Here is a 115,343-nt window from a genome sequence, read left to right on the forward strand (position 1 = left end):
CAAAATCATGAGCACAGCCAATACCGCCGACACTGCCGGCACAATCGCCCACGACCGCACCCATGCCACCGTCACCTGGCGACTGATGCCATTGCTGTTGGTCTGCTACCTTTTCGCCCACCTGGACCGCATCAACATTGGCTTTGCCAAGATGCAGATGAGCGCCGACCTGCAGTTCAGCGACACGGTCTATGGCTTCGGCGCGGGCCTGTTCTTCATCGCCTACGCGCTGTTCGGCGTGCCGAGCAACATCGCCCTGGACCGGGTCGGCCCGCGCCGCTGGATCGCCACGCTGATGGTGGTCTGGGGGGCTTTGTCCACCGGCATGTTCCTGATCGAAAGCGCCGCTGGGTTCTACGTGTTGCGCTTTCTGCTGGGGGTGGCCGAAGCCGGGTTCTTCCCGGGCATTCTGGTCTTTCTCAACCGTTGGTACCCGGCACGACGCCGCGCCCAGGTGACCGCGCTGTTTGCCATTGCCGTGCCGATGGCCGGCGTGATTGGCGGGCCCTTGTCGGGCGGCATCCTTGAACACTTTCATGACTTCGGTGGCCTGCGCGGCTGGCAGTGGATGTTCGTCATCGAAGGGCTGCCGGTGATTCTGCTCGGCCTGGTGGTGCTCAAGTGCCTGCCGGACAGTTTCGAGACGGTCAACTGGCTGACACCGCAAGCCAAACAGCAATTGCGCGCGCAACTGAGCGTTGAAGAACAACGCAAATCCATCACCTCGTTCTCGGCGATTCTCAACAACCCGCAGGTCTGGTTGCTGGTGGCGGTGTATTTCGCCGTGATGCTGGCGGTGAACACCCTGGCTTTCTGGATGCCCACGTTGATTCACGGCGCCGGAATCGGCAGTGACGGTCAGGTTGGATTGCTCAGCGCCGTGCCGTATCTGGCCGGCTGCTTTTTCATGATCGGCTGCGGCCGTTCGTCAGACCGCCATCGCGAACGGCGCTGGCACCTCTGCGTACCGCTGCTGATGGCGGCGGCAGGCATTGCCATCGCCGGTCTCTCACCCACCAGCCCAACCCTGGTACTGGGTGGCCTGATCATCGCGGGTATGGGTGCCAGTGCAGCGTTGCCGATGTTCTGGCAACTGCCGCCGGCCTTCCTGTCCAACAGCACCCAGGCCGCCGGCATCGCACTGATCAGCTCCTTCGGCAGCATTGCCTCATTCCTGGCGCCCTATCTGATCGGCTGGATGCGCGACACCACCCAGAGCGCCAGCCTGGCCCTTTATGTGCTGGCGCTGCTCATCGCCGTGGGGGGCCTGCTGGTGCTTCGCACCCAGGCCGCCATCGTCAACCCTCAATAAGAGATGCTCTTCATGCTCGATCAAAACCTCATCCAGCAGGCCGCCGCCCGCCTCGACCACGCAGAACGTTCGCGCGAACAGGTGCGGCAGTTTTCCCTCGACCATCCGCATATCACCCTGGACGACGCTTACGCCATCCAGCGCGCCTGGGTTGCGCAAAAGATCAAGGACGGCCGCAAGCTGGTCGGCCACAAGATCGGCCTGACCTCCCGGGCCATGCAGGTCTCGTCGAACATCACTGAGCCGGACTATGGTGCCCTGCTCGATGACATGTTCTTCGACGAGGGCACCGACATCCCGTTCGAGCGCTTCATCGTGCCCCGGGTGGAAGTGGAACTGGCGTTCATCCTCGGCAAGCCGTTGAAAGGCCCGAACGTGACGGTATTCGACGTGCTGGACGCCACCGAATGGGTGATCCCGGCACTGGAAATCATTGATGCCCGCATCCAGCAGATCGATCCACAAAGCAAGGCCACCCGCAAAGTCTTCGACACCATCTCCGACAATGCCGCCAACGCCGGCGTGGTCATGGGCGGACGCGCGGTGCGCCCCACTGAAATCGACCTGCGCAAGGTGCCTGCGGTGCTCTACCGCAACGGCGTGATCGAAGAATCCGGCGTCTCGGCGGCGGTGCTCAATCATCCGGCCAAAGGCGTGGCCTGGCTGGCGAACAAACTGGCGGCCTACGACGTCACCCTGCAGCCGGGGCAAATCATTCTAGGTGGCTCCTTCACCCGTCCCGTGGCGGCCAACCCGGGGGATACCTTCCATGTCGACTACGACATGCTCGGTTCCATCGCTTGCCGTTTCGTCTGATCGGAGACTGACTCATGGACATGCCCATCAATACCTTCAAGCAACGGCTGCGCAGCGGTGAGGCGCAGATTGGCCTGTGGCTGGGCCTGGCCGACGCCTACTGTGCGGAACTGGCGGCCAACGCCGGCTTCGACTGGTTGTTGATCGACGGCGAACACGCGCCCAATGATGTGCGCGGGATGCTCGGCCAGCTCCAGGCCGTGGCCCCCTACCCCAGCCAACCGGTGATCCGCCCAGTGGTCGGCGACACCGCATTGATCAAACAGGTGCTCGACATCGGTGTGCAAACCTTGCTGGTGCCGATGGTCGAAAGCGCCGGCCAGGCTCGCGAACTGGTGCGCGCCATTCACTACCCGCCTCAAGGCGTCCGAGGCGTCGGCAGTGCGCTGGCCCGTGCATCACGCTGGAACAGTATTGCCGGTTACCTCGATAAGGCCGACGAACAGATGTGCCTGCTGGTGCAGATCGAAAGCCGCGAGGGCCTGGCCAACCTGGATGCCATCGCCGCAGTGGAAGGTGTTGACGGGGTCTTCATAGGTCCGGCGGATCTGAGCGCGTCCATGGGTTTTCGTGGCAATCCCGGGCATCCGACCGTGCAAGCCGCCATCGAGGACGCCATCGCCCGCATCCGCCAGGCCGGCAAAGCGGCCGGGATTCTCAGCGCCGATGAACAGCTCGCCCGGCGTTATATCGAGCTGGGCGCTGGGTTTGTCGCGGTGGGGGTGGATACAACCGTGTTGATGCGCGGTTTGCAAAGCCTTGCGGCGACGTTCAAAGACACACCAAAACCTGCGGCTAGCGGTGTGTACTGATAGCAACACAAACCTCTGTGGAGAGGGGGCCTGTGGGAGCAAAGCTTGCTCGCGAAACCGGCACCTCGGTTTCTGAGAGACCGCAGTGCCTTCATCGCGGGCAAGCCTTGCTCCCACAGAAGTTAACCAACCCGGGATCTCAACGCCTGATCGCTTTCAGGTCATTGAGCAACTCCAGTAACGTCTGCAACTTCTGCTCCCCCAACTTGCCCTGCAAACGCTGGTAATTCTCTTCCATGCTCTGGCTCATCGAATCGAAGCTCGCCTGCCCCTGCGGCGCCAGGCGCACCAGCACCCGCCGCTGATCCTGTTCGGCCTTGCGCCGTTCCACCATGCCCGCCGCTTCCATGCGCGTCAGCACGCCGGTCATGCTCGGTTTGAGAATGCAGGCCAGTTCAGCGAGGCGATTGATCTCCAGCTCGTCGTGCTGGCTGAGGATACGGATGACTCGCCATTGCTGTTCGGTCAAACCGTGCTGGTTGAGGGAGGGACGGAAAAAACCCATGGCCGCTTCACGGGCCTGTAGAAGGGTGAGGGTCAAGGATTGGCGCGGTTTGGGCATAGGTGTGTTCGCGAGGAAATTTAGTTAATGAGTTAACTAAATCTTAACAGCTTCGGCGCCAAGTTACCTTGGGGCGAAGGGATTTCTCTCCTCGCCACAAGGCTGAGTGTCGCGCTTGAACCCCTGTAACAACTCAAGCGCCTTTGATGACGCCTTTGAGCACGGCCTTGAAATGCTCCACCTGTTGCTCGCTGAACTGGCCGAATACCTTGTCCTGCTGCTCCTTGGCAATTGCCCAGAGTCCTTCGGTTTCGTCCACGCCCTTGACGGTCAGACGCACTCGCTCGCCCTCATCGGTGACCAGGCCCTTGCGCTTGAGGTTAGCCACGGCCTCTTCGATCTCACGCGCCGGCATCGCCACTTCCCGTTGCAGGTCGCACAGGTTCAGCCCTGCATCGTTTTCCAGCACCATCAACATCCGTGCTTCGCTGGTGCGCAGCCCGGTGGACAGCTGGCGCGGCTGGTAACTGGCCTGATAGGCCCGCAGCGCCTGGGTCATCAGGTAATACAGGTTGTGGCTCAAACGGCCCTGGAAGTGACTGCTGGGGGACTGTCCCTCCTCCCGTTTGGTCATGCGGGTGTGGGGCAAGATCATCGAGTAGGCGCCCTGGTGATAGAGCAACGGTGAGCGGCCGTAATCATCAAACGCCACGACTTTACCGATCATGATCCAGTGATCACCGCCATCGACCTGTTGGAATTTTTCACAGTGAAAACGCGCCGAGCAATCGACAAACACCGGAGCACCTCCCTCCCCGGCCTCGAACTGGATCTCGGCGAACCGATCCTCCTTGGGCCGAGCGAAGTTGTTCGACAGGTCGATCTGATCGGCGGCCAGCACGTTCACCGCAAAATGGCTGGCGGCCTCGAACACACCGTGACTGCTGGAGCGCTTGTCGATGCTCCAGAGAATCAGCGGCGGATCCAGGGACACCGAGTTGAAACTGTTGGCCGTCACACCGACCTTGCGACCATCTTCGGCGGCCGCGGTGACCACGGTCACGCCAGTGGCAAAGTTACCCAGGGCCCGGCGAAACGCACGGGTGTCGAAAGCGCTATCGCACACATCAGACATACAAGACTCCCGGCCGCCTCAGTCGACGGCCTCAATTGTTTTTATATGAGCCAGGCTCAGCGAGCAGGCGGTCAAACCATGGTGGGGTCGGGCTCCAGGCCCATCAGTTCACGGCCCAGAATCTGCGCGCAGACGTCGTAGTCGGTGTAGGCGTGAGCACCGGTCAAATGGGCATCGCGGAACAGTCGTTGCAGTTCATTGGTCTCGAACCAGGCGCCACCCCCGGCTGCTTCCATCAGGCGATCCACTGCCTGAATGCACATTTTGGTGGCGTACCCCTGGTTGGTCCGCCAGAACGCCAGGGTTTCGCGGCTGGGGTATTGGTGGCGCTCACTGTGCTCGGCATGCTCTTGCCAGGTTTTCTCAAGAAACGCCCGGGCTGCTGCCACCTGATGAGTGGACTCGGCCAGGCGCATCAGCGCTGGAGTGGCGGCGCCCACTGCCGCGCCGGTGTAGGCGCGCACGCGGGTCCGGGTTTTCTCGCGAAAAACCTCCAGCATGCGTTCCGCCACACCCAGGCTCACGGTGGAGAAACCGCTGGCGAAATACGGGCGATACGGCGAGTAGAAAATCTTGCTGTCGGGGTACAGGCCAAACCCGGCGGATTTGCCTTCCATCATGTCCTTGGCTTTCTGAATCCGGTGTTCCGGCACAAACGCGTTGTCGATGATCAAGGTCTTGCTGCCACTGCCGCGCATGCCTACCGCGTACCAGTCATCGCGGATTTCATAATCGCTGCGAGGCAGCACCGCGAAGCAATAGTCCTGGGTTCCTTCGGCATTTTTGCGGCGAAATCCCACGATCGCCCACTCGGCATGGTCACAGCCGCTGCTCCAGCCCATTTCGCCGCTGAACATCACACCGCCCTCGACCTCCTCGGTGCGACCGAAAGGTGCAATGCTGCTACTGGCAGTCGCATCGGGATCGTCACCCCAGACTTCTTCCTGGGTTTTGGCCGGGAACATTGCCAATTGATGGCTGTGGGTGCACAACAGGCTCATGGCCCAGGCGGTGCTGGCGCAGGAGCCGGCCAGCAACGCGATGCAGTCGGCGAACTGCGGTAGCGATATTTCCATGCCGCCGTACTTTTTCGGCTGGAAAGCCCGGTGCATGCCGATACCTTTGAGCAAGGCTATATTTTCGACAGGAACGCTACGGTCCTTCTCTGCCTGGAAGGCATTGGCGGCAATGACCGGCAGGATAGGCTTGAGATCTTCGAGCAACGGATTTGGCTTTTTCATGGACGGGCTCTTTTATTATTGGCATCTGCCGATCCCGCCTTTGCCCGGCAACCCGGTGGTGCAGAAATGGCGGAATCAGTGATTAAGGCCCGTTCAGTATGGGTAATCCGGGGCAACTGAAAAATGCACCTTCCAGACCCAAGATTGTACTTTCCACGGTGCGACCTTCACTGCCTTGGCGCGCTCGATCAAATCCGCCGGCACGGATGATCAAGACAGGCGCCAGCACCAGGGCTCTTAATAGGGCCATCGCGTGCAGTGTCTTGCGAAGGCGCTTGTCACGGCGTTTCTTTTCACTTTGTCAGGTTGCGTCATGATCAATATCGAAACGCCCACCTATTACACCGCTACCAAGAAATACAACCTCAGTTTCCCAACCCTGGAACAGGACGTGGAAGCCGACGTCGTGGTGATTGGCGGCGGTTTCTCCGGCATCAATACCGCGCTGGAACTCGCTGAAAAAGGCATTACCAATATCGTGGTGCTGGAGGCGCGTTACCTGGGGTTCGGCGGCACCGGGCGCAATGGCGGGCAGATCATGGCCGGCATCGGCCATGACCTGGAAAAAATCAAGAAGGATGTGGGAGAAGACGGGCTGCGGCAGGTCTTCGAGATCAGCGATCTGGGCGCGGACATCATCAAGGACCGCATCGCCAAGTACGACATCGATGCCGACTTCTGCCATGGCTACGGCTACATGGGCTTCAACGCTCGCCAGGAAAAAACCCTGCGGGCCTGGGAAAAAGACTTCAAGTCGATCAACAGCAAGCATGAGATCCGCTTTCTCGGCGGTTCCGACGTGCAGCAAATCATCGGGTCCAAGGCCTACAGCAGTGCATTGCTGCACATGGGCGGCGGGCACGTGCATTCGCTGAACCTGTTGCTGGGCGAAGCCAAGGCACTGGTCAGCCACGGCGTGCGGATTTTCGAGAACAGTCCGGCCCTGGAAGTCAGCTACGGCGAGCGCATCACCGTGCGCACCGGGCGTGGCTCGGTCAAGGCCAGCAAGCTGTTGTGGGCCTGCGACAGCTTCCTCAACAAACTGGAGCCGGAGCTGCATCGCTCGACCATCAATACCTATGCCTTCCAGATGATGACCGAGCCATTGTCGGAGGAGCTGATCCAGCGCATCAGCCCGATTCGCGGCGCCTACAGCGATATTCGCCCGGTGATCGACTACTACCGCGTCACCAATGAAAACCGCCTGCTGTTCGGTGCGGCGACGCCGTTGATAGAACACATCCCCCAGGACCTCAAGGCCTGGAATCGGCGCCTGATGCTGAAGATTTTCCCGTACCTCAAGGACGTGAAGATCGACCTGGCCTGGGGCGGCCCGATGGCGTGCAGCCCGAACCTGTTTCCGCAGATCGGCACCCTGCCCGGCCGCAACAATGCGTTTTTCGTCCAGGGCTATTCAGGCTTTGGCGTCACCCCCAGCCACATCATCTGCAAGGTGCTGGCCGAAGGCATGAGCGAAGGCTCGGCGCGCTACGACCTGGTCAGCTCCGTCAGGCGCCCGACCATCATCGGCAAGGACGCCATCCGTCCACTGCTGCTGACCGCCGGCAAGTCCTGGCACCAGCTCTCGGGTTACTGGAATGGCCGTCGCTGATGGCCTTGATGTCCGTCAGTTAAGCGAAACCCCTGTGGGAGCAAGCCCGCTCCCACAGATTCAGCGCCTTCACTGACCGGTACTAGACATACATACCCGCTGTTTTTTTCACTCATCAGGAGTCACTGCCATGCCCCTTATCAACCTCAAGAAAGACATCCAGCTGTCCGACCTGGACGCCTGGGGCACCGTCACCGATCTCGGTTCGCAGATTCTCGAAGGCGAAGTCAAAGCCTTCGGCAAAATGACCTTCGGCGCCCCCACCGATGCGGTCAGCAGCGCCTACTTCGGCACGACCAAGGGCAAGTTCCGAATGGTTTATCCGTTCGCCGAACAGGCCACCGTGGTCACTGGCGAAGTGGTGCTGACCGATGAAGCCAGCGGCCAGAGCACCCGCTACAAGGCCGGCGACAGCTGGTTCGTGACCAAAGGTACGCCGGTATTGTGGGAAGTGGTCAGCGAAAGTTTTGTCAAACACTACTTCGCGGTAGTCTGACCGGACCCGGCTGCCGGATTCACCGGCAGCCCTCTTGGCGAAGGTTGCGAGCATGTACGTCATCCCCTCCCAGGACATCGCCGGCCATTGCCTGCACGCGTTCACCCAGCTCGTTCCCGCCAGTCGAGCGGCCTTCTATTGCGTCGACCGACAGTTGCAAGCCCATGACTTCAGCCTGCATGGCATGAGCGGCGAGATGCATCGCGACTATCTGGACAACTATCGCCAGTTCGACCCGTTGCAGCCGCGCAACTACGTTTCCAGCGACCTGGCCGTGGTGCCTCTTGGCCTGGCCATGGCCCGCCAGCCAATCCGTGAAAGCCATCGCTACCGCCATTTTTTACAGCGCTACGACGTGGTGGATGTGGTGGAAGTCTTCGCCCATCGGGGCAGTCGGCCTCAAGCGGCCATTTCCTTGTTGCGCACCGCCGAGCAAGGCGTCTTCACCAGCGAGCAACTGACGCAGCTCGCAGCGCTGCAAGCGTTACTGCAACTGGCCGTCGCCAACCTGCCGCCGCAGGACGACTCGCTCAGTAGCCTGACCCCCAAGGAACGCCAGATAGCGTTGCTGCTGCGCCAGGGCGTCAGTAACAAAGAGTTGGCCCGAGAGCTGGACGTCGGCCTGCCCACGGTCAAGACGCATCTGATCAACCTGTTTCGCAAGACCGGCGTGAGCAATCGAACCGAGCTGGTCAGCAGCCTGTTCCTCTAAGCCATTGCCTGTGCCGGTTCAACCATTCGGTTGATGGGCCAGCCCCGCGCAAGGCGCCATGATCCGGGTGGCTATCTCATCCAACCGGAGTCTTGCAATGACCACACCTACAGACTGGATCACCGTCGGCGCCCTGGCTGACGGCTTTGCCTCTGAAGCGTTCATCCTGCCGAACCTGGCCGACCTGAACGGTAAGACCTTCACGCTGAATTTCGCCAATGGCTGGCAGATCGAACACCGCTTCGAACAGCAAACCCTGTCATGGAACGCAGCCGACGGCCATTCCAGCGGCACTGCGCCTTATCGAGCCACGTCGGTGCGGCCAGGCCTCTACCTGGTGGATTTCGTCAAGCACGAAGGCGCACAAGCCTGGTCGGTCAGCCTGGTACTTGATACCGCTCACGCGGCGTTCACCGCAGTGATCGGCAGCATGCCCGGGCAAGAACAAACTCGCGAAGGTCTGTACAGCCGCGCGCTGGCCGGCCAGCCACTGACGGGCGTGAAAGTGGAGTTCCTTCACGGCAGTCTCGACCGCCCCTGGCAGCAGGGCCTGTGCCCACATGCACCGACCACCGAACTGGTGGGCCTGCGCAACCTGTATCGCTACAGCCCCAGCGAAGTCTACGAACACATCTATCTCAACGACCGGTTCTATTCCTGGCAGTGCCTCAAGGGTGTCGAACAGGGCCTGTGCGATACCGACCGGTGTGACACCTACAAGATCGCCGATCAGTTGTACCTGTTCGTCTGGCGGGAAAAGATCATCCCGACCCTGGGCCTGGTGCTGATCGACATGCAGCAGCACCGCAGCGACGGCAAGATTTTCGGTTATGCCGGCGCGTCTTTCGATGAGTTTTCCAATTTCCCCGTCAGTTCCTACTGCCAGGTTCTCAACCGGACGGAATATCCCGATGCCTGAATTGCGCACCATCGTGATCACGGGCGCGGGCACTGGCATCGGTGCCGCCTGCGCCCGGTTGTATGCCGCTGAGGGCGCCAACCTGGTGCTGATCGGCCGACGCCGCGAACCTCTGGCGCAACTGGCCGAGGAAATAGGCGGCCTGGTGCTGGTGGGCGATGCCGCGTGCCCGACGACCTGGGACGGCTTCGTCGCACAGATCCGCGAGCGTTATGGCCGGCTCGATGTGCTGCTGGCCTGCGCTGGCGGCATGGGCCTGGGCAGCGCCACCCAGACCAGCCCGCAGACCTGGGAAGCGGCCATGCGCAGCAATCTCGACAGCGCCTTCTACAGCGCCCGGGCGTGCCTGCCGCTGCTGCAGGAAAGCGCTGGCAACATTGTCCTGATCGCATCCATCGCGTCGTTGGCGGCAGGCCCGCAAGTCTGCGGCTATACCACCGCCAAGCACGCGCTGCTGGGGCTGAACCGCTCCCTGGCGCGCGATTACGGCCCGCGCGGGGTGCGGGTCAACGCCGTCTGCCCGGGCTGGGTGCGCACGCCGATGGCTGATGAGGAAGTGCAGGTCTTGATGCAGTTTCACGGCGAAACGCTGCAGCAGGCCTACGACAGGGTCTGCGCGGACGTGCCATTGCGCAGGCCCGCCAGCGCGCTGGAGATTGCCCATGTGTGTCGTTTCCTGGCCTCGAATCAAGCCTCGATCATCACTGGCGCGGCACTGGTGGCCGACGGTGGCTCCAGCATCGTAGACGTACCAACCCTGGCCTTCAGCCGGATGGAGGTCACGGATGCCTGATGATCTGGATTTCAGCGCAAAAACGGTGCTGGTCACAGGCGGTGCCCAGGGTATAGGCCGGGCCATCGTCAAAGCCTTCGCCTGGCGTGGGGGCCGTGTGGTGATCGCTGACCTGGACCTGGCACAGGCCGAGGCGGTGGCGAGCGAATTGACCGCTACAGGTTGTCAGGTACAGGCCGTGGGCGTGGACCTGGCCGATGCAACGGCGATCAGTACGCTGATGGCTGATCTGGAGCAGCGTCTGGGGAGGCTGGATGTTCTGGTGCACAACGCCGGGTACTTTCCCCTGACACCCTTTGCCGGGATCACACCAGCGATGCTTGAGCGCACGCTGGCAGTCAACCTTTCGGCGCTGTTCTGGCTGACTCAGGGAGCATTGCCGATGTTCCGTCGGCAGGGCCAGGGCTGCGTGCTGGTGACCTCCTCGGTCACCGGCCCGCGGGTGGCTTATCCAGGGCTCAGTCACTATGCGGCGTCCAAGGCCGGAGTCAACGGGTTCATCCGCAATGCGGCACTGGAACTGGCGAGTGAGCATATCCGGGTCAACGGCGTCGAACCCGGGATGATCGCGACACCGGCCATGGCGAACCTGGGAGATGATGCGGTCAATCAAGACATCGCCCGTCGGGTACCGCTGGGACGCCTGGGCACCCCGTCCGACATCGCCGGCGCCATGCTCTTTCTGGCATCGGACCTGGCCGCGTATGTGACCGGACAAACCCTGGTGGTGGACGGCGGCTCGACCTTGCCCGAGGTTTGAGCGTGTGGGAGCGGTGCGTCGGCTGGCGATGATGTCGACGCAGCCGTCATCACCGGCAGCCCTGCTCCCACAGCCCCCATCCACTGTGGGAGCGAGCCTGCTCGCGATAGCCGTGGGTCAGCTTGAGCCGACCCTGAATGCGCCCACCACTCAAACCACCCCCTGTACCTGTTGCAGATGGCTGGCACGAAATTCCTTGGGCGATAGCTCGAACTGTTTCTTGAACGAACGGCTGAAATGGGCCGAATCGGTGAAGCCCCATTTGTAGGCGATCGAAGTGATGGATTCGTCCCGCAGGAACGGATTGGTCAGGTCATCGGCGCTGCGCTTGAGCCGGGCCCGCTGGATGTAGCGGCAGACGCTGTCATCCTGTTCTTCGAATAAACGGTACAGGTGGCGCACCGAAATGTTCAGACGGTTGGCCAGGCCCACCGGGCTCAAGCCGGGCTGGGTCAGGGACTCGTCGATGACTTTCTGCACATAACTGCGCAAGTGACTGCCCTGCAACGCAACGCCGTCATCCTCCGATCCGGTGCCCTGCTCCAGGGCCGAACCGAGCAGCGAAACAAACGCATTCTGCAAAGCTTCGCCTTCTCCTGTGGCGCCCTCACCGTCGGGAGTGTCCTTGCACAGCTGATCCATCAAGACGTGCAACATGCGCCCACAAGCCTTGCGCGAGGAGATCTTGCCGAAGGTCCGGGTTTCCCCGCCCAGTTTCCTGGACACATCCTGGCGGGACAGAGACAACACCGCGTGTTCAATCAGGCCGAACGGGCTGATCTCGAGCGAGCCCACCGAATCCATCAATAGCAGTTCGCCGGGCGCCAGCTGGATGCTCAGGCCGTTCTGAGTAATGCGTGAATATCCACTGCGCTGACTGACCAGGAAGCAATCCTGGTCGTCATCGTGGTCGGGATTTGGCGAGTGACGCTTGATACAGCCAGCGTTGGTACGCAAGTTGGCGAGGGAAAGACCGCCACGGAAGAAATTCGACACCTCACCAATAAACAGCGCGCGATTAAAGGCCAGTTCCGTCTCGAAATGGCCGCAAGTCGCGCGCAGATCCCGGTTCCAGGTCTCCAGCCCGTCTTGCCCAACCTGATGCATGCTCATGGCGCTCTCCGCAGTGGCTTATTGTTTTTGTACGGCAATAGTTAACATGTTATCTATATGCACGCAACAAGTACCTGATCGCCAGAGCAGTAGCACAATTGATGCCAGGGCAAAGCCCACAAATCAGAGTGTTCCCAGCACCCTTTGCAAGCCGCTCAAGACCGCCCACAAGGCAATCCGTTGCTCGCGGCTCAAAGCAATGTAGCGCCGAAAGGCCGGCATCCGATTCACCACCTCACTGCCGCCCATGTGCTCCAGCCGCACGCACCACTGGTGGTCTTGCAGATCGATGCGCAGGCGTTTGAAGTCCAGCGGCATGAGGGCTTGGTACAGCGCCGGATCGCCCTCTATCGCCGTCTTCAAACGAGCCGACAGCTGATTGTCCCCTTCCTTGAGCCGACAACGAATACCCTGGCGACGCACGGCCCCGCCATGGTGCAGTTCCACGCGTGCCGTGCCCTCTCTCGACGCAGGCACGCGCAGCACGAACTCGGTCATCACCAGGTGCATCAACAACTGCGACTCGGTGCGCTCGACGATCTCCACCTGCAAGCAACCATCATCGGTGACGGCCATCGCCATCACCGGGCCGGACATCTCGAATCGCGCCAGCCCGAGGTTGCGCCGCAAGTGTTCCAGCGTCACCCCGGGACGATAACCGACCGGGGCGCGGTGGGCACTGAACAGCTCAGACAGTCTTCGCAGCACGTTCGTCAAACTCGCTGACAGGTTGCCCTGGCTCATGGGAAAACTCCTTGGCCAGCACGTCTTCCACCGACGCGGGCTTGAATGGATTGACCTTCTGCACCACCAGGGTCCAGAACAAGGCGTAGGCCGCAGTGCCACCGAGCATCACCGCGAATGGAACGTAAATGTCTGCCGGATTCATGCCTGGTGGAGTGATGAACCACATGCCGATGACGATGCCGACACTGGACAGGATCTGAGGCAGCGGGAAAAACGGTGAGCGATAGGCCCGTGGCAGATCCGGACGACGGATCCGCAGGCTGATCACCGACACGGTCACCAACAGGTAGGCAAAACTCCAGGCACACACTGCAGCCAGCACCAGATGCATGATGTTGTCGGTATTGCCGCCGAGCCACAACGCGTGCAGACAGGGAATCAGCATCGCCACAAGGATGCACAGCACGGGGGTCTTGAAACGCGGGTGCAGATAGGTGAAAAACCGCGGCAGCGCACCATCCACCGCCATGCCATACAGAATCCGCGGCACACCGGCCATCAGGGTGTTGATGGTCGCCGCTCCGGCAAACAGGAAGCCGATCCCCAGCCACATCGGACCGATATCGCCCATGACCTGCTCGGCGAATCGCGGAATCGCCATGGGCGTGTCCAGCAAGTGCACGCCGCTGGTGGCATCGAGCAGCACGTTTTCGACCTGGCGCTTCATCGCCGCGCCATAAATGAACATGCACGTGGCAACGCCGAACAACCCCAGCATCATGGCCCGCGGCATGGTCGTGGCCGAGCGCCGCAGGTCCGGCGCCAGTGGCGTGACGAACTCGCAACCGACAAACATGAACATGGCCATGCCCACCAGCGACAGCACCGTCACCAGGTCGGTGCCCACCACGGATGCGCCAAACCACCCCTCCAGCTCCACCGCCGGAGCGGCGATCAAGCCCAATACGCCGAACACCATCAGGGTCGTCCACATGCCGAACGTGAGGATGATCTCGGCCCGGCCGAAGGCGCTGACACCAAACGCGTTCAGCACGCCGAAGACCACGACGAACCCTACACCCAACAGCCAGGAGCCACCCGCCGATTCGGCCAGGGTGTTGAGGTGCTCGAAATTCACCAGGGCCATGACCCCGGCCAGGATCGTTTCCGCAGTCCCGGCGAACACATGGACAATCAGGTAGGCCGACAGCGTACCGGTGATTGCAAAAAAGCGTCCCATGCCACAGTTGATGTAGTCGTAGACCGAGCCGGTGGTGGGCAGGATCGAGGCGGCTTCGGCGAAGGTGGTCGCCTGGGCCAGCATCATGACCACGGCGATCAACATCGCCACGGCAAAGGCGCTGCCGCCAATACCGAAGCCCATGGTGGCGGTGAGAATCACCGGGCTTGCCATGATCAGGCCAATGGTGCTGGCCAACGCGGTGGGAAAGCCCACCGTACCCCGGTTCAAGTGCTCGGTGAGCCTGTCATTGATCGACATCGTGAAGATCCTCGAAAGCGGATTTTTAGTATGGATGCCACTGCCGTCCAGGAGCCGGCGCTCAAGCCTTCCCCAGCCAGTCCCTGATCGAAACGGCGTCGCGTGCAGGATCACTGTGCGCCGCCCTCGGCCCGAGCGTCTTGCCCGTGTCTGCCGCCGGTTTTGTTGCTGCCTGCCAGCGCTCGCGCCTTGGCGGGCTGGATCAATTATCTGGCAGGCAGGTAAAAGACTTCCCTGCCCCGGTCTCCCCTTAATGGGCGCTCTGATGTCCTATCACACTGGGGAAAACACCATGGAGCACACCCGCAATACACCTTTGCTGCGCAACGCCATCGGCCTTGGAATCGCCCTGCTGGTGGCTGATTCGTCGGCCCAGGCCTATGAGCTTTACGCCGACGACGACACCACGGTTACCGGCAACTTCCTGGCGGTCTACGGGATGTTCAATAGTCGCAAGAACTATGACGGCACCCGCGGCGGCTCAAGTTGGCGTGAGGGTTTTATCAAGTATGGCCTGAGTATCGACCAGACACTCGGCGCCATGGGCAGCGTCTACGGGACGGCCAATCTGGTCAGCTCCGGTACCTGGGGCGACGGCGATGCCGCGGGCCTGAGCGACGGATCCGAACGCACCACCAAGTTCGATGAAGCGTTTGCCGGCTGGCGTTCAGGGGATCTGTTCCCGGCGCTGGGCAAGGACGGCGTCGACCTGTCCTACGGTCGCCAGGTCATTACCCTCGGCGATGGTTTCATCATCAATGACGACGGTCTGAACCTGGGCAAAGGCGTGGCCGACGGTGAGTTCAACCGCGGCGGCGCCTATTACCTGGCGGCCCGTCATGCCTTCGACAAGACCGCCGTGCTGCGCCTGGGCGGCCAGGAAGGCGTACACGGCAGCCTGATGTGGATCAAGTCCGACAACCGCGCCCAGGCCAATACCGAAATGGCCGCCGGTACCCTGCAATACAGCGCAGCACCAGGCACACTGGGGCTGACCTACATCCATGGCATCGACGTCGATGATCGCTACGCCAGCGAGTTCCAGAAGCAGCGCGAAGGCATGGACATCTACAGCCTGCGGGGCGCGGGGAATGCCGGCATCGACAATGCCCACTTTGCCTTCGAATATGCCTGGCAGGACAAGGACGCGGGCCCGGAGAAAGCCTGGTACACCGAAGCCGGCTACACCTTCGCTGAGCTGCCCTGGACCCCGGACCTGACCTATCGCTACAGCCGCTACTCCAAGGACTGGGACTCGATGTTCAACGGCACGAGTCGCGGCTATGGCACCTGGTTCCAGGGCGAAGTCACCGGCAACTATTCCGGGCCGTTCAACAGCAACACCGCTGTCCAGCACCTGGGGCTCAAGCTCAAGCCAACAGAGGCAGTGACTATCGGCGCGCTATTCTTCGACTACAAGACCCTGCACACCCGCGACACGCTGAATCTCGATGGACGGGAGCTGGACCTGTATGTGGAATGGGCCGTGAACGAACACCTGATCGTCACGCCACTGGTGGGTCTGTACAAGCCGGAAAAGGACGCGAGCAACGGCGGCAATCAAGTGAGTGGCAACGGCACCAATGTCTACAGCCAACTGGTGGTAGCGGTTCCATTCTGAAGCAACCGGGAGCTGCCCCGAAGGCAGCTCCCGGGCGGATTATTGTTTGTGCTGATGCAACATGGTCTGGATCTGATGAGTCGCCTGGCGAGTGCTTTCTGCCAGTTTGCGCACCTCATCGGCCACCACGGAAAAACCGCGTCCGACCTCGCCCGCCCTGGCCGCTTCAATGGCGGCGTTCAAGGCCAGCAGATTGGTCTGCTCGGCGATGCCCTTGATCACCCCCACCACGGTGGCAATCTGGGCGTAGGTCACCTGGTTCTGCTCCAGCATGCGCTGGTGGGTGGATTGGGCCGAGCGTTCATCGCTGATATCGCGCACCGCACCGATGACCCGAACCAGGCGTGCGTGCGAATCCCGTAACGCGCGACCACGCTCGCGACACCAGATGTAATCCCCGCTTTTATGGCGCATCCGGTATTCGAATACGTACTCGCCGCTGCCCTGGGAGCCAAGGATTTCCCGCTCGAAAATCGCCATGATCTTTGGCAGGTCGTCAGGGTGGGTGATGCTGACCTGGGCATCCCAGCCATCGGGTAACTCATCGGCGGTGTAGCCCAGCAGCGAGCGGAACTGACCGGAAAAACGCATGGCGCTGGCGGGGTGCTGCAGATCGCCATTGACCACCGTGATGTCCCAGCAGCCTTCGGTCAGGGTCGATTGCAGCAGCTCCCAGATGTGCGCTTGCTGCTGGAGTTGCTGCAACTGCTGGCGGTGTTCATCCAGGCGTGCTTCAAGCCGATGCTCGCGCTCCAGGGCCTGTTCCAACTGCTGGCGAGTCACCTCAAGTTCATGCTCACGTTGCCGGCCTCGCGCGCTCTGCTCGCTCACCTGTGCCTGGGCATTGTGCAGGTCTTCGCTTGCCTGCGTCATCTGCCGTGCGTGTTGCTCAAGACAGTCCCGCAGTGACGGATACACCTCCAGCATCGGGGCGTCGCCGCCCTCTCCGGCCAATGCGCGTTGTATTTGCGCGATCAACGCCAGCTTCTGTTTGTTGGTCTGGAGAAACATCGCCCGCCCCTTTGCCCGTCAGTCGAAACACTGATCTGAACGCAAACCGGTCGCGCTGGCTTGTACATGGCTGCAATGGCTTTTGCTCCTGGCTGCCAGCCCCTCCCGGAAACTGGCAGCCACAGACATACCCCGCGGCAGGCACAGTCAAGCCGCATCGGCCCCCAGGGATTAACCTCCAGACTTTCCCTTGCCCGCGATCAGGAAACCCTCATGAGCGATATTGCCCTGCTGCCTCAGGTCGAAGCTTTTCTCGCCCGACACCACGCGCTGTTCATCGACGGTCGTTATGTCCAAAGCCAAAGCGCGCAGACGCTGGACGTCGTCAACCCCGCCACCGGCCAGGTCATCGCACAGGTCAGCGAAGCCTCGCCAGGCGATATCGATGCGGCGGTGGAGTCGGCGCGGCGCGGGTTCAAGCAGTGGTCTGCGGTGGCACCGGCCGTGCGCGGTCACGTGCTGCTCAAGCTGGCGGACCTACTGGAGCGCCATCGCGAAGAACTGGCGCAGATCGAAACCTGCCAGTCGGGCAAGATCATCCAGATATCCCGCGCTTTCGAGGTCGACCAGGCCGCGCATTTTTTGCGTTATTACGCCGGCTGGGCCACCAAGATCAGCGGCCAGACCATCACCCCGTCGCTGCCCTCCTTCGCCGGTGAACGCTACACCGCGTTCACGCTGCGCGAACCGGTGGGCGTGGTGGTCGGCATCGTGCCGTGGAACTTCTCCACCATGATTGCCATCTGGAAACTCGCCTCGGCACTGGTGACCGGCTGCAGCATCATCATCAAACCCAGCGAGTTCACGCCGCTGACCATCCTGCGCATCGCCGAACTGGCCATGGACGCGGGCCTGCCACCGGGTGCCCTCAACGTGGTGATCGGCGGTGGTCAAGTAGGCAAATCGTTGATCGAGCACCCTGGCACAAACAAGGTTTCGTTCACCGGTTCCGTGCCAACCGGCCTCGCCGTCGGCCAGAGCGCCATGGGCGCCGGGCTGACCCGTGCCACACTGGAACTGGGCGGCAAGAATGCGGCGGGTTTTCTGCCGGACGTGGCGGCGGACGTGGCGGTCAACGGCATCATCGAAGCGGGTTTTCTGCACTCAGGGCAAATCTGCGCGGCGGCCGAGCGGTTCTTTGTCCATCGTTCGCAGCTTGAACCGATCATGGACAAACTGGCCCAGCGCCTGAGCAAACTCAATATCGGCTCGCCCCTGGACGAAGCCACCGAGTTCGGCCCGGTCACCAACCGCCAGCATCAGCGCAAACTCGGCGAGTTCTTTGCCAAAGCCCGGGCACAAGACAACACCATCATTCACGGCGGCAAGTTGATCGACGGACCGGGCTGTTATGTCGAGCCGACCATCATCCTTGCCAACAGTCGCAGCGATACCTTGCTTCACGAAGAGACCTTCGGCCCGATCGCCACGTTCTTGCCTTACGACAGTGAAGAAGAGCTGCTGGAGCTGATGAACGACACGCCGTTCGGCCTGAGTGCCAGCCTCTGGACCAATGACCTGGGCAAGGCCCTGCGCATGGTGCCCGCCATCGAAGCCGGCACCGTATGGGTGAACATGCACACCCTGCTCGACCCGGCCGTGCCCTTTGGCGGCAGCAAGTCTTCGGGGATGGGCCGGGAGTTCGGCAGCGCCTTCATCGACGACTACACGGAACTCAAGTCCGTGATGATTCGCTACTGAGCCGCGACGTGGCGCTCATCCCAGGTAACGCTTGAACCACTCAAGGGTGCGCCCCCACGCCAGTTCGGCAGCCGCTTCGTCATAGCGCGGGGTCGAGTCGTTGTGGAAGCCATGGTTGACGCCCGGATAGATATAGGCCTGATAGGTCTTCTTCCCGGCCTTGAGCGCTGCTTCATAGGCCGGCCAGCCTTCGTTGATGCGGGTGTCGAGTTCGGCGTAGTGGATCAGCAACGGTGCTTTGATTCGCGGCACGTCCTCAGGTTTGGGCCCGCGCCCGTAGAATGGCACCGCCGCGCCGAGCTCGGGATACGCCACGGCGGCGGCATTGGCCACCCCGCCGCCGTAGCAGAAACCGGTGATGCCGACTTTCTTGCCGCCAATGGCGTCGTGTTTCATCAGAAATTCAACAGCAGCGAAAAAATCGTTCATCAGCTTCTCGGGATCAACCTGCTGCTGAAGCTCGCGCCCCTTGTCATCGTTACCCGGATACCCGCCCACCGAGGTCAGGCCGTCCGGCGCCAGCGCCACGAAACCGGCCTTGGCCACACGCCGGGCGACGTCCTCGATATAGGGGTTCAAGCCACGGTTCTCATGGGCGACCACCACACCGGGCACCGGGCCGCTAGCCTTGGCTGGCCGGACCAGATAGCCGCGCACCTGACCGTGACCGTTGGGAGAGGGATAAGTGATGTACTGCGCCACGATATCCGGGTCGGTGAAGTTCACCTGCATCGCTTGGGCATAGTTGGGGCTCAACGACGCCAGCAGTGCGCCGGCCGTCAGCCCGCCCACCGCAAACTGACTGGCCCGCTCCAGGAAGATCTTTCGGGATATCTGGCCGTGGGCGTAAAAATCGTAAAGCTCGAGCAGTTCGGGGGCAAAGTCCTTGGCGGTCAGGCGAGTCATGGTTTGATCCTCTTCGGGGATCGAAAAATCATAGACGAAAAAAAACGCCGCTCGATGAGCGGCGTTTTTTATTCACCAGACAACGTCCGGTTTACAGCGCCATGTCGGCCGCCGGGTTGCTTTGCGGGGCAGCGACCGGCGCAGTCGGTGCAGGCGCGGTGCGCTGCTGGCCGATCGTCGGTGGCGTGTCCAGCTGCAGGACTTCGCTGGTGTAAGCCCACTCCTGAGCCACACGCTCAGGGCTTTCGTTGAGCTTGGTGCCGTAGCTTGGCACGATCTGATGCAGTTTTTCCTGCCAGGCCGGGGTGGCGACCTTGTCCTTGAAGACCTTCTCAAGCACCGTCAGCATGATCGGCGCAGCAGTCGAGGCACCTGGCGAAGCACCCAGCAGAGCGGCGATGCTGCCGTCCTGGGAGGCGACCACTTCAGTACCCAGTTTCAGGACGCCGCCCTTCTCTTCATCACGCTTGATGATCTGCACGCGCTGGCCGGCCTGCCACAGGCGCCAGTCTTGTTGCTTGGCGTCCGGGAAGTATTCCTTCAGGGCGTTGAAGCGATCTTCGTCCGACTGCATCAACTGGCCGGCCAGGTATTCAACCAGCGGGTACTGTTCGATACCCACCTTGGTCATCGGCCACACGTTGTGGGTGGTGGTGCTGGTCAGCAGGTCAAAGTACGAACCGTTCTTCAGGAACTTGGTGGAGAAAGTGGCGAACGGGCCAAACAGAATCACACGCTTGCCGTCGAGCACGCGGGTGTCCAGGTGCGGAACCGACATCGGCGGTGCGCCAACCGAAGCCTTGCCGTAGGCCTTGGCCAGGTGCATCTGGGCGACGGTCGGGTTCTCGGTCACCAGGAACGAGCCGCCTACCGGGAAGCCGGCGTATTCACGGGCTTCGGGGATGTCGGCTTCCTGCAGCAGGTGCAAGGCACCGCCGCCAGCGCCGATGAACACGAACTTGGCGTCGGTCTCGGTTTCGCTACCGTCCTTCAGGTTCTTGTACGCAACGCGCCAGGTGCCGTCTTCGTTGCGGGTGATGTCCTGCACTTCGCTGGACAGCTTGAGGGAGAAGTTCGGTTTGGTTTGCAGGTGAGCAGCAAACTGACGGGTGATTTCGCCGAAATTCACGTCGGTGCCCAAGGGACTCCAGGTGGCCGCGACTTTCTGGCTCGGATCACGCCCTTGCATCATCAGCGGTACCCACTTGTTGATCTGCTCGCGATCTTCGGAGTACTGCATGCCGGCGAACAACGGGCTGGCCTGAAGGGCTTCGTAGCGCTTCTTCAGGAACGCGATGTTGTCCTCACCCCAGACAAAGCTCATGTGCGGGGTGGAGTTGATGAACGAGCGCGGGTTCTTCAGCACGCCGTTCTTGACCTGCCAGGCCCAGAACTGACGGGAAACCTGGAACGCTTCGTTGATCTCGATGGCCTTGGCGATTTCGACCTTGCCATTCTTGTCTTCGGGCGTGTAGTTCAGCTCGGCCAGCGCGGAGTGGCCGGTACCGGCGTTGTTCCAGCCGTTGGAACTCTCTTGGGCAACACCGTCCAGGCGCTCGACCATTTCCATGGTCCAGTCCGGTTCCAGCTCATTGAGCCAAACGCCGAGTGTCGAGCTCATGATGCCGCCACCAATGAGCAGGACATCCACTTTTTTTGCCTCGGCGGCGTGCGTGGTCGCAAGACCCATCGCCATCGCCAGGCCCAGCAGCGCCGTGTGTGTTCTCTTCAACATGTGTGTATCCCTAGGGTAGAACGCCATTCCGCCCACCAGTCCTGCAAGGATAGACCACGCCATGGCCGGCATACGGCATGACTGGGGTCGAGACGGGACTGGAGGACGGACCTACAGGGGCCGAGAATCATCGGCCTCGCTTTTATGTCTCTCCGGCGCTGACTTCTTGTAGGTCTTGGCTTCAGCTGGGTGAGGGACACTGCAAAACGCTTGTAATCGGGCCAGACATGGCCGCGCCCGATTGTCGCAGCGGGGGGAGTTTACAGAATGAACTAAACAGACCGAAGCCTCTTTTTTCATTCAAGGCATAAACACCGACCAAATGACGGCGTTTTGATGGCGCACTGGCTGAAAAATGTGGGAGCGAGCCTGCTCGCGATGGCGGTGGCGCATTAGACAGTGATGCAAGCTGACCCAGTGCTATCGCGAGCAGGCTCGCTCCCACAAGGGATTGTTGGTGAAATCTGGCGTCACCTCGCCAATCGCTATCCGAGCAACTGACTCAACACCGCCCGCAATTTGCCGGGCTTGACCGGTTTGTTGAGCAGTGGCGCATTGAGTTTGCGCAAGGCGCGGCGGCACTGGTCGCTGCGATCGGCGGTGATGATCACCGCCGGGATCGTCTGTTGGAAATGCTCGCGCAAGTGCTTGACCACTTCGCACCCGACGACGCCATGATCCAGGTGGAAATCCGCCAGGATCAGTTCCGGCGCGCGGCCTTGCAGCACGTCAAAGGCACCCGCCTCGTCCGTGGCGGTCAACACGTCACACCCCCACTGCCCCAGCAGCGCAGCCATGCTTTGCAAAATGCTCAGCTCATTGTCGATGACCAGCAGACGGCGGCCAGGCAGCGGGTTACCGGCGACGGCCTGGGCGGGCATCTGGGCCATGGGCAGCAGTCGTTCAGCAGACAACGGCACCTCGATGCTGAATACCGAACCGCGCCCCGGGCGGGAACGTACCTGGACCCGATAACCGAGAATGTGGGCGATACGCTCGACAATCGCCAAACCCAGGCCGACACCCTTGCGATCGGCAGCGCGACCTACGTCCAGCTGGTTGAACTCCAGGAAGATCGACTCCAGGCAGTCGGCAGCAATACCGCGCCCCGTGTCCCAGACCTCCAGGCTCAACCGCTCGCCCCGACGCCGCGCGGCCAACAGGATGCCGCCCTGAGCGGTGTAGCGACAGGCATTGCTGAGCAGGTTGCGCAAGATCCGGGTCATCAGCCGCAGGTCGGTCATCACTGTTTCGTCGCCGAAACGTACCCGTAGCTCCAACCCGGCAGCGCCAGCCACTGATTGAAACTCCGAAGCCAGCGGCGCGAGCAACTCATCCAGCCGATACGGCGCCAGGTCCGGCCTGACTGCAGCCTGGTCCAGCCGGGAGATGTCCAGCAGGTCGGTGAGCAGGTCCTCCGCCCCTTCGAGCGCCTGGTGGGTACGCTCCACCAGCACGTGTTCGGAGGTGGGCAGCGAGCGTTCGCGTAATGTGGCGATCAGTAAGCGTGCGGCGTTGAGTGGTTGCAGCAGGTCATGGCTGGCGGCGGCCAGGTATTTGTCCTTGCTGCGGTTGGCCGCCTGCGCAGCGTCCCGAGCATCGCGCAGTTGTTGTTCGATCAGCTCGCGCTGGGTGATCTGTTGTTGCAGGTTGCGGTTGGCCTCCAGCAGCGCGTCGGTACGTTCGGCCACCCGCTGTTCCAACTGATCGTTGAGCTGTTGCAGGTGTTGCCGAGCCTGTTCCAGCTCATCGAGGCGCGCGGCCAGTTCCGGATAGTGGCTCTTGCGCGTGGAGTGATTGCCCAGACCGAGCAGCCCGGCCAGGGCTTTTTGCTGTTCGTCAGAGGGCTTCGCCATAGACGACCTCGACATCCCGCTGACTCGACTCCCGAGGGTTGGTGAGAATGCACGGGTCATGCATCGCATGTTGCGACAGGAACGGAATATCCGAAATGCTCACCCCGTGCAGCCCCAGGGTTTCGTGAAAGCCGATGGTGCGCTTGAGGGCAATCAGGTGTTCCACCAGCCGGGTACGGATCTGCCGGTGATTGAGGCCCCGGCAATCGATACCCAGCGTCTGGGCAATCACCTTGAAACGCTCGGGCGCCGAGTTGTAGTTGAACGCCACCACATGCTCCACCAGCACCGCGTTGCACAAGCCATGGGGCAAATCCAGGAACCCGCCCAGGCTGTGGGACATCGCGTGCACCGCACCGAGAATCGCGTTGGAGAACGCCAGGCCGGCCTGCATGCTGCCCAGCATGATCTTTTCCCGCAGGGCGACATCCGCCGGGTTGGCGATCATCTGCACCAGGTTGCTGTTGATCAGGCGCATGGCCTCCAGCGCATGGGGGTCGGTGAGCGGGCCGTGGCCGGTGGATACAAACGCCTCGATGGCATGCACCAGCGCATCGATGCCGGTGCAGGCGGACAGGAACGGGTCCATGCTCAGGGTCGTTTCCGGGTCGATCAGCGACACGTCCGGCACCGCGGCCTTGCTGACGATGGAAAACTTCATGCGCTCTTGCTGGTTGGAAATGATCACGAACTGCGACACGTCCGCCGAGGTGCCGGCGGTGGTGGGAATCAGGATCAACGGTGGGCTGGGCACGTGCAAGGTGTCCACGCCTTCGAATTCCAGGATATTGCGACCATGGGCAACGACGATGCCGATGCCTTTACCGCAATCCATGGGGCTGCCGCCACCGACCGCGACGATGACATCGCAGTGGTTTTCCCGGTACAGCTCGGCCCCGAGCATGACTTCTTCGACCCGGGGATTGGGCGAGACGGCACTGTAGATGCAGTAATCGATGGCCTGGGCCTGGAGGCTGGCCTCGACGTCGGCGACCCATCCTGCGGCGATCACGCCGGGATCGGTGACGATCAGCACCTTGCGTGCGCCGAACGTCTTGGCGTAATTGCCGACATTGTGCCGGCAACCGGCGCCAAACATGATTTCAGGTGAAACGAACTTGCGCAGCGGGCTGAGACTCTGGCTCATCGGTAAGCCTGTTCTTATTGTTCCGGGAATACCCTGAGCCTAAAGCATCCCACCGTGATTGCAATCAGACCAAATGGGTAGCCCGGCCTGAACATCTCAGGCCGGGCCAACGCTCATCGGTTGGCGAAGTACATCGTCACTTCAAAGCCTATACGCAGGTCGGTGTACGCGGGTTTAGTCCACATGGGTCTTTCCTCTTCTTGTACCGGGCCATTCCGGCAAGGTCATTAATGCACGCTGTACCCGACGTTCGAATGCTACTTTCGAAGCGGTGAGTGGGGTGCGTTGGTAGCAATGCTGCAATCACACAAATCCAGATGTGGGAGCGAGCCTGCTCGCGATGACGCCTGAACATTCAACATAGAGGTTGAATGATCTACCGCTATCGCGAGCAGGCTCGCTCCCACAGGGGGGTGTTTCTGGGTTAGAAGAAGCCCAACGGATTAACGTCGTAGCTCACCAGCAGGTTCTTGGTCTGCTGGTAATGGTCGAGCATCATCTTGTGGGTTTCACGACCCACGCCAGACTTCTTGTAGCCACCGAACGCGGCGTGGGCCGGGTACAGGTGGTAGCAGTTGGTCCAGACACGCCCGGCCTTGATTGCCCGACCCATGCGATAGGCGCGGTTGATGTCACGGGTCCAGAGACCGGCGCCGAGGCCGAACTCGGTGTCGTTGGCGATCGCCAGGGCTTCGGCTTCATCCTTGAACGTGGTCACGCCCACCACCGGGCCGAAGATCTCTTCCTGGAACACGCGCATCTTGTTGTGGCCCTTGAGCAGGGTCGGCTGGATGTAATAGCCGCTCGACAAATCCCCTTCAAGATGTTCCGCCGCGCCGCCCGTGAGCAGCTCGGCGCCCTCCTCCCGGGCGATGTCCAGGTACGAAAGAATTTTGTCGTACTGCTGCTGGGACGCCTGGGCGCCGACCATGGTTTCGGTATCCAGCGGATTGCCGCGCTTGATCTTGGCGATCTTCTTCATGACCTCGGCCATGAACGGCGCGTAGATCGACTCCTGCACCAGCGCCCGTGATGGGCAGGTGCAGACTTCGCCCTGGTTGAAGAACGCCAGCACCAGGCCTTCGGCGGCCTTTTCGATGAACGCCGGCTCAGCCTGCATGATGTCTTCGAAGAAGATGTTCGGCGACTTGCCGCCCAGCTCCACGGTGGACGGGATGATGTTCTCGGCGGCGCATTTCATGATGTGCGAGCCCACCGGGGTCGAGCCGGTGAAGGCGATCTTGGCGATGCGCTTGCTGGTGGCCAGGGCTTCACCGGCTTCGCGGCCAAAGCCATGGACGATGTTCAACACACCGGGCGGCAGCAGGTCGGCGATCAGCTCGACGAACACGGTGATCGACAACGGCGTCTGCTCCGCTGGCTTGAGCACGATGCAGTTACCCGCGGCCAGGGCCGGGGCGAGTTTCCAGGCGGCCATCAGCAGCGGGAAGTTCCACGGGATGATCTGTCCGACCACGCCCAGCGGTTCGTGGAAATGATAGGCGGTGGTCAGTTCATTGATCTCGGCGGCCCCACCCTCTTGGGCGCGGATGCAGCCGGCAAAATAACGGAAATGGTCGGCCGACAGCGGTACGTCGGCGTTGAGGGTTTCGCGCACGGCTTTGCCGTTGTCCCAGGTCTCGCTGACAGCCAGGCGTTCCAGGTTCTGTTCGATGCGGTCGGCGATTTTCAACAGCACCAGGGAGCGATCCTGCACCGAAGTCTTGCCCCAGGCATCGGCAGCGGCGTGGGCTGCGTCCAGGGCCTTGTCAATGTCAGCGGCGTTGGAGCGTGGGAACTCGGCGATGACCTCGCCGTTGACCGGGGACGTGTTGGTGAAATACTCGCCGTTAACCGGCGCGACGAATTCGCCGCCGATGAAATTGCCATAGCGCGGCTTGAAGGTAACGACGGCGCCTGGGGTTCCGGGTTGTGCATAGATCATAATGGGCCTCTGCCTGGTCGATGCCTGTCGCGGGACAGGCGATAGGCCGATGGTAGAGAGACCCGCATGCTGGACGAATGCGTCATTGGCAGGGGGGCTCTCGTTATTTGGTCGTAGGTTTGTGGATTTTTCAGGACACGAAAAGCGGGAACAAGCGCTGCCTTTGTGGCGAGGGGATTTATCCCCGCTCGAGTGCGCAGCGCTCGCAAAGATTTTGGGGCCGCTTCGCAGCCCAGCGGGGATAAATCCCCTCGCCACAAAAGCAGCCCCCGGCTCAATGACAACTCAGCGCTTGGCCACCAACTCTTTCGGCAACTTGAAGGTCCAGAGCATGCCGCCCTGGTTGAAGTCCTTCACGCGCTTGGCCACTTCGCCGCCCCACAACGGCACCGCGCCACCCCAGCCCGAGAGGACGGAGACGTATTGCTCGCCATCCATTTCCCAAGTGATGGGCGAACCGAGCACACCGGAGCCGGTCTGGAATTCCCAGACCTTTTCCCCAGTCTTGGCGTTGAAGGCCTGCAGGAATCCTTCAGGCGTGCCGGTGAACACCAGGTTGCCCTTGGTGGTCAGCACTCCGCCCCACAGCGGCGCGAAGTTCTTGTGACGCCAGACCTCCTTGCCAGTCTTGGGGTCGATGGCCCGCAGCACACCGATGTAGTCCTCGTTCAGCGGCTTGATGGTGAAACCGGCCCCCAGAAACGCCGCGCCCTTCTTGTAGGCGATGCCTTCGTTCCAGATGTCCATGCCCCATTCGTTGGACGGCACGTAGAACAACCCGGTGTCCTGGTTGTAGGCCATCGGCATCCAGTTCTTCGCCCCGAGGAACGCCGGCGCGACAAACACCGAGCTGCCCTTGGCTTCGCTGCCCGGCGCGCCCGGACGGCCGGCCTCGTTGTAGATCGGCCGCCCTTCCTTGTCCAGGCCGCTGGCCCAGGTGATCTTGTCGACAAACGGGAAGCCGCGGATGAACTTGCCGTTGGTGCGATCGAGCACGTAGAAGAAGCCGTTGTGGTCGGCGGTGGCCGCAGCCTTGATGTCCTTGCCCCCTTCCTTGTAGTTGAAGGAGATCAGTTCGTTGACGCCGTCATAGTCCCAGCCGTCGTGAGGGGTGCTCTGGAAGTGCCATTTGATGCTGCCGTCGTCTGGGTTGAGGGCCAGGCGCGACGAGGAATAGAGGTTGTCGCCAGGGCGCAGATGGGAGTTCCACGGTGCCGGGTTACCGGTGCCAAACAGCAGCAGATTGGTTTCCGGGTCGTAGTAGCCGCCCAGCCAGGGCGCCGCACCACCGGTCTTCCAGAGATCCCCCGGCCAGGTCTTGCCGGCTTCGCCACCGGAAATGCCATTCTCGATAGCCTTGCCGTCCTTGTAGACATAACCCATGTGCCCTTCCACGGTCGGACGGGTCCACAGCAGCTCGCCGTTTTTCGGGTCGTAGGCGCTGATCTTGCCCACCACGCCGAACTCGCCGCCCGCCACGCCGGTAATCAGCTTGCCATTGACGATCATGGGCGCGGCGCTGATGGAATAACCTTCCTTGTGGTCAGCGACTTTCTTGCTCCACACCACCTTGCCGGTGTCCTTGTTCAGGGCCACCAGCTTGGCGTCCAGGGTGCCGAAATACACCAGGTCGCCATACAGCGCCACGCCACGGTTGATCACGTCGCAGCAAGGACGAATGTCATCGGGCAGGCGCGCATCGTATTGCCAGAGTTTCTTGCCGGTGCGTGCATCCACCGCGAACACCCGCGAGTAGGAACCGGTGAGGTACATCACCCCATCCTTGATCATCGGCTGGGCCTGCTGGCCGCGCTGCTTTTCACCGCCGAAGGAGAACGCCCAGACCGGACGCAGATCCTTGACGTTATTCACGTTGAGCGTGTCGAGTGGGCTATAGCGTTGGCCTTGCACGCCGAGGCCGTTGGTCACGACCTGCTGCGGGTTTTTCGGGTCCTGGAGAATTTCCTGATCGGTCACGGCGGCCAAGGCCGAACCGGACAGCAGCATGGCACTGAGCAGCAGGCTCACGGCGAAGGGCTGGCGACGTGCGGGATGAGTCATGACGGCTACCTCTGCGGTTATTGTTATACCCGGGAAATTTTCCCGGTCTGCCGCAGATTCTTGGCCTTGGGGCCGTCGTCAACAATTGCCCGCTGTGTTGAGTTTTCTAGTTCCTTGGTACATGTGAAGACCGGATTGGACCGTTACAACGCTGTTCCCTCAGGAAGCCGGTAAGGTGGCGCCAGCCTTACGTGAACGGCATGCCGGCTTCAGGGCGAGTCGGCTTGGAAAAAATCGCGCAAGATTCGGGCGAACTCGTCGGGACGTTCGTCGGCCGGCCAGTGTCCGGCACCTTCAATGACGGTCCCACTCAGGTGCTGCGCCACCGGTTCGAGGAGCAGGCTGGTCTTCTCGGCGAACCCCCATCGACCACCAATGCCGAGCACGGGCATCTGCAGTTTGCCCCGCCGAGCGGTTTCGGAATGGTCGTCCATGTCCTGCCAGACCGCAGCGTAGTAATTGAGGCCCGCTCGCAGCGCGCCTGGTTTGATGATCTGCCGGACATATTCCTCGAAGTCCTCGCCGCTCACGCCCTCAGGGTTGGCGGACATCTTCCAGAAAAACCAGGAGAGCAACTCGCGCTCCTTTCCGCGAATGAACATTTCCGCAACATCGGGCTGAGTGAAGAAGCTGAGTTGCCAGCTGCTGGCAACGTCCCAGTCTCGAGACGGCGTCAGCTTGGCCTCGTAGCCGAACCCCGGCAGCGCATATTCGGCGAGGGCCAGCCGTCGAACCTCGTTGGGGTGCGCGCCGGCATATTGGTAAGCAACGCCAACACCGTGATCGTAGCCCACAAGGAAGACCGGCCCCAGGTTGAGCTTCTCGATGAGGGCTCGTAGATCGCGAGCCATGGTCCGCTTGTCGTAGCCCCCGGGCGTAATCGACGATCCTCCGGCTCCGCGCAGATCCGGGGCAATGATTAGATACTGGTCGGCGAGTTCCGCCATGACCCGATTCCACATCAGAGAGTGTTGTGGCCAGCCGTGGAGAAGGACGATCGGTGCCCCTTGCCCGGTAAACCGATAGTGCATTTCGATGCCATTGGCGTGGATTTTGTCGTGGAGGATTTTTGTGATGGTCATTTCATCGCTGCTCCAGAGTTCTGCCTTGCGTAGAAAGCACTCTGCGGCCATGACATCTTCGGTTCCGCGACTTCGGCTATTTTTTCAGGCACCACACCCCTGCTGTGTCCTTAACAATGACCTTAGACCAAGGCCCGCTTTTTTTCATTTTTGGCGCTAGCCGGGGGATTTGCCGGGACTACTCAATCTTGGCATCTACTCGCTTCATCCCTACCCGCTCATAACGCGGATAAAGATGACTGACACTGCGAATCAATTCATAGCGACTCAGGCTGATCCCGGCAAAACGCTCGGGGATGGGGCTGCGGATCATCTCGGCCATGTCATCGCCCCGGGCCGCGCCGTCGCGCATCAGTTGGTCGAGCCAGCTGAGGTGGTCGCGCATTTGCAAGAAAGGCCGGGCATCGCTCGCCACTGGACCATGGCCGGGTACGATCTGCTTCCACGACAGGCTTTGCAGGGTGTCCAGATCCTTGAGCCAGACCTCCAGACCGGGGCTGTTCGGGGTGGTCAGGACTCGTTCGTAGAACACCAGATCGCCGGCAAACAACACGCCGGTGGTTTCATCGAGGATCGCCAGGTCCGCCCCGGTGTGCCCGGCCAATGCCAGCAGACGCAACGAATGGTTGCCGACCTTCAGCGGACCGGGAACCAGCACTTGGTTTGGCAACACCACTTCGGTGCCACGCATCCAGTCACCGACCAGCCGGTACATGTTCTCGGCCATGGCATCGCCCTGCTGGCGCAACAGATCCGTGGTCCCCGCCAGCGCGCCGATGGAGACGTCGCTGAAGGCCTGGTTGCCCAAGACATGGTCGGGGTGATGATGGGTCAGCAACACCTGGACTACCGGCTTATCGGTGATCGCGGCAATCGCCTGGCGCAAGGCCTGCCCGTAGCGCCGGGACGGGCCGCTGTCGATGACCACCACGCCGGCCTCGGTGACAATAAAAGCGGTGTTGACGATGTTGCCGCCGTTGGCCTTGGCAAAATTGTCCGTGCTGCCTTCCAGCAGCCAGGTGCCTTCGGCGATCTGCCGGGGCTTGAGTGAATAGTCCGCTGCGGCCCATGTCGGCAGGCACAGGCCCAGCCAGATCAGCAACAACCAACGCATGGCGCGCTCCTTGTGGTCAGGGGACCGTAGCCTCGAATTCATTGCCGCTGTTGTCACGCAACAACAGGCGGGTCTGCCCGGGGCCTTGAATGTCGAAGCTCAGGTTGGGGTTTTCGCTGACGGCCGGGAACAGCTCCAGGCGCGCCAGCACCTGGCCGTCGGCGTCCAGCAACTGCGCCTGGTTGAGGTAAAACTCCGGGATGCCGCTCACCAGCCCATTGTCCATCGGGTGGGCGACTTGCAGGCGCAGGCGGCTGTCTTCACCTCGGGGGTAACGAGCTCCCAGCACTTCGCCCAAGTGTTCTTCCCAGCCCGGCTGGGTCCGCACCACGCTTGGCGCAGTGCAGCCGCCACCGGCCGCGTCGATCAGTGTCGAGCCGACGTGCCACAGCCCGTCACGGGTCTGCACGGCAGCGCGCAACGGCGTGGCCTGCTCGATGCGAATGCGGATCGACAGCCAGGGCAGCACCCGCTCCCCCGGCTGGAAATCGACGATCTTGGGCAGCGGGTTCAGTTCGGCCCAAACCAGCATGCGCACCACGTCGCCGGTGAATGCGCGGGCATCGATCTGCAATGGCACCTGGCGCGCGTCTTCAGCAAAAGGCGGCGCCAGCAACCGGACCCGGTCGTCGAACACGAACGGCGCCTCACCCAGCAATTGTTTGTGATAGAAGGCCCACATCACCGAGGGCACCGGGTCCTTCCCGGTCTCGAGCGCCGTCGCCGTCAACGGCAGGCAGCACAACAGCAGACCCCACGCTCGCCAGTTCATCCCTGCGCTCCTATTGATACATCTCGGGCACTTCGTAACGCAGGCCGTAATGGGCATAGATGGTTTTGAGACTACCGTCGCGGATCAACCCTTCCAGCGCTTCTTCCACCGCATAAGCCAGCTGCCGGTTGCTCTCATGCACCGCCATGCCGATTTCCCAACGTTGCTTGCCCATGTTCGGGTAAGCATTTTCGGCCAATGCCAGTTGCGGATCGGCTGCCTCATGCAGTTGCCAGTCGATCTCCCCGCGCATGGCCATGACCGCGTCGACCTGCCCGGCCCGCATGGCCTTGAACGCCTGGCCTACGCCGGGGAAGTGATGGGTCCTGGCGCTGAGCATGCCGTTGAACACCGAGGTCAGGTAGAACGACGGCACGCTGTCGACTTCAACGCCAATGGGGTGCTGCTGGAATACCGCGACACTGCCTACGCTTTCAAGCCGGCGGCGGTCGTACGCCACTTGCCAGCACTCCTGCTGATAAGGCCCGAACATGGCGACCTGGGCGTTTTCCAGTTCACCGATGTCGTTGCGCTTTTGTACGTAGTCGCGATCGTAAGGCACGCGCATCATCAGGTCGGCCAGTTGCCGACCATGCAGGGCACTGCTGCGCCAGATGTAATCGCGCAGGTCGTCATCGAGCTTTTCGCCGGGCGGCGCCCAGATCAATCGCAGGCGCACGCCAAGGGCTTTGGCCAGGGCCTGGGCCAACTCCACGTCCACGCCCCGAGGCTGGCCGTGGTCTTCGAAGCTATAGGGGGCAAAATCCTTATACACCGCCACTTTCAGCTCGCCGGCGGCGATCATTTCGTCGTAGTTACGCACCTGTGCCTGAACCGTCTGGCCACACAGCAACAGGCTGCAGAATATCCACGCGAACAGGCGCATGGCGATCACTCCTCGACGTGCACGCTGTCGAGATAGGTGCGCACCGCCCACAAGGCTTCCTGGCTTAAATAGTCTGCCATTTTCGGCATGTAGACCCGGCCGTCGCGCACCGCGCCGTGACGCACGCGCTCGACAAACCACTCATCTCCGGCTTCGGCGGCATCCAGCATGCGCAGATCCGGCGCGATCCCGCCGGACTTGGCTTCCAGGCCGTGGCACGCGGCGCAGTTCTGGTTGTAGGCCGAGGCGCCGATTTCCACCGCTTTGTCTCGCTCGGGAGAACTGCGGTAAGGGTTTTGCGCGAGCCAACCATCGCCATCTGTTGGCAGGCCGGTGTCCTTGATCGGGGTCAGCCCTTTGGTTTCCACTGCCTGGGGCACTACGTTGCCATGGGCCCACACGGAGCCTGCGCCGGTCAGCCCTATCAGCAATGCGGTAGCGATGATGGCGTTGCGTTTTGTTGTCATTGTTATGCCCTCGAATTTGCACGCAAGACCTCTCTACAGAGGCCGTGCCGTCATCTTAGGAACGCCTGCACCCCAGCCGAATGCTGCTTTGGTGGCCGCACGCTAGTTCCTTGGTAGCGGGTCATCCGGCGCGGTTCGCAAAGACAGCCGGTTCGGGAAGTCTTCCCGGCAAGGGCGGGACTTTTTCCGTATCGGTAGAGCCCTGACGCGACCCAACCTAGTCAGGCCAAAACCTCACTGGGAATGCCCACCATGACAATAAAAACGCTCCCCGCCCTCTCTTCCCTGACCGTTGCCTTGCTGCTGGCCGGCAGCCTGTCCCTGACTCCGCAGGCGAACGCCGCAGTCACCTGGGAAGACATCGCCAACGACCACCTGACCACCCGCGACGTATTGCAATACGGCATGGGCACCAACGCCCAGCGCTGGAGCCCGCTGGCCCAGGTCAATGACAAGAACGTGTTCAAGCTCACGCCGGCCTGGTCTTATTCATTCGGCGACGAAAAGCAGCGCGGCCAGGAGTCCCAGGCCATCGTCAGCGACGGCGTGGTGTACGTCACCGGCTCTTACTCGCGGGTATTCGCCCTCGACGCCAAGACCGGCAAACGCCTGTGGACCTACAGCCATCGGCTGCCGGACAACATTCGCCCGTGCTGCGACGTGGTCAATCGGGGCGCGGCCATTTACGGCGACAAGATCTACTTCGGCACGCTGGATGCGCGGGTGGTCGCCCTGAATAAAAACACCGGCAAAGTGGTGTGGAACAAGAAGTTCGGCGATCACGCGGCCGGCTACACCATGACCGGAGCCCCGGTGCTGATCAAGGACAAGACCAGCGGCAAGGTGCTGTTGATCCATGGCAGTTCCGGGGATGAGTTCGGCGTGGTCGGGCAACTGTTCGCCCGGGACCCGGACACCGGTGAAGAAGTCTGGATGCGGCCTTTCGTCGAAGGCCACATGGGCCGTCTCAACGGCAAGGACAGCACGCCGACCGGCGATGTGAAAGCACCGTCCTGGCCCGACGACAAAACCACCGAAACCGGCAAGGTCGAGGCCTGGAGCCACGGCGGCGGCGCACCTTGGCAGAGCGCCAGTTTCGACCCCGAAACCAACACCATCATCGTCGGCGCCGGCAACCCGGGGCCATGGAACACCTGGGCGCGCACGGCCAAGGATGGCAACCCGCAGGATTACGACAGCCTCTACACCTCCGGCCAGGTAGGCGTCGACCCGAGTACCGGCGAGGTGAAGTGGTTCTACCAGCACACGCCCAACGATGCCTGGGATTTCTCCGGCAACAACGAGCTGGTGCTGTTCGACTACAAAGACAAGGACGGCAAGCTGGTCAAGGCCACCGCTCACGCCGACCGCAACGGCTTTTTCTACGTCGTGGACCGCAACAACGGCAAGCTGCAGAACGCCTTCCCTTTCGTCGACAACATCACCTGGGCCAGCCACATCGACCTGAAGACCGGCCGCCCGGTGGAAAATCCAGGTCAGCGTCCGGCCAAGCCACTGCCGGGTGAAACCAAGGGCAAACCGGTGGAAGTCTCACCGCCTTTCCTGGGTGGCAAGAACTGGAATCCCATGGCCTACAGCCAGGACACCGGGCTGTTCTACGTGCCGGGCAACCAGTGGAAGGAGGAATACTGGACCGAAGAGGTTAACTACAAGAAAGGCTCGGCCTACCTGGGCATGGGCTTTCGCATCAAGCGCATGTATGACGATCACGTCGGCAGCCTGCGGGCGATGAACCCCACCACCGGCAAGGTGGTCTGGGAACACAAGGAAGCCTTGCCGCTGTGGGCCGGGGTGCTCGCCACCAAGGGCAATCTGGTGTTCACCGGCACCGGCGACGGCTTCTTCAAGGCCTTCGACGCCAAGACCGGCCAGGAATTGTGGAAGTTCCAGACCGGCAGCGGCATCGTCTCCCCGCCCATCACCTGGGAACAGGACGGCGAACAGTACATCGGCGTGACCGTCGGCTACGGCGGCGCCGTGCCGTTGTGGGGCGGCGACATGGCCGAGCTGACCAAGCCGGTGGCCCAGGGCGGGTCGTTCTGGGTGTTCAAGATTCCGAGTTGGGATAACAAGGTGGCCCGCCAATAACCCTTGCGGGAGCGATCCTGCTCGCGATAGCGGTGGTTCAGTTGGCAGTGATGTTGAATGTGCCGACGGCTTCGCGAGCAAGCCCGCTCCCACTCTTGATCTCATTGGACACAGATTCTGTGTCTAGCAAAGATCCCTTGTGGGAGCGAGCCTGCTCGCGATGGCGGTGGTTCAGATGGCAGTGATGTTGAATGTACCGCCGCAATCGCGAGCAGGCTCGCTCCCACAGTTAACTCGAGTTCCTGCCATGAACTATCCACTGGTTTTATTGATCGTGTTCGCCGCAAATGCCAGCGCCGACGACCTCGACATGCCCCTGACCATCAACGGCTGCATCATCGCCGAGTCCAGCCAATGCCCCGGCGCCGACCTTCGCGGGGCCCGGCTGGCCAACCAGGACCTGCGCAAAATGAACCTCAGCGGTGCCGACCTGCGGGGCGCCGATTTGCGCCATGCGCGGCTGGACCTGGCCAATCTGGAAAAGGCTCGTCTGCAAGGCGCCAACCTGACCCGTGCCAGCTTGCAGCAAAGCAACCTGCGCCTGGCGGACTTCAGTGGGGCCACGCTCAAGGCTATCCAGGGCTGGGGCCTGTTTGCCCAGGGCGCGCAGTTCCAGAAAGCCGACCTGAGCGCCGCGTATCTTCAATTCGCCCGGCTGTCCGGCGCCCGAATGCACGAAACCAACCTGCAAGCCGCCGACCTGGAAATGGCCTGGCTGAGCAAGGCAGACCTCAAGGGCGCCGACCTGCGCGACGCCAACCTGCAGGAAGCCAAGCTTGGCGAAAGCAACCTGGAAGACGCCAACATGAGCGGTTCACGCCAGCATTACGGGAATTTTCAGGATGCGAATATGCAAGGGTGTAGGGGTTGCCCGACGACTTGGGATTAGTACCCATTCAAGGACCGCCACAGTTGTGTATTGCTTTCAAGGATGGGATTCACCCCGCCACCCGCACCACGCCCATGTCGATCCCCAGGTGCACCAGTTCGGCATGGGAGCTGACCTGCAGCTTGCTCTTGAGCAGCGTCAAGTGATTGGACACGGTCTTGGCGCTGATGCACAGCTGTTCGGCAATGGTGCGCGCCGGGGTGCCCCTGGCGAGCATGACGAAGATCTCCAGCTCGCGCTGGGTCATGCATTGCAAGCGCGGGTCGGTGTTATGCCGGGTGCTGGCGCAGGCCAACTGGGTGGCCAGGGCTTGTTCGATGTAGGCATGGCCGGCCAGCACCCGGCGCACGGCCTCCACCAATATCTGGGGTGCCGAATTCTTGGTCAGGTAGCCCGCAGCACCGGCGTCCAGCGCCTGACGGACCAATGGCAGTTCATCGTGCATGCTGAAGAACAACACCCGCAGTTGCGGCAGGCGCTGGCGCAGGCGCCGGGTGGTTTCCAGCCCGCTGATACCGGGCAGGCCGAAGTCCATGATCACTAGGTGAGGCACCTGCTCCAGCACTTGGCTCAACGCCTCTTCACCGGTGGCGGCTTCGCGCACGTGCAGCTCCGGCATCAGCGCCCGCAATAGGCTGGCATAGCCCTGCCGAACCACCGCATGATCGTCGACCAACAAGATGTTCATCACGCCTCCAGGGGAATATTCAAGGCCAGCGCCCAACCGGCACCGGGCTGGCTGATGATGCGCAGTTCGCCACCCAGGCTGCGGGCGCGCTCGGACATCGAGTGCAGGCCAACGCCCGCTCGATGGGGCCCGGTCGCTCCCCGGCCGTTGTCACGCACCAGCACTCGCAAACGCCCGGCCCGATGCTGCAGGCGAATCCGCACCTGCGTGGCGCCGGCATGCCGGACGACATTGGTCAGCGCTTCCTGCAACAGGCGATACAGGTGGGTCTTGTTCGAGCCCGACAACGGCGGCAACGGCGCGTTGATCCGCAGCTGACAGGCGATGCCCTGGTTTTGTTGCCACTGAGCCACCAGCAGCTCGATGGCCTCGGACAGCGGCAGGTGCAGAAGCACCACCGGATACAGGTCTTGCACCAGCGCACGGAATCCCTGTTGCAGATGCTCGCAATGACCCTCGAGCTGGCTGACGGTCTGCTCCAGCATCGGCGGCTGATCGATCACCAGCCGCAGCAAGCATGCCTGGGCGCGGATCCCTGCCACGTATTGGCCCAGGTCATCGTGCAGGGTCCGAGCCAGCTGCGTGCGTTCCTGCTCCTGCACAGCCAGCAGGGCTTGAGTAAGCCGGGTGTTATCGGCCTGCGCCTGAGTCAGGGCAGCGGTCATGCGATTGAAATGCACCGCCAATTGCCGGGCCTCCGGGATAGCATCAGCGGCCAGCCGCACCTGCAAATCACCGGCGCAGACCTGACGCAGGGCCCGCAGCAATTCATCGAGCAATCCCATACCCCGGCGCACCGCCCAGCGGATCACCAGCAGGCTGACCAACAGCGCCAGCGCACAGACGCCGAGCAGTTGCACCAGGGAATCGAGGACTTCTTCGATTTCGTCCCGAGGATCGACCGCGATCCAGGCCCGGCGACCGTCGCGCAAATCCACCATCGCGGCAGCCAGAGCGTCGCCCAGTAACCAGCGACCAAGCCAGGCGCTCACCCCGCCCTCGCTGTTCCCCGGCTGCACCTGCCCCGCCGCCAACCAGTGCACCCGCACATGACGCAAACTGCCGGTCAGCCGCGACTGGAGACTGGCCGGGTTGCGCTCGGCGGTTTCACTCAGGTAATGCACCACGGACTCGGCCGATTGCAGCTCACGTTTCACATCAGTCGTGGCTTGATGCAGCAACAGGACCGCACAAGCCAGGGTGACCACGGCGAAAAACGCCGTCACCCAGAGGTTGATTCGCCAGAGGGCCGACATGGTTAGCGGCCCATTCCCTGGCCGGCACAGAACCCCGGTGGGAGCGAGCCTGCTTGCGATGAGATCGGCACATTCAACAGCGCTGTCGACTGAACCACCGCTATCGCGAGCAGGCTCGCTCCCACAGGGGGACCTGTGTGCTCGCAGGTTTTGTGTTCGCGGCAGCTCTTTGGTTTGCCAGACAACCGATCCACGCCAATCAGACTCAAGATCAGCAACAACGGCAGCAGCAGGGCTTTGAGAATCCGCACGGTCTGTCCGCTCCTGATGAATGACGATGACTGGCATCCTAAAACCCCGGCGTCGACAGCGGGTTACTACCTTGGTACTGGCCCGGCGGTACTTTCTGCATATTTCCCCCTGGACACAGGCTTCCTATGCTGGCGCTACCCGCAATGGAGGTGTTATGCGCCGGCTCGTCAGTTACGCCTTGATCCCTTTGCTCGCAGCGGCCAGCGCCGGGTTGCCGGTCGCCGCCCAGGCTGGCGACGGCGCGCCGCTGCAAGTGCGCATCGGCTACCTGGGTTACCGCCCCGACCCGGGCCCGCTGCTGTCCAACGTCATTGAAGAGCCCGCCGATGCCGGACTGCGCGGGGCGCAGTTGGCGATTGTCGACAGCAACAGCACCGGGCGTTTTCTCAAGCACGATTACCAGCTGCAAAGCGCCAGCGTCGACAGCCCCGAAGCCTTGCTCCAGGCCGCCCAAGCGCAGCATGACCAAGGCCTGCGGTTGTTTGTGGTCAACGCACCATCCGCCAGCCTGCGCCAACTCAGTGCCGCCCTGCCCGACAGCCTGCTGTTCAATGCCGGCAGCGCCGACGACAGCCTGCGCACCACCGATTGCCTGGGCAACGTGCTCCACAGCCTGCCCGACCGGGCGATGCTCGCCGATGCCTTGGTGCAGTTCAGCGTCGTACGCAAATGGCAGCGGGCGTTACTGATCGTCGGCCAGACCGCCGAGGACCAGGCCTATGCTGCCGCGCTACGACGAGCCATGAAGCGTTTCGGCATGAAGGTCATCGCGCAAAAAGACTGGCAGTTCGACAACGACCAGCGCCGCAGCGCCCAGGCCGACATGCCTTTGTTCACCCAGACCGCCGAATACGACGTGGTGCTGGTGGCCGACGAGCGCGGCGACTTCGGCGAATACGTGCCCTACCAGACCTGGTACCCGCGTCCGGTGGCCGGCACGCAAGGCCTGACCCCCACCGCCTGGCACAAGACCGTGGAAACCTACGGCGCGGCACAGCTGCAAAAACGCTTCGAAGCCCTGGCCGGGCGCTGGATGAATGATCGTGATTTCGCCGCCTGGATCGCCGTGCGCAGCATCGCCAGTGCCGTGAGCAAACTGCGCCAGGACGATCCATTGGCCATCCGCCAACTGGCGCTGAGCGAGCAATTGCCGCTGGACGGTTTCAAGGGGCGCAAGCTCAGTTACCGGCCGTGGAACGGGCAACTGCGCCAGCCGATTCCCCTGGTTCAGCCGCGGGCGCTGGTGAGCACCTCGCCCCAGGACGGTTTTCTGCACCCTACCAACGAAATGGACAGCCTGGGCTACGACCGGCCCGAAGTGAGCTGCCGCTACCCCTGATCCCTTCAAGAACAACAATAAGGAAACCGCCATGCGCCGCCCCCTGCTTGACCCGACCCGGTTCCAACCTGCCCTGCTTTGCCAGACCCTCACCCTGGCGGCGGCGTTGTTGGTCGCCGGCCCCGCCGCCGCCAGCATCGCCTGGGTTTCCAATGAGAAAGACAACAGCCTGAGCCTGATCGACATGCAGAGCCTGGAGGTCATCGAGACCCTGCCGGTGGGCCAACGCCCCCGAGGCCTGTTGCTGTCCCACGACAACCGCCTGCTGTACATCTGCGCCAGCGATTCGGACCGGGTCCAGGTGATGGACGTCGCCACCCGCAAGATCATCAAGGAATTGCCCTCCGGCAAGGACCCGGAACAGTTCGCCTTGCACCCCAATGACCGCTGGCTCTACGTGTCCAACGAAGACGATGCCCTGGTGACCGTGATCGACACCCAGACTTCCGAGGTGCTGGGACAGATCGGCGTCGGCGTCGAGCCCGAAGGCATGGCCGTCAGCCCCGATGGCAAATGGGCGGTCAACACCAGTGAAACCACCAACATGCTGCACTGGATCGACACCAGCACCCAGACCTTGGCCGACAACACACTGGTGGACCAACGGCCGCGTTTCGTCGAGTTCAGTCGTGACGGTTCGCAGCTCTGGGCCTCAGCGGAAATCGGCGGCACGCTGACGATTCTCGATGTCGCCAGTCGCCAGGTGCTCAAGACGCTGACGTTCCAGATCAAGGGCGTTCACCCCGACAAGGTACAACCGGTGGGCATCAAGCTCAGCGCCGACGGCAAACTCGCCTTCGTCGCCCTGGGCCCGGCCAATCACGTCGCCGTCATCGATGCCAAGACCTTCGAAGTGCTGGATTACCTGCTGGTGGGGCGGCGTGTCTGGCAACTGGCATTCACCCCCGATCAACGCCAACTGCTGGCAACCAATGGCGTCAGCGGCGATGTGTCGGTGATCGACGTGCAGAGCCGCAAAGTGCTCAAGTCGGTGAAGGTTGGGCGCTATCCCTGGGGCGTAGTGGTGACGCCATGAACGCCCTGGAAGTCAGCGACCTGAGCTTCGCCTACGGCGCGCGCGAAGCCCTCAGGCAGGTGAGTTTCAACCTCGCAGCCGGGCGCTTCGCCGCGTTGCTGGGCCCCAATGGCGCCGGTAAATCAACGCTGATTGCTTTGCTCACGCGCCTGTACGACGTACAGCGCGGTGAGGTCCGCGTCGGCGGCCATTCGTTGCAGACCTCGCCGCGGCCGGCCTTGCGCCAGTTGGGCGTGGTGTTCCAACAGAGCACCCTGGACCTGGACCTGAGTGTCGAGCAGAACCTGCGTTACCACGTCGCGCTGCATGGCCTGTCGCGGCGCCAGGGCAGTGTGCGCATTGACGCCGAACTGGCCCGCCAGCAGTTGACCGAGCGGCGCCACGAACGGGTGCGCGCCCTGAATGGCGGCCATCGTCGCCGGGTGGAAATCGCCCGGGCGCTGCTGCATGAACCGCGCCTGTTACTGCTCGATGAACCCAGCGTTGGCCTTGACCCGGCCAGCCGGCTGGCCCTGAACCAACACGTCCGCCAGTTGTGCCACGAGGGCATCAGCGTGCTGTGGACCACGCACCTGCTGGACGAAGTACAGCCCAGCGACGATCTGCTGGTCCTGCATCAAGGCCGCCTCGTCGCCAGCGCACGCGCCGACGCCGTGAGCCAGGCACACGGCGGCACCCTCGGTTCGGCCTTCACCCACCTCACCGCAGCGGGAGTTCACCCATGAACGCGTATTGGCAATGCTTCAGCGGCATCGTGGTGCGTGAATGGCTGCGTTTCGTGCTGCAACGCACGCGCTTTCTCAGTGCCCTGGTGCGGCCGCTGCTGTGGCTGCTGGTGTTCGCCGCCGGCTTTCGTGCGGCACTGGGCATCGCCATCATTGCCCCCTATGACACCTACATCCCTTATGAGGTGTACATCGTGCCTGGGCTTGCCTGCATGATCCTGTTGTTCAATGGCATGCAGGGTTCGCTGTCGATGGTCTATGACCGGGAAATGGGCAGCATGCGCGTGCTGCTCACCAGCCCCCTGCCGCGGGCCTTCCTGCTGGCGAGCAAGTTGCTGGCAACCTCGCTGATCTCGTTGTTGCAGGTCTACGCATTTCTCGCCATTGCCTGGCTGTACGGCATCCAGCCACCGGCCATGGGTCTGCTGCTGGCATTTCCGGCGCTGCTGCTGGTGGCCCTGATGCTCAGCGCCCTGGGCCTGCTGCTGTCCAATGCCATTCGGCAACTGGAGAACTTTGCCGGGGTGATGAATTTCGTGATCTTCCCGATGTTCTTCCTGTCCTCGGCACTGTATCCATTGTGGAAAATGCTGGAGGCCAGCCCTTGGCTGTACTGGCTGTGCGCGGTGAGTCCGTTCACCCATGGGGTGGAGCTGGTGCGTTATGCGTTGTATGAACGGTTCAATCTGCTGGCAATGGTGGTGTGCGCGGGCTTGACCCTGGTGTTCGCATTACTGGCGGTGTGGACCTTCAATCCGCAGCATGCGGCGTTGCGCAAAGCAGGCTGATTGCACGACGAATAACCCTTGTGGGAGCGAGCCTGCTCGCGATAGCGGTGCGTCAGTCACGTCTCTGCCAACTGAACCACCGCTATCGCGAGCAGGCTCGCTCCCACAGGGGATAGAGCATGACCTAGGTTTGACACTTGTCTTTGAGCCCGAAATTACTACTTTAGTACCGGTTTTCCTGTCTATGGTCGCATTCACAAGACCTCGACCCTGGCATGTAATGGGCGCATAACAAAAAGGATAAATTCCCATGCCCCGTTTGCTGGTGATCGTCTTGCTGGGCCTGTGGCTGAATGTCGCCCAGGCTGACACTGCGCTGTTCTCCGCGCAGGGCTATCGCATTGCCCAGTACCGCAGCCCGACGCCCGCCACCGTCGATGGCGCAGAGACGCTCGATACCCAGGCACTGCAACAGCTGATGATGCAAACGCCGTCTGCGATCCTGATCGACGTCTATCGCCGCCCCTGGCTCCAGGGACGCTTCATCGACAACGAGCCCCACGCCAACCTCCCCGGCAGCCTGTGGCTGGCCAATACCGGCGACGGCGAACTCGACTCGACCTGGCAGGATTACTTCAACCATCACCTGGGAAAAGCCACGGGCGGGCGAGCGGATCAACCGCTGGTCTTTTATTGCCGCTCTGATTGCTGGTTGAGCTGGAACGCGGTAAAACGCGCCGCCGCCATGGGCTATAAACAGTTGTATTGGTACCGCGACGGCCTCGACGCCTGGGAGGCGGCTCGCCTGCCCTTGCAAGCGGCCCGGCCCGAACCCTTTCCCTGATTTCAATGAGTGCGTGCCCCCGCTCCACCCACACGACAATAACGAGGTGAATGGCCATGTATAAGATCCTGATAGCCGACGATCACCCACTGTTTCGCGAAGCCATCCACAACGTCATCAGCGACGGTTTTCCTGGCAGCGAGGTGATGGAAACCGCCGATCTGGACAGCGCCCTGGCGTTGACCCGCGAGCACGACGACCTCGACCTGATCCTGCTGGACCTGAACATGCCCGGCATGCACGGCCTCAATGGCCTGATCAACCTGCGCAACGAGGCGCCGACCATCCCCGTGGTGATCGTCTCCGCCGAACAGGACAAACAGGTGGTGCTGCAAGCCATTACCTACGGCGCGGTGGGGTTCATCACCAAGTCCTCGCCGCGCTCGCAGATGACCGACGCCATCGAGCAGATTCTCAACGGCAACGTGTACCTGCCACCGGACATCATCCGCACGCAGAAAAGCCCAATGGGCCGCCGCCTGAACGAAACCCCGGCCTTTGCGCCCGAGCTGCTGCAGGCACTGACCCGTAAACAATTGCTGGTGCTGGAACGCATGACCAAGGGCGAGTCGAACAAACAGATCGCCTACACGCTGGAGATCGCCGAAACCACGGTCAAGGCTCACGTCTCGGCCATCCTGCGCAAGCTCAATGTGCACAATCGGGTGCAGGCGATTCTCAGTGCCGGGGATATTGATTTCGGGGCTTATCTGCGCCGTTGAACCGCTGACACACATCCCTGTGGCGAGGGGATTTATCCCCGCTGGGGCGCGAAGCGGCCCTAAAACCTAAGAACTCGGTCTGCCTGGCAGATCCAGGGGGGCTGCTTCACAGCCCAGCAGGGATAAATCCCCTCGCCACAACAGCGTTCGGCTCAATGACTCTTGGGCCCACTCAACAAATGACTCATCGCAATCTTCAGTTTCATCGGCCGCACCGGCTTGTGCATCAGGGTGTGGCCGCGTTCGCGGATCTGCTGCTTGAGTTCGTTGCTGTAGTTGGCGGTGATCATCATGGCCGGGATCGCCGAGGCCCGGCGGGCGTTGATCCGGGCCACGGCGTCGACGCCGTTCTGCTCGTTGTCCAGGTGATAGTCGGCAATCAGCAGGTCGGCCTCGGCATGGTAGTTGTCCACCTGGCGCGCCAGGTCCTGCTCCGACAGCGCGGTCACCACCCGACAACCCCAACCTTCGAGCAACGTACGCATGCCGGCGCAGATGGCCGCGTCGTTATCCAGCACCCAGACCCGGGCCCCGCGCAAGCGCTCAAGCATCGGCTCGCTCATCTCCAGGCTCGGCAACGGCTTGGGCGCGGTGGCGCTCAGGGGCACGTCGATGGAGAACACCGAGCCCTTGCCCGGCCATGAACGCACCTGGATCCGGTGCCCAAGGATCCCGGCGATTTTCTCGACGATCGCCAGTCCCAGGCCCAACCCTCGATCCTGATCCGGGCGCTGCACATCGCCGCGCTTGAACTCCTGGAAGATCTCTTCAAGACGGTTTTCGGCAATGCCGATGCCACTGTCCCAGACCTGGATGGACAAGCGCTGACGGTGCCGGCGACAGCCCAGCATCACCCGCCCGCTGGGGGTATAGCGAATGGCATTGCTCAGCAGATTGCGCAGGATCCGCGCCAGCAACTGCATGTCGCTGCGCACCAGGGCCGAACACGGCACAAAGTGCAATTCCAGCCCCTCACTGCGCGCCACCTGGACGTATTCGGCGGCCAGGTTGTCGAGCAGCTCGCTGAGGGCGAATGGCGCGATATCGGCCTTGATCACCCCGGCATCAAGCTTGGAAATGTCCACCAGCGTGCCCAACAGGTTTTCCACGTCCTGCAGCGAGTGGCTGACGTTGCGCACCAGTTGCGCGTTCGCTACCGGCTCACGGCGCTCGAGCAAAGCGCTGGTGAACAGCCGCGCGGCGTTGAGCGGTTGCAGCAGATCATGACTGACCGCCGCGAGGAATTTGGTTTTCGACAGGTTGGCCTGCTCGGCCTCGCGCTTGGCCTCGCGCAAGCGCAACTCCACCCGGCTGCGCTCGTCGATTTCGCGCAATAGCTGGTCATTGAGGGTGGTCAGTTCGGCGGTGCGTTCCTGGACGCGCTGTTCCAGGTTCTGGTAGGCCTGGTGCAGCGCCTCGGCGGTGCGACGCCGCTCGGTGATGTCGCGGATCAGCACGAAGATTCCCACCACTTCACCATTGGCCAGCCGATTGGGCACGTAGGAACGCAGCATATAGCGTTCCTGGTTGTTGATATTGGTCTCGGCAAACTCGAACGTCACACTCTCACCGGCCAAGGCCCGGGCCACGTAGGCCTCCAGGCGCTGGTAATGCTGTTCGCTGTGGGCCTCGCGCAGGCTCTGGCCGAGCATCACGCCACGGGGCCAGCAATACCATTGCTCGTAGACTTTGTTGGTAAATTCGTAGACCAAGTCGGCATTGAGGTAGGCGATCAGCGCCGGCACATGGTCGGTGATCAGGCGGATCCAGCGTTCGCTTTCACTCAGGGCCTCGGCGTGCTGGTAGCGCTCGGTGATGTCGGTGAAGGTGTTGACGTAGCCGCCGGTGGGTAGCGGATGGGTGCGAATCTCCAGGACCCGGCCATCCGACAGGCGCTGCTCGCTTTCGTGGATGAGCCGGCCATTGCTGTCGCGACTGGCCGGGGTCAGCAGTTGCAGTTCACTGTCGGCGATCACCTCGGAAAACGGCCGATGGGCCGCCACTGGCGCCAGACCGCTGAGTTCCAGGAAGCGACGATTCCACAACTCCAGCACACCCTGGGCATTGACCATGGCCACGCCCTGGGAAAGGTTGTCCACGGCCCGTTGCAACAAGTGCGATTTCTGCGCGATGGCCTGTTCGCGACGCACGGTTTCACTGAGTTTGACGTCGGTGATGTCGGTAAACAGAATCACTCGACCGCCTTCCTGGGTTGGTCGTTCGCTGACTTGCAGCCAGCGCCCGTTCTGCAAGCGGTAAAGCACATGCTCGTCGGCCTGGCCACGCGGTTCTTCGCTGAACAACCCGTTGGCGGTCATCAGTCGCTTGACCTCGGAAATGCGCATCCCGGCGATGATGCGCACGCGACTGTGGGCCCAAAACGCCTTGAAGCGGCTGTTGAACAAGACGATGCGCTGTTGTTCGTCGAACAGCACAAACGCATCGGAAATGCTCTCAATGGCATCGATCAGGTGCCGGTGGGCGGTTTCCGCGCGCAGCCGCGCTTCGCCCAGCAGGTGATTGCCGGCCTTGAGCTCGGCCATGGCCTGGTTCAGGGCGTCGGTGCGCTCGCGAACCTGCTCGGCCAGCACCACTGAATGCTGGAACGCCGCATACGGGTCGTTGCCCCGGGTCACGCCGGACTCCACCCGTTCGATCAGTGCGTCGTTGATCCGCCGCAGTTTGCGGTTTTCGTGCTGCAGGCTGGCGATCTGCGCCTGCAGGTCAGCGATGGCCGGGGACGCGATGGCGGGCAATGGCAACTCCGGTGAAGGTCTGGTTGATGTGCATGCCATTGAACTGCTCTCCGTAGGTGTTGAAGCCCATCACGCGATGGTCGCGCAGGAACTGGCCGATCTGCTCCAGGCCACCGCGATCTTCCAGTTCCATGCGCCTGAGAAAACAGTCACAGCCGATGGTCAGCAGCAAGTCACCCAGACGCCCCTGCAAGCCGCTGAACAGCTCTTGCAGGTTGTGCAGCAAAGGGCCCGGGGTCATCGCCGTGAGCACGATGCCGTTCTCCACCGCGCAGTAAAAACTCAGGCTCAGGTCTGGGTGCACCTGCTGGATCGCCCGCACGTAATACTGGTCGTTGATGCGCACCGCCAGCGGATGGGCGGCGAAGACCCGGTAGTTCAGCGCATTCACCGGCACGCCGATGTGCCGGGCATATTCCTCGGCGGCGGGTTCGGCATTGAGCTCGTAGACACGCCGTGAGGTGCTGTCGGCCCCGGTCACGACCAACTTCTCCTCCCGAGGCAGGATGTGATGGGTGGTGAACACCTCGAAATCCAGCCAGGTGTTGATCAGCACCACCACGGCCGCGCCGCTGTGGAACTGACCTTCGTAGTACACGTGGGTGTGAGTCAGGTAGTTGTCGTCGCCGGCCGAACCGCCGAAATGCGGAATGTCCCCCAGCGCCGCGCTCAACGCCGCCAGCACCATCTCCTCGCGACTGGACAACCCATCGAGCAAGGTCAGGGCAAAGCTGTGGCCCTTGATCGGCGCCAGCGCATTGCTGCGGCAACCGCTGGCCAGTCGTTCGACCATTTGCTGGGCGTCGATCAAGCTGAAGTGCTCCATTTCCCCGATCAGCTCGGCGGCAATGGAAAAATGCCGATGATCGAAACCCACCGCTGTGACGCAGTTGCGGCCATAGCCTTGACTGGTGATTTCTCCGGCGCTGGTGCAGCCCACCAGGCGAATCCCGCCGAAGCTCTGGGAGAGCGCCTGGCCAAGAGCCGGCAAGTCGTATTCGGCGGAGCAGAAAAACAGCACGAAACCCAAGTGCGGGTGCAACAACTGCCGCGCCAGCTCCTGGGCAACCTGCTGGACGTTCGTTGCCTGGGACATGGCGCTTATCACACCTTCGCTCTGGGCCTTTAGCATCTTCGCCTCCGACGGGTGCGTGACAGGAACCTTGAGTGTACGAAGCGGCGCCCGACTCACGAATGCTACTTGGGTAGCGGGTAGACGCTTCCATGGGAGGAGAACAGTGGCGGCCCCTGCCGCGATGCGCACGGCAGGGACCACCACAAAAAACCCCGGGCTTCGGCTGGAATGCTCCTGTGGTGAGGGGATTTATCCCCTCACCACAGGGTTGGGCATTGCCCCGATGGATCCTCTTTACCAGGTCAACACCGCCCCCACCGCAAAGGTGTCGGTGTCTTCGTTCTGGGCGCTGGTGTCATGGCCGTTGATTTCGAACTGGTTGTATTCGGCCACGAGCTTGAGGTTGTCGTTGACGTCATGGAACAGCGCTATGCCACGGGTTTCATAGTCGGCGCCGCTGCCCACCACGCCATTGCCGTCGTCCTCGGTCTTGCCGTAGGACAGCGCCAGGCGGTTCTTGCCCAGTTTGTAGGAGCCCTGCAACAGGTAGCCGGTACTGTCGACATTGCGCAACGTCGCTTCGCCGGCGTTGTTGGTGAAGAACGGGTTGATACCCTTGGCCTGGAACCCGGAACCGGTGAGCGACAGGCCGCCCATCTTCGCCTGTACGCCATAGCCCAGGCCTTTGGAGGTCACTGAATCGACCGTGGTGTCGGTGTTGTCCGAGGTCTGGTAGCTGCCGTTGAGCCAGCTGTAGATCTTCGCCCCACCCAGGTCGAACTGGTAGGTCACCTCACTTTCAGTACGCGGATTTTCCTGGTAGGCCTTGCCGGTGGCACTGCTGTCGTTGGTGTCCACCGGGTCCATGATGCCCACCGCCACCCGCAGCCCATCCATCACCGGCGTGCGGTAAGTGATCTGCGAAGTCGGGAACGGATACGGGTAGCCGCTGCCGATGTTGCCGAACGACACCCCGCCGCCGTCCACCAACCCGAGGGTGTCGCTGACCTGCCCGTAACCGGCCAGTAACTCGTCCAGCAGAATGTTGGAACGGGCGAACAGACCGAAGTCCTTGCCGACCAGCACTTCACCCCACTGCGGATTGGCGACGGTGCCGTAGAACTGCCGCACGTCGATGGCGGTGTCGGTGCCGTTGGTTTCGCTGTCGTTGATGGTCACCCAGAACGAGGCACGGGCGCCAAGCTTGAGGTCATCGACCTGCTTGCCCATGTTGAAACCCAGGTAGTTGGGCAAGAAGCCCATCTTGACCCGCGCCTGCCGACGGTCGAACTGCTCCCCTGCCCGGTCAACATCGCTGTTGACGTAAAAGGCGTTGATATAGCCGTCGGTGGAAAAGGTGGTCTGGTCCTTGTCGTACAGCATGATTTCAGCCTGGGCCCACGACGTCAGGCCAAGGCTCGAAAGGCCGGCGATGACCGCAGGCAAAAAACGGTGGCGAGTATTTTTATTGTTGTGCATGGCGCGCTCCGCAACATGAGACGGGATGTCGGAGGCGATTATCGAAAGGCGACAGGCCGCGTCATACGCTGCCTTGGAGGCAATTGGCGGATGCTTTGGAGGCGCCGGCCCGGCGCGGCAGTTTGGGTGTAAGACTGCGATGTGACGGAGGGGCAATACTTAGGGCCTAACCCTGAAACTAAGGTGGGAGCGAGCCTGCTCGCGATGGCGGTGTGTCAGCCACCCTAAATGCTGCTGACCCAACGCCATCGCGAGCAGGCTCGCTCCCACAGGATCCTTGACTCAGAACCTCGGTTTGACGGTTTTCCAGTCCGGCTTGTAGCGCTGCATCTGCCGCACATCGTCGCGCTGGCGGATGCCGCAACTGAGGAACTGCTCATGCAGCTTGCCCAGTTGATCGCGGTCCAGCTCCAGTCCAAGCCCCGGCGCACGGGTGATTTTCACGCAACCATCGACAATCGGCAGCTTGCCGCCCTTGATCACCTCTTCATCCGGTTCCTGCCACGGGTAATGGGTGTCACAGGCGTAATCCAGGTTCGGCACCGAAGCCGCGACGTGGGCCATGGCCATCAGGCTGATGCCCAAGTGGGAGTTCGAATGCATCGACACGCCCAGGCCAAAGGTGTCGCACATTTTCGCCAGCGCCTGGGTGTCTCGCAGCCCGCCCCAGTAATGATGGTCGGCCAAGACGATCTGCACACTGTTGAGCGCCACGCTGCGACGGAACTCGTCGAAATCGGTGACCACCATATTGGTCGCCAGCGGCAGGCCCGTGCGCCTGTGCAGTTCGGCCATGCCTTCGAGCCCTGGTGTGGGGTCTTCGTAATATTGCAGGTCATCGCCCAGCAGCTCGGCCATGCGAATGGAAGTTTCCAGCGACCAGTTGCCATTGGGATCGATGCGCAGCGGGTAGCCGGGAAACGCCTGTTTCAACGCCTTGATGCAGGAAACCTCGTGTTCCGGCTCCAGGGTGCCAGCCTTGAGCTTGATACTCTTGAAGCCGTAGTCCTGGATCATGCGCCGGGCCTGGGCGACGATCTGCTGTTCGTTGAGCGCCTCGCCCCAGCTGTCCGGCGGATACGGCGAATCGACGTGCTCGGCGTACTTGAAAAACAGATAGGCGCTGAACGGGATCTCATCCCGAATCGCCCCGCCCAGCAGATCCACCAGCGGCACGTTCAGGTAATGGGCTTGCAGGTCCAGGCAGGCCACCTCAAACGCTGAGTAAGCATTGCTCACCGCCTTGCTCGCATGGGAACCCGGCGCCAGCTCCGCACCGGCAACGCTGGCGGGCCGGTGGGCGGCCACGGTGGCCTGGACGATGGCCCGCAACTGGTTGAGGTTGAACGGGTCCAGCCCGATCAACTGGCTTTGCAGTTGCTGCTGGATCGCCAGGGCCGGCGCATCGCCGTAACTCTCTCCCAGGCCGATGTAACCGTTGTCGCTCTCGATCTCGATGATCGAACGCAACGCGTAGGGCTCATGAATGCCGCTGGCGTTGAGCAACGGCGGATCGCGAAAGGCGATGGGTGTGACGGTGACGCGGGTGATCTTCATGCAGCGGCTCCGATCATTGTTTTTGTAGAGAACGGGCCGATGATGGACGGAGGGTATTGCTCCCGTCTAATCTAACTTGGCACTTGATTGATACCTGGATTGAATCAATGTTTGAACTGGCCCAGCTACGCTGCTTCACTACGGTGGCGACCGAACTCAACTTCCGTCGCGCCGCCGAACGTCTGAACATGACCCAGCCTCCGCTGAGTCGGCAGATCCAGTTGCTGGAACATCACCTGGGTGTCGAACTGTTCACCCGCAGCACTCGCAGCGTGGCGCTCACCGCCGCCGGACGGGCGTTTTTCATCGAAGCGCAGAACCTGCTGGAGCAGGCGCAACAAGCCGCCGTGGCCGCCAAGCGGTTTGCCCAGGGCGACATCGGCTCAGTCACCATCAGCTTCGTCGGCAGCGCGGTGTATGAGTTTCTACCCAAAGTCATCGCCGAAGCCCGCTTGAAGCAACCCCAGGTAAAAATCGTTCTGTCGGAGATGAACACCTACCAGCAACACGAGGCCCTGCGCGCTCGCCGCATCGACCTGGGGATCGTCCGCTCGCCACTGCTGGAAACCGGCTACGCCACCGAGTGCCTGGTGCGCGAACCGTTCGTCCTGGCCGTGCCTGTGGGGCATCCGCTGGCCAGTGCCGATTCGGTGGGCGTCGAAGATCTCGACGGTGAACCCTTCCTGATGTACTCCCACTCCGCCTACCCACCTTTCAACGAACTGCTCACAGGCATGCTGCGCTCGGCCCGCGTTGCACCGCAGTTCGTGCAATGGCTGGGGTCGTCGCTGACGATCCTGGCGCTGGTTAACGCCGGCATGGGTCTGGCACTGGTGCCCCGGTGTGCCACCAGCGTGGTGTTCAGGCAGGTGGTGTTTCGTGAGATCGATCTGGGTGAAGGGGTACAAAGCGAGTTGCACCTGGTATGGCGCCAGGACAATGACAACCCGGCGTTTGCCATGTTGCTGGAGGGCATTCGCGGGGCGGTTCGCGAGGGTCTCTGAATCTGAAGCCTACCGATGTCGCCCTCCGCAGTGACCTAACTTGACGACCTATTCCCGTCACCCCAAACAAGTTGTACGATGACAGACGAGATCAGCCGAAAACGCTAATCCGCTCCGATACCTACAAAAATAAGGAAATACCCATGAAAAAAGCCACATTGGTCATCAGCTTTCTGTGCCTGTTCAGCGGCTACGTCGCGGCTGCCTCTTCATCGGCCGAGCAGGAAGTGGCCCAGGCCGTCGACCACCTGACCCAAGCCATGCTGCACAAAGACATCCCACAACTCCAGGCACTGGCCGCCGAAAACCTGACCTACGGGCACTCCAGCGGGAAGATTCAGGACAAGAAAGCCTTCATTGCCGACATCGAAACCGGCAAGAGCGCGTTCAAGACCCTGGAGATGAAGGATCAGAAAATCACCCTGTCAGGCGATGTGGCCCTGGTGCGTCACCACTTCTCCGCGCAAGCGCTCAAAGGCACCGAAGTGGTTCCGACGGAAATTGAGAACTTTCAGATCTGGCAGAAGCAGAAGAATGGCAAGTGGCTGCTGATTGGGCGGCAGGCGTTTCGGTTCTGAGCTAAAAATCTCCGTGGGCGCCGTTAGTTAACTTGAAGCGGCAGGGATTCAATGTGGCGAGCGGATTTATCCCCTCGCCACAGGTCACCGTTACTTCAATCCGCCGCCCACTGCTCCCGGTACTGCAGCAGGAAATCGACAAAGGCGCGCACCCGCTGCGGCACGTACCGACCGTGGGGATACAGCAAGGTGAACGGACGTGAGCGCCCCGCGAAAGGCGCAAGTACCTCCACCAATTGCCCGTTGGCCAGCTCCTGCTCCACGATGAATTTGTAGGTCTGGAACAAGCCGGCGCCATGTTTGGCCAGCGTCACGCCGCCGAGCACATCGTCCGAACAGCAATACCCTCCTTCGCCGAACACCTCCTTTTCCTTGCCGTCGACATTGAACAACCAGGAAATCCGCCGGCCGCTGCTGGGCAATTCGAACTGGATGCACTCATGGTCGTCCAGATCTTCAAGGACCTGCGGCGTGCCGGCCTTGCGCAAGTAATCCGGGGCCGCGACCACCACCAGTTTCGCGTCTTCCAGCAGCCGGGCGATCATCGATGAGTCGGGTTGCGCTCGCACCCGGATGGCGAGGTCATAACCTTCGGCAACGAAGTCGATGTTTCGGTTGCTCAGGTGCAGGTCCACCGTCACTTGCGGGTACAGCGCCCGAAAGGCCGGCAGCAAGGGCAGGATGCGGTGATGACCGTAGGTGGTGGGCAGGCTGATGCGCAGTTGCCCGGACGGCACCGATTGCGCGCCCATCATTTCCTGTTGCGCCTCCACCAGTTGCGTCAGCGCTTGCCGGCATTGCTCGAAATAGGTCTTGCCGGCTTCCGTCAGCCGAATGCTGCGTGTGGTGCGCACGAAAAGACGCGAACCCAGGCGCTCCTCCAGACGGAAAATCGAGCGACTCACCGCCGCCGGAGTCACACCGGCAAGCTGGGCCGCTGCGGTGAAACTCCCTGCCTCCGCCGCCAGGCAGAACAGTTCTATGCTGCCCAACTGCAAGTCTTCGAAATGACGCTTCATGATTCGTTACACCGCGTATCAACTGAAAGTTCCAGACACCTGTTTATCAGCCGCAGGCGTATAAATATAGTGGCCCCCGTGGCGCGGGAACCTCCTGCGCTCATTTCCCATCAGCAGGAGTGCATCATGCCTTTCGTCAATGTGCGTATTACCCGCGACGGCGTCACTCGCGAGCAGAAAACCCAGGTCATTTCCGAGATCACCGAAACCCTGCAGCGGGTGCTGGGCAAGGACCCGCACTTGACCCACATCGTGATCGAGGAAGTCGACACCGATAACTGGGGTTACGCGGGTATGACGACGACGCAATACCGAAGCTTGCCCAAAGAGTGACGGTTCTACCTTCCCGAGCCCGGTCCAACTGACCGGGCTTTTTTGTGCCTGATGATTAACCCTGTGGGAGCGAGCCTGCTCGCGATGGCGATGGACCCGTCACATTGATGTTGGCTGGAATACCGTCATCGCGAGCAGGCTCGCTCCCACATTGAATTAATTACATGACGTATCAACTCAAGTACCAGCCCCCGTATTTATCAAACCCAAGCGCATCAATACCCTGATCTCAACCACCGCCAACATCGGCGCAACGGTTTCAATTCAATTGATCAGGAGTTCAATCATGAGCCTCAACAAAACCGTCATCATCACCGGCGCCTCCAGTGGCATCGGCCTGGGTCTGGTCCAGGCGTTCCTGGATCGGGGTTATAACGTGGTGGGCAATGCCCGCTCCCAGTCCGGCCTGGACAGCGCGGCGCAACAGCTCGGCCATCCGGCGAACTTCATTGGCGTGGCCGGTGATATCGCTGACCCGGCGACTTCAACCCGTCTCATCAACAAAGCCATCGAAACCTTCGGGGCCGTGGACGGGCTGGTGAACAACGCCGGCTTCTTCCTGCCAAAACCTTTCATCGAATACAGCCCCCAGGACCTGGAAGCGCTGCTGGACACCAACCTCAAGGGTCTGGTCTACGCCAGCCAGGCGGCTGCCGCACACATGATCGGTCGTCAGCAGGGTTTCATCATCAACATCTCCGCCGCCGTGGCCCTGCAACCGAACATCCAGGTGCCGGCGGCGCTGCCGGTGTTGATCAAAGGCGGGGTCAACCAGATGACCCGTGCCCTGGCGCTGGAGCTTTCGCCGCACAACATCAAGGTCAACGCGGTCGCCCCCGGCATCATCGACACGCCCATGCATGACCCGGCGCACCGCGACTTCCTCAACAACCTGGCCCCGTCCGGTCGCGTGGGCACCATCGAGGAAATTGCCGAGGCCGTGTTGTACCTGGCGCGCGCTGATTTCACGACCGGCGCGATACTGCCGGTAGACGGCGGGATGAGCACGGGCAAGTGGTAAAAAGAAAAACCCCGGAGGCACAACCTCCGGGGTTTTCATGACGCCTGGAGTTCAGAGCGTATAGGAGATGCCGGCCTGCACGGTTCGCGGTGCGCCTGGGTAGGCATAGACGTTACCGAAAGCGCCTTCTTCGTAGTCGGCGTCGAACAGGTTCTTCAGGTCCAGGTTGAGGCGGATCCGCTCGTTGACCTTGTAGTAGCCGAGCAGGTCCACCACCGTGTAGCTGTCCATGGAGAACGCAGTCGCCGCCGTCTGGCCGGCCCGTTCATCCACATACTTGGCGCCTAGTCCCAGGCCCAGCCCTTTGAGGCCGCCATCCTGGAACTCATAGACGTTCAACAGGCTGAAGGTGTTTTTGGGCACGTTGAGCAAGCGGGTGCCGGACGGGATATTGATGTCCTTGGTCACTTCGGCATCCACATACGCGTAACCACCAATCACGCGCCACTCCGGCGTCAAATTGCCCGCCATGTTCAGGTCAAAACCACGGCTGCGCACTTCGCCAGCGGCCACGCTGAAGGTGGAATCCACTGGGTCAGTGGTGAGCACGTTACGTTTTTCGATCTGGTACACCGCCGCATCGACACTCAACTGACGATCCAAGGCTTCCCACTTGATCCCCATCTCATAAGACTTGCCCTCTTCCGGCTTGAACCCGCCGCCTTCGCGACTGGCACCGTTGTTGGGTTTGAACGAGCGCGCGGTATTGGCATAGACAGCCAAGGTGTCGGTCAAATCGTAGATCACACCCAGGCGCGGGGTGACCGCGCTGTCGGTGACGTCCCAGTTCCGACTACCAGGCGGGGTCTGAGGGACGAAACTCTCGTACTGATGCTCGAACCGCTCAAAACGTGCCCCGGCCAACAGCTTCAAGCGCTCAGTCAGCGCCACCTGATCCTGCACGAATACGCCAAACGTCTTGAGGTTTTCCTGATCATCGGTGGGCGTGCGTGTCAGCGCCGGGCGTGGCTGGCCATACACCGGATCGAAGATATCGATTGGATAAGCACTGCTCCCCGCGGCGGAACGTTTGATGATGGACTGGTAGTCGTAATCTTCATACTCGATGCCGGTCAACAGTGTGTGCTCGAACCCACCCGTGGAAAAACGCCCGGTGAGGTTAAGTTGGGTGTCCCGGTCAGTCCACTCCAGTTTGCGATAGTTGAAATTGCGCCCCAGGGTACGCCCGTCGGCGGCGATGCCGTTGCCTTCCACCGCGTTGCCCTGCAGGGTGCCGTCCAGCCATTGGGTGCCGCCGGCCAAGGTCCAGTCGTCGTTGAGCATGTGCTCGAAACGCACCTGCAGCATGTTGTTGTCGTTGTGCAACTTGCCGGCGTCTTTCTCGCCGAAGAACGTATCGCGCGAGGCGGTGCCGCGCTGGCCGGCGTAATGGGTCAAGCCACGGTCCAGCGGCGCATTGTTGCGCATGAAGTCGCCTTCGAAGGTCAGGCGCGTGGTGTCGTTGACCTGCCAGGTCACCACCGGCGCAATGCCATAGCGTTCGGTCTCGACGTGGTCGCGGAACGTATCGCCGCCCTCGCCGATCACGTTCAGGCGATACGCCAGGCGCCCTTCTTCGTCCAGCGGGCCCGAGGCATCGAGGGTCCCGCGACGCATGCCCTGGTCGCTGACCTGGCTGCCCAGGGTCACCGTGCGTTCGGCCAATGGCTGCTTGGACACCACGTTGAAGGTGCCGCCTGGATCGCCGCGACCGTACAACATCGTCGCCGGGCCGCGCAGCACTTCCAGGCGCTCGATGGTGTTGGCATCTGGCATGTTCGGGTAACCGCGGTTGATCGGGAAACCGTTGCGGTAGAACTCGCCCGTGGTAAAGCCGCGGACCGTGAACGTGGTCAGGCCCTGGCCACCGAAGTTGTTCGCCCTGCCGACCCCGCCGGCGTAATCGAGCGCGTCTTGCAGCCGGGTGGCGCTGAGGTCTTCCACCACGTCGCGCGAAACCACGGAAATCGACTGTGGGGTTTCATGAATCGCGGTGTCGGTACGTGTCGCGCTGGCCGAACGGGTCGCGTGGTATCCCTTGACGGGCCCTTGCGCGGACTCGATCTCCGAAAGACCCACGATGTCCGTGGCTTGCAGTTCCAACGGTGCGGAGGTTGCGGCCATGGGCTCGTCTGCCCACGTGGATACGGAATAAGCCTGGAGCACACACAGTGAAACGAGAATCCGACGCATCGATGCACAATCCTAACGAAAATACGTCAGCCCCCAGAGGCCGACAAGAATGTGTCGCGAAAGATACAGCAACTCATTCTTGTTTGACACAAATTCCCATTCACAACCCAGCAAAATGCCCCTTCCTGGCACGTGCCAACTGCACAACGCGACTGCTGGCAAAGTCGTATACCATATCCCCAACCAAGCCAAACGACCGCCGCCGTGACCTTATCCAAGTTCAATCTGCCTGATCTGGGCAACACCCCTTCCACTTCGGAAATCATCACCCGTCATCTGCGCGAAGCCATCGTGGCCGGGCATTTTGCCGAGGACGAACCCATTCGCCAGGACGACATCGCCCGGCAGTTCAACGTCAGCAAAATTCCCGTGCGCGAAGCCCTCAAGCGCCTGGAAGCCGAGGGGCTGGTGATGTTCCAGCGCAATCGCGGGGCGATGGTCACGCGCATTTCCGAGGCGGAGCTGGCGCAGATGTTCGAGGTGCGGATGCTGCTGGAAGACAAAGTGCTGCGTCTGGCGATTCCCAACATGACCGAAGAGACCTTCGTCCGCGCCGAGAGCATCTGCCGTGAGTTCATCGGTGAAGACGACGTGGGTCGTTGGGCTGAACTGAACTGGCAATTGCATGCCTGTCTCTACGAGCCGGCGCAACGCCCCTTTCTGGTGGGTTTGATCCGCTCGGTGCACGACAAGCTGGAGCGCTACCTGCGCATGCAGATGAGCCTTTCGGCCGGCAAGGAACGCGCCGACCACGAGCACCGGGAAATTCTTGCGGCCTGCCGCGCCGGTGATGTGGAGCGGGCGGTGAAGTTACTGGACGAACACATCGCCGGCGTTTGCAAGACGCTGTTCGAGTTCCTGCCTTCGAGCCATTGATGCGCCGCTGCTGTGCCGATTTCGTCATGAGTGACAGATAAATCCATCAAGCCGTCCCCCCCCAGCGCGGGCCACGCTTGCCGTCACTCATCTGAACGGACGTGGCCCCCCATGAAACGCATTACCGTGATCGATTCCCATACCGGCGGCGAACCGACCCGTCTGGTCACCGACGGTTTTCCCGACCTGGGCCAAGGCAGCATGGCCGAGCGCCGCCAGCGTCTAGCGACACAGCATGACGCCTGGCGCACCGCCTGCGTGCTGGAACCACGGGGCAGCGATGTGCTGGTGGGGGCGCTGCTCTGTGAGCCGCAGGACCCGAGCGCCTGTGCCGGGGTGATCTTCTTCAACAACAGCGGCTACCTGGGCATGTGCGGCCACGGCACCATCGGCCTGGTGACGTCACTGGCACACCTGGGCAAGATCGGCCCTGGCGTGCACACCGTCGAAACCCCGGTGGGCACGGTGCAAGCGACCTTGCATGAGGACCGTTCGGTCAGCGTACGCAATGTGCCGGCCTACCGTTACCGCAAGGCCCTGAGCCTGGAGGTGCCCGGTATCGGCCCGGTGGTGGGCGATGTGGCCTGGGGCGGCAACTGGTTTTTCCTGATCGCTGACCATGGCCAGCGCGTGGCGGGCGACAACCTCGACGCGTTGACCGCCTATACCTACGCCGTGCAGCAGGCCTTGGAACAGCAAGGTCTGCGGGGTGAGGACGGGGGCCTGATCGATCACATCGAACTGTTCGCCGATGACCCGCACGCCGACAGCCGCAACTTCGTGCTCTGCCCCGGCAAGGCGTATGACCGCTCCCCATGCGGCACCGGCACCAGCGCCAAACTGGCGTGCCTGGCCGCTGACGGAAAACTGCAACCCGGGCAGATCTGGCGCCAGGCCAGTGTCATTGGCAGTGAATTCGAAGGCTCCTATGAGTTCGACGGCGAGCGCATCGTGCCGACCATTCGCGGCCGCGCCTACATCAGCGCCGAAACCACGCTGGTCATTGAGCCGGATGATCCGTTCGCCTGGGGCATCGTCCCGTGAACGCCGGCCACGTCGCCGATGTGATCATCATCGGTGCCGGCATCATCGGCGCCGCCTGCGCCCGGACGTTGGCCCGGCGAGGCTTGAAGGTCCTGGTACTCGATGCCGGTTGGCACGGCGCCACGGCTGCCGGCATGGGCCACTTGCTGGTGCTGGACGACAACCCGGCGGAACTGGCCCTCAGTCAATATTCCCTGCAGCGCTGGCGCCAGTTGGCCCCGGCCCTGCCCGACGCCTGTGCCTGGCGCAACAACGGCACCCTGTGGCTGGCGGCCAATGCCGAGGAAATGGCCGTTGCCCATAGCAAGTACCTGAACCTGCTGGCTCATGGCGAAGACTGCGAGCTGATCGGGCGTGCGGCCCTGCAGCAGCGTGAGCCGCAACTGCGCGAAGGCCTGGAGGGCGGCCTGCTGATCAAGGGCGACGGGATCCTGTACGCCCCGGCTGCCGCGCGCTGGATGCTGGACGAGGCCAATATTGCTCAGCAACGCGCCCAGGCCATTGAAGTGGACGGCCATCGAGTGCGTCTTGAGGACGGTCGCTGGTTGAACGCAGAAGCGGTGATTCTCGCCAATGGCATCCAGGCCACCGAGCTGTGCCCGGAGTTGCCGATCGAAGCCAAGAAGGGCCATTTGTTGATCACCGATCGTTACCCCGCCACCATCTCCCACACCCTGGTGGAGCTGGGGTATGTCACCAGCGCTCACAACGCCAGCGGTCCATCGGTGGCGTGCAATATCCAGCCGCGTCCGACCGGGCAGCTGTTCATCGGTGCCTCGCGACAGTTCGGCACCGTCGACCCGCAAGTGGAAGGCTGGATGCTGGCAAAGATGCTCAAGCGTGCTGTCGACTACATGCCAGGCCTGGCACACCTCAACGGCATCCGCGCCTGGACCGGTTTTCGCGCCGCCAGCCCCGACGGCCTGCCGCTGGTGGGGCAACATCCGCAACGCCCTGGCCTGTGGCTGGCGGTGGGTCACGAAGGCCTGGGCGTGACGACGGCACCCGCGACGGCCGATCTGTTGGCCGCGCAACTGTTCAACGAAACCTCGCCGCTGGCGACGCAACCGTACCTGCCACAGCGTTTTCTGGGAGAACCGGCCCATGCCTGATCTGTTTCTCGATGGTCGCCCGCTCACTGTCGTCAGCGGCACCAGCGTCGCCGCCGCCCTTGCCCTGGGAGCCGACGGTTGCGGCCGCACTTCGGTCAGCGGCCAGCGCCGCGCGCCTCTGTGCGGCATGGGCATTTGCCAGGAATGCCGGGTGATGATCGATGGCCATCGACGCCTGGCCTGCCAGACGCTATGCCGCGATGGCATGCAGGTGCAAACACGACCATGAACGAAACCACCGACCTGTTGATCATCGGCGCCGGCCCCGCCGGCATGGCTGCCGCCCTGGCCGCGGCAAGCAGCGGCATGCGCATTGTGCTGCTGGACGATAATCCATTGCCGGGCGGGCAGATCTGGCGCGACGGCCCCCAAGCTCACCTCCCCGCCGAGGCCCGACGTCTGCGCAACTCATTACAGGCCTGCGCCAATGTGCGCTGCCACGCCGGCACCCGCGTCATCGCCTGCGCCGCCGATAAAACCCTGCTGGTGGAAGATGCCGAGCGCGGCTGGCAGATCACCTACCAGCGCTTGATCCTGTGCACCGGCGCGCGCGAACTGCTGCTGCCCTTCCCCGGCTGGACGCTGCCGGGGGTGATCGCCGTCGGTGGTTTACAAGCATTGATCAAGAGTGGCCTGCCAGTGCGCGGCGAACGGCTGGTGATCGCCGGCAGCGGTCCGTTGCTGCTGGCCAGCGCCGCCACCGCCAAACATCAAGGGGCGCAGGTACTGCGGATCGCCGAGCAGGCCAGTCGTGGCGCCGTCGCTGGTTTCGCCGCGCAGTTGCCGCGCTGGCCGGGCAAGTTTTTGCAGTCGTTCAGCCTTTTCGATCCACACTACCGCACCGGCACGCATGTGCTGGAGGCCCTGGGTCGCGAGCGGCTTGAGGGCGTGCGCTTGCTGCAACAGGGCAAGACACTTGAACTGGCCTGTGACCGTCTTGCCTGTGGGTTCGGGCTCATTCCCAATACTCAGCTCGGCCAGGCCCTGGGCTGTGGTCTTGAAGGCCAGGCGCTGGCCGTTGACGCCTGGCAAACGACCACCCGCCACGACCATTACGCCGCCGGTGAATGCACCGGGTTCGGTGGCAGCGAACTGGCGCTGGTGGAAGGCGCCATCGCCGGCCACAGCGCCGTCGGCAATAGTGTCGCCGCTCAACGCTTGTGGCCTCGCCGGGCACGCTGGCAAGGTTTCGCACAGGCGTTGAACAAAGCCTTCGCCCTTAACGCGCGACTCAAGACCCTCGCTCGGGACGACACACTGGTGTGCCGCTGCGAAGACGTGCCGTATGGCGAGCTGGTCGGCCAGCCGGACTGGCGCGCAGCGAAACTGGCGAGCCGGTGCGGCATGGGTGCCTGCCAGGGGCGGGTCTGCGCTGCCGCGCTGGAACATCTGTTCGGCTGGCCCTCACCCACGCCGCGCCCGCCCTTCAGCCCGGCGCGGATCGAGACTTTGCTGCACCTGGAAGAAACCCCGCCCACTTGAGCCCGTGCAAGCCCAACCTGTGGGAGCGAGCCTGCTCGCGATAGCGGAGTGTCAGTCAACATCAATGCTGCTGAACCGGCGCTATCGCGAGCAGGCTCGCTCCCACAGTTGCTTCGGGTCGTTCATAAAGAACTGTGCGAACCAGCGTGCGATTGCGAGGTGACAGGTCCCGTATTTTAGATCGACACTGCGCTACCGCGAGCACGCTCGCTCCCATCAGAAGGCGATGCTGGACCATGTACCCCACGCTCACTTCCTTCGCCCCCTGCGATTTACCGACCCTGCTCAACAGCCTGCAACCCATCGCGCCGTTGCTCGACACCCTGTCGGACGTGGTGTTTTTCATCAAGGACAGGCAAGCCCGCTATGCCTTCGTCAACCAGACCCTGGCCCGGCGTTGCGGCTTCAAACAAAGCGCTGACCTGCTGGGCCTCACTGCCGAGCAGGTTTTTCCCGAGCGTTTCGGCCCGCTGTACACCGAGCAGGACCGACGGGTGCTGGCCAGCGGCCGGGAACTGGCCGACCAGCTCGAACTGCACCTGTACTACGGCAACCAGCCGGTGTGGTGCCTGACCCATAAACTCGCCCTGCATGCGCCCAACGGCCAGATCGTCGGCCTGGCCGGGATCTCCCGGGACTTGCAACTGCCCCAGTCGAGTCACCCCGCGTTCCACAAACTGGCGGCGGTGGATGCCCATATCAAACAGCACTTCGCCCACCCCATCAGCCTTGCCGACCTGACCGCTATCGCCGGGTTGTCAGTGGCGCAGTTGGAGCGCCACTGCAAGCGCATCTTCCAGCTCACGCCCCGGCAGATGATTCACAAGGCGCGGCTGGAAGAAGCCTCGCGGTTGTTACTGGACCACGACCTGCCCATCACCGAAATCGCCCTGCGCTGCGGCTACACCGATCACAGCGCGTTCAGCCGGCAGTTCCGCGCCTTGACCAGCCTTTCACCCAGCCAGTATCGCGAAAATCAGCGCTGACCGGTGTTCCCTGGTGGGGCATGGGGACCGCGATTGCTCCTATCTGTAACACCGCACGCAAGCGTTGTTCGCCGTCTGACGCAGCTCCACGTCTTTTAATGTATGCACATCAAAGCCTTACCAATGACCAATGACTCAACCTCAAACCGGCACGCTGCTTGCTTTATTTAATATCGTATACGAAATCCTCAATACGATATTTCATCCGCATTTATTCGACAGCGAGGCATTTATGAAAAACCCTGCATTGGTTGTAGCCCTGAGCGTTGCCCTCACGCCCCTTTTCATCGCCCCCGCTCACGCCGACAAACTCGACGACATCATCGGCTCCGGCAAACTGCGCTGCGCCGTGACCCTGGACTTCCCGCCCATGGGTTTTCGTGACGCTGGCAATAAACCCGCTGGTTTTGACGTGGACTATTGCCACGACCTGGCGAAAGTCCTCGGCGTGGAACCCGAAGTGGTGGAAACACCGTTCCCGGACCGGATCCCGGCGCTGGTTTCCGGCCGTGCGGACGTGATCGTTGCCTCCACCTCCGACACCCTGGAGCGGGCCAAGACCGTGGGCCTGACCGTGCCCTACTTCGCGTTTCAGATGGTGGTGCTGACCCGCGACGATACCGGTATCAACAGCTACGACGACCTCAAGGGCAAACCTCTGGGTAACACCAGCGGCACCTACGAAGCCATCGCCCTGGAAAAAGACCAGAAGAGTTGGGGCAGCGGCAGTTTCCGCGCCTACCAGTCGCAGAACGACACGCTGCTGGCCGTCGCCCAGGGCCACATCGATGCGACCGTGGTGACCAACACCGTGGCGGCCGCGACCATCAAGTCGGGCAAGTACAAGAACCTGAAAATCGCAGGCAACGCGCCCTATGTCATCGACTACGTGTCCCTTGGCGCCAAGCGCAACGAGTACGGGTTGATCAACTACCTCAATCTCTTCGTCAACCAGCAGGTGCGCACTGGCCGTTACAAGGAGCTGTTCGTCAAATGGGTGGGCACCGATATTCTGCCGGCCGACCTGGTGGTGCCGCAGGTCTACTACTGAGGATTGGAGCATGCCAAGCACGCCTACCCGTGTGACGGGCCGAAGTCTGGTGGAGGGTGCCGCCCAAGGCGCCCTGCTGTACGCCGATGTGGGCCTGAGTTTCTGGGGCGGGGTCGATCCGGCCAGCGGCGAGGTGATTGACCGCCATCATCCGTTGAGCGGCGAACGCCTGGCCGGGCGCGTGCTGGCGATTCCCAGCGGGCGTGGCTCCTGCACCGGCAGCAGCGTGCTGATGGAGCTGATCAGCAACGGCCACGCCCCTGCGGCCCTGGTGCTGGCCGAGGCCGATGAAATCCTGACCCTGGGCGTGCTGGTGGCGCAGGTGATTTTCCAGCGCTCCCTGCCGGTGGTGTGTGTCGGGCACGAGGCCTTCAAGCGGTTGCGCGGCCAGGGTTTTGTGCGCATTGAAGGCGCTTGCCTGACCTTGTCGGGTCAGCGCCCCAACGATGGCTGGCATGGGCTGGACTTTCCAACCCCCGCGCTCAACTGTTCAACCATCAGCCTCAGCGAACCGGACCAAGCGCTGCTGGACGGCAGACACGGCAAGGCGGCCCAGGTCGCAATGCAGATTGTATTGCGCATGGCCCAGATCCAGGGCGCTACACAACTGCTGGATGTGACCCAGGCCCACATCGATGGCTGCATCTATACCGGCCCGGCCAGCCTGCGTTTTGCCGAACAACTGGTGCAGTGGGGCGCGAAGGTGCGCGTGCCCACCACGCTCAATTCGATCTCCGTGGACCAGCGGCGCTGGCGGGAACTGGGCGTCGACCCCGCCCTGGGTGAGCCGGCCAGCGCCTTGGGGGATGCCTACATGGCAATGGGTGCGCAGTTGAGTTTCACTTGTGCCCCCTACCTGCTCGACAGCGCGCCCAAAGCTGGTGAGCAGATCGTCTGGGCCGAATCCAACGCCGTGGTCTACGCCAACAGCGTGCTCGGTGCCCGCACGCAGAAGTATCCGGACTTCCTGGACATCTGCATCGCCCTCTGTGGTCGCGCGCCATTGACCGGCTGCCATCTTGACGCACAGCGCAAAGCCGCGCTGATTATCGATGTACCGCCGTTGAGGTCCGTGGACGACAGTTTCTATCCGCTGCTGGGTTATCACATCGGCAGCCTGACGGGCCGACGCATTCCACTGATCCGCGGCCTGGAGCACGCCGCCCCCACGCGGGACGACTTGAAAGCCTTCGGCGCCGCGTTCGCCACCACCAGCGCCGCGCCGCTGTTCCACATCGCCGGGGTGACGCCCGAGGCCCTCGACCCGGTCGATGTCCTGGAACCGGGAGTCAGTTTGCCGCAGGACACTGTCAGCGCTGCCGGCCTGCTCGCCAGTTGGCGCGAACTCAACAGCGCCCGGCACCGCCAGGTGGACGTGGTCTCCCTGGGCAATCCGCATTTTTCCTTCAGCGAATTCGCCGCCCTGTCGGCCTTGTGCGCAGGCCGCCACAAACATCCGGAGGTGGTGCTGGCGATCACCTGTGGCCGAGCGGTACTGGAACAGGCTCGCGAAGCGGGCCATCTGCAGGCTATCGAAGCCTTCGGCGCGCTCCTGGTCACCGACACCTGCTGGTGCATGTTGGGCGAGCCGGTCATTCCTCCCGAGGCCACCACCCTGATGACCAACTCCGGCAAATACGCCCATTACGCACCGGGTCTGGTCGGTCGCGGCGTGCACTTCGCCAGCCTTGCGCAGTGCGTTGAAGCCGCGTGCAGCGCAACGGCCAGCGGTCAACCGCCGACGTGGCTGCAACCGACTGTCCATACGGGGGGCCTGACCGATGTTTGACTACAGTTTCCAGTGGCGCCCGGCCTTGCGTGCCCTGCCCGACATGCTCGCCGGGGCCTGGGTCACCTTCGAGACCGCGGCGCTGTCGATGATCTTCGGCGTGCTGATCGCCCTGGTGCTGACGGTGATGCGCCAGGCCCGCCATCCGCTGCTGCGCGGCGTGGGCAACGGCTGGGTGTCGATCGCCCGCAACACGCCCTCGCTGTTCCAGATCTACATCCTTTACTTCGGCCTCGGCTCTCTCGGGCTGCACGTCAGTTCCTGGCTGGCGTTGCTGGCCGGGATCACCTTCAACAACGCCGGTTACCTGGCGGAAAACTTTCGCGGCGGCCTCAAGGCCGTGCCGAGTACCCAGATGCGCGCCGCCCGCTCCCTGGGCATGAGCGCCTGGCAGGCCTACCGGATGATCATCGTGCCGCAACTGCTGCGCATCGTGTTCTACCCGCTGACCAACCAGATGGTCTGGGCGGTGCTGATGACTTCCCTGGGTGTGGTGGTGGGCCTGAACAACGACCTGACCGGCGTCACCCAGGAATACAACGTCAAGACCTTCCGCACCTTCGAATACTTCGCCCTCGCGGCGGTGCTGTATTACCTGATCGCCAAGCTGATCGTCGGGCTGGCCCGGCTGTTGTCCTGGCGATTGTTTCGCTACTGAGGGGGCGTCATGTTTACCACCAGCCTCACCCTTAACGACCTGCTGTTCTTGCTCGACGGGGCCTGGGTCACGCTGCAACTGACCGCGTGGTCGATCCTGCTGGGTTCCCTGGCCGGCTTGCTGTTCGGCCTGCTGCGGGCATTGCTGCCGCGGGCCAGCCTGCCACTGGCCTGGGTACTCGACGTGTTTCGCAGCGTTCCGTTGCTGATCCAGTTCGTGCTGTTCAACGCCCTCAAGAGCATCGTCGGCCTGAACCTGAGCGCCTTCGCGGTCGGTTGCATCGTGCTCGGCGTCTACGCCGCCGCCTACTTCACCGAGATCGTGCGCGGTGGCGTGCTGGCGGTGCCGTTGAGTACCCGGCGGGCCAGTCGCTCCCTGGGCCTGAGTTACCTGCAGGATCTGCGCTACATCGTCCTACCGATTGCCACGCGGGTCGCATTCCCTGGCTGGCTGAACCTGGTGTTGGGCGTGATGAAAGACACCGCGCTGGTGATGTGGATCGGCATCGTCGAACTGCTGCGCGCCTCGCAAACCATCGTCACCCGCATCCAGGAACCGCTGCTGGTGCTGTGCATTGCGGGCCTCATTTACTACGTCATGAGCCTGGTGGTCGCCCGCCTTGGCGCACGTCTGGAAAGAAGGTGGCAGGAAAATGATTGAGATCGAGAACGTACACAAATCCTTTGGCGAGCTGGAAGTGGTCAAGGGCGTGAGCCTGACGGTGGACAAAGGGGAAGTGGTGTCGATCATCGGCGGCTCCGGCTCCGGCAAATCGACCCTGCTGATGTGCATCAACGGCCTTGAGCCGATCCACAAAGGCAGCATCCGCGTGGACGGCATCGAGGTTCACGACCGCGCCACCGACCTCAACCGTTTGCGGCAAAAGATCGGCATCGTGTTCCAGCAATGGAACGCTTTCCCCCATCTGACCGTGCTGGAAAACGTGATGCTGGCGCCTCGCAAAGTGCTGGGAAAAAGCAAGCAGGAGGCCGAAGCGCTGGCGCTGCAACAGCTGGAACATGTGGGCCTGGGAGACAAACTCAAGGCCTTCCCCGGCAAGCTTTCCGGTGGTCAACAACAGCGCATGGCGATCGCCCGGGCCCTGGCGATGTCGCCGGACTACATGCTCTTCGACGAAGCCACCTCGGCCCTGGACCCGCAATTGGTGGGCGAAGTGCTGGACACCATGCGCATGCTCGCCGAAGACGGCATGACCATGGTGCTGGTGACCCACGAGATCCGCTTCGCCCGGGACGTGTCCGACCGCGTGGCGTTTTTCTGCGACGGGCGGGTCCATGAGATCGGGCCGCCGGATCAGGTGATTGGCAACCCTGTGCAGCCGGAGACGGCGGCGTTTCTCAAGTCGGTGAAATAGCGGACGGCCCTTTCGCGAGCAGGCTCGCTCCCACAGGTTCTGTGGCGTACGCAAAACAGTGTGGGAGCGAGCCTGCTCGCGATGAGGCCCGACCAGACAACCCAAGGAGCAGCCAATGCGCTCATCAAAAATCATCCATGTCGTCAGCTGCCACGCCGAAGGCGAAGTCGGCGATGTGATCGTCGGCGGCGTCGCACCACCGCCCGGCGCCACCGTATGGGAACAGTCACGCTGGATCGCCCAGGACCAGACCCTGCGCAACTTCGTCCTCAACGAACCCCGTGGCGGCGTGTTCCGTCACGTCAACTTGCTGGTGCCGGCCAAGGACCCGCGGGCGCAGATGGCCTGGATCATCATGGAACCGGCCGACACACCGCCGATGTCCGGTTCCAACTCGTTGTGCGTCGCCACTGTGTTGCTCGATAGCGGCATCCTGCCCATGACCGAGCCCCAGACGCGCTTGGTCCTCGAAGCGCCCGGCGGGCTGATCGAAGCGGTGGCCGACTGCCGCGACGGTAAAGTCCAGCGGGTGGAAATCAAGAACGTGCCCTCCTTCGCCGACCGCCTCGATGCCTGGATCGAAGTCGAGGGGCTGGGGTCGCTGCAGGTGGACACTGCCTACGGCGGCGACAGTTTCGTCATCGTCGACGCCCAGCGCCTGGGTTTTGCTATCCGTCCTGATGAAGCGGCCGAATTGGTGGCCGTGGGGTTGAAAATCACCCGGGCCGCCAACGAGCAACTGGGCTTTGTCCATCCGTTGAACCCGGACTGGTCGCATATCTCGTTTTGCCAGATTGCCGCGCCCATCGTCCTGGAGAACGGCATCGCCAGCGGTGCCAACGCCGTGGTGATCCAGCCCGGCAAGATCGATCGCTCCCCCACCGGCACCGGTTGCTCGGCGCGCATGGCGGTGTTGCACGCCAAGGGGTTGATGCAAGTGGGAGAGCGTTTCATCGGCCGCTCGATCATCGGCTCCGAGTTCCACTGCCGTATCGATTCATTGACCGAAGTGGCCGGGCGTCCGGCGATTTATCCGTGCATCGCTGGGCGCGCGTGGATCACCGGCACGCATCAGTTGCTGCTCGACCCGGCAGATCCCTGGCCACAGGGGTATCGGCTTTCGGATACCTGGCCTGGCGCATGACTTTCGAACTTTGCACATCCCCCTGTGGCGAGGGAGCTTGCTCCCGCTGGGCTGCGCAGCAGCCCTCTTGGATTGCCTGACACATCGAGTTGTCAGGTCATTGTTGGGGCCGCTTCGCGCCCCAGCGGGAGCAAGCTCCCTCGCCACAGGGGATTTGTAGTGAATTAAATTTTTGCGCATACGAAACACCATAACCGGAGACAACCATGAGCAAACGCATCAACTGGAGCGGCGTATTCCCCGCCGTCACCACGCAGTTCAACGATGACTTTTCCATCAACCTGGAAAAAACCCATCAAGTGATTTCCAACGTCATCCGCGATGGCGTGTCAGGCCTGGTGGTCTGCGGCTCGGTGGGGGAAAACACCTCCCTGAGCGCCGAGGAGAAAATCGCCGTGACCGAAGTGGCGGTGGATGCTGCCCGGGGCCGGGTGCCGGTGATCTGCGGCGTGGCCGAGTTCACCAGCGTGCAGGCGGCCAAGGTCGCCAACGCGGTGCGCCGGGTCGGCGTCGACGGCGTGATGCTGATGCCAGCGCTGGTCTATGGCTCCAAGCCGTTCGAGACCGCCGAGCATTTCCGCTACGTGGCCCGGCATGCCGACGTGCCGTTGATGGTCTACAACAATCCGCCGATCTACAAGAATGACGTGACCCCGGACATCCTGATTTCCCTGGCCGATTGCGACAACGTGGTGTGCTTCAAGGATTCGTCCGGCGACACCCGGCGCTTCATCGACGTGCGCAATGAAGTGGGCGACCGCTTTGTGTTGTTTGCAGGCCTGGACGACGTGGTGCTGGAAAGCCTGGCCGTGGGTGCCGAAGGCTGGGTCTCGGGGATGTCCAACGTGTTCCCCCAAGAAGGCGAAACCATTTTCCGCCTGGCCCGCGCCGGACGTTTTGCCGAAGCGATGCCGATCTATGAATGGCTGATGCCGATCCTGCACCTGGACGCCCGCGCCGACCTGGTGCAGTGCATCAAACTGTGCGAAGCCATCGCCGGTCGCGGCAGCGCCCTCACCCGCCCACCACGCCTGGCGCTGCCGGAGGAAGATCGCGTGTACGTCGAGCAGATCATGGCCAAGGCCCTGGCCAATCGGCCGGTGTTGCCGGATGTGGGGCTTTGACCGCAGGACATGGCGCTGACCGGCGGCGATAGCGCCGCCGCCATCGCGAGCAGGCTCGCTCCCACATTCACCACAAATCCCTGTGGGAGCGAGCCTGCTCGCGATAGCGGTCTGTCTGAATCGACTATGCTGGATGTGCCGCCCTCATCGTGAGCCAGCTCGCACACAAGGTGCCCCATGAACTATTTCCTGGCCCAGGCCCTGAACAATCAGTGGGCCAATCACCGACTACTCACTGCCTGCGCGCCGTTGAGCGAGGCCCAATACCAGGCACCGCGCACGGGGTTCTTCCCGTCCATCCAGGCCACGCTTTGCCACATCCTGGAAGTGGACCGCTATTACCTCACCGCCCTGGAAGGCGACCGTGACGGCCAGATAAAGGATTTTTCCGAGACCCTGGCCTTTGCCCAATTGCTGCACAACCAGACTCAAACCGACCAGCGACTGGTGGCATTCTGCGAAGCCCTGCGGGAAACCGACCTCGCCCGCTCCGTCGATCTGGTGCGTGTCGACGAGGTGGTGCGCGAACGAATCGACCGACTGCTGTTGCACCTGTTCGAACATCAGATCCATCATCGCGGACAGGTCCACACCATGCTCAGTGCCACCCACGTCAAGCCGCCGCAACTCGATGAGTTCTTCCTCGACTGCGACCGCAGGTTTCGCGAAGAAGACGAGCAGTCACTGCAGCTCGGCGAAGACCGCGTCTGGCGCAACTACCTGCCGGGCTGAACCGATGATCCAACAGGAGACCTGCCATGAAACACATACTCGGTTGCATCGGCTTATCGTTGATGCTGGTGGCAACGACAGCCCTGGCCCATCACGGCTGGAGCGAGTACGACACTGACAACACCCTGCAACTCAACGGAACGATAGAAGAATCCGGCTATTCGCATCCCCATGGCTTCGTGCGCCTGAAAACGGCGGACAAAACCTGGACCGTGGTCCTCGCCCCGCCGTCACGCATGGAGAACCGAGGCCTGAGCAAGGACATGCTCAAGCCTGGCAACCAGGTGGGCGTGGTCGGCTATGCAAACCGCAACAAACCCGATGAGTTGCGCGCAGAACGCATCACCGTCGACAACAAGACCGTCGAGTTGCGCTGATGCAGGTCATCGAGGCAGGCAACGACCCGCAGGGCTGGCTGGACCAACTGGAAGGTTCGTCCCTGGCGCTGGCCATGCGCGGCGAACTGTGGCTCTACCCGTTGGTGGAGGTGGTGCACATCATCGGGTTTTCGCTGTTGGTGGGCGCGGTGGTGATGTTCGATTTGCGGGTGCTTGGGGTGTCCAAGGACATTGCCGTGACGGCGCTGGCCCGCCATCTACTGCCCTGGGCCCTTGCGGCCCTGCTGTTGATCGTACCCGCCGGTTTGATGATGTTCAGCGCCCATCCCCATGACTTCGCCGGCAATGGCGTGTTTATCCTCAAGCTGTGCCTGATTGCGGCGGCGGGCCTCAACGCCCTGGCGTTTCACCTCGGCATTTATCGCACGGTCAGCCAATGGAACACCGCCAGCGCGGCACCAGGACTGGCAAAAGCGCAGGCGGTGCTGTCCGTGGCGATATGGTTCACGGTGGTGTTGTGTGGGCGCTTGCTGGCCTATACCTGAGATAAAAAGTGCGATGGCCTTGCCGGCCATCGCCAATCGCCCACCTCAGGCGCGCTCAGATCCGTGCGGGTGACACGATGATTTTCACGTTGTGCTCCTTGTTGTTGACCAGTTCCTCGAACCCCTGGCCAACGATCTGCTCCAGCTGGATGCGCCCGGTCACCAGCGGCGAGATGTCCAGGCGCCCATCGGCGATGAAGGCAATCACGTCGGCGAATTCACCATTGTAGGCCAGCGCGCCAAGTACCTGCTTCTCGGTGGAGACCAGTTCAAAGAAGTTGAACTCGCTCGGTTCCTCGAAAATCCCCACCAGCACACATTTGCCCGCCTTGCGGATCAGGTCGATGGCAAGTTTGGCGGTGTGTTTGTTGCCGATGCACTCGAAACTGACATCGGCACCCAGGCCAGCGGTCAGGCGGCGGACTTCGGCCAGGGCGTCGCACTCGTTCGGATCGATCACATGACTGGCCCCGACTTCCAGGGCCTTGGCCTTGCGCGCACCGGACATTTCCAGGGCGATCACCTGCGCCGCGCCGGCGGCCTTGGCGCACATGATGGTGCACAGGCCGATGGTGCCGGCGCCGACCACCACCACGTTCTGGCCCAGCAGGCTGCCGGCCTTTTTCACCGCATGCATACCCACCGCCAACGGCTCGATCAGCGCGCCGGCTTCGGTGGGAAAATCAGCCGGCAGTTTGTAAAGCAGATTGGCCGGCACATTGACCAGCTCCGCGAACGCACCGTTGTTCATCAGCCCGGTGAACGCCAGGTTTTCGCAGATGTTGTAGAGCCCGTGGGTGCAGTAATAGCAGGTGCCACAGTGCTGACAGGCATCGGCCGCCACCGGCTCGCCGACGCTGAAGCCCTCGACACCAGCCCCCAATTCGACGATTTCACCGCAGAACTCATGGCCGAGGATGCACTGGCCCTTGATGCCGGTCAGCGGATGCGGCGCGTCCACCGGAATGAACACCGGCCCGGCCACATATTCATGCAGGTCAGAACCACAGATGCCGCACCACTGCACGCGGATCTGCACCCAGCCGGCGGGCGGCGCTACGGGCAGCGGCACGTCTTCGACGCGGATGTCGTTGCGGCCATGCCAGACAGCGGCGCGCATGCTGCGGGTAGGCTTGATTGAAACGTTCATAGCGTTGCCTCCAGAATTTTGTAGGGGCGACGAATCACCGCGCCGCCCGCTTGATCAGTGCTGCTCAATGAACCCAAGGATCAACCGGTTGACCTGCTCGGCCGCTTCCATCTGCACCATGTGCCCCTGGCCAGGCAGCACCTCGACCTGGGCACTCAGCCCGTCGCTGTGGGCTGCCGGGATGATCGCGTCGTCGCTGCCCCAGATCACCAGCGTCGGGACGTGGCCAGCCTGCACCACTTCGCGTAAATCCACCTGCTGGCGGCCGTCGGCGAACAGCGTCGCTGACAGTTGCAACAGCGCAGCGTCCACACCCTCCAGGCGCTTGTACTTGAGCATGTCATCGAGCATCTGCCGGTTGACCAGCTCGGCATTGGAGAACAGTTGCACCAGTTGCGGCTTGAGGGCGTTGCGGTTGGCCGCTTCGACAAAACCTTTGAGGTAGCTGCCATTGATCTGCGCGCCCAGCCCGGCACTGCCGATCAAGGTCAGCGACCGCACTCGCTGGGGCATCAGGCGCGCGGCGTTCAGCGACACCGCCCCACCCATGGAATGCCCCACCAGATGCACAGCGTTGATGCCCAGGTGATCGAGCAAGGCCAGCACCACGCCGCTCAGTTCGTCCAGGTCACCGCGTTGCAGTGTCTTGGCGGATTCGCCATGGCCCGGCAGGTCCAAGGCGATGACCCGACGCCCGGCCGCCAGTGCTTCGTGGTTGAACAGCCAATTGTTCAGGTCGCCGCCGAAACCATGCACCAGTAGCAGCGGCGTGCCGCCTTCGCCACGCTCGAAAAAGCGGATCACCCGGCCATCCAGTTCGACTTTCTGCGGTTTCGGGCCGCTGTCTTCGTCGGCAGCGTCGCCGGGCACAAAGGACGACTGGAACTGCTCGATGACCGCATCGATCTCGGCATCGCTCGCTTCACCGTCGACGACAATCCCGAGCAAGGCGCCGACCGCCAGGGTTTCGTCCTGTCGGGCAACCTGCCGCCGCAAGATCCCGGAGAACGGCGCTTCGACGCTGCTGGAAATCTTGTCGGTTTCCACGTCCATCACTTCATCACCCTTGGTGATGGCCTGGCCCTCCTCCTTGAGCCAGGCATCGACCCGGCCTTCGGTCATCGACAGGCCCCACTTGGGCATGGTCAGGGTATGAATCTGGCTCATCAGCGCTTGCTCCACTCGATCACGTTGAGCACGGCTTGTTCGATCTTCGCCGCGTCAGGGATGTACAGGTCTTCCAGGGCATCGGAGAACGGCACCGGGGTATGGGGCGCGGTGACCATTTCAATCGGCGCCTTGAGCGCGCCAAAGGCTTTTTGCGCCACCAGCGCGGAAATGTCGGTGGCCATTGAGCAGCGTGGGTTGGCCTCATCGATGACCACCAGGCGCCCGGTTTTCTCGACGCTTTCCAGGATGCTGTCCTCGTCCATCGGGCTGGTGGTGCGCAGGTCGATGACCTCGCAGTCGATGCCGCGCCCGGCCAAGCTGCGGGCCGCGTCCATCGCGGTGTTGACCATGCGCCCGTACGACACCAGGGTCACGTCTTTGCCGTCGCGCAGGAAATTGGCCTCGCCGAAGGGAATGGTGTAGAGCTCTTCCGGCACCTCGCCCTGCATGCTGTAGAGCAATTTGTGCTCGCAGAAGATCACCGGGTCGTTGTCGCGGATCGCCTGGATCAGCAGGCCCTTGGCGTCGTAAGGCGATGACGGACACACCACTTTCAGCCCCGGAATGTGCGTCCACAAGGAGGTGAGCATTTGGGAATGCTGGGCGGCGGCACGCAAGCCGGCGCCGACCATGGTGCGGATCACCAGCGGCGTGGAGGCCTTGCCGCCGAACATGTAGCGAAACTTCGCCGCCTGGTTGAGGATCTGGTCCAGGCAGCACCCGGCGAAGTCGACGAACATCAGTTCGCACACCGGGCGCACGCCACAGGTCGCCGCCCCGACCGCCGCGCCGACGTAACCGATTTCCGACAGCGGCGTATCCAGCACACGCCCGGGAAACTGGTCGTAAAGCCCCTTGGTGACACCGAGCACACCGCCCCAGGCGTCGTTTTCACCGGGCGCGCCGGCACCACCGGCGACGTCCTCGCCCATGATGAAGACGCTGGAATCGCGGCGCATTTCCTGGGCCAGGGCTTCGTTGATTGCCTGCTGATAGCTGATTTTTCTCGCCATGATGGGATTCTCTGTTCTTGTTTTATGAAGAGCGTTCAGGGATAGGAGACGTAGACGTCGGTCAGCAGGTCCGCCGCGGTGGGCTTGGGATCGGACTTGGCTTTGTACACGGCGTTTTCGATCAGCAACTCGATCTCCTTGTCGATCTGGTCCAACTGCTCGACGGTGAGCAATCCGGCCCGCGTGGTGCGCTCGCGAAACTGCATCAGGCAATCCTGGTTCTCGCGAAAATGCTTGACCTCGTCGGGTGCCCGATAAGTCTGGGCATCGCCCTCGAAGTGGCCGTAGTAACGGGTCAGCTTGACCTCGATCAGCGAAGGCCCCTCCCCGGCACGGGCGCGTTCGACGGCGGCCCCGGCGGCTTCGTGCACGGCAAAGAAGTCAAAGCCATCCACCGTCACCCCGGGCATGCCGAAACCGGCGGCGCGGTCGGCGATGTGATCGCAGGCCACCGACCAATTGGACGCGGTGGCTTCGGCGTAGCCATTGTTTTCAGCGATGAACAGGCACGGCAGGTTCCACACCGAGGCCATGTTCATGGCTTCGAATACCGCGCCTTCGTTGGAGCCACCATCACCGAAAAACACCACGGCGACGCTGTCGGTGCCCTTGAGCCGGGCGGCCAGCGCGGCGCCCACCACCAGGGGCGCGCCCGCCCCGACAATGCCATTGGCGCCGAGCATGCCTTTCTCGAAATCGGCAATGTGCATGGAGCCGCCCTTGCCTTGGCAGACGCCGGTCTTCTTGCCGTAGATCTCGGCCATCATCCCGTACACGTCCACGCCCTTGGCGATGCAATGACCGTGGCCTCGGTGGTTGGAGGCGATGCAATCGTCATCGCCCAAATGGGCCATGACGCCGGCGGCCGACGCCTCTTCGCCGGCATACAGGTGGACGAAACCGGGAATCTCGCCAGTGGCGAACTCCACGTGCAGGCGCTCTTCGAAAGCGCGGATGGTGCGCATCACCTGATAGGCGTGCAGCAGTTGATCGTGGGTGAGCGGTGTCGACATTTTTATTCTCCTGGGGTGTCTTCTTGAAGATTCAGAGGGTGTTGCGGGTGTTCGCGGCCGATGGCCAGCAAACGCTGTTGCGCGGCGTAGGCCAGCACCGCATTGACATCGATGCTCAGCGGGCCGCCGGCATCGAGAGTGACCGTGGGCCGGTCCTGCGCGTTGAATTCGATTTCCCGTTCGCCGTCCAGGGCCAGGGTGCCTCTGGAGAGCGACAGACTGTGGGCGACGCCGGGCTCCAAAGGGCCGGCGGCGAGCACGCCACAGCCTTGCAACAGACCAGGGGCCAGCGGCACCAGCAACGCTTCGGGCGATTGCGGGTCCAGGCGCATCCAGGCACCACCCGCTGCCTGGCGTGACACCGGGAACCACAAGCCGCACAGCGCCGACAGGCCGATGGATTGCGGCTCGGCGAAGGTCACGAACACCTCGGCCAGGTCCTGCGCCCGACTGATGGCCCGGGCGCCGACAAAGCGCAGCGGCGACACGGCGACGTCCACCAGGGCGACTTCGCGCAAACCACGTCCGGCATCGCAGACCAACAGGCGTTTGTTGCGACGCAGGCCGATCTGCGCAGGTATCCGGCCGCTGGCGTACAACCCACCAGCCAATCCGGCACTGGTGGCTTCGCGCAGTTCGGGGAAGGCGTTATTGGTGCCCGTGGAGAGGGTCAGCAGCGGGATATCAGCGACTTCGGCGGCCACGGCCTTGTGGGTGCCGTCGCCGCCCAGCACGGCGATCAGGCTCACCTCGCGTTCTGCCATCAGGCGGGCGGCCTGACGCGTATCTTCGACGGTCTGGCGCAGCGTCAGGTCGAGAAATTCCAGGGCCGGCCAATGGCTGCTGCGCGCCTGGCGGCTGTGGCTGTTCCTCAGCACCGCGGCGGCAATGCCGGTCATGTCGGTCGGCATCAGGACCTGCTCGATACCGGTGGCACCAAAGGCGGCCAGCAGCCGCTGGATCACCGAAACCTTGTCGGTGCTGGAAAACAACCCGGCGTTGGCGGTCAGGCGTCGCACATCGCGCCCCGACGCCGGGTTGGCAATGATGCCCACGGTCAGTGGACGGCGACTCATGGCGCCACCGGCAGTTGAGTAGATGGACGACCTGGGCAGCAAAACCCTCGGTGCAGAGACATGGGACACCTCGTTTTTTATTATTGGCAGTCCGAACGGGTCGGTTGCAGACGCTAGAGCAAGGGCGGTGCCAGATACCGATAGAACCGGCGAAAGGCCCGGAACAGAGCCCTCGCAGCGCCTCCTCCGAGGGAATCCACCCACGCGCTGTGAGACGCGACATGTCAGCCTGCACGAGGTTCTGGCGAGACCGTGAGACGTGGCGTCTCACACTTGCCGGTGCGGCTCGCCGAGCTTGTCTGCGCACAACGAACGGCGCTTAATGAGCGCACAACGATAAGAAGCTGAAACGGAGGCCCGTATGCTTTCCGCTCACTCCCGGGCGCATGTGGATTGCGTCAGCCGCGTACTGAAAAACGCGGCGCAACTGCCACAGCTGCCCGTCCCGGACCTGATCCTCGACTCCTGGCGTCGCTCCATGGAGCAACATCATCTGGACCCCGGTTCGCTGCAGGGCCCGCGCATCCTGTCCCAGGACGTGCTCAAGCAATGCCGCGAGCGCTCGGAACTGTTCCTTAATATCGCCAGCGAAGAAGTCGCCCGGCTGCATGGTCGGGTGCGGGATGCCGACTACTGCGTGCTGCTCACCGATGCCCAGGGCCAGACCATCGATTACCGGGTGGAAACCACCATTCGCAATGACTGCCGCAAGGCCGGGCTGTACTTGGGCACCTGCTGGTCGGAGGGGGAAGAAGGCACCTGCGGCGTGGCGGCGGTGCTCACGGCCAAAGCCCCGGTGACGGTGCACAAGCGCGATCATTTCCGGGCGGCGTTCATCGGCCTGACCTGCTCCGCCGCGCCGGTTTTCGACCCGCAAGGGCAGTTGCTCGGGGTTCTGGATGTCTCGGCGGTGCGTTCACCGGATGATCGACGCTCACAGCACCTGATCCGGCAGATGGTGGTCCAGAGCGCTCGGGAAATCGAACAGGCGTTTTTCATGAGCAGCGCCCAGGGCTACTGGGTGCTGCGGGCCCATCGCAACGCCGGCTACGTCGACAGCCAGCCGGACTTGCTGTTCGCCTGGGACGACGACGGTTGCCTGCAAGCCCTGAACCCCGCAGCTCGCCAGTACCTGCTGCAACACTACGGCCAACTGCCGCAACACATCAGCCAGGTGTTCGACCAGCAACTGCTGCACCGAGCCCGCGACGAGCGTCTGTATCCGCTGTCCAGCCCCGGCATCGAGTCGCCTTTGCATGGTCGCCTGAGTGCGCCGCGACAGCGGGCCAATCCGCGCCCCCGGGTTGCCATGGCCCCGGTGGAGCTGGATCCTCGATTGGCCGACAGCCTGCGTCTGGCGGTACGGGTCAAGGATCGCAACTTGCCGGTGCTGATCCAAGGCGAAACCGGCTCTGGCAAGGAGGTATTTGCCCGCCAACTGCATCAGGCCAGCCAGCGCCGTGACCGGCCGTTCGTGGCATTGAACTGCGCGGCGATTCCCGAAAGCCTGATCGAAAGCGAGTTGTTCGGCTACGTTGCCGGGGCCTTCACCGGGGCCTCGGCCAAAGGTATGCAGGGCCTGCTGCAACAAGCCGATGGCGGCACACTGTTTCTGGATGAAATCGGTGACATGCCGCTGGCTTTGCAAACGCGCCTGCTAAGAGTATTGGCCGAAGGTGAAGTGGCGCCACTGGGGGCGTCACGGCGCAGGGCCGTGGACATTCAGGTGATCTGCGCCACCCACCGGGACCTGGAGACATTGGTCGCCGCTGGCGGGTTTCGCGAGGATCTGTACTTTCGCCTGGGCGGCGCCCGCTTCCAACTGCCGCCGCTGCGTGAGCGCAGTGATCGGCTGGCGTTGATCAACCGCATCCTTGAGGAGGAATCGGCGCAGTGCGGGGGGATGGCGCAATTGAGCGGCGCAGCCCTGGAATGCCTGCTTGGTTATCACTGGCCGGGCAATATCCGTCAGTTGCGTCATGTGCTGCGCTACGCCTGCGCGGTGAGCGAGGCGAGTGTGATCCAGCTCAGTCACCTGCCCGAGTCATTGCACTGCACACAAGCGCCTGTGGACGCACCACAACCCAGCGCCAGCCCGGAGCGTCAGATGCTGCTCGATGCGCTGGTGCGGCATCGCTGGAAGCCCACCGCCGCTGCACGGGCGCTGGGCATTTCCCGAGCGACCCTGTATCGAAGGGTTCACCTGCATGGCATCGAAATGCCCGGCAGAAGCCCGGCGTGAACCAACGCTTATCTTCGCGCCAGCGCATGCCGCACGCACTGTTCGTAGTAGGTCTGCTTGATGGCCGCGGGCTTGAGACGTGAAGCGCTGTTATAGGTCTGTTCGGTGATGCCCAGGGCGGTCATGCGCATCCACGGCCGGGGAAACTTGCGCACCTGCAACCTTTTGCGCGCGCCGTACAAGGTGATCCCGGAAAGCTTCGACGCCTGGGCGCCGGCGGCAATGTCCGAACCCCAGCGGCACACCGACTGCTGGTTTTTCGTCAGGGCCTTTGCCTGAGCCTCAAGCGAAACGGCGACCAGGAGACACGTCACCACGACCCACATAGAAATCCGCATAGGTTTGTCGCCCAACTTTCTGAAATAAAAGAAGTTTGACAACCTTGGAAAGAGCAAGGGGCCAGCACGGCTACGCAATTCCTTGCGGGGAGGGATTTATCTGTAGGAGCAAGGCTTGCCCGCGATGAACGATAACGCGGTTCAGTTGTTCGACCGCGGTGCAGCTATCGCGGGCAAGCCTTGCTCCCACAGATCCCTTCGCCTTAAGCAAGCTCCCTTGCCACGGGTTACTGGCTGGCCTTGGCTTCCTCCAACAATTGCTCAATCACCCGTTCCTGCTCGGCATACCGCCCTTCGCCAAAGTGGCTGTAGCGCACCTGACCCTTGGCATCGATGAAGTAGTGGGCTGGCCAGTACTGATTGTTGAAAGCGCGCCAGATTGCATATTGGTTATCGATGGCCACCGGGTAGTTGATCCCCAGCTTGCGAACCTGCTCGCGCACGTTGTCGATGATTTTCTCGTAGCCGTACTCAGGTGTGTGCACGCCGATCACCACCAGCCCCTCCTTCTCGTACTTGCGCGCCCAATCGTTCACATAGGGCAGCGTGCGCTGGCAGTTGATGCAGTCATAAGTCCAGAAATCCACCAGCACCACCTTGCCCCGCAGTGACTCGCTGCTCAAGGGTGGCGAGTTCAACCATTGCACGGCGCCCTCCAGGGATGGCATCTCGCCCTGAGGCTGAAGCGATTCCAGGGGGGCCGCGCTCGCCTTTTCGACCAGGTAATCGATGGCCTTGGGCACATTCTTCAGTACCCCCTGCTCCAGGGTCGCAGCCCCTTGGGAGGAGGTACTGGCCAACAGGCGATCATCGGCACCCGTGCCAATCGCCACGGCTGCCAGCAATACCACGACACCGGTACCCCGGCGCAGCCAGGTGGTGATCGGCAATGACAGCTTGAGGCGGTCGGCCAATCCGCGCCCGGCCAGGATCAGCACACCCAGCGACAAGGCACTGCCCAGCCCGTAAGCGAGCAGCAGCAGACTGGTTTCAGCGCTCGCGCCTTGCAGCATGGCCCCGGTCAGAATCACCCCGAGTATCGGCCCCGCGCACGGCGCCCAGAGCAGCCCGGTGGCGACCCCGATCAGCACCGAGCCCACAGGCCCGGCCATCCGTCCGGCGCCGTTATCGATACGGTTGCCCAGGCTCACCAGCGGCCGCGCCAGCCATATACCGACCCGGCTGAACATCAGCGACAAGGCGAACAGCACCATCACCCACAGAGCGATTTGCCGGCCAACGCTGCTGGCTCGCACCACCCACTCGCTGCTGACCACCGCCAGACTCGAAACCAGGGCAAACGTCAGCACCATGCCGGCCAGCGTCAGCAGTACCGAGCCCCGTGAGCGATTGGCCCGGGCAAACAGAAACGGCACCACCGGAAGAATGCAGGGACTGAGGATCGTCAGGATCCCGCCCAGAAAAGCGATCAAAAGCATGGCAACACCTCAACGGTAGGTAGATAGACTGAACACACCAAATCGGGCGGCGCCTCTGTGGGAGCAAAGCTTGCTCGCGATAAACGACGACGCGGTATTGCCAGGAATCGAGGCGCCTGCATCGCGAGCAAGCTTTGCTCCCACAGATTTACTGCCACAGGTTGGCTGCCACGGCGAGTCAGTTCTGGTTGCTGCAGTTGTCAGCCAGCTTGCGATAGTCCAGCGCCTGCTTGTGGCCCGCTGAGTCGAGGTAGGTCATGCGGGCATTCACCACGCCGCAGGCCGGGGTCGGATCTTCGCTGAGGGACAGGACCTTCTGGATATCCAGGTGGGTGCCATAGGCGTAGGTCTGAGCCTGGACGTGACTCTCGGCCCGAGCCGACAAGGTGCAGATGTTCAGCGCGGCGAAAAGGCAGGCGGCGTAGACGGCTTTGGTGTTCATGGCGGTATCCTCGATGCATTCAATGGGTGGGTTTTTCGGCCGGGGCGTGTTGTGCCGCCTCGATGGATGCCATTGAATGCCCGTGAGGTATCGCGTCTGTATCGGGCAACGCGGCTTTTTGAATCCCTGTGTATCCGCCGCGCGCCAGATACACTGCAATACAAACCGCCGCGAGCCGGGCTGGCCGGCGCCTGTAGACTGATCACAACGAAACGCCAAGGGGCAGAACACCATGGATCACGTCGATCATGTGTTGATCGTGGATGACGATCGCGAAATCAGAGAGCTGGTGGGCAACTACCTGAAAAAGAACGGCCTGCGTACCACCGTAGTTGCCGATGGCCGGCAGATGCGTGCCTTTCTGGAAACGACCCCGGTGGACCTGATCGTGCTGGACATCATGATGCCGGGCGATGATGGCCTGGTGCTGTGCCGGGAACTGCGCGCCGGTAAACACAAGGCCACACCGGTACTGATGCTCACCGCCCGCAACGATGAAACCGACCGCATCATCGGCCTGGAAATGGGCGCCGACGATTACCTGGTCAAACCCTTCGCCGCCCGGGAGTTACTGGCGCGGATCAACGCGGTGCTACGGCGTACCCGCATGCTGCCGCCCAACCTGGTGGTCACCGAAAGCGGTCGCCTGCTGGCGTTCGGCCGCTGGCGCCTGGACACCACTGCACGGCACCTGCTGGACACTGACGGCACCATGGTCGCCTTGAGCGGCGCCGAATATCGCCTGTTGCGGGTGTTCCTCGACCACCCGCAGCGGGTGCTCAATCGCGATCAGTTGCTGAACCTGACTCAGGGCCGGGACGCCGATCTGTTCGATCGCTCCATCGATCTGCTGGTCAGCCGCCTGCGTCAACGGTTGCTGGATGATGCCCGGGAGCCGGCCTACATCAAGACCGTGCGCAGCGAAGGCTATGTGTTCTCGTTGCCGGTGGAGATCCTTGAGGCGTCGGTATGACCCTGCCGCTGCGCTGGCCGCGCACCCTCGCCTCGCGCCTGTCGCTGATCTTCCTGATCGGCCTGATCCTGGCCCAGGGCCTGTCGTTCGGCGCCCAGTATTACGAACGCTACCAGAGTGCCAAGACCACCATGCTCGGCAACCTGGAAACCGACGTCTCGACCTCGGTCGCCATTCTCGACCGCCTGCCGGCTGCCGAGCGCCAGGCCTGGCTGCCGAAACTCGCCCGACGCAACTATGGCTACCTGCTCGATGAAGGTCAGCCAGGCCAGCGAATGCTTCCTGACAACGCCCCGGTGTCGGTGACTTCAATCCAGGAGGCCATCGGCCAAGCCTACGCTCTGACGTTCACCGACATTCCCGGACCGAAGCAGCATTACCAGGCGCACCTGCGCCTGGCCGACGGCAGCCCGCTGACCATCGACGTGCGCCCGGCGATGATGCCCCTCTCCCCCTGGCTCCCGGTGGTGTTGCTGGGGCAACTGGCGCTGTTGATCGGCTGCACCTGGCTGGCCGTGCGCATCGCCGTCGGCCCGCTGACCCGACTGGCCCAGGCGGTGGAAACCCTGGACCCGAATGCCCACAGCGTCCGCCTCGACGAAAAAGGCCCGACCGAAGTGGTGCATGCCGCCAAGGCGTTCAATGCCATGCAGGACCGTATCGCCGCCTACCTCAAGGAGCGCATGCAGTTGCTGGCGGCGATTTCCCATGACTTGCAAACCCCCATCACGCGCATGAAGCTGCGCGCCGAGTTCATGGACGACGGCATCGAAAAGGACAAGCTGTGTAGCGACCTGAGCGAAATGGAGCACTTGGTGCGCGAAGGTGTGGCCTATGCCCGCAGCATCCATGGCGCCACCGAAGCCAGCTGTCGCATCAACCTGGATGCGTTTCTCGACAGCCTGGTGTTCGACTATCAGGACATCGGCCAGGACGTGCAGCTATCCGGGAAAAACGCCGCGGTCATCGACACCCGGCCCCATGCCCTGCGCCGGGTGCTGGTCAACCTGGTGGACAACGCCTTGAAGTTCGGCGGCGCGGCGCAGATCCAGGTGCAGCGCACTGACAGCGGACAACTGGCGATTCAAGTGCTGGACCGTGGCCCCGGCATCAATGAGCAGGAGCTGGCCGAGGTGCTCAAACCGTTCTACCGGGTGGAAAGCTCGCGCAACCGGGAAACCGGTGGTACCGGGTTAGGGCTGGCCATCGCCCAGCAACTGGCGATCGCCATGGGCGGTTCGCTGACCTTGAGCAATCGTGACGGCGGCGGGTTGTGTGCCGAGTTGCGGCTCAGCCGGGAAATTTAACCCCGATCCACCTGTGGGAGCGAGCCTGCTCGCGATGGCGTCGGTATAGCCGACATCTGTGCAAGCTGCACCACTGCTATCGCGAGCAGGCTCGCTCCCACAAAGGTTCAGCCCCAGGCTTTAATGTACTCGGGCTTTGTATGCCAATGTGTCCGCCACAGGCACGGTTACACAGGCTTGCAAACGCCCGAATTCCAGACACACCCCACTTACACCCGTTTGAAAAACTCCCTCGTGTTCCCGGTCGCTATTCACGACCGGGCCCCACACCCAAGGAGCCTTCTCATGCCTGCTTCCACGTTTCGTTTCCAGGGCTGGTCGCTGTTCAGCCTGCTTGCCGCCCTGGTGCTGTTGATGACCGCACTGACCCTGGCGCTCAACCCGGACCTGACCGAGGGCGTGCGCAGCGCCATCCGCGCCACAGCCCGCTCATCCTTCGCCTTGTTTCTGCTGGCCTTTACCGCCTCGGCGTTCGCCGTGCTGGTGCCATCGCCCCTGAGCCGGTCCCTGGTCCGCGAGCGACGTTTCATCGGTTTGGCCTTCGCGTTTTCCCATCTGGTGCACGCCGTGCTGATCTACAGCTATGGGCAGCTCAACCCCGAGTTCTGGCCGGGTCGCACCACCGTTGGCAATATCCCCGGCTCCGTCGGATACGTATTCATCCTGCTGCTGGCCCTGACCTCCTTCAAAAGCACCGCGCGCCTGATTGGCGGCAAAACCTGGAAACGCCTGCACGTCAGCGGCATGTGGGTGCTGGTGGCGATCTTTGCCTACTCCAACTTCAAGCGCATTCCCATGAGTGCCTGGTACGTGCTGCCCTTCGGCCTGACCTGCGCCGCCATCGCGATTCGTCTGGTGGGCAAGCTCGCCCAGGCCAACGCGCGCCGAAGGAGTTCATCCCCGTCGGGCCGCGCAGCCGCCCCTCTGGTTGCCACTGACCACTCGAATTGAGCCCCTGGGAGATCGATCATGTCTGCAGATGTTTTGAAAGGCCTGCGCACAACACTCGATCAGACCGGAACGTGGCTCGGGCCATTGGGCCTGCGCCTGTTCCTGGCCTGGGAGTTTTTCGAATCCGGTTGGGAGAAATGGCAGGGCGACAACTGGTTTGCCCAAATCCAGGCCGCGTTCCCCTTCCCCTTCAACCACTTGCCGGCCAGTTGGAACTGGGAACTGTCGATGTGGGCCGAACTGCTCTGCGCCCTCGCCTTGCTGATGGGCCTGGGCACTCGCCTTTCGGCGCTGGTGTTGATGGTCGTCACGGTCGTCGCCACCGCCGCCGTGCATTGGCCGGCGGATTGGTCAACCTTGAGTGAACTGGCCCAGGGGTACGCCATCACCAACAAAGGCCACGGCAACTTCAAACTGCCGTTGATCTATCTGGTGGCGTTGTTGCCGCTGCTGTTGCAGGGGGCCGGGAAGTTGAGTGTCGATGCGCTGCTCACTCGGGGATACCGCCGATAACATCGCCTGATACATATCCCTGTGGGAGCGAGCCTGCTCGCGATGGCGGTGGACCAGTCACATCGAAGTTGGCTGGAATACCGCTATCGCGAGCAGGCTCGCTCCCACAAGGAGGTTCTGCGCTTAACCGCCGGATTGCGCTTGCACGCCGACCACCCCTTCCCTGTGCATCTGGCGCAACAACATCACCGCGTTGTCCATGAATTCGTTTGAATCCACCCCCGCCTCCCGCGCCAGCGCAAACAACTGGTCGCGCCCAGCCAACCCGGGAAACTGCTCGATACGCTGCAACAGCCGCCAGGCCAACGGACTGAGCTCGGAAAAGCGCACCGCAAACCCAGGCGTTCGCCGCACCAGCAGCAGCGTCGGTTGCGGCGGTGGCGTCGTGGGCTGGTAGCCCGGCGCCAAGCGATGCACCGGCCAGAGGTACGCCAGCGGCCAGGCCAAAGGTGAAACACGCAAAGGCTGATCGAGCAATGCTGCCTCGTCACTGGCCGGCAGCGACTCGGCTTGCGCTTGCAGCAGTGCCATTTCGACCCACTCGTAGTGAGCCAGCTCGGCCACGAACGCCGGCTCGTCAGGCGACTGCCGGGCCGCGAGATAGCCCACGAACTCCCCGGCAATGTCTGCGAACCGGGGGGCTACGCAACGATGCTCACGCAAGAAACGGCGTACGCAGGCCCGCCACGCCTCCTGCCCCAGCACGCTCACCAGTACCGGGAATGTGCCGCTGAGCAACGCACGCATGTTTTCGAAAATCAGGTCCCGATACACCTGCGCCCGAGCCACGTCCATGCCCGGCGGAATCGGGCAGTGATCAGGATCGCGCAGGTAGCGGGTCAACGCCTGTTGCTGTTGCTGCAGTGTCTGCATGATTTCAGCCATGGGCCACCGCCTGCCCCGGCTCGGCCTGATCCTGCAATCGGCGAATAGTCTGCAGTTCGGCGGCCAGCACGGCGTAGGGCGGGAAATTGAAGTCCCGCTCGAGCAAGGTCGGCTGGACGCCGAAACGCGCGTAGGCCTGAGCCAGCAAAGCCCAGACCAGCGGTTTGACCGGCGCGCCATGACTGTCGATTTTCAAGGTATCGGACTCGTCGTAGTGCCCGGCCACGTGCATGCCCACCACCCGTTCAGGCGCAAGGCCAGCCAGGAATGCCTGGGGATCGAAGCCATGATTGACCGAGTTGACGTAGACATTGTTGACGTCCAGCAGCAGGTCGCAATCGGCTTCGTGCAATACCGCGAGGGTGAATTCCAGCTCCGTCATGTCTTGTTGCGGGGCGGCGTAATAGGAAACGTTCTCCACGGCCAGGCGGCGCCCCAGTACGTCCTGGGCCTGCCGAATCCGTGCCGCTACGTGATGCACCGCCTCCTCGGTAAAGGGCAACGGCAGCAAGTCATACAAGTGCCCTTCATCGCCGCAGTAACTCAGATGCTCGCTGTACATCGGTACATTGAAGCGCTCCAGGAAGTCGCGCACCTGCGCCAGAAACGCCAGGTCCAGCGGCGCCGGTCCGCCCAAAGACAGCGACAGGCCATGACACGACAACGGATAGCGTTCGGCCAGCCCATGCAAAGCGGCGCCGTGAGCGCCGCCAATGCCGATCCAGTTCTCCGGGGCCACTTCGAGAAAGTCGAAATCCCCGGCGGGCGCCTTGCGCAGTTCATCGAGCAAGGCGCGGCGCAGACCCAGGCCTACTGAGGGTTTGGTAATTGAGGGGGTGACCTGTACGGCGGGGCCTTTCAGGCCTGAATGTTGAGGCATGGCACATCTCCTTGGGGTAAGAGATGGGAAGCCATGAAGGGCGATTGCCAATCAGTCTGTAAAAACCAAACCCTGTGGCCAGGGAGCGGCTCCCTGGCCACAGTTGTTCGCTCGACAGGGCATCACTGGCGCCTGCCCCGTCAGACTTCCCACCGGTGAAAGTCAGGACTCGATAGCCGCCCCGCACTTGCCCTCGCCGCATTTGCCTTCGGCGCTCTTGGCCTGGCCCGCCAGGTATTTCTCGGCCTCAGGCAACGAGATGCCGCCATCATGGTTGGCGTCGATCTTGTCGTATTCAGCCGCGCGCTCCGGCGCCGCCGCAATGAACTCCTCGCGTGAAACCTTGCCGTCGTGGTTGGTATCGGTCTTGGCGAATTTATCTTCGCCGCACTTGCCCTCAGCGGGTTTCTTCACCGTATCGGCCGCCGCCAGGGTGTAGCCCTGGGCCAGATCGTTCATGGTCAGGGCCGAGGCTGCGGTGGAAAGGCCAAGGCCGCCGACCAGGGCCAGACCGAGTGCAAGAGACGAACTGCTGGAGAAGTTGAGCATGGGGGTGTTCCTCGAAAGTTCAGATACGCCAGTCACCGGCACCGGGGATCGGTGTCGGCTGGCAGGCGTAGTTAACCGTCGATGTGTATCCGGGCTGTGTCGCCAGCCGAGGTGAAAACAAGCAAATGTATCCAGGCCGCCCTGCTACACACTGGGATACACGCCCATGCGCGCGTGGCCGGTCGATCCGAACGAGCGCGGCATCGTTATGCAGATCGCCAAACAGCTGCCGGGGAATCGCCAGGACAAGGAATGAGCCAGGCCTCTGCGACGACCGTTTTGCCTGAAGGCCAATAGCCAAGCGCCTCTACGCCGTGTCAACTGTCGGAACGGTTAAGTTAATTGAGCCGACAGCCGATACAGGGACGTGCGGGATATTTCGCGTTTAGCTGATGGCTTGTTTATGACTGAAGATGCTGGCAACGACTCCACCGTTTCGCCCCCAGGCCTGCCCAGCCAGAGCTTCACCCGTCGCACCTTCCCGGCCATCATGCTTTTGCTGTTCGTCATGTCAGCACTGGCTATCGCATTGTTGCTCAGCATTACCGGGGCCCAGGATAGGCGCGCCCGTGAACAGAGCCTGTTTTTCGCCCAGCGCGCCATCGACGGTATCCGCGCCGGCATCGGGCGGGACCTGAGTGACTATTCCAAGTGGAGCGACGCCTACCGGCATCTGCATGTCGAAATGGACAAAGACTGGGCCTATGACCAGGAAAACGTCGGCAGCAGCGTTTTCGGGCTCTACGGCTACCAGGCGGTGTTTGTCATTTCCCCGACCGGCAAAACCGTCTATTCGGTGATCAATGGCGATATGAGTGAGGTCGACGCCGACACGTGGCTGGCCGGTGACCTGCAAGGGCTGGCGAAGAAAGCCAGCGACCCGCAGAACCGCGATGAAGTCATCGTCGAGCTGCTGCATCACGACGGCGCACCTGCGTTCGTCGCCGCCTCGGCCATCACCGTCGGCACCGACGACAGCGTGCCCGAAATCCCGGGGCCGCCCAGTTTGCTGCTGTTCGTGAAAGTCCTTGATGCCGCCTCTTTGCAAAACCTGGCGCGAGACTTTGCCCTGCCAGATGCCCACATCACCCATGCGCCGGAGCAGATGGGCACGGCCCGGATATCCCTTGACGGCCAGACCGGCGAGGCTTTGGCGTGGCGTCCGGAGACCCCCGGCAACGACCTGCGCAAGGCCCTGCTGCCCTTGCTGGTCCTGGCGCTGCTGGTGTTGGCCATCCTCGCGCTGGCGGTGCTGCGCCATGCCCTGGTCATGCTTCGCGCCCAGGAACGTCAATACGCCAGCCTGTTGGCCCACCGCAAGGCACTGGAACGTAGCGAAGAACGTTTTCGGGATATTGCCGAAGTGTCCTCCGACTGGTTATGGGAAGTGGATTCGACCGGGACGCTGACCTACCTGTCGGAACGTTTTGAACAAGTGACCGGCTTCAACCCCACACAATGGCTGGGCAAGCCCCTGCATCGGTTGCTCCATCCCCACGGTGGCTCGATTTCGATTGCCCAATGGCTGCTCGGCGGGGCCAACAGCGATTCGTCGGCACCGTTGTTATGCGAGTACACCGCGCGCAATCAGCGTATCCGCACGTGCAAACTTTCGGTCCGCGCCATCGAAGCCGGCACCTTGGGCTTTCGGGGCACCGCCACCGACATTACCGAGGAGCTGCGGGCGCTGGCCCAGATCAAGCACCTCTCGCTGCACGACCCGCTGACCGGGCTGGCCAATCGAAACCGCTTGTTCGATTGCCTCAGCGAACACCTGGACCCGGCCGACGGGGCACCGCTGGCGGTGCTGAACCTGGACATGGACCGGTTCAAGCCGGTCAACGATTCCCTGGGGCATGCCGTAGGCGACAAAGTGCTGCGGGAAGTGGCCCATATCCTTCAGCAGAACGTGCGCAGTTCCGACCTGGTGGCCCGTCTGGGCGGTGATGAGTTTGTCATCGTCATGCCCGATCCCGGCAGTCCCCGGGACCTGGAACAACTCTGTGAGCGCCTGATCGATTGCATGCAGCGCCCCATGCACCTGGACGGCAACACCTTGTACCTGGGCGTGAGCATCGGTGTGGCCTGGTCGCAACCCGGTGACGAGCGCGCCACTGAATTGTTGCGTCACGCGGACATCGCTTTGTATGCAGCCAAGGCGGCGGGCCGCAACACCTGGCGGGTCTATGAGGAGGCCATGGGCAACATGGCCCGCGACCGTCGGCGCTATGAGCAGCAACTGCGCGACGCCATGCAACGCGAACAACTGGAGCTGCGTTACTTGCCTCGCTTCGATGTGTGTGCCGAACAACTGCACGGCTTCGAGGCCCAGACTTTCTGGCACCATCCCGAGAAAGGTGAACTGGGTGGAGCGGACTTCATCCCGATCGCCGAAGCGTCTGGCCAACTGGAAGAGCTGGGGACCTGGATGTTGATCAACGTCTGCGAAGAAGCAGTGACCTGGCCCACCGCTGTCAACGTTTCCGTCGCGGTTTCGCCCAAGTGGTTCAGCAGCAGCTTCTTGCTCAATCAGGTGCGAACGGCCCTTGAGACAAGTGGCCTGGTCCCCCAGCGCCTGACCCTGGAAGTGGCCGAAGGGGTTCTGCTGATCGACCACAAAGCGGTCGCCAGTACCCTTCATGCGCTCAAGGACCTGGGCGTGCGCATCAATATCGACAAGTTCGGCACCAGCATCGCCTCCCTTCGCGAGGTACTGAACCAACCGTTCGATGGCATACGCTTTGATCGCAACATCCTGTCACAGCTGGGCCTGGAACACGATCGCGAAGGCGTGCTGGCGATGATCCGACTCAGCCGCAGCGTGGGTCTCATGGTCACCGCCGAAGGCATCGAAAACGCCCGGCAATTCAGCCAATTGCGCAGCGTGGCCTGCGACCACGTACAAGGCCCCTACTTCGGCTCGGCCCTGGCCCGCTCGGAAATGGCCTCGTTCTTTACAACACCCCGGTGGTTATAGGGCATCGTTCTGGATGACTTGAAACCACTCTTTGCGCTCATCCAGCGTGTGCCGAATCAATTCGACAAGCATCTGCACTTGCGGCATGTCCAGGGCGTGACTGCCCACGGCCATCCATAACTGACGCTGCATCGGGTGCTCGAATACCCTCGGCAACGCGATCAGGCCACGGTCCAAGCCACTCATGTACTGAGGCAACAGACCGATGCAGGCGCTGCAACGAATCATTTCCAGCATCAACGCGTAGGATTGCACCTGCACCACGCCCGCGCGGCGTTGCTCCATCAGAGCGTTCCACGGCGCGAAGCTGTCCACCTGACCGTCTGGCTGCCATTGCACAAGCATGTAGTCGCTCAGGTCGTCCAGGCACTCGGGGCGGGTAGCCGGGCGTGAGTAGCGCTTGGCGATGTGTGGCACATAGTCCAGCCGTGCCAGTCGTTCGGGTGATTGTGTGGGGAAACTCGGCCCCGGTCCCAAGGCGTGCGAATCACTCAACCACAGCACCAGGTCGGCACTGATGGCTTGCAGCGCCAGCTCACTGTCCAGGGTGATAATCTGCAACCGCACACTGGCGTTGCGCCGCAGCAAAGAGATCAGGTCACGGCCCAGGATGTCGTGCAGAATCGACTCGGCCACGGCCAGGCGGACCCGTGGTTGATCATTGTGCGGCACTGAGCTTTCGTGGACCTGTGCAATCAATCGCGCCTGTAGCTGCCGGCCCTCGCGACTGAGGGTCAAGGCGCTGCCCTGGAAACTGAACAACGAGCGTTGCAGCGTCGCCTCCAGCTGCGCCAACTGCTTGCGCAGCCAGGTCGCTTTGACGTTCAGGCTGCGAGCCGCCTGCATGAAACAGCCGCAACGAGCACTGACCAAAAAACACTGCGCCACCTGAGGCGAAATGCCGGATGCCTGGACCAGCCAGGGCTCAGCGATGCGCGACGGTGAGCGATACTCGGTGACAGCCTGGCGTCCTGCGGGCTCGATGAATGACATAGGTGACTCCCTGTCGGTTGTACGGGATAAGCGTTGATGCACATTCCAGCCAAGCATAATTCCCGTGGCGAGGGAGCTTGCTCCCGCTGGGCTGCGCAGCAGCCCCAATGAGGTTGCCGCGGTCCTCCAGCGGGAATCTGGATATAGCTTTTTGGGGCCGCTTCGCAGCCCAGCGGGAGCAAGCTCCCTCGCCACAAAAGCTTGGTGCGGGCTTGGCTAGCGAGCCTCCTCCAGCACCTTGCTCAACTGCGCGCCATCAATGCTCAGGGTCGCGGTGTCAAGCATGCCGTCCAGGTAAGCCTTGGCAATCTGTTCCTGGCGCTGGGCACGCAAGGCCTGGGTCAGGCGCTCGCGTACTTCCTCCAGGGTTGCTTCCCGGGGCGGCTGTTGTTCAGTGAGTTTGATCACATGGAAGCCCGCCGCGCTCTGCACCGGGTCCGATACGGCGCCGAGCTTCAAACGCGCCACAGCCTCACGCACTGGCGGCACCAATTGCTGCAACGGTTGCAGGCCACTGTCGCCACCGCGCTCGGCACTGGTGCGATCCTGGGAAAACCGGGTCGCCAGGGCGGCGAACTCTGCGGGCGACGCCTGGGCTTTCTGGCTCAACTCGACGGCTCTGCGGCGCGTCGCCTCCATTGTTTGCGGCTCGGTCGCGGCCAGGAATATCTGGCTGACCCGGTACAGCGCCGGCACTGCCCAGTTGGCTTTCCCTGCCTCGTAAGCCTGCTGCAATTCCTCCTCACTGGGATACTCGGCCGGCACCTGACTAACCGACTGCAAGTAATCACGAAACACGATCTGCTCGGCCGCCGCCCGGGTCTGGCGTTCCACCTCCGGGCGCTGACGCCAGCCCTGGGCATCGGCCTGTTCCAGCACGGCTTTTTCCGCCAGCCGCGTACGGATCCAACCCTCCAGGACCGCTCGGTCACCGAGCATCTGCTGACGAACTTCCGGCGCCAGCGCTGACAGCAACACTTTGAGCTCTTGCGGGCTGACTTGCTGGTTGCCCAAGCGGGCCAGACTCGGCGAATCGGCCGAGGCAACGCTGACGGTCTGCACCGCCGCTACCGGATCGCTGCCCGGCCTCAGGCCAAGCACAACAGCCACGGCGACCAGGCCCAACGCGGCGGCGCTGATAACAAAAGTCGGTTTTTTCACGATGCGGTGGCCTCCTCCAACGGCGGCTCGGCGGGTTCAACCTGGGGCTGCATCCGTGCCGCGTTCTGGCTGTACTCGCGCAGATAAACGATGAACTCCTGCAACAGGCGATCCCACAACTCCAGGTTGCTGCGCAAGTGATCTGCGCTGACACCTGCGGCGACCACGACATCCATTTCCATCACCAGGAACTCGCCCTGCACCGACAACCTTGCAAAACGCCGCGAAGCGTTCCATAGCTCGGCCAGACCGGCCGGCAACTCACCCTGTACCCGCAAGGCGCAGCTGAAGGTGAAGTCCAGATACTGATCAGGCGCGGCCGACAGGTTGCCGAAGCGCACCGCATAACCAATGCCCTGGCTGGCGCTAAGCAGTTGCACGATGCCGTTCTGTTCCGTTTCGTTGACCCGGTACCCGGCGGCTTGCAACAGCTCGGTCAGGGACGTTGGGCTGACGTGTTCAATCAATGAAGTCATGGTCGACTCTTCCTTGCGCTATCAATGGGTGATCGAGGCCTGGGGCGCATCGAAACGGTTCTTGTAGAGGTCATCGCCAAAGCCCTGGGCCAGCTCTTCGAAACGCACCCGGGTCTTGGCGGCGAAGGGCTGGCGGATTTTCATGACGTCGGTGACGTCAATGGTTTCGTAGGCGTGGAGCAGCGTCTTGGCGACTTCGTACATCTGCTGATTCTTGACCGAACATTGCTGCACTTGTGTGTCACGCTCACTCAGTTGAGCTTCCAGACGAGCACGTTCGGCTTCCTTGCCACGGGCCAGGACCAGCAACTCGTCATAGGCTTTCTTGAACTTGCCGATCTGGTCATTGCTGGCCGCCACCTGGGCCTGGGCCTGGCTGCGCAGGCTCTGCTCGTGCCCGGCCAATTGCTCGTTCAGGGCCTGGGCCTTGCTCAACTGCGCGGTCAATTGCTTGATCTGCTCCTGGGCTTGCCGGGCCTGGTCTTGCGCCACCTGCCGGGCGGCGCTGGCCTGGGCCTGTTCACTCTGCAAGGTTTGCAACTGCGCGGTGGTGCTGCGCAATTGCGCCCGCAGGCGTTCTTCCATTCCTTCGCCGTGGGCCGTGCCGCTTAACAGCAGGCCCAGCACCAGCAACGCTACCGGACAATGGTTCATGGCTCGCCTTTTCATGAGGCCTCCCTGCGCTTAGAAGCGCGTGTTGATTTCAAGCTGCAAGACATCGATGTCATACGGCGCGCCGTACACCGCTTCGGAACTCAGCCAGCGACCGGTGGCGAAGACGTTGCTCGCCAGACCGTAGTTGCCGCCCAGGAAGTAACCTTTGGCATTGGTGCCACCCAGGTGAAACGACGAATCGTTGAAACCGTCCGGCAAGGCATCCGGCTGGATGTACTTGTAGCCGGCGAACAGGTTCCAGTCGCCCTGGCGCTTGAGTTCCAGTGAGTTGCCCAAGGTGAACTGGAGCATCCAGGCGTTGGCGCCGCTTTCCACCTCACCGTTTTCGTCCAGGTTGTTGACGAACTGCCCTTCGGAGCGCTTGCGCATCTCGCCTTCGTCGTAGCCCAGGTTATGCACGTAGTTGGCCTGGCTGCGCAGTTTCAGGTCTTGCGGCAGATCGGTGTCCCACTGCAGATTCAGGTCCAGCAGGTTGAACTCCGAGGCCAGACCGACATACTGCGGCTGTGGCGTGGTGGACGGGTTGAGAGGATTGGGCGTGATGTCCCGCAGCAGGAACACCGTGTTGCCCTTCTGCATGAACGCCACGCGCGAGCCATCGCTGTCGCAACCCGGGTCACCGGCCCACGGCTCGCACGGCGAGGAGCGCTGGCCTTCGATATCGTCGAAGCGGTAATAGGCCAGCGCGCCCTTGACGCGGTTGCTGTCGTTGATCGCCCAATTGGCCCCCAGCTGCGCCCCGTACAACCACTTGTTGTCGCTCTCCTCTTTGTCGGAACCGTTGCTGGTGCTGGTGTCGTTGGTGTACTCCACCGGGAACGCACCAACGGTGCCGAACAGGCCCCAGTCCTGATTGAGCTTGCGGTTGAAAATCGCCGCCACGCCGTCGAAGTTCAGGTCACCGGAATACAACAGGTCGGTGGCGTAAAACGGATTGGCGATTCGCCCGCCGGTCAGGGTCAAGTCGTCCGAGGGTTTCCAGGTCAGGTAACCCTGGTCGAGCCAGATGTCCTTCTTGCCGAAACCGCCTCCCAGGGTCTGGGTGGTGGACACCGGGTTGTTGTCCGAGCCGGTGCCGATGCGAATGCCGGCGGTCCATTGCGGAGCGATCACCGCCTTCATGCCCAGACGTGCGCGCAGGCGGAACAGGTTTTCCCGGTCTTCGCGCGTATTGAGCAACGGCGGCAGACTGGAGCTGCTGTTAGGGTTGACGTCGTACGGTCCTCGGTCATTGAGCCGGGCGAAGTCGACGATTTCGTTGCTGTTGGTACCCGAGTAGTAGCGCGACTCATCGCGCAGACGAATGTCGCCATCAAAACTGATCCGCGAGACCCAATCCGGAAAGGTGTTGGGCTGGGCCCAGTTTTCCTGCTTGGCGGTGGCCATCACTTCAGCCTTGACCTGATCGCGGATCTGCTCGCGCACGATGTTTGGCACGTATTGCACCCGCACATCCCCCGGTGCGCCAGCCGGCGTTGCGACGACCGCCGTGGCCGCCTGACGGGCCTGCACGGCTTCCCGTTCGGCCTGGGCGATCAGGCCATCGGCCTGGTCCTGCTTCAACACGCCCTGCTGTACCAGCAGGCGGATCAGATTGATCGTGGCGTTTTCCGACGGCGCCGGGGCGGCCGCCGCGTGCCCGGCCAGGCTCAATACAACCAGGCCGATTGCCCAAGACAATCGATTCACATTGGAAATCATCTGCACACAACTCCTGTTGGCAAACTTTCAAATATTCGGTTAACCCGGACGCCGTCCCTGCAAGGACAGGCGCACGGGCAAAGTCAGGGAGGCCGGTGGCCGTTCACTCAGAGGGGGAGCGGTGCGCAAGGCGGTGATGACTTGTTCATCCACTTGCCCGTTGCCGCTGGACTTGACCAGCTCGACCCGGGTGATCTCGCCCACGGCGCTCAGCCAGACGTCGGCCTGCAGTGAGAAGGCCAGGCTGCGCAGCTCGGGGTTTTCCCGAAGCAGGCGCTGGAAGGTGAACGCCAGGAACTGGCTGTAGGTGCCGTTACCCAGCCGTCCACCTCCAGCCCCGGCCATGCCACCGCCCTTGCCCGCACCGATGTTGAACGCGTCGTTGCCGGCCTGGGCATCACCGTCCATTTGCATGGGGTTCTCCAGGTCATCCACCGGTGACGGCGGCGCTTCTTCTTCGGGCTTGATCTCCTCGGGTTCCGGGGTCGGTTCTGGCTCGACCACTTTCTCCTCGACCTGGGGCTCCGGTTCCTTGGGTTTTTCCGGCGGCGGCGGGGGCGGCGGCGGCAGCGGAATAATGGTTGGCACCTTCGGCGCTTCACGGCGCACGCCACTCATGTCGTTGGCCCATTGCCACAGCAACCAGGCCGCCACGCCACCCAGCACCAGGGCGGCGGCCCACTTGAGCAGGCGCAGCGGCGCGTTCTTCACCGGGGGCGGGTTGATGGGAAGTTTGGCGGTCATGGTCAGCCCTGGCTCGGTTTGCCGGTCACGAGACCGACCTGTGACAGTTCCAGGCGCCGCAACAGATCCAGCACTTCGATGACTTTCTGGTACTGCACCGTGGCGTCGCCGCGCACGATCACCGGAAAATCCGGGCTCTGGGCTTTTTCGATACGCAGACGCTCCTCCAGCTCGCCCAGAGTCACCGGGTAGGCATCAAGGAACACCTGCCCGCCGTCATTCACCGAAATGGCCTTGGTCTTGGCTTCGGACAGCGACACCGAGGCGCTGGCCTTGGGCAGGTTGATCTGAATACCCGACACCTGCGCCGTAGCGGTGAGGATGAACATCACCAACACCACCATGAGCACGTCCACCAACGGCGTGATGTTGATGCTGTCCACTGCGGCGTCATCGTCGTCATCGTGTGAAGCGTTTACGCTAGCCATGACTGCGCTCCTCAGGCCGGTACGGGCGATTGAACGTGATGGTCACGGCGATGCGCCGCTTCACCGGACTGACCTTCGCCGTGCATCTCCGCCAGGCGCGTGATGAACTCGTCGACGAACACCCGCATGTCGGCGCTGACTTCCTTGTTGCGGGTGATCAGCCGGTTGTAGCCAAACAGCGCAGGGATCGCGACGAACAAGCCCATGGCAGTGGCGAGCAAGGCTGCGGCCATGCCCGGGGCAATGGCGTTGATGTTCACGTCACCGGCCATGGCCGTGCCGAGGAACACCACCATGATCCCCAGCACCGTGCCGAGCAGGCCGATGTACGGCCCGCCGGCGATGGCGTTGGACAAGGTCGAGAGTTTCGAGCTCAGTTGCTGGTTTTCCCGGGTGCGCACACCGTCCATGGAGCAGCGGATCGCTTCGATGGTGGCGGCCGACACCGACGAGGTATCGGCGCCCTGCTCGCGACGGGTGCGGATCTCCTTGACCGCCACCAGGTACAACCGCCACAGGGACGAATGTTGCAGGCGCTGGGCGAGGTCCTGATCGTCGGCGAACATTTCCAGGCGCGTGCCGATCGTGGCGAACTGCTCACGGAAGGCTTCGTTGGCGGCACTGAGGCGGCTGACCATGCGGTTCTTGCGGATCATGATGACCCACGACTGGAACATCATCAGCACCAGCACCGCGATGATCACCCAGGCGTCCAGCGGCACAGCGTTGAGCAGGAAACCCAGGCTGCCGAAACCGAAACCGGACTGCTCTTCATCGACACCATAGGCCACCAGTTTCGATTCAGCGCCCTGGGCATTGGCATCAGCCAACAGCAGCGGCGCCGCACGGGCGACCTTGGACAGCCGCACCTCGTCCATGGCCCCGCTGAACGGCACGAAAGCCCCGGTGGGAAGATCAGTTGAAGGGTCGGAGGCAAGCCCCGTAGAAAGATCGGCCCCCAGGGCCATCGGCGAATTGAACGCCGGCATCGCCACCGCCAGGCTCGCGGTTTCACGACCGTTGACGTACAGCACGACCCGGTCGCCCGAGGCGGTCAACGCCAGGTGTTGCCATTGGCCGGGGTTCAACGGTTGAGTCGAGACGGCACGCTGACCGTCAATGTCCAGGAATGGCACACCCTGGTTCACCCCCACCAACAGGCTGGCGGCGGCCTCACGGCGGGCCAGGATCACCTGCTCACCGCTGGCCTGATCCTGGCGCAGCCAGGCGCTGAATGTGAACGCCGCGCCGGCGCTGTGCTGCAATGAAGGGCTGGCCGGCAACAGCAGCGGCTGACCGTTGAATTGCAAGGCACGACCGATCACGCCATCGATGCTGGTTCCAGCGGCACCCTGGGCATTGTTGCCATACGCCGTGGCATCCCGGGGCGGTACACCGGTGGTGCCATCGAAGTGGTAAAGAGCGGTGTAATCCGGGTCGAAGGTCAATTGGCCGCTGCCGGTGGCCGGCGCCTTCTGGTTGCCGTAGTACATCCACAGATCCTGACGCTGGCCACCCTCCACGTTCGGTACATCGACCCAGATCAAGGCCATCCCCATCAACGGGTCGAAGCTTTCGATCTGGTGATTGAGCACGGTCTTGTCATCGGCACTGACAAAACGCAGGTCCGAGCCATCATCCTTGACACCGTCGAAGGTGAAGTTGCCGGTGTGCAGGCGTACCAGCAATGCGGTGCGGCCCAGGGCCTGGCTGATCGCCGCGCCTTGGGGCGTGGTGTCCACGGAAATCTGTTTGCGGTAGTGCCAGTCGTCCTGCCACCAAGCGTTGGCCGTGGCTGGAAGCACCAACCCCAGGCAGATAAACAGGGATAACAATAAGCGTTGCATGGACATGACTCCTAGGTTCAAAACGTCGCTTGCAGGTTGAAATGCAGGCGCGATTCCTGTTTCGAGGTGTTCGGCCCTTCGAGCAGCGGGTAGCCCCAATCGAGGCTGCCGGACAGCCATTTGCTCAGGCTCGCGCGAGTGCCGAGGCCGACACTGGCCAGGCTGTAATCCGCGTCCTGATCGGGCAGTTCGTCGCGCAAGTACAACTGCGCGCCTTCGGCGAAGGCGTAGAACCGCCACTCCTGGACATAACTGCCGAGGAACTTGGCAATGGAAGGTGTACGCAACTCCTGGGACAGCAGGTAGCCGTCATCCCCGGTACGCTCGGCGGCCAGATAACCGCGAACCGATGTCGCGCCACCGGCAGAGAATTGTTCGTTGGAAACCAGCGGCCCGGACGCCAGCTGGAACGCGGCTTTGGACGCGGTCTGCCAGTCGTTGGCGAAGGTGAAGGTGTAATTGCCGTCACCCTTGAGCACGGCAAAACTGGGGCTGGCGCGGTAGCGCTTGTAGTCGAAGTCTTCGTCGGAACTGCCATAGCCCAACAGGCTGCGGGTGCCCGCCACCAGGCTCAGGCCAAGGCCCAACTGGCTGTTTTCGGTGTAGCGAAAGCCGTTGTAGGCGAAGGTGAACGGCGCGTACTTGAGCGGTACTTTGTCGCTGGCGCCGCCCAGATTCAGCTCTTCCTCAAAGTCTTTGAAATCCACGCCAATGGAAAACGTATTGGCCCAGGCGGCGCTGGACGCCAAGGTGTAGATCGCCGAGACACCGTACGAATGGCCCCTGCCCAAGACGTTGCTGCCGCCGATGGTCGCCACGTTGCTGTCGGACTGGTAACCGGAGAACTGCACACTCCAGTGCTCGTCCAGCGGTGCGGTATAGGAGCCCGACCAGACCTTGGCGTTTTCGGTGTCCTGGGGCGCGGTGAAGAAGGTCAGCGAGAGGCTGTGACCCAATTGCCAAAGGTTGTTGTAGCCCAGGCTGGCGACTGTGCGCAGCTTCTCGGTGTCGGCGCTGTAATCGTTATTGAGCCCCAGGCTGGCTTGCCACGGGTTCTGATCCTCGACCTGCAAGTCCACATCCATGGTGCCGGGCCGCTGGCCCTCGCGCACCAACGGCATGACCTGGCGCCCCGGGGTCTTGTTCAACTGCGCCAACTCGGTCTGGACCTGGGCGAAATCGGGCACCTCGCCTTCCTTGAGCGCGGGCACGTCCTCGCGGATCTCCACGGGCGAATAATGCTTGGCACCCACCACGCGGACTCGGCCGACTTTGGTCTCGCTGACCTGCAGGTAGACGATGCCGTCTTCGACTTTCTGCTCCGGCAACTCGACGAACACCGATTGATAACCGCGCGCCTGATAGGCCTTCTGCAGCGCCTCCCGGGCACCTTCGATATCGCTCAAGGCCTTTTGCGGGCCGAGGAACGGGTACACCGCCTCCTCGATGGCCCGGGCATCGAGCACGGTGTTGCCACGCACGAAATACTCGTTCACGTCCACCAGGCGAGCCGGGGCCGATTCGACTGCCTGCTGCGCTTGCGCGGCGAACGCCGACGGCCCCCCGACCGTCAACACCAACCAGCCCCACAGCGCTGGCCGCGATTTGAAGAAATGCTCCACACCACCCCCTGAATTCAAAGTACCGCTCAATTGCTTGCAGTCGATGTCGTGGCGTGCCGCGCCAGCCAGGTGTGCAGCAGCGCGAAATTCAAGGAGAACTCCGGCATTTGCAGCAAGGCACCGCAGAACACTTCACCGATTATTTTCTGGATGAGCCTCACCGCCCGCGCATCGCCCAGCAGCGTGGCGAGGTCTTTGCTCAAAACGTCGAAGCGCCAGACCTTCTGGTTCAGGTCCAGGCCGACGAACCAACGGAACAGCAGGTTGTAATTGAGTTGTTCGTAGAGTTGCTGCTCGCTGGGCACCGAATAGAGCAGTTGCAGTAAAAGGATGTGCATGACGGTCTGCGGTGCGATCAGCATCTCAGCGCTTGCGGTGAGGCCTTGCAGCACGTCGCGGTGGTCGTCCAGCAGGTCGTCGATTTGCGGACGCAGCAACACCAGTGAATGGCCTTGCGGGATGTAGCTGGACACTTCCTTGAGTGCGCCCTGCCAGTCATCCTGGGAAACGATCCAGACCCACGGTGCGCCGTAGCGATACACCGAGACCGGCTGCTTGCGCGCCGCCTCGACGATCTTCGACAACCGCTGGTCAAGCTCCTGCATGCCCACTTTCGAATAACGTTCCATAGTTCCCATCGCCTCACTCCCGGCTGCCTGCCCCGGTTCCAAACGACCTTGCAGGTCCCCTCGAACACGTCACACAGGCTTGACGGGAATGGCGATGTGCTACCGAACTTTTGTCATGAAAGCTTCATTTGGATGGACGTCGATGGGAACTTGAGCGCGGCTCCCGTGGCGAGGGAGCTTGCTCCCGCTGGGCTGCGCAGCGGCCCCAAAAAGGCTGCTGGGGAGTATCTGACACACCGCGGTGATTGGCTTGGGGCTGCTGCGCAGCCCAGCGGGAGCAAGCTCCCTCGCCACAGGTACTGGGTGTCCAGCAACCCTGTGGGAGCGAGCCTGCTCGCGATGCCGGCGACTCGGTGCCAGCCGATCGCTACAAACTCAACCGCCCCCGCTCCTCCTCGGTCAAGCGCTGCCGGGTCTGTTCATCCAGGGGGCCGGCTCCCAGCACTTGCACCGGGCTGGCCGGGTCGTAGGCCCGTGGCGTGTCGCGACTGGCACCGTCGCGGGACGGGGCCAGTTGCTCGGAGCCGAAGCTCACCACCTGCACGGTGAACACCGACGCCTGGTTTTGTCGCGCCGCGTTCTGCTGCTGGCGCGCCACGTCTTCCGCCGCTTGTGTCGCCGAGGACGCCGCCGAACTGGCCGAGGTGATGGCCCCGGTGTTCACCGTGGCCGCCAGTGGCACACCGGAGGATTTGCCCTGGGTCTGGATGTTGGCCGCGTTCACCACGGTCAACGCCGCGATGTTGACGTTGCCCGACACCCGGATCCCCGCCTCGCCCGCATCGATGGTGCCCAAGGGCGCGATCAGGTCGATGTCGCCCGGCGCCACTTCGGCAATCGGGTTGAGCGTGGCGATACCGGCGCCGGTGCTCGGCACCGACGGCGACAGGGTCACGTTGCCCCAGCTGTCATACAAGCGCTTGGGCGGCGTGTAGACCACGGTGGTCTTCGAACCGCGACCGGCGTTGATATCGCCCTGGGCCGACCAGCCGAGAATCGAACCGCCAAAGGTGGTCATGATCCGGCTCTGCCCTAGTAGAATGCTGTTCTGCGCATACAACTGGATATCGCCCTCACCCTGGGTAATGACCCCGGCGGTGGACGGTGGTGCGTTGCCTTCGATGCCGAACGTTTGCCCGCCGCCCGGCGTGAGCATCTGGATGCCACCGCCGAAATCGGTGTGCACACCCGCCCCGCCGAACATCGTGATATCGCCCTTGTAGGTGATCGCGTTACCCGCCACATCCTTGCTTGGGAACAACAAGTCGATAGCCTCCCGCCCGCGCAGGTAGCTGCCCTGGCGCACGCCGCCCACTTCGTTGTACTCACGACCACCGGCCTTGAGCTCGGCGAAGTACACGTCGCGGGCAAACACCCGCTGCTGCTCGGCCGGTAGCGCCGCGAAGTAGCTGCGGGCCTGCTCGGTGTCGCCGCTGAAGCCAAAGCGTTCCTTGAGCCAATCCACCAGTTCCGCCTCGTAGGTCTTGGCGACTTTACCGTCCTGGTTCGCCAGGGGCACACCGGTCAGGGCCTGGTTGGCCGGGTCCAGGTACGCCTTGACGAAGCGCTGGTAATCCGCGCCGTTGAGTCCCGCGCCGGCTTGCAGCACCAGGCTTGCGCCGGGGCGCGAATCCCCCGGCACCACAGCGCCGATACTGTTGATGCTGACCTTGTCGTCCATCAGCAGATTGCGCCCGGCGGTGATCTCCAGCAGGCCGGGACCGGCGACGTTGAAGTTGCTGTAAAGGATGTCGCGCCCGGCCGAGACGATGGAGATGTCGGTGGAGTTGTTGTGGATGAAGAGGTTGCCGGTGCTGGTGTAGTTCCCTAAGTAGAAGTCGCTGGTCAGCGAGCCGCCCAGCGGTATACCGCTGCTTACAATGTCTCGTCCGGCCTTCATCCAAACGGCCCCCATACCTTCGAAGGAAATCTGTCCGAATCGGCCATCGTTCTCAGAGGTGTACCTCATCGCTCGTCCACTCGCGACTGCCAGCAAATCGCCTGTGAGCGCATAAAAGCGAGCAGGATCCGTGTTGCCGGCCCACTCGTTGGAGGCGCTGCTGGTATCGAAGGTAATCAACGGTAAAGTATCCGCGCTGGGAGGCACACGATTGGCATCAGCGGAGAGATTGCTGACCACTACACTGCCATTTACGAGCCCGGCAAAGGCTGGGCGCAACGGTGTCGCCAGGGCCGCAGACGATGCACCGGAACGACTGACCGACATATCGCCACCGTAGATGGAATCGCCGGCCATGAATTGCAACTCACTGTTGATGCCAGGAGCGAGCAGCAGGGCTGGACGATCGTTGCCGTTGTAGCCGGTTCCATCCCATACCGAGGATTGGCCATAATAAAGACTGCCATTGGCCGCCACAGCCCTCAGGATCGACGGGTAGACCACGGCTAAATCCGTGGCCGTCGCGCTAACGAAAGGCGTCAGGTTACCTCCCGACGACCACAAGTCGATCGCCGTGTTGGCGGTCCACAACGTAAACCAGCTGACACCCGATCCGTTGGTCGCACCACTTTTGAAGGGCGAAACGCTCATCATCGGCGCCCGGCCCGGGTCTGCTACGTCCATCACTACCAAGTCGCCCGAAGTGCTCAGATTGAACGTGGCATCGCCCGGCATCAGGGTCAGCCCGCCTGTTGGCAAGCTTCGCGTAGCTCTGAAAGAGTCATAAGCGCGTGTTTCTCCGGGAGACTGTACCGAAGCAACGTTGCCATAGCGCAGGTCGATTCGACCGATGGCACCGCTATCGATCTGCGCATGCCCCCGCAGGTTGATGACCGCGCCATTGAGATGCCCGTTCACGAACAGGCTCTCGGGATTCAAAGCACCACCCACACGCAGATCAAGATCACCACCACCGGTCAATTGCAGACTGCCATCAGCGCCCACACGCCCGGTGCTGCCCACGGCAAGAACCAGTCCTTGGCTGCGGCTGTTGCTGATCGGCACAAGACCACTCCCTGCCATTTGATCGAGCACCCCCGCATCGCCGGCCACCTGAACATTCAGGTTACCGCCGCCTAGAGTACCGAACCCCGTAAACCCGACCATCAAATCAGCCTTGCCGTCCTTCGCGGCGGTGTAACTGCCAAAATTGATCCACCAAGCGGTGGGTTGTGCCTGCGTGCCGGTTGCGACTGAGCCATTGCCCTGACGCCACAGCCAATTGCCGACGTTGACCGTATCGTAACCAACGTCTCCCCCATTGGGCCGCCCCCTATCCGTACTCGATACGTCCAGGCTATTACCGGTCAGATTGCCGCCAACCTTCAAGCTCAGGTTGCCGCCAAAGTCCGGGTACCAGGCACGATAAAGACTGTTGCTACCACCATCCACGAACTGCTCGTTTTCACCTAGTGCATCATTGAGCACCTTGCCCGCCGCCCCCAGCGCCTTGGGCTGATTGTACGGGTCGTTGGCATAAGTCTCGCTGGCTGAACTGCCGGCGGTGTAGACGCCGTACAGAGAATCCATTTTCAGATCGCCCGCCGACAGCAGCTCAAGGTCTGCCGCTCCGGTGCGGATCACACTCCAACGTTGGCTGCCTGCCTTGTATTCCGTTTGCCCAACAGCGGTGCAAAACGACGGGGTGTCGTCACACATTCCAGGATAGGCAAGGTTTTCGAAATCAATCGGTTGACCCACGAGGTCTGGAACCCCGAAGTTTTCCGCCCCTTCCTCCGTCCAGACAAAGCCGCTACTGGCCTTGCAAAACGACGGGGTATCCTCACACATCCCTGGATAGGCAACGTTCTCAAAATCAATGAATTTACCTGCCAGGCTCGGATCTCCGAAATTTTCCGCCCCCTCTTCGGTCCACACCAGCCCCCCCGCCCCGGCCTTGCCAAACATGCCGTAGTGACTATCAGCCAAATGAAGATCTCCACCCGCCAACACAGGCTGCACAACCCGGCTGTCCGCCGCCTGCGTATCGGCGCCGGCCACCAGGCGCAACGACCAGGACTGCGAACCCTCGGCCAGCATCGGCGCAATGGCCCAGTTGCTCCCCGCCACTTCCGGACGCAACTGCACCGACTCGACACCGGCCGGCAACTTGATGTCGGTACCTGAAGGAATTTTCGAACCCACACTCAGCGCCAGGGCCCCGCTGAGACGCAGCACATTGGTCAAGCCGTTGCTCGCGCCCGCAATGCCTGGCAAGGCAACGCCTTTTGGCCAGATCAGGCTGCGTATTGTTGCGCCGCTGCCCAGCAGGCTGCCTACCCCCAGCACCGTGCCCGTCTCCAGGGTCTGGGTCGAAGCCAACAAAGTGCCAGCGGCGAACAACAGATTACCCGAGGCGTCATGCACCGCCGCAGCCAGCACCGTGCCCGCCGGCAGCACCAGTGGCTGATCAAGCGTCGCCGCCACCGGCAGGCGTGTTCCCGCCGCCAGGGTCGCGCCCTTAAGGGGTACGTCGAAGTTGAGCACCGAGCCCGCTGGAAACGCCGTGCCATCCGCCAGGGTCACACCGGTACCGGGCACGACAATATCACCCGCCGCGAAATCAATGCCCGGCAACAGCACCCAGCCCTTGTCGTCGTTGGTCGCGGGCGGTTGGGCGAATCCGTCGGTGATGCTGCCATAGATGTTCAGGTCACCCCCGGCGCGCAGCGTCAGCGCACCCGACTCACCGGAGCCGTACACGGCGGTTTTACGAGTATGCGGATTCACACTGGCGTAGCGATAACCGGACAGGTCCAGGTCACCCCGCACCACCAGATCACCGTCGGCCGTCGCGCTGACGATCTCCACACCGGGCCGCAGGTGGAACGCATCGGCATATCGAGCATTGTTCAGACCGGCGAGTTTACGTTGCATCAAATCGCCGTTGGCCAGCGCCGCGTTGATGAAGGCAATACTGTCCTGGTGCTTGCCATCCAGGTACGCCTGGTCGATGACCTGATAAGGGCGTCCGCTGGCTGCCGGATCGCTGCCGTAGGCTGCGTCGTTGTACTGCCACATACCGTTGACCGCGATGGACCGGGCGCCCTGGATATCCAGGCTACCGCGTGCATCGATGGCAATGTCGCCCTGGGTCGGAATCGAGCCGGCACGCCGTGCATTGAGTTCCAGCGTGCCACGGGCACGACCATCGTGCTGCCCGGCAGGCGCTGCGGTGCCATGACGCAGATCGATGCGTGCACCGTCGGCCAGGGTCAGCACGCCGTTGCGGGAAGTCAGGTCAACGATGGCACGGTTCGGCGAATCGATGATCTTGCCGTAGCTGTCCACCCGCAGACGATTACCGTGGGCGTCAAGCACCGCGTTGCGGCCCAGGGTCAGGGAGCGCCCGGCCGCGAGCCGGATGCTGCCGACCCGCTCGCCGCTGGCGTCGACCTTGCCGTTGACCAGCAGGCTGCCATTGTCCAGGGACACGTCAATGGATGAGGCCTTGAGTTCGTTGCCGATCACCAGGTCGCCCTGCTTGAGCTGGAAGCTGCGGGAACCGAACAGCTGTCCGTCATTCAACCGTTGGTTCAAGGCCGCGAACTGCTCGCTGAGGTTACCGTTGCCGCCCAGGCGCTGGGCCTGGATCTCCACGCCACCGGCCAGGTACGGCATGGCTGTGCCGCCGGCGTCATATTCGCCGGTGCTGCTGCCGAGAATCCGCCCTTGCAAATCGACCACACCGGCCGCGCCGTCCAGGGCCACCGCACTGAGCCGGCCAGCCTGGTTGTTGCGCGCCGAAAGGTCGATGCTGGAACCAGCAGCCTGGCGGATGTTGCCGCTCTGGCTTTGCAGGATCACCTCGCCACCGGCGCTGTAGCGTGTCACATCGTTGAAGGTGACGGTGCGGCCCGCCACGTCGATCAGTGCCCCATCGGCCAGGGTCAGGTCATCCGTCGCGCTCAGGGTCAGCTTGCCGCTGGGCAGCATCACCGCGCTGGCAAGGTTCAGGCTCGCGCCTTTGATGGACAACTCGCCCCCAAGCTCGGAGACATTGCCCGGCTTGGCGCTTGTGCCCGCTACGTTGACCGCGCCGCCTGCGGTGATGCGGTTGACCGAGCCGGCTTCACCGGTCAGCAACGGGGTGAGGATATTCAGGTTGCCGCCGCTGTAGGCGTAGCCCGTTTTCGCGTCATAGGCCCCCTGGCGTTGATACACCGCCAGGCTGCCTTTGTGGTTGGCGGTCAGGCGTTCGCTGGCGCTAAGGTTGACGTTGGCGAAGCCCAGTGCAAGACGGTCCAGGGTAGTGATCGAGCTCGGTTGGGCGAAATCGCCATAGCCGAATTCGATGCGCTGGGCCTGGATGTCCAGGCGACCGGCACCGGTGCCGGCCCCGCCGGCAATCACCGAACCCGGCGCGCCAACGGCGCCGTTCCAGATCAGGTTGGCGGTGCGAATGGTCGCCACGTCGTTGACGCTGCCTGCGCCATAAATGGCCGGCGTGCTGAGCATCAGGTTGGCCAACCGCGACTTGCCCGTCGCCGGGTCATAGGTGTCGAGACTGACAGTGCCGTAGAAATTCAACGCCTCACGCGCCGACAGTTCCAGGGTTTCCAGGGCCGGGGCGCCGTATTCGGTGTCCCCGCGCAACAGGCGATCGAGTACCGTCTGGCTCAGGGTCAGACCGGCCGGCAAGACCTGACGCGCCGCTGCGTCGCTCAATGCCGGGGCGGTGCCGACGTTGATATTGCTCAGGGCCAGGGTCAGGTGACGGGTGCCGTAGCGCACCTTGTCGTCCAATTCCAGGCTCCCTCCGGTGGCGGCGACGATGCCGCCCTCGGAATGAATTCGGGTGACGCCGCTGCATGGCGTCAGGCTGCAGCCGCCGATGTTGATGGAGCCGCTGCTGCCCGATGAGGGTGCCAACACGTTGAGCAAGCCGTTAGAGGCGGCCAGCAAGTTCTGACCACTCACATTGAGGTCATAGATAAAACCGTCATGGGCATCGTAGGCAGCCGCGCCACGACCAATGGTATTGATGGCGGCGCCTTGTTCCATCGACACCTCGCTGCCGGCCAGCAGGAAAACCTCCGGTGCCGCCAACGTAGCGCCTTCACGCAAGATCACTCTGGACGAGGTTCTACCTCCACTGCTCGAGGGCGTGATGTAGTTTCCGCTCTGACCATAGAGCGTCAAGAACTGCCCGCCAATAACCTGACGCGATGCATTCAAGGCATTCAGGCTTTCGGCATTGAGGGTCACGCCCTCGAAGCCGGCCGTGGCCCCGCGCCCATCGGCAACGACCTCCAACGCCCCATTACCTCCAACCACCGTGACGGTACCGCCGTAGCCACCTTTCTGAGGCGCGAACTTGCCGATGCCTTTAAAGGAGAACGCCTGATCTCCCGCTCCTGGCGCGAGTTTCAACTTCAAAGTCTTGGCGTCCACCGGCAACAGGGCTCGTGGCACGCCCAGGCGTGCGGCATCGGCTACAGCGAACTGGGCGTAGCTGGTTTCGTTGTACTGCGAATAGCGACGCAGCACATCGCCCGAAGTCAGGATGACCTGGCTGGACAGACTGTTGCGCTGCCCGGTATTGACCACCGACAGCACCCCGGCGGTGGCCCAGGAGCCGTTGCGCATCTGCAACGCACCCGCCGTGGAACCCTGACCCGCCAGACCGTTGACCTCGACCCGGAACGCCCCCGGCAGCAAGGCATAGGTGGACGGCATCAGCGTATAGGTACCGGCGGCCAGCCCCGGTACACCGGCGCCAATGGTGATTTGTTGTCCGATCCTGGGGTCCACTGCGCCGCCCTCGGGCGCCTCTGGTGCGTATGCACTCTGGTTGCCCGGCACAATGGCGTAGACCGGGTTGCTGGACAGGCCCGGTAAAGTAAAGCCGCCGTTGGCACCGATTTGCACCAGCGGGTTGAAGCGCGCGTCGGTGGAGCCGCCACGGCCGGAAATGAAACCGGCACCCAGCAGATCACCGCCACCCGAAAGATCGAGTACCGAGCCTTCCTGGGCCGCAACAGACTTTCCGCCCAGAATCACACCAATATTCAGATCCCCGTTGCCATAGGAGATGGCCCCTTGCCCCAGAAGCACCACCTTCTTGCCCGCGTACTCATAACTCTGACCATCGACGGTACCGCCGTAAGGCATAACCAGACCGAGGCCACTGACTGAAGTGAGGCTGTTCGGCAGCAAGTCCACTTGGCTAGTGATGCTAGTGCCGTCGTTGGTGCCGACCTCAATCAACCCCAGCGGGGCCCGAACCACCCCCCCCTGCTCGATATTCGCACTGCCCAGTTGTAAGTGACCGAATGCCGAATAAGGTACCTGAGGCGTCACCTGGGTAGTCCGCCCGATGACCAAGCTGCGCGCCGGGTCGTAGGCAGAGGTGCCACTCAAGCTATACCCCGCCAATACCCGAGCCCCAACCCCGGTCGCCGGATACAGTTGCGCCGCTTGCAGGATCATGTCCGAAGGAGTCATTAATTGCGTGCTAAAGCCCGTAGGCAATCCTTCGCTGGAGAATCCCGCCAGGAAGCGCAAATCACCACGGCTGCTTAACTGGACCAGGTCGAACCCGGCGCGCTCCAACTCGACCGTGGTGCCATTGGCCTGTCTCAGCGTGCCTTTGCTGCTGAATCTCACATTGCCCTGTACATCCAACAAGTCGGCGTTGACGGAAAGCACCGCCTTGTTCGCAAGTGGCGATACGTCGCCTTCGATCAGCGGTCGGGTATAGGAATCCATATTCGGTAGACTGGCCGCCGGCCCCGCCAGCAGCAAATGAGCTGCATTAAGTTGAACACGGGTGTCGGCTGGCGCGGCTGTGCTCAACCCGAAGCTACGCGCATATAGGCTCAGGCTTTGGCCGAGGGACAACGACACGTCGCCACGGATACTAATAATGCCGTTACTCAGCAGAGACAGGCTGTCGAAGCCGCCCGCCTGGACCTGGTCCACACCCAAACGCCCATGACCATAGATCAACGAATCCGCCGAGGCCTTGGCGGTGTCGCTTAGCGGGCTCGCCTGGGCGGTTTGTCCCAGCACCAGTTCACGCACCTGCAAGACCCGGTCATTGACCGCGCTTTTCAGGTAATACGGTGTCTCCAGCGCCACCGACAAACTGCCCCCTGCGGCCCCCGTGCCACCGGAACGGGCGCTGAATTCGCCGTCCAGGTACAGACCATTGGCCGACGCCAGGGAAATACTGCCACCGTTGCTCGTCACCGATGTGCGTCCCTGGCCAGGAACATCCAGCATTGCCTGGCTGCCATCCGCTTGCAGGCGTGCCCCCTCGCGCATCACCACGAACAATTCCGGCGCCGAAGCCGATCCTTTCGCGACATCAATCTGACCACCAATGACAATCTCGCCGCCGTCATGCACCAGGCCATAGGTCTGGCCGCGCATGTCTTGGGCAGTCACGGCCTGACTGGAGACATCGATCAATGCTTGCTCGCCTAACCAGATGGAGCGTCCATGGCCTTGGGCATTGACCGGGTTGCGAACTGGGTTGCTGACGCTCAGTTCGGTGAGACTGACTCGTCCGCCCCAGGCGTTGAGGGTGCCGTTGACGGTCAGTTGACCGATGCTGCGCAAGTCGATGCCTTGTCCCGGATCGACGCTGATCACGCTTCCACGCCCGATGTTCAATACCGTGCTGGCCATGTCTGCCGCGCTGGAGTTCGCGGTACCGGCAGTGAGGCTCAGGCTCGCGCCGTGGCGCTGGGTGAGAACACCTTTGATCGCATCTTCCTGATACAGCTCCGGCGTCCAGCGCTGCAAGGCATCAGCCGGCTCTGCGTTGCTGCCGGTAGTCAACGCCTGCTCGCCGAAACGGTACACCGGCATCGTCACATCGACCCGGGTCCCATCGGCCACCGTCAGGCCTTCGTTGCCGGTGATGTCATAGGCCGAGAAACCCTTGTCGAAAAAGTCGCCGTCCAGTTGCAACGTTCCCGGTTCCAGTGGCGAGCCACTGTTGCCGATCAGCACTTTGTTGGCCGCCAGCTTCAAGGTCCCGCCACCGCTCACCCCGGTGCCGCGCAGTTCACCGTCCAGGTTCAAGGCGCCGTTACCGGACGACGCGCCGGTACTGGCGGTCAGGGTCAAGTCACCGCCCTTGCCACCGCGGGTCTTGCCATCGGCCATGACCGCAGCACCGGAGCTGACGTCGATCAGGCTGCCCTGGCGCACATCGATATCGCCACTGCTGCGCACAGACACCGTACCGCCATTGATGAACGGCAGACCTTCACGGTCGTTGCCGTCGAGCAGCAAATTGCTCCACCGCCCAGCGGTGTTCAACGTCACGCCTTCGCCCAACGTGACCGCTGCACGCTGACCGGTGGCAGGCGAAAGCACGACGTCTACCATCTGGAAATTATCGGTTCTGACCTGTTTAAGCACGTTACCCAGGGCAATGCGACCGCTGCGGGCCGTCAGGTCGGCGTTCACTTCCACCTGCGGCGCGTAAAGCGTGATATCACCGCCATCGGCCACGTTGAGCGCGCCGTCGACTTTGATGCCTTGCGCCGCTGCCACCTTGACCGCGCCGAGTTGGAAGCCATTGAGCAGCTCATTGTCCAGCACCAACTTGCCTTGCCGATCAGTGCCGACCACCGAGGTCAGGTCAAGGCCCGCAGCAATCTTGTCGTTGACCTCGCCGACGGTGACCTGATCGAAGGTAGGGTTCAGGCCACTGTTGATCACACCGCTGGCCTTGTCGTAGATCGGCGTGTAACTGCCCACCAGCAACTGAGCCCGCCGGGCCACGGCGTTTTGCGATTGCTGGTAACCGTCGAGGTTGAGGTTCGGTGCCTGGTTCTGGCGTTCGCCCTGGTAGACCTCGCCGACGATCTGGCCTTCCAGCACCGCGTTGCGGGTCGACACCACCAGCTTGCCGGCATCGCGGCCAACGGTGTAGCCGGCCTCAAAGCGCTCGCGGGGGGCGATCAGTGGGTTGTAGTAGTAATCGGTCTGGCCCCAGCGTTGGCTGTGGTCTTCGTAACCCTTGTAGATGCCGCTGTAGAGGATGTCCCCCGGCGCCTTGGACAATTCATACAAGCGCCCATTGGGGCCCCTGAGCCAGGACTGGCGCAGGTAGCCGCTCTGCACATCCAGGGTACCGCCGGACAGGTTCAACTGCGCCGCCTGCTGGGTCACCACGTCGTTGCCGGTGAACGTCAGCGTGCCACCTTGGGCGGCCCATTCACCCATGCTGTGGCCCCGTGTGCCCAGGTAGCCGCCGACTTCCAGCAGCCCACCCGCCGTGTACCAACGGTCGGTGGCATAACCGTTGGTGCCCGCCGGCACGTAGATCAAATCACGCACGTCCACCCAGACATCGTTGTTGGTCAACTTGCCGCCCTCGCGGTTGACCGGTGCGTCACGCTGTTCGTTGCCCTGTACGTTGACCTTGATGGAGTTGGACTCCATCGCCACCTTGACGCCGATGGCGCCGGACACGTCGATCACCGCACCATCGCGCACCAGGCTGCGACCGGCGGCGCTGACCGCGACCTGACCGCCGGTGGCCAGGGTGATGGAGCCGTTCTGGAAGTCGACGCTGCCGCCACTGACGATCTCGACCCGCGACTGGTCGGTGCGGTCGACCACGCTGCTGAGGTTGTTGAACCGACCGGTGATCAGGTTGTTCGGCGTACCGTCCAGGCCGGCGGGCCCGGCATTGTATTGGCTGTCCAGGGCACTGCCGCCGCCGGCGTCAAGCAGCACCGCCGTGGCACTGCCCTGCCCCAGGGTGACGCTGCCGCTGCTGTCGCTGAAGGCGTTGAGCAAGTGCACGGTGCCGCGGGTGTCCACCGAACTGCTCGCCACCGCCACGCCATTCTGCTGCACATTGTGCCCGGTGAGGGTGATGTCGCCGGTGCTGGCCTGGATCAGGCCGCTGTTGATCACCGTGCCGGCGCTGCTGCCCGGCTTGAGGGACGTCGCGACCTCGTTGCCACGGGTGGTGGAACGCGGGTTACCGCTGGTGCCCTGACCCCGGCGAATATAAAAACTGTCGCCCGCTGCCAGGGTGGTCTGGCCCTTGGCGGTGATGATGGAACCGGCGTTCTCCACTTCCGAGCCCAGCAGCAAGGCATAGCCGCCCCCGGCGGTGGAGGTGGCGGCGCGGTGGGTCTCGATCCGCGCACCGCGCTGCACTTCGATCTTGCCGGCGGCGTCAGTGAAGGTCGGCTGGGTGCCAGTGGCATCGACGTACAAGCCGCGCTGGCTGAACTGCTCGTCGCTGACGTTGGCCGCCACCGCCGCCAGGTTGCGCACGTTGACCTGGCTGCTGCCGCTGAAAATGATGCCGTTGCGGTTGACCAGCATCACCGTGCCGTTGCCCTTGATCTGGCCCTGGATCTGGCTCGGTCGCGCTTGAGGGTCGTTGACCCGGTTGAGCACGGCCCAGTCCGACTGCTGCTGGAAATCCACTGTGGTATTGCGGCCGACGTTGAAGGTTTCCCAGTTGAGAATCGCCTTGTCGGCGGTCTGCTCGATCTTCACCGTGGTCTTGCCGCCGACCTGGGTCTGCTGCGGTCCCTTGGCGTTGAGCCAGCCCTGGGTCAGGCTGTTATCGACCTTGAGCCCGCCCTCGCCCAAACCGTCGGGCACGGTCTGCACCTGCCCGAATGCGGCTTGCCGCCCCGCAGCCTGGGCCGCCTGCTGGGCCGCGATGGCGGCCACGGTGTTGTTGAGGTTGGTCAGCGAACGCTGCAACTGCGCATTGGCCCGTTGCTGTTGCGCCAGGGGTGGCGGCATGCCTGGCTGCGCGGTCGTAGGTCGCCCCGCGCCACCGGCCTGAGACGCGCCCTTGGCGGCAAACCAGGCCGAACTGAACGCCGTCGCCGCGTGGGCATTGCCGGCCACCATCAGCAGGGCAATGGCCTGGGCCAGCGGCTTGAGCCGCAACATCGACAACTCGCCATCGCGACGGGGGGCATTCAGGTTCGTCTGGGGTTTGCAGCGCAGCATCCTACTCATCCTTTCGGGTTCGCTCTAAGGGGTCACAACGCCGTGCTGTCAGGCTGCCAGCGTTGGTTATAGGGGATAGGCGGTTACAACCGCTCGGGACCGAACGGTTGTCATGAAAATTTCATGTGGCTGTGTTGGCGCCGGTATTACGCAAAAATCAGCAACGGCTTGCGCCGTTGCTGATCGGGTGTTGCGGGTCGCTCAAGCGTAGGCTTACAACGGACGACCGACGCCATTACAGACGTTGGTGTTGCCGATGCTCAGAGCGTTAGAGGCGGTCAGGAAGCTGCCGCGGATCGCGGACTTCCAGGCGCCTGGCAGCGGCACGAAACGGTTGGCGGTGATAGCCGCGTCGTTGCTGCTGGCAGCAGTGGCGTTGTAATGGCGAGTGAAGAAGTCACGCACTTGCGTGGTTTGGGTGGCATCGGCGTAGCACTGGCTGAAGATCACGTTAGTGAAGCCCAGGATCGGGTAGCCGGTGGTTGGGTAAGCCACAACGCTTGGATCGCTAGGGTTGGTGGTTGCAGCGAATACCGGTACCCAGGCGTTCGGGTTAGCGCGGTTGGCGGCAGCAGGCACGGTGACAGCTGCGATTGCGGCCGACACGTTGGCCGGGGCTGGGGAAACACCGGCAACGCGAGCGACCTTGGTGGCGTCGTCCAGGCCGGCCAAGGTGGTGGCGGCGTAATCCGGGCTCATGTAGGTGATGCGACCTTGGGCAGCATTCACCGCATCCATCACAGCTTGGCTACCAGTGGCGGCTACGGCGCCGGCTGGCAGACCAAGGCTATAGCTGGAGGCGAAGTTGGTGGTGATGGCGAAAGTGCCGGGCACAGCGGGTACAGCTGTAGGGCACTTGGCGTTCAGAAAGCGGGTGAACAGTTCGGTAGTACCGCTGCTCTCAGCACGATAAGTCACAGTGATCGGGCCGGAACGGCCGGAACCGGTGATTTGGTTCCAGTCAGTCAGCGTGCCGGCGAATACGCCGCACAGCTGAGCGACGCTGAGGTCAACGTTGGCGGTGCCGGTCTTGTTGAAAGGAATGGCAACCGAAGTGGCGACCGAAGGCACCTGGATCAATGGGCCCCAGGCGGTGCCGTGGTTGGTGACGTAGGCGTTCAACTCAGCCTGGGTGAGCTTCGAATCGCTGCCCGCCCAGTGCACGTTCTTGCTGGTGTCACCAGGCACGAAACGGGTGTAATCGTTGTTCAGGAAAGCGGCCTTGCCAGCACCGCTGCCCACGCCAATGTAAGGGGCGAAACCGGCAGTCAGGACGCCGGAAGTCTGGTACAGCGGCTGAGGCAAGGTCGCGCCACCACCGTTGACATCAGCCATAGCGGCCTGAGCGGCGCAGAGGCCGGCGAGGGTCAGGGATACCGCGAGAACGTTGCGCTTAAACATGAAGAATCTCCTTTCATCGTGTTCGTACGTAGGTTGGGTGACGCGTGCTTGCCGTCATGGCGCTCGGTCCTGTGCCGATGGCGATGGGGTGAGGCCATGGGTTAGAAACTCGCAGTTTCCGGTGACAGATAAAGGAAAAAACCTCGGGAGCTGGAGGCTGTTTTTTTGGGTTTTTCCTCGGGTGTTCGAGGGCTCTGGGTTGGGGTTTCAGACAGGTTTTGTGACAGTGTTGCGCAGGGTGGGCGTGGAGATGGCGGCGGGTGGTTGTCTGACGATGGAAGATGACAGAACGAGGAACCCGAGTTTGGCGTTGGCGAGGGTCGGGAGGTGTCTCAAGCGTTGAAAAAATTTCCGCTCGATCAGCTTTTTTTGTGGCGAGGGGATTTATCCCCGCTGGGCTGCGCAGCAGTCCTAAAAGCCAAACAACTCGGTGTGTCAGATAGATTGAGTTGGCTGTATGGGGGGCTGCTGCGCAGCCCAACGGGGATAAATCCCCTCGCCACAAAATCAATGTTCACCACGGATTGCGTGCACTTATTGAACCAACTGATTGATCTCGATAATCGGCAACAACACCGCCATGACGATCACCAGCACCACACCGCCCATGACCACGATCATCAGCGGCTCCAACAGCGCAGTCATGCCCATGGCCCGGCGTTCGATGTCGCGGGACAGGGTTTGTGCAGCGCGTTCGAGCATTGGCGGCAGGCAGCCGGTTTTTTCGCCGCTGGCGATCAGGTGGATCAGCACCGGCGGGAAGACTTTCTCCACCCGCAACGCCGCCGCCAGGTTGACCCCTTCGCGGACCTTGGCCGTGGCATCGCTGACGCTCAGGCTCAGGCGGTCGTTGGACAGGGTCTGGCGCGCCGCCTCCAGGGCTCGCAGCAAGGGCACGCCGGCGCCGCCGAGAATCGCCAGGGTCGAGGCAAAACGCGCGGTGTTGAGGCCCAGCACGAAGCGCCCGATCAGCGGCAGGCGCAGGATGCGACTGTGCCAGTTCAACCGCGCTTGCGGGTTGCGCAAATACAGCCGCCAACCCCAGAACCCACCGGCCAGAATGCCAAAACACAACCAGCCCCAGGCGCGGATGAAATCGCTGGCGGTCAGCATCGCCACGGTCAACCCAGGCAGGTCCTGGCGGGCCTGGGAGAATGCGCTGACCACTTGGGGCACCACGTAGCTGAGCAGGAAAATCACGATGGCAATCGACACCAGCCCCACCACGCCCGGATAGATGAACGCCGTAAGGATCTTGCCCCGC

At 62.4% G+C, this 115,343-nt stretch carries 96 protein-coding genes (1 of these 96 only partly in view); 45 read left to right on the plus strand and 51 right to left on the minus strand.

The genetic code is table 11. From position 1 onward, the window contains the following. The first annotated feature begins 7 nt into the window (after nt 1-7). From HQ912_RS16255 to hpaI, 3 genes are read left to right on the plus strand one after another with little or no spacing between them, the layout of a single operon-like run. Nucleotides 8-1,312, plus strand: a complete 1,305-nt coding sequence (locus tag HQ912_RS16255; protein WP_047229905.1) for an MFS transporter — start codon at nt 8-10, stop codon at nt 1,310-1,312. 12 nt (nt 1,313-1,324) lie between these two features. Beyond that, nucleotides 1,325-2,128 (plus strand): 2-oxo-hept-4-ene-1,7-dioate hydratase, encoded by an 804-nt coding sequence (hpaH, locus tag HQ912_RS16260; RefSeq protein ID WP_047229906.1) that lies wholly within the window; start codon nt 1,325-1,327, stop codon nt 2,126-2,128. A 14-nt stretch (nt 2,129-2,142) separates the two neighbouring features. Beyond that, nucleotides 2,143-2,940 carry a 4-hydroxy-2-oxoheptanedioate aldolase gene (gene hpaI / locus HQ912_RS16265; RefSeq protein WP_047229907.1) on the plus strand — a complete coding sequence of 266 codons (798 nt, stop codon included), beginning with the start codon at nt 2,143-2,145 and terminating at the stop codon, nt 2,938-2,940. Between the two features lie 139 nt (nt 2,941-3,079). On the opposite strand, the gene hpaR is transcribed toward hpaI, so the two are convergent. From hpaR to HQ912_RS16280, 3 genes are all read right to left on the minus strand, one after another. Then, complete coding sequence (gene hpaR, locus HQ912_RS16270) at nt 3,080-3,502, minus strand: homoprotocatechuate degradation operon regulator HpaR (protein ID WP_047229908.1); 423 nt, start codon at nt 3,500-3,502, stop codon at nt 3,080-3,082. A gap of 133 nt (nt 3,503-3,635) precedes the next feature. Next, nucleotides 3,636-4,577 (minus strand): p-hydroxyphenylacetate 3-hydroxylase reductase component, encoded by a 942-nt coding sequence (locus HQ912_RS16275; RefSeq protein ID WP_047229909.1) that lies wholly within the window; start codon nt 4,575-4,577, stop codon nt 3,636-3,638. A gap of 71 nt (nt 4,578-4,648) precedes the next feature. Continuing rightward, nucleotides 4,649-5,818, minus strand: coding sequence for a p-hydroxyphenylacetate 3-hydroxylase oxygenase component (locus HQ912_RS16280; protein ID WP_047229910.1), 1,170 nt, complete (start codon nt 5,816-5,818; stop codon nt 4,649-4,651). Nucleotides 5,819-6,131: 313 nt separating this feature from the next. Between HQ912_RS16280 and HQ912_RS16285 the strand changes: the two genes are divergently transcribed. From HQ912_RS16285 to HQ912_RS16310, 6 genes are all read left to right on the plus strand, one after another. Next, the gene (locus tag HQ912_RS16285; protein ID WP_160892530.1) at nt 6,132-7,430 is read left to right on the plus strand and encodes an NAD(P)/FAD-dependent oxidoreductase; all 1,299 of its coding nucleotides are present in this window, start codon (nt 6,132-6,134) and stop codon (nt 7,428-7,430) included. A gap of 130 nt (nt 7,431-7,560) precedes the next feature. Continuing rightward, nucleotides 7,561-7,926 (plus strand): cupin domain-containing protein, encoded by a 366-nt coding sequence (locus HQ912_RS16290; RefSeq protein ID WP_160892528.1) that lies wholly within the window; start codon nt 7,561-7,563, stop codon nt 7,924-7,926. A gap of 52 nt (nt 7,927-7,978) precedes the next feature. Next, nucleotides 7,979-8,638, plus strand: a complete 660-nt coding sequence (locus HQ912_RS16295; protein ID WP_160892526.1) for a helix-turn-helix transcriptional regulator — start codon at nt 7,979-7,981, stop codon at nt 8,636-8,638. 97 nt (nt 8,639-8,735) lie between these two features. Continuing rightward, a complete protein-coding gene (locus HQ912_RS16300) occupies nt 8,736-9,557 on the plus strand; it encodes a molybdenum cofactor biosynthesis F family protein (protein ID WP_173407024.1) in 822 nt (273 codons plus the stop codon). Next, nucleotides 9,550-10,350 carry an SDR family NAD(P)-dependent oxidoreductase gene (locus HQ912_RS16305; protein WP_173407025.1) on the plus strand — a complete coding sequence of 267 codons (801 nt, stop codon included), beginning with the start codon at nt 9,550-9,552 and terminating at the stop codon, nt 10,348-10,350. The genes HQ912_RS16300 and HQ912_RS16305 overlap by 8 nt, the downstream gene beginning before the upstream one ends. After that, nucleotides 10,343-11,110: an SDR family oxidoreductase gene (locus HQ912_RS16310; RefSeq protein WP_173407026.1), complete on the plus strand. Its 768-nt coding sequence runs from the start codon at nt 10,343-10,345 to the stop codon at nt 11,108-11,110. The genes HQ912_RS16305 and HQ912_RS16310 overlap by 8 nt, the downstream gene beginning before the upstream one ends. Before the next feature lie 150 nt (nt 11,111-11,260). On the opposite strand, the gene feaR is transcribed toward HQ912_RS16310, so the two are convergent. From feaR to HQ912_RS16325, 3 genes are all read right to left on the minus strand, one after another. Beyond that, entirely contained in the window at nt 11,261-12,223 is a 963-nt protein-coding gene (gene feaR / locus HQ912_RS16315) for a transcriptional regulator FeaR (RefSeq protein ID WP_047229917.1), read from the minus strand. 123 nt (nt 12,224-12,346) lie between these two features. After that, complete coding sequence (locus HQ912_RS16320; RefSeq protein ID WP_047229918.1) at nt 12,347-12,967, minus strand: DUF3156 family protein; 621 nt, start codon at nt 12,965-12,967, stop codon at nt 12,347-12,349. Beyond that, on the minus strand, nt 12,912-14,411 hold the full coding sequence (locus tag HQ912_RS16325; RefSeq protein ID WP_139050442.1) for an APC family permease: 1,500 nt from the start codon (nt 14,409-14,411) through the stop codon (nt 12,912-12,914). Before HQ912_RS16325 ends, HQ912_RS16320 begins: the two co-directional genes overlap by 56 nt. 292 nt (nt 14,412-14,703) lie before the next feature. Between HQ912_RS16325 and HQ912_RS16330 the strand changes: the two genes are divergently transcribed. Continuing rightward, nucleotides 14,704-16,032, plus strand: a complete 1,329-nt coding sequence (locus HQ912_RS16330) for an alginate export family protein (protein WP_173407545.1) — start codon at nt 14,704-14,706, stop codon at nt 16,030-16,032. A gap of 39 nt (nt 16,033-16,071) precedes the next feature. Here the strand turns inward: HQ912_RS16330 and HQ912_RS28010 are convergent, their stop codons facing one another. Continuing rightward, entirely contained in the window at nt 16,072-17,043 is a 972-nt protein-coding gene (locus HQ912_RS28010) for a methyl-accepting chemotaxis protein (protein ID WP_076385139.1), read from the minus strand. A gap of 213 nt (nt 17,044-17,256) precedes the next feature. Between HQ912_RS28010 and HQ912_RS16340 the strand changes: the two genes are divergently transcribed. Then, nucleotides 17,257-18,744 (plus strand): aldehyde dehydrogenase family protein, encoded by a 1,488-nt coding sequence (locus HQ912_RS16340; protein WP_173407027.1) that lies wholly within the window; start codon nt 17,257-17,259, stop codon nt 18,742-18,744. A 15-nt stretch (nt 18,745-18,759) separates the two neighbouring features. Here the strand turns inward: HQ912_RS16340 and yghX are convergent, their stop codons facing one another. The 12 genes from yghX to pedF all read right to left on the minus strand — a co-directional run bounded on the left by yghX (nt 18,760) and on the right by pedF (nt 32,715). Continuing rightward, a complete protein-coding gene (yghX, locus tag HQ912_RS16345; RefSeq protein WP_173407028.1) occupies nt 18,760-19,650 on the minus strand; it encodes a YghX family hydrolase in 891 nt (296 codons plus the stop codon). Between the two features lie 91 nt (nt 19,651-19,741). Beyond that, entirely contained in the window at nt 19,742-21,385 is a 1,644-nt protein-coding gene (gene mqo, locus HQ912_RS16350) for a malate dehydrogenase (quinone) (protein ID WP_173407029.1), read from the minus strand. A gap of 485 nt (nt 21,386-21,870) precedes the next feature. Next, nucleotides 21,871-23,241: a hybrid sensor histidine kinase/response regulator gene (locus HQ912_RS16355; RefSeq protein ID WP_047229924.1), complete on the minus strand. Its 1,371-nt coding sequence runs from the start codon at nt 23,239-23,241 to the stop codon at nt 21,871-21,873. Continuing rightward, the gene (gene ercA, locus HQ912_RS16360) at nt 23,225-24,388 is read right to left on the minus strand and encodes an alcohol dehydrogenase-like regulatory protein ErcA (protein WP_173407030.1); all 1,164 of its coding nucleotides are present in this window, start codon (nt 24,386-24,388) and stop codon (nt 23,225-23,227) included. Before ercA ends, HQ912_RS16355 begins: the two co-directional genes overlap by 17 nt. Nucleotides 24,389-24,501: 113 nt before the next feature. Then, entirely contained in the window at nt 24,502-24,573 is a 72-nt protein-coding gene (gene pqqA, locus HQ912_RS16365; RefSeq protein WP_003243383.1) for a pyrroloquinoline quinone precursor peptide PqqA, read from the minus strand. Between the two features lie 239 nt (nt 24,574-24,812). Further along, entirely contained in the window at nt 24,813-26,333 is a 1,521-nt protein-coding gene (locus HQ912_RS16370) for an aldehyde dehydrogenase family protein (RefSeq protein ID WP_076385147.1), read from the minus strand. Between the two features lie 285 nt (nt 26,334-26,618). After that, nucleotides 26,619-28,394 carry a PQQ-dependent methanol/ethanol family dehydrogenase gene (locus tag HQ912_RS16375; RefSeq protein WP_173407031.1) on the minus strand — a complete coding sequence of 592 codons (1,776 nt, stop codon included), beginning with the start codon at nt 28,392-28,394 and terminating at the stop codon, nt 26,619-26,621. Nucleotides 28,395-28,603: 209 nt separating this feature from the next. After that, the gene (locus HQ912_RS16380; RefSeq protein ID WP_047229007.1) at nt 28,604-29,476 is read right to left on the minus strand and encodes an alpha/beta fold hydrolase; all 873 of its coding nucleotides are present in this window, start codon (nt 29,474-29,476) and stop codon (nt 28,604-28,606) included. Nucleotides 29,477-29,654: 178 nt separating this feature from the next. Continuing rightward, nucleotides 29,655-30,590 carry a quinoprotein relay system zinc metallohydrolase 1 gene (locus tag HQ912_RS16385; RefSeq protein WP_173407032.1) on the minus strand — a complete coding sequence of 312 codons (936 nt, stop codon included), beginning with the start codon at nt 30,588-30,590 and terminating at the stop codon, nt 29,655-29,657. Nucleotides 30,591-30,606: 16 nt separating this feature from the next. Further along, on the minus strand, nt 30,607-31,362 hold the full coding sequence (locus HQ912_RS16390; protein ID WP_139050450.1) for a quinoprotein dehydrogenase-associated SoxYZ-like carrier: 756 nt from the start codon (nt 31,360-31,362) through the stop codon (nt 30,607-30,609). A gap of 10 nt (nt 31,363-31,372) precedes the next feature. Then, complete coding sequence (locus HQ912_RS16395) at nt 31,373-32,248, minus strand: substrate-binding periplasmic protein (RefSeq protein ID WP_047229004.1); 876 nt, start codon at nt 32,246-32,248, stop codon at nt 31,373-31,375. 5 nt (nt 32,249-32,253) lie between these two features. Beyond that, entirely contained in the window at nt 32,254-32,715 is a 462-nt protein-coding gene (gene pedF, locus HQ912_RS16400; protein WP_076385155.1) for a cytochrome c-550 PedF, read from the minus strand. Between the two features lie 252 nt (nt 32,716-32,967). Here pedF and exaA point away from each other — a divergent pair, with 252 nt between their 5' ends. Both exaA and HQ912_RS16410 read left to right on the plus strand, forming a co-directional pair. Next, nucleotides 32,968-34,824, plus strand: a complete 1,857-nt coding sequence (gene exaA / locus HQ912_RS16405) for a quinoprotein ethanol dehydrogenase (protein ID WP_047229002.1) — start codon at nt 32,968-32,970, stop codon at nt 34,822-34,824. A 247-nt stretch (nt 34,825-35,071) separates the two neighbouring features. Then, entirely contained in the window at nt 35,072-35,713 is a 642-nt protein-coding gene (locus HQ912_RS16410; RefSeq protein ID WP_173407033.1) for a pentapeptide repeat-containing protein, read from the plus strand. 49 nt (nt 35,714-35,762) lie between these two features. Here the strand turns inward: HQ912_RS16410 and HQ912_RS16415 are convergent, their stop codons facing one another. Together HQ912_RS16415 and HQ912_RS16420 are read right to left on the minus strand one after the other, a co-directional pair. Beyond that, a complete protein-coding gene (locus tag HQ912_RS16415; protein WP_173407034.1) occupies nt 35,763-36,401 on the minus strand; it encodes a response regulator transcription factor in 639 nt (212 codons plus the stop codon). Further along, entirely contained in the window at nt 36,401-37,657 is a 1,257-nt protein-coding gene (locus HQ912_RS16420) for a sensor histidine kinase (RefSeq protein WP_173407035.1), read from the minus strand. The genes HQ912_RS16415 and HQ912_RS16420 overlap by 1 nt, the downstream gene beginning before the upstream one ends. Nucleotides 37,658-38,063: 406 nt before the next feature. Between HQ912_RS16420 and HQ912_RS16425 the strand changes: the two genes are divergently transcribed. From HQ912_RS16425 to HQ912_RS16450, 6 genes are all read left to right on the plus strand, one after another. Next, a complete protein-coding gene (locus HQ912_RS16425) occupies nt 38,064-39,248 on the plus strand; it encodes an ABC transporter substrate-binding protein (protein WP_173407036.1) in 1,185 nt (394 codons plus the stop codon). Between the two features lie 31 nt (nt 39,249-39,279). Further along, complete coding sequence (locus tag HQ912_RS16430; protein WP_047228996.1) at nt 39,280-40,284, plus strand: YVTN family beta-propeller repeat protein; 1,005 nt, start codon at nt 39,280-39,282, stop codon at nt 40,282-40,284. After that, entirely contained in the window at nt 40,281-41,009 is a 729-nt protein-coding gene (locus tag HQ912_RS16435; protein ID WP_173407037.1) for an ABC transporter ATP-binding protein, read from the plus strand. Before HQ912_RS16430 ends, HQ912_RS16435 begins: the two co-directional genes overlap by 4 nt. Continuing rightward, nucleotides 41,006-41,797 (plus strand): ABC transporter permease, encoded by a 792-nt coding sequence (locus HQ912_RS16440; protein ID WP_076385171.1) that lies wholly within the window; start codon nt 41,006-41,008, stop codon nt 41,795-41,797. The genes HQ912_RS16435 and HQ912_RS16440 overlap by 4 nt, the downstream gene beginning before the upstream one ends. A 250-nt stretch (nt 41,798-42,047) precedes the next feature. Continuing rightward, on the plus strand, nt 42,048-42,581 hold the full coding sequence (locus tag HQ912_RS16445) for a PQQ-dependent catabolism-associated CXXCW motif protein (protein WP_173407038.1): 534 nt from the start codon (nt 42,048-42,050) through the stop codon (nt 42,579-42,581). A 56-nt stretch (nt 42,582-42,637) separates the two neighbouring features. Then, nucleotides 42,638-43,303, plus strand: coding sequence for a response regulator transcription factor (locus tag HQ912_RS16450; protein WP_047229013.1), 666 nt, complete (start codon nt 42,638-42,640; stop codon nt 43,301-43,303). A gap of 152 nt (nt 43,304-43,455) precedes the next feature. On the opposite strand, the gene nahK is transcribed toward HQ912_RS16450, so the two are convergent. From nahK to HQ912_RS16470, 4 genes are all read right to left on the minus strand, one after another. Continuing rightward, entirely contained in the window at nt 43,456-46,098 is a 2,643-nt protein-coding gene (gene nahK / locus HQ912_RS16455; RefSeq protein ID WP_260990035.1) for a hybrid sensor histidine kinase/response regulator NahK/ErcS', read from the minus strand. Then, a complete protein-coding gene (nosP, locus tag HQ912_RS16460; protein ID WP_047228991.1) occupies nt 46,028-47,191 on the minus strand; it encodes a nitric oxide-sensing protein NosP in 1,164 nt (387 codons plus the stop codon). The genes nahK and nosP overlap by 71 nt, the downstream gene beginning before the upstream one ends. Nucleotides 47,192-47,428: 237 nt before the next feature. Beyond that, the gene (locus HQ912_RS16465) at nt 47,429-48,613 is read right to left on the minus strand and encodes a porin (RefSeq protein ID WP_076385177.1); all 1,185 of its coding nucleotides are present in this window, start codon (nt 48,611-48,613) and stop codon (nt 47,429-47,431) included. A 282-nt stretch (nt 48,614-48,895) separates the two neighbouring features. Next, nucleotides 48,896-50,170, minus strand: a complete 1,275-nt coding sequence (locus HQ912_RS16470) for a glucarate dehydratase family protein (RefSeq protein ID WP_173407039.1) — start codon at nt 50,168-50,170, stop codon at nt 48,896-48,898. Nucleotides 50,171-50,277: 107 nt separating this feature from the next. Between HQ912_RS16470 and HQ912_RS16475 the strand changes: the two genes are divergently transcribed. Beyond that, nucleotides 50,278-51,174: a LysR substrate-binding domain-containing protein gene (locus HQ912_RS16475; protein ID WP_047228988.1), complete on the plus strand. Its 897-nt coding sequence runs from the start codon at nt 50,278-50,280 to the stop codon at nt 51,172-51,174. Nucleotides 51,175-51,317: 143 nt separating this feature from the next. Next, nucleotides 51,318-51,752, plus strand: a complete 435-nt coding sequence (locus tag HQ912_RS16480; RefSeq protein WP_047228987.1) for a nuclear transport factor 2 family protein — start codon at nt 51,318-51,320, stop codon at nt 51,750-51,752. 95 nt (nt 51,753-51,847) lie between these two features. Here the strand turns inward: HQ912_RS16480 and HQ912_RS16485 are convergent, their stop codons facing one another. Beyond that, a complete protein-coding gene (locus HQ912_RS16485) occupies nt 51,848-52,771 on the minus strand; it encodes a LysR family transcriptional regulator (protein WP_047228986.1) in 924 nt (307 codons plus the stop codon). Between the two features lie 126 nt (nt 52,772-52,897). On the opposite strand from HQ912_RS16485, the gene HQ912_RS16490 reads away from it, so the two are divergent. Together HQ912_RS16490 and HQ912_RS16495 are read left to right on the plus strand one after the other, a co-directional pair. Then, a complete protein-coding gene (locus HQ912_RS16490) occupies nt 52,898-53,104 on the plus strand; it encodes a tautomerase family protein (protein WP_047228985.1) in 207 nt (68 codons plus the stop codon). Nucleotides 53,105-53,390: 286 nt separating this feature from the next. Beyond that, entirely contained in the window at nt 53,391-54,125 is a 735-nt protein-coding gene (locus tag HQ912_RS16495) for an SDR family NAD(P)-dependent oxidoreductase (protein ID WP_047228984.1), read from the plus strand. Between the two features lie 51 nt (nt 54,126-54,176). Here the strand turns inward: HQ912_RS16495 and HQ912_RS16500 are convergent, their stop codons facing one another. After that, complete coding sequence (locus tag HQ912_RS16500; protein ID WP_173407040.1) at nt 54,177-56,318, minus strand: TonB-dependent siderophore receptor; 2,142 nt, start codon at nt 56,316-56,318, stop codon at nt 54,177-54,179. Between the two features lie 204 nt (nt 56,319-56,522). Between HQ912_RS16500 and HQ912_RS16505 the strand changes: the two genes are divergently transcribed. The 16 genes from HQ912_RS16505 to HQ912_RS16580 all read left to right on the plus strand — a co-directional run bounded on the left by HQ912_RS16505 (nt 56,523) and on the right by HQ912_RS16580 (nt 70,574). Then, on the plus strand, nt 56,523-57,194 hold the full coding sequence (locus HQ912_RS16505; protein WP_047228982.1) for a GntR family transcriptional regulator: 672 nt from the start codon (nt 56,523-56,525) through the stop codon (nt 57,192-57,194). 111 nt (nt 57,195-57,305) lie between these two features. Beyond that, nucleotides 57,306-58,238 (plus strand): 4-hydroxyproline epimerase, encoded by a 933-nt coding sequence (locus HQ912_RS16510; protein WP_047228981.1) that lies wholly within the window; start codon nt 57,306-57,308, stop codon nt 58,236-58,238. After that, nucleotides 58,235-59,350 carry an NAD(P)/FAD-dependent oxidoreductase gene (locus HQ912_RS16515; protein ID WP_107321693.1) on the plus strand — a complete coding sequence of 372 codons (1,116 nt, stop codon included), beginning with the start codon at nt 58,235-58,237 and terminating at the stop codon, nt 59,348-59,350. The genes HQ912_RS16510 and HQ912_RS16515 overlap by 4 nt, the downstream gene beginning before the upstream one ends. Next, complete coding sequence (locus tag HQ912_RS16520; protein WP_076385187.1) at nt 59,343-59,579, plus strand: 2Fe-2S iron-sulfur cluster-binding protein; 237 nt, start codon at nt 59,343-59,345, stop codon at nt 59,577-59,579. Before HQ912_RS16515 ends, HQ912_RS16520 begins: the two co-directional genes overlap by 8 nt. Further along, nucleotides 59,576-60,832 (plus strand): FAD/NAD(P)-binding oxidoreductase, encoded by a 1,257-nt coding sequence (locus HQ912_RS16525; RefSeq protein ID WP_173407041.1) that lies wholly within the window; start codon nt 59,576-59,578, stop codon nt 60,830-60,832. Before HQ912_RS16520 ends, HQ912_RS16525 begins: the two co-directional genes overlap by 4 nt. Nucleotides 60,833-61,068: 236 nt before the next feature. Next, complete coding sequence (locus HQ912_RS16530; RefSeq protein ID WP_076385191.1) at nt 61,069-61,818, plus strand: AraC family transcriptional regulator; 750 nt, start codon at nt 61,069-61,071, stop codon at nt 61,816-61,818. 232 nt (nt 61,819-62,050) lie between these two features. Continuing rightward, complete coding sequence (locus tag HQ912_RS16535; RefSeq protein ID WP_173407042.1) at nt 62,051-62,869, plus strand: transporter substrate-binding domain-containing protein; 819 nt, start codon at nt 62,051-62,053, stop codon at nt 62,867-62,869. Between the two features lie 10 nt (nt 62,870-62,879). Continuing rightward, nucleotides 62,880-64,658 carry an aconitase X gene (locus HQ912_RS16540; RefSeq protein WP_173407043.1) on the plus strand — a complete coding sequence of 593 codons (1,779 nt, stop codon included), beginning with the start codon at nt 62,880-62,882 and terminating at the stop codon, nt 64,656-64,658. Then, complete coding sequence (locus tag HQ912_RS16545; RefSeq protein WP_047228974.1) at nt 64,651-65,316, plus strand: amino acid ABC transporter permease; 666 nt, start codon at nt 64,651-64,653, stop codon at nt 65,314-65,316. The genes HQ912_RS16540 and HQ912_RS16545 overlap by 8 nt, the downstream gene beginning before the upstream one ends. 9 nt (nt 65,317-65,325) lie before the next feature. Further along, nucleotides 65,326-65,976, plus strand: coding sequence for an amino acid ABC transporter permease (locus HQ912_RS16550; protein ID WP_076385195.1), 651 nt, complete (start codon nt 65,326-65,328; stop codon nt 65,974-65,976). Then, complete coding sequence (locus HQ912_RS16555; protein ID WP_047228972.1) at nt 65,969-66,691, plus strand: amino acid ABC transporter ATP-binding protein; 723 nt, start codon at nt 65,969-65,971, stop codon at nt 66,689-66,691. The genes HQ912_RS16550 and HQ912_RS16555 overlap by 8 nt, the downstream gene beginning before the upstream one ends. A gap of 115 nt (nt 66,692-66,806) precedes the next feature. Continuing rightward, a complete protein-coding gene (locus HQ912_RS16560) occupies nt 66,807-67,835 on the plus strand; it encodes a trans-3-hydroxy-L-proline dehydratase (RefSeq protein ID WP_139050470.1) in 1,029 nt (342 codons plus the stop codon). Between the two features lie 206 nt (nt 67,836-68,041). Then, a complete protein-coding gene (locus tag HQ912_RS16565) occupies nt 68,042-68,959 on the plus strand; it encodes a dihydrodipicolinate synthase family protein (RefSeq protein WP_047228970.1) in 918 nt (305 codons plus the stop codon). Between the two features lie 177 nt (nt 68,960-69,136). Beyond that, nucleotides 69,137-69,691 (plus strand): DinB family protein, encoded by a 555-nt coding sequence (locus HQ912_RS16570; RefSeq protein WP_139050471.1) that lies wholly within the window; start codon nt 69,137-69,139, stop codon nt 69,689-69,691. A 26-nt stretch (nt 69,692-69,717) separates the two neighbouring features. Next, the gene (locus tag HQ912_RS16575) at nt 69,718-70,068 is read left to right on the plus strand and encodes a DUF6152 family protein (protein WP_047228968.1); all 351 of its coding nucleotides are present in this window, start codon (nt 69,718-69,720) and stop codon (nt 70,066-70,068) included. Then, a complete protein-coding gene (locus tag HQ912_RS16580) occupies nt 70,068-70,574 on the plus strand; it encodes a DUF6644 family protein (RefSeq protein ID WP_173407044.1) in 507 nt (168 codons plus the stop codon). Before HQ912_RS16575 ends, HQ912_RS16580 begins: the two co-directional genes overlap by 1 nt. Nucleotides 70,575-70,629: 55 nt before the next feature. Here the strand turns inward: HQ912_RS16580 and HQ912_RS16585 are convergent, their stop codons facing one another. From HQ912_RS16585 to HQ912_RS16605, 5 genes are all read right to left on the minus strand, one after another. Beyond that, nucleotides 70,630-71,694, minus strand: coding sequence for a 2,3-butanediol dehydrogenase (locus HQ912_RS16585; RefSeq protein ID WP_260990093.1), 1,065 nt, complete (start codon nt 71,692-71,694; stop codon nt 70,630-70,632). 84 nt (nt 71,695-71,778) lie between these two features. Then, nucleotides 71,779-72,891 carry an acetoin dehydrogenase dihydrolipoyllysine-residue acetyltransferase subunit gene (locus HQ912_RS16590; protein ID WP_173407046.1) on the minus strand — a complete coding sequence of 371 codons (1,113 nt, stop codon included), beginning with the start codon at nt 72,889-72,891 and terminating at the stop codon, nt 71,779-71,781. Beyond that, nucleotides 72,891-73,907, minus strand: a complete 1,017-nt coding sequence (locus tag HQ912_RS16595; protein ID WP_047228964.1) for an alpha-ketoacid dehydrogenase subunit beta — start codon at nt 73,905-73,907, stop codon at nt 72,891-72,893. Before HQ912_RS16595 ends, HQ912_RS16590 begins: the two co-directional genes overlap by 1 nt. Before the next feature lie 35 nt (nt 73,908-73,942). Continuing rightward, nucleotides 73,943-74,920 carry a thiamine pyrophosphate-dependent dehydrogenase E1 component subunit alpha gene (locus tag HQ912_RS16600; protein ID WP_047228963.1) on the minus strand — a complete coding sequence of 326 codons (978 nt, stop codon included), beginning with the start codon at nt 74,918-74,920 and terminating at the stop codon, nt 73,943-73,945. Between the two features lie 2 nt (nt 74,921-74,922). Then, nucleotides 74,923-75,996: an ATP-NAD kinase family protein gene (locus tag HQ912_RS16605; protein WP_173407047.1), complete on the minus strand. Its 1,074-nt coding sequence runs from the start codon at nt 75,994-75,996 to the stop codon at nt 74,923-74,925. Nucleotides 75,997-76,357: 361 nt separating this feature from the next. Between HQ912_RS16605 and HQ912_RS16610 the strand changes: the two genes are divergently transcribed. After that, entirely contained in the window at nt 76,358-78,238 is a 1,881-nt protein-coding gene (locus HQ912_RS16610; RefSeq protein ID WP_107321687.1) for a sigma-54-dependent Fis family transcriptional regulator, read from the plus strand. A gap of 8 nt (nt 78,239-78,246) precedes the next feature. On the opposite strand, the gene HQ912_RS16615 is transcribed toward HQ912_RS16610, so the two are convergent. From HQ912_RS16615 to HQ912_RS16625, 3 genes are all read right to left on the minus strand, one after another. After that, nucleotides 78,247-78,576, minus strand: a complete 330-nt coding sequence (locus HQ912_RS16615) for a hypothetical protein (RefSeq protein ID WP_047229012.1) — start codon at nt 78,574-78,576, stop codon at nt 78,247-78,249. Between the two features lie 227 nt (nt 78,577-78,803). Further along, entirely contained in the window at nt 78,804-80,015 is a 1,212-nt protein-coding gene (locus tag HQ912_RS16620) for a cytochrome c biogenesis protein DipZ (protein ID WP_047228960.1), read from the minus strand. Nucleotides 80,016-80,193: 178 nt separating this feature from the next. Further along, nucleotides 80,194-80,457 carry a DUF2790 domain-containing protein gene (locus HQ912_RS16625; RefSeq protein WP_047228959.1) on the minus strand — a complete coding sequence of 88 codons (264 nt, stop codon included), beginning with the start codon at nt 80,455-80,457 and terminating at the stop codon, nt 80,194-80,196. Nucleotides 80,458-80,689: 232 nt separating this feature from the next. Here HQ912_RS16625 and HQ912_RS16630 point away from each other — a divergent pair, with 232 nt between their 5' ends. The 4 genes from HQ912_RS16630 (at nt 80,690) to HQ912_RS16645 (ending at nt 84,201) form a co-directional block, all read left to right on the plus strand. Continuing rightward, on the plus strand, nt 80,690-81,430 hold the full coding sequence (locus HQ912_RS16630; RefSeq protein WP_003202589.1) for a response regulator: 741 nt from the start codon (nt 80,690-80,692) through the stop codon (nt 81,428-81,430). Further along, nucleotides 81,427-82,737 carry an ATP-binding protein gene (locus HQ912_RS16635; protein WP_076385208.1) on the plus strand — a complete coding sequence of 437 codons (1,311 nt, stop codon included), beginning with the start codon at nt 81,427-81,429 and terminating at the stop codon, nt 82,735-82,737. Before HQ912_RS16630 ends, HQ912_RS16635 begins: the two co-directional genes overlap by 4 nt. A 285-nt stretch (nt 82,738-83,022) precedes the next feature. Beyond that, nucleotides 83,023-83,688 (plus strand): ferric reductase-like transmembrane domain-containing protein, encoded by a 666-nt coding sequence (locus tag HQ912_RS16640; protein ID WP_047228957.1) that lies wholly within the window; start codon nt 83,023-83,025, stop codon nt 83,686-83,688. 18 nt (nt 83,689-83,706) lie between these two features. Beyond that, entirely contained in the window at nt 83,707-84,201 is a 495-nt protein-coding gene (locus HQ912_RS16645; protein ID WP_047228956.1) for a DoxX family protein, read from the plus strand. A gap of 123 nt (nt 84,202-84,324) precedes the next feature. Here HQ912_RS16645 and HQ912_RS16650 read toward each other — a convergent pair whose 3' ends face one another. The 3 genes from HQ912_RS16650 to HQ912_RS16660 form a co-directional block, all read right to left on the minus strand. Further along, nucleotides 84,325-85,086: a DUF2063 domain-containing protein gene (locus tag HQ912_RS16650; RefSeq protein ID WP_107321683.1), complete on the minus strand. Its 762-nt coding sequence runs from the start codon at nt 85,084-85,086 to the stop codon at nt 84,325-84,327. Further along, nucleotides 85,079-85,966 (minus strand): DUF692 domain-containing protein, encoded by an 888-nt coding sequence (locus HQ912_RS16655; RefSeq protein WP_107321682.1) that lies wholly within the window; start codon nt 85,964-85,966, stop codon nt 85,079-85,081. The genes HQ912_RS16650 and HQ912_RS16655 overlap by 8 nt, the downstream gene beginning before the upstream one ends. 162 nt (nt 85,967-86,128) lie before the next feature. Further along, entirely contained in the window at nt 86,129-86,515 is a 387-nt protein-coding gene (locus tag HQ912_RS16660) for an EF-hand domain-containing protein (protein ID WP_047228954.1), read from the minus strand. 403 nt (nt 86,516-86,918) lie between these two features. On the opposite strand from HQ912_RS16660, the gene HQ912_RS16665 reads away from it, so the two are divergent. Beyond that, nucleotides 86,919-89,492, plus strand: a complete 2,574-nt coding sequence (locus HQ912_RS16665) for an EAL domain-containing protein (RefSeq protein ID WP_047228953.1) — start codon at nt 86,919-86,921, stop codon at nt 89,490-89,492. On the opposite strand, the gene HQ912_RS16670 is transcribed toward HQ912_RS16665, so the two are convergent. The 13 genes from HQ912_RS16670 to gspF form a co-directional block, all read right to left on the minus strand. Then, complete coding sequence (locus HQ912_RS16670) at nt 89,487-90,485, minus strand: LysR family transcriptional regulator (RefSeq protein ID WP_047228952.1); 999 nt, start codon at nt 90,483-90,485, stop codon at nt 89,487-89,489. The two genes, HQ912_RS16665 and HQ912_RS16670, sit on opposite strands and share 6 nt — an antisense overlap. 216 nt (nt 90,486-90,701) lie before the next feature. Next, nucleotides 90,702-91,646: a peptidylprolyl isomerase gene (locus HQ912_RS16675; protein WP_173407048.1), complete on the minus strand. Its 945-nt coding sequence runs from the start codon at nt 91,644-91,646 to the stop codon at nt 90,702-90,704. Next, nucleotides 91,643-92,122 (minus strand): YbjN domain-containing protein, encoded by a 480-nt coding sequence (locus tag HQ912_RS16680; RefSeq protein WP_076385216.1) that lies wholly within the window; start codon nt 92,120-92,122, stop codon nt 91,643-91,645. The genes HQ912_RS16675 and HQ912_RS16680 overlap by 4 nt, the downstream gene beginning before the upstream one ends. A gap of 21 nt (nt 92,123-92,143) precedes the next feature. Beyond that, nucleotides 92,144-92,791 carry a DNA repair protein gene (locus HQ912_RS16685; protein ID WP_173407049.1) on the minus strand — a complete coding sequence of 216 codons (648 nt, stop codon included), beginning with the start codon at nt 92,789-92,791 and terminating at the stop codon, nt 92,144-92,146. Nucleotides 92,792-92,806: 15 nt separating this feature from the next. Next, on the minus strand, nt 92,807-94,498 hold the full coding sequence (locus HQ912_RS16690) for a putative porin (RefSeq protein WP_173407050.1): 1,692 nt from the start codon (nt 94,496-94,498) through the stop codon (nt 92,807-92,809). Nucleotides 94,499-94,537: 39 nt separating this feature from the next. After that, entirely contained in the window at nt 94,538-95,242 is a 705-nt protein-coding gene (locus HQ912_RS16695; RefSeq protein ID WP_076385220.1) for an energy transducer TonB, read from the minus strand. Nucleotides 95,243-95,244: 2 nt separating this feature from the next. Next, complete coding sequence (locus tag HQ912_RS16700) at nt 95,245-95,670, minus strand: ExbD/TolR family protein (RefSeq protein ID WP_047228946.1); 426 nt, start codon at nt 95,668-95,670, stop codon at nt 95,245-95,247. Between the two features lie 11 nt (nt 95,671-95,681). Next, entirely contained in the window at nt 95,682-97,517 is a 1,836-nt protein-coding gene (locus HQ912_RS16705) for a DUF2341 domain-containing protein (RefSeq protein WP_047228945.1), read from the minus strand. Between the two features lie 17 nt (nt 97,518-97,534). Next, entirely contained in the window at nt 97,535-99,091 is a 1,557-nt protein-coding gene (locus HQ912_RS16710; protein ID WP_409936847.1) for a ShlB/FhaC/HecB family hemolysin secretion/activation protein, read from the minus strand. 74 nt (nt 99,092-99,165) lie between these two features. Further along, nucleotides 99,166-99,768 (minus strand): transposase, encoded by a 603-nt coding sequence (locus HQ912_RS16715; RefSeq protein ID WP_047228943.1) that lies wholly within the window; start codon nt 99,766-99,768, stop codon nt 99,166-99,168. 367 nt (nt 99,769-100,135) lie between these two features. Continuing rightward, on the minus strand, nt 100,136-112,678 hold the full coding sequence (locus HQ912_RS16720; protein ID WP_173407051.1) for a filamentous hemagglutinin family protein: 12,543 nt from the start codon (nt 112,676-112,678) through the stop codon (nt 100,136-100,138). A 213-nt stretch (nt 112,679-112,891) separates the two neighbouring features. Beyond that, complete coding sequence (locus tag HQ912_RS16725; protein WP_107321674.1) at nt 112,892-114,079, minus strand: substrate-binding domain-containing protein; 1,188 nt, start codon at nt 114,077-114,079, stop codon at nt 112,892-112,894. A gap of 534 nt (nt 114,080-114,613) precedes the next feature. After that, a protein-coding gene (gspF, locus tag HQ912_RS16730) for a type II secretion system inner membrane protein GspF (RefSeq protein ID WP_047228939.1) crosses the window boundary here: on the minus strand, nt 114,614-115,343 show its 3' portion. Its footprint extends 482 nt past the window's final position; only the last 730 of its 1,212 coding nucleotides appear in the window; its start codon lies beyond the right edge, outside the window; the stop codon is at nt 114,614-114,616.

Origin of the sequence: Pseudomonas sp. MPDS, from assembly GCF_013283895.1 — a bacterium.
GTDB lineage: Bacteria > Pseudomonadota > Gammaproteobacteria > Pseudomonadales > Pseudomonadaceae > Aquipseudomonas > Aquipseudomonas rhizophila.

Bases quoted from the DNA above. Each gene is read 5' to 3' on its own strand.
- HQ912_RS16255 (WP_047229905.1), top strand. From the start codon at position 8: ATGAGCACAGCCAATACCGCCGACACTGCCGGCACAATCGCCCACGAC.
- hpaH (WP_047229906.1), top strand. From the start codon at position 1,325: ATGCTCGATCAAAACCTCATCCAGCAGGCCGCCGCCCGCCTCGACCAC.
- hpaI (WP_047229907.1), top strand. From the start codon at position 2,143: ATGGACATGCCCATCAATACCTTCAAGCAACGGCTGCGCAGCGGTGAG.
- hpaR (WP_047229908.1), bottom strand. From the start codon at position 3,502: ATGCCCAAACCGCGCCAATCCTTGACCCTCACCCTTCTACAGGCCCGT.
- HQ912_RS16275 (WP_047229909.1), bottom strand. From the start codon at position 4,577: ATGTCTGATGTGTGCGATAGCGCTTTCGACACCCGTGCGTTTCGCCGG.
- HQ912_RS16280 (WP_047229910.1), bottom strand. From the start codon at position 5,818: ATGAAAAAGCCAAATCCGTTGCTCGAAGATCTCAAGCCTATCCTGCCG.
- HQ912_RS16285 (WP_160892530.1), top strand. From the start codon at position 6,132: ATGATCAATATCGAAACGCCCACCTATTACACCGCTACCAAGAAATAC.
- HQ912_RS16290 (WP_160892528.1), top strand. From the start codon at position 7,561: ATGCCCCTTATCAACCTCAAGAAAGACATCCAGCTGTCCGACCTGGAC.
- HQ912_RS16295 (WP_160892526.1), top strand. From the start codon at position 7,979: ATGTACGTCATCCCCTCCCAGGACATCGCCGGCCATTGCCTGCACGCG.
- HQ912_RS16300 (WP_173407024.1), top strand. From the start codon at position 8,736: ATGACCACACCTACAGACTGGATCACCGTCGGCGCCCTGGCTGACGGC.
- HQ912_RS16305 (WP_173407025.1), top strand. From the start codon at position 9,550: ATGCCTGAATTGCGCACCATCGTGATCACGGGCGCGGGCACTGGCATC.
- HQ912_RS16310 (WP_173407026.1), top strand. From the start codon at position 10,343: ATGCCTGATGATCTGGATTTCAGCGCAAAAACGGTGCTGGTCACAGGC.
- feaR (WP_047229917.1), bottom strand. From the start codon at position 12,223: ATGAGCATGCATCAGGTTGGGCAAGACGGGCTGGAGACCTGGAACCGG.
- HQ912_RS16320 (WP_047229918.1), bottom strand. From the start codon at position 12,967: ATGAGCCAGGGCAACCTGTCAGCGAGTTTGACGAACGTGCTGCGAAGA.
- HQ912_RS16325 (WP_139050442.1), bottom strand. From the start codon at position 14,411: ATGTCGATCAATGACAGGCTCACCGAGCACTTGAACCGGGGTACGGTG.
- HQ912_RS16330 (WP_173407545.1), top strand. From the start codon at position 14,704: ATGGAGCACACCCGCAATACACCTTTGCTGCGCAACGCCATCGGCCTT.
- HQ912_RS28010 (WP_076385139.1), bottom strand. From the start codon at position 17,043: ATGTTTCTCCAGACCAACAAACAGAAGCTGGCGTTGATCGCGCAAATA.
- HQ912_RS16340 (WP_173407027.1), top strand. From the start codon at position 17,257: ATGAGCGATATTGCCCTGCTGCCTCAGGTCGAAGCTTTTCTCGCCCGA.
- yghX (WP_173407028.1), bottom strand. From the start codon at position 19,650: ATGACTCGCCTGACCGCCAAGGACTTTGCCCCCGAACTGCTCGAGCTT.
- mqo (WP_173407029.1), bottom strand. From the start codon at position 21,385: ATGTTGAAGAGAACACACACGGCGCTGCTGGGCCTGGCGATGGCGATG.
- HQ912_RS16355 (WP_047229924.1), bottom strand. From the start codon at position 23,241: ATGGCGAAGCCCTCTGACGAACAGCAAAAAGCCCTGGCCGGGCTGCTC.
- ercA (WP_173407030.1), bottom strand. From the start codon at position 24,388: ATGAGCCAGAGTCTCAGCCCGCTGCGCAAGTTCGTTTCACCTGAAATC.
- HQ912_RS16370 (WP_076385147.1), bottom strand. From the start codon at position 26,333: ATGATCTATGCACAACCCGGAACCCCAGGCGCCGTCGTTACCTTCAAG.
- HQ912_RS16375 (WP_173407031.1), bottom strand. From the start codon at position 28,394: ATGACTCATCCCGCACGTCGCCAGCCCTTCGCCGTGAGCCTGCTGCTC.
- HQ912_RS16380 (WP_047229007.1), bottom strand. From the start codon at position 29,476: ATGACCATCACAAAAATCCTCCACGACAAAATCCACGCCAATGGCATC.
- HQ912_RS16385 (WP_173407032.1), bottom strand. From the start codon at position 30,590: ATGCGTTGGTTGTTGCTGATCTGGCTGGGCCTGTGCCTGCCGACATGG.
- HQ912_RS16390 (WP_139050450.1), bottom strand. From the start codon at position 31,362: ATGAACTGGCGAGCGTGGGGTCTGCTGTTGTGCTGCCTGCCGTTGACG.
- HQ912_RS16395 (WP_047229004.1), bottom strand. From the start codon at position 32,248: ATGCGCCTGTTCGCGTGGATATTCTGCAGCCTGTTGCTGTGTGGCCAG.
- pedF (WP_076385155.1), bottom strand. From the start codon at position 32,715: ATGACAACAAAACGCAACGCCATCATCGCTACCGCATTGCTGATAGGG.
- exaA (WP_047229002.1), top strand. From the start codon at position 32,968: ATGACAATAAAAACGCTCCCCGCCCTCTCTTCCCTGACCGTTGCCTTG.
- HQ912_RS16410 (WP_173407033.1), top strand. From the start codon at position 35,072: ATGAACTATCCACTGGTTTTATTGATCGTGTTCGCCGCAAATGCCAGC.
- HQ912_RS16415 (WP_173407034.1), bottom strand. From the start codon at position 36,401: ATGAACATCTTGTTGGTCGACGATCATGCGGTGGTTCGGCAGGGCTAT.
- HQ912_RS16420 (WP_173407035.1), bottom strand. From the start codon at position 37,657: ATGTCGGCCCTCTGGCGAATCAACCTCTGGGTGACGGCGTTTTTCGCC.
- HQ912_RS16425 (WP_173407036.1), top strand. From the start codon at position 38,064: ATGCGCCGGCTCGTCAGTTACGCCTTGATCCCTTTGCTCGCAGCGGCC.
- HQ912_RS16430 (WP_047228996.1), top strand. From the start codon at position 39,280: ATGCGCCGCCCCCTGCTTGACCCGACCCGGTTCCAACCTGCCCTGCTT.
- HQ912_RS16435 (WP_173407037.1), top strand. From the start codon at position 40,281: ATGAACGCCCTGGAAGTCAGCGACCTGAGCTTCGCCTACGGCGCGCGC.
- HQ912_RS16440 (WP_076385171.1), top strand. From the start codon at position 41,006: ATGAACGCGTATTGGCAATGCTTCAGCGGCATCGTGGTGCGTGAATGG.
- HQ912_RS16445 (WP_173407038.1), top strand. From the start codon at position 42,048: ATGCCCCGTTTGCTGGTGATCGTCTTGCTGGGCCTGTGGCTGAATGTC.
- HQ912_RS16450 (WP_047229013.1), top strand. From the start codon at position 42,638: ATGTATAAGATCCTGATAGCCGACGATCACCCACTGTTTCGCGAAGCC.
- nahK (WP_260990035.1), bottom strand. From the start codon at position 46,098: ATGGCATGCACATCAACCAGACCTTCACCGGAGTTGCCATTGCCCGCC.
- nosP (WP_047228991.1), bottom strand. From the start codon at position 47,191: ATGCTAAAGGCCCAGAGCGAAGGTGTGATAAGCGCCATGTCCCAGGCA.
- HQ912_RS16465 (WP_076385177.1), bottom strand. From the start codon at position 48,613: ATGCACAACAATAAAAATACTCGCCACCGTTTTTTGCCTGCGGTCATC.
- HQ912_RS16470 (WP_173407039.1), bottom strand. From the start codon at position 50,170: ATGAAGATCACCCGCGTCACCGTCACACCCATCGCCTTTCGCGATCCG.
- HQ912_RS16475 (WP_047228988.1), top strand. From the start codon at position 50,278: ATGTTTGAACTGGCCCAGCTACGCTGCTTCACTACGGTGGCGACCGAA.
- HQ912_RS16480 (WP_047228987.1), top strand. From the start codon at position 51,318: ATGAAAAAAGCCACATTGGTCATCAGCTTTCTGTGCCTGTTCAGCGGC.
- HQ912_RS16485 (WP_047228986.1), bottom strand. From the start codon at position 52,771: ATGAAGCGTCATTTCGAAGACTTGCAGTTGGGCAGCATAGAACTGTTC.
- HQ912_RS16490 (WP_047228985.1), top strand. From the start codon at position 52,898: ATGCCTTTCGTCAATGTGCGTATTACCCGCGACGGCGTCACTCGCGAG.
- HQ912_RS16495 (WP_047228984.1), top strand. From the start codon at position 53,391: ATGAGCCTCAACAAAACCGTCATCATCACCGGCGCCTCCAGTGGCATC.
- HQ912_RS16500 (WP_173407040.1), bottom strand. From the start codon at position 56,318: ATGCGTCGGATTCTCGTTTCACTGTGTGTGCTCCAGGCTTATTCCGTA.
- HQ912_RS16510 (WP_047228981.1), top strand. From the start codon at position 57,306: ATGAAACGCATTACCGTGATCGATTCCCATACCGGCGGCGAACCGACC.
- HQ912_RS16520 (WP_076385187.1), top strand. From the start codon at position 59,343: ATGCCTGATCTGTTTCTCGATGGTCGCCCGCTCACTGTCGTCAGCGGC.
- HQ912_RS16525 (WP_173407041.1), top strand. From the start codon at position 59,576: ATGAACGAAACCACCGACCTGTTGATCATCGGCGCCGGCCCCGCCGGC.
- HQ912_RS16530 (WP_076385191.1), top strand. From the start codon at position 61,069: ATGTACCCCACGCTCACTTCCTTCGCCCCCTGCGATTTACCGACCCTG.
- HQ912_RS16535 (WP_173407042.1), top strand. From the start codon at position 62,051: ATGAAAAACCCTGCATTGGTTGTAGCCCTGAGCGTTGCCCTCACGCCC.
- HQ912_RS16540 (WP_173407043.1), top strand. From the start codon at position 62,880: ATGCCAAGCACGCCTACCCGTGTGACGGGCCGAAGTCTGGTGGAGGGT.
- HQ912_RS16545 (WP_047228974.1), top strand. From the start codon at position 64,651: ATGTTTGACTACAGTTTCCAGTGGCGCCCGGCCTTGCGTGCCCTGCCC.
- HQ912_RS16550 (WP_076385195.1), top strand. From the start codon at position 65,326: ATGTTTACCACCAGCCTCACCCTTAACGACCTGCTGTTCTTGCTCGAC.
- HQ912_RS16555 (WP_047228972.1), top strand. From the start codon at position 65,969: ATGATTGAGATCGAGAACGTACACAAATCCTTTGGCGAGCTGGAAGTG.
- HQ912_RS16560 (WP_139050470.1), top strand. From the start codon at position 66,807: ATGCGCTCATCAAAAATCATCCATGTCGTCAGCTGCCACGCCGAAGGC.
- HQ912_RS16565 (WP_047228970.1), top strand. From the start codon at position 68,042: ATGAGCAAACGCATCAACTGGAGCGGCGTATTCCCCGCCGTCACCACG.
- HQ912_RS16570 (WP_139050471.1), top strand. From the start codon at position 69,137: ATGAACTATTTCCTGGCCCAGGCCCTGAACAATCAGTGGGCCAATCAC.
- HQ912_RS16575 (WP_047228968.1), top strand. From the start codon at position 69,718: ATGAAACACATACTCGGTTGCATCGGCTTATCGTTGATGCTGGTGGCA.
- HQ912_RS16580 (WP_173407044.1), top strand. From the start codon at position 70,068: ATGCAGGTCATCGAGGCAGGCAACGACCCGCAGGGCTGGCTGGACCAA.
- HQ912_RS16585 (WP_260990093.1), bottom strand. From the start codon at position 71,694: ATGCGCGCCGCTGTCTGGCATGGCCGCAACGACATCCGCGTCGAAGAC.
- HQ912_RS16590 (WP_173407046.1), bottom strand. From the start codon at position 72,891: ATGAGCCAGATTCATACCCTGACCATGCCCAAGTGGGGCCTGTCGATG.
- HQ912_RS16595 (WP_047228964.1), bottom strand. From the start codon at position 73,907: ATGGCGAGAAAAATCAGCTATCAGCAGGCAATCAACGAAGCCCTGGCC.
- HQ912_RS16600 (WP_047228963.1), bottom strand. From the start codon at position 74,920: ATGTCGACACCGCTCACCCACGATCAACTGCTGCACGCCTATCAGGTG.
- HQ912_RS16605 (WP_173407047.1), bottom strand. From the start codon at position 75,996: ATGAGTCGCCGTCCACTGACCGTGGGCATCATTGCCAACCCGGCGTCG.
- HQ912_RS16610 (WP_107321687.1), top strand. From the start codon at position 76,358: ATGCTTTCCGCTCACTCCCGGGCGCATGTGGATTGCGTCAGCCGCGTA.
- HQ912_RS16615 (WP_047229012.1), bottom strand. From the start codon at position 78,576: ATGCGGATTTCTATGTGGGTCGTGGTGACGTGTCTCCTGGTCGCCGTT.
- HQ912_RS16620 (WP_047228960.1), bottom strand. From the start codon at position 80,015: ATGCTTTTGATCGCTTTTCTGGGCGGGATCCTGACGATCCTCAGTCCC.
- HQ912_RS16625 (WP_047228959.1), bottom strand. From the start codon at position 80,457: ATGAACACCAAAGCCGTCTACGCCGCCTGCCTTTTCGCCGCGCTGAAC.
- HQ912_RS16630 (WP_003202589.1), top strand. From the start codon at position 80,690: ATGGATCACGTCGATCATGTGTTGATCGTGGATGACGATCGCGAAATC.
- HQ912_RS16635 (WP_076385208.1), top strand. From the start codon at position 81,427: ATGACCCTGCCGCTGCGCTGGCCGCGCACCCTCGCCTCGCGCCTGTCG.
- HQ912_RS16640 (WP_047228957.1), top strand. From the start codon at position 83,023: ATGCCTGCTTCCACGTTTCGTTTCCAGGGCTGGTCGCTGTTCAGCCTG.
- HQ912_RS16645 (WP_047228956.1), top strand. From the start codon at position 83,707: ATGTCTGCAGATGTTTTGAAAGGCCTGCGCACAACACTCGATCAGACC.
- HQ912_RS16650 (WP_107321683.1), bottom strand. From the start codon at position 85,086: ATGGCTGAAATCATGCAGACACTGCAGCAACAGCAACAGGCGTTGACC.
- HQ912_RS16655 (WP_107321682.1), bottom strand. From the start codon at position 85,966: ATGCCTCAACATTCAGGCCTGAAAGGCCCCGCCGTACAGGTCACCCCC.
- HQ912_RS16660 (WP_047228954.1), bottom strand. From the start codon at position 86,515: ATGCTCAACTTCTCCAGCAGTTCGTCTCTTGCACTCGGTCTGGCCCTG.
- HQ912_RS16665 (WP_047228953.1), top strand. From the start codon at position 86,919: ATGACTGAAGATGCTGGCAACGACTCCACCGTTTCGCCCCCAGGCCTG.
- HQ912_RS16670 (WP_047228952.1), bottom strand. From the start codon at position 90,485: ATGTCATTCATCGAGCCCGCAGGACGCCAGGCTGTCACCGAGTATCGC.
- HQ912_RS16680 (WP_076385216.1), bottom strand. From the start codon at position 92,122: ATGACTTCATTGATTGAACACGTCAGCCCAACGTCCCTGACCGAGCTG.
- HQ912_RS16685 (WP_173407049.1), bottom strand. From the start codon at position 92,791: ATGAAAAGGCGAGCCATGAACCATTGTCCGGTAGCGTTGCTGGTGCTG.
- HQ912_RS16690 (WP_173407050.1), bottom strand. From the start codon at position 94,498: ATGATTTCCAATGTGAATCGATTGTCTTGGGCAATCGGCCTGGTTGTA.
- HQ912_RS16695 (WP_076385220.1), bottom strand. From the start codon at position 95,242: ATGACCGCCAAACTTCCCATCAACCCGCCCCCGGTGAAGAACGCGCCG.
- HQ912_RS16700 (WP_047228946.1), bottom strand. From the start codon at position 95,670: ATGGCTAGCGTAAACGCTTCACACGATGACGACGATGACGCCGCAGTG.
- HQ912_RS16705 (WP_047228945.1), bottom strand. From the start codon at position 97,517: ATGCAACGCTTATTGTTATCCCTGTTTATCTGCCTGGGGTTGGTGCTT.
- HQ912_RS16715 (WP_047228943.1), bottom strand. From the start codon at position 99,768: ATGGAACGTTATTCGAAAGTGGGCATGCAGGAGCTTGACCAGCGGTTG.
- HQ912_RS16720 (WP_173407051.1), bottom strand. From the start codon at position 112,678: ATGCTGCGCTGCAAACCCCAGACGAACCTGAATGCCCCCCGTCGCGAT.
- HQ912_RS16725 (WP_107321674.1), bottom strand. From the start codon at position 114,079: ATGTTTAAGCGCAACGTTCTCGCGGTATCCCTGACCCTCGCCGGCCTC.